The 111,917-nt window shown below is 65.0% G+C and carries 108 protein-coding genes, 1 tRNA gene and 1 rRNA gene (1 of these 110 running past the window's edge); 67 read left to right on the top strand and 43 right to left on the bottom strand.

All coding sequences use genetic code 11. From position 1 onward, the window contains the following. Positions 1 to 118 precede the first annotated feature (118 nt). Both rrf and AC1DZT_RS18080 read left to right on the top strand, forming a co-directional pair. Positions 119 to 233: ribosomal RNA gene (gene rrf / locus AC1DZT_RS18075) — 5S ribosomal RNA — on the top strand. 42 nt (positions 234 to 275) lie between these two features. Further along, positions 276 to 352, top strand: a tRNA-Met gene (locus AC1DZT_RS18080). A gap of 195 nt (positions 353 to 547) precedes the next feature. Here the strand turns inward: AC1DZT_RS18080 and AC1DZT_RS18085 are convergent. The 4 genes from AC1DZT_RS18085 to iolD all read right to left on the bottom strand — a co-directional run bounded on the left by AC1DZT_RS18085 (position 548) and on the right by iolD (position 4,770). Beyond that, the gene (locus AC1DZT_RS18085; RefSeq protein WP_478008043.1) at positions 548 to 898 is read right to left on the bottom strand and encodes a COG4315 family predicted lipoprotein; all 351 of its coding nucleotides are present in this window, start codon (positions 896 to 898) and stop codon (positions 548 to 550) included. Positions 899 to 1,188: 290 nt separating this feature from the next. Continuing rightward, on the bottom strand, positions 1,189 to 1,986 hold the full coding sequence (locus tag AC1DZT_RS18090; RefSeq protein ID WP_478008044.1) for an SDR family oxidoreductase: 798 nt from the start codon (positions 1,984 to 1,986) through the stop codon (positions 1,189 to 1,191). 17 nt (positions 1,987 to 2,003) lie between these two features. Beyond that, positions 2,004 to 2,897: a myo-inosose-2 dehydratase gene (gene iolE / locus AC1DZT_RS18095; protein ID WP_478008045.1), complete on the bottom strand. Its 894-nt coding sequence runs from the start codon at positions 2,895 to 2,897 to the stop codon at positions 2,004 to 2,006. A gap of 1 nt (position 2,898) precedes the next feature. Further along, a complete protein-coding gene (iolD, locus tag AC1DZT_RS18100; protein ID WP_478008046.1) occupies positions 2,899 to 4,770 on the bottom strand; it encodes a 3D-(3,5/4)-trihydroxycyclohexane-1,2-dione acylhydrolase (decyclizing) in 1,872 nt (623 codons plus the stop codon). Between the two features lie 147 nt (positions 4,771 to 4,917). On the opposite strand from iolD, the gene AC1DZT_RS18105 reads away from it, so the two are divergent. The 11 genes from AC1DZT_RS18105 (at position 4,918) to AC1DZT_RS18155 (ending at position 16,545) form a co-directional block, all read left to right on the top strand. Continuing rightward, positions 4,918 to 6,357 carry an NAD-dependent succinate-semialdehyde dehydrogenase gene (locus tag AC1DZT_RS18105; protein WP_478008047.1) on the top strand — a complete coding sequence of 480 codons (1,440 nt, stop codon included), beginning with the start codon at positions 4,918 to 4,920 and terminating at the stop codon, positions 6,355 to 6,357. Then, complete coding sequence (locus AC1DZT_RS18110) at positions 6,354 to 7,160, top strand: HpcH/HpaI aldolase family protein (protein WP_478008048.1); 807 nt, start codon at positions 6,354 to 6,356, stop codon at positions 7,158 to 7,160. The genes AC1DZT_RS18105 and AC1DZT_RS18110 overlap by 4 nt, the downstream gene beginning before the upstream one ends. Then, on the top strand, positions 7,160 to 8,119 hold the full coding sequence (locus tag AC1DZT_RS18115) for a hydroxyacid dehydrogenase (protein WP_478008049.1): 960 nt from the start codon (positions 7,160 to 7,162) through the stop codon (positions 8,117 to 8,119). Before AC1DZT_RS18110 ends, AC1DZT_RS18115 begins: the two co-directional genes overlap by 1 nt. Then, entirely contained in the window at positions 8,116 to 9,231 is a 1,116-nt protein-coding gene (locus AC1DZT_RS18120) for a Gfo/Idh/MocA family protein (RefSeq protein ID WP_478008050.1), read from the top strand. The genes AC1DZT_RS18115 and AC1DZT_RS18120 overlap by 4 nt, the downstream gene beginning before the upstream one ends. Beyond that, positions 9,228 to 10,211: a Gfo/Idh/MocA family protein gene (locus AC1DZT_RS18125; RefSeq protein ID WP_478008051.1), complete on the top strand. Its 984-nt coding sequence runs from the start codon at positions 9,228 to 9,230 to the stop codon at positions 10,209 to 10,211. The genes AC1DZT_RS18120 and AC1DZT_RS18125 overlap by 4 nt, the downstream gene beginning before the upstream one ends. After that, positions 10,208 to 11,047, top strand: coding sequence for a TIM barrel protein (locus tag AC1DZT_RS18130; RefSeq protein ID WP_478008052.1), 840 nt, complete (start codon positions 10,208 to 10,210; stop codon positions 11,045 to 11,047). The genes AC1DZT_RS18125 and AC1DZT_RS18130 overlap by 4 nt, the downstream gene beginning before the upstream one ends. A gap of 125 nt (positions 11,048 to 11,172) precedes the next feature. Then, positions 11,173 to 12,195 (top strand): D-xylose ABC transporter substrate-binding protein, encoded by a 1,023-nt coding sequence (xylF, locus tag AC1DZT_RS18135; RefSeq protein WP_478008053.1) that lies wholly within the window; start codon positions 11,173 to 11,175, stop codon positions 12,193 to 12,195. A 108-nt stretch (positions 12,196 to 12,303) separates the two neighbouring features. Next, the gene (locus tag AC1DZT_RS18140) at positions 12,304 to 13,599 is read left to right on the top strand and encodes a sugar ABC transporter permease (RefSeq protein ID WP_478008054.1); all 1,296 of its coding nucleotides are present in this window, start codon (positions 12,304 to 12,306) and stop codon (positions 13,597 to 13,599) included. Beyond that, the gene (locus tag AC1DZT_RS18145) at positions 13,596 to 14,357 is read left to right on the top strand and encodes an ATP-binding cassette domain-containing protein (RefSeq protein ID WP_478008055.1); all 762 of its coding nucleotides are present in this window, start codon (positions 13,596 to 13,598) and stop codon (positions 14,355 to 14,357) included. The genes AC1DZT_RS18140 and AC1DZT_RS18145 overlap by 4 nt, the downstream gene beginning before the upstream one ends. A 10-nt stretch (positions 14,358 to 14,367) precedes the next feature. Then, the gene (locus AC1DZT_RS18150) at positions 14,368 to 15,441 is read left to right on the top strand and encodes a Gfo/Idh/MocA family protein (protein WP_478008056.1); all 1,074 of its coding nucleotides are present in this window, start codon (positions 14,368 to 14,370) and stop codon (positions 15,439 to 15,441) included. Positions 15,442 to 15,582: 141 nt separating this feature from the next. Continuing rightward, a complete protein-coding gene (locus tag AC1DZT_RS18155) occupies positions 15,583 to 16,545 on the top strand; it encodes an aldo/keto reductase (protein WP_478008057.1) in 963 nt (320 codons plus the stop codon). Here AC1DZT_RS18155 and AC1DZT_RS18160 read toward each other — a convergent pair. From AC1DZT_RS18160 to AC1DZT_RS18205, 10 genes are all read right to left on the bottom strand, one after another. Beyond that, complete coding sequence (locus tag AC1DZT_RS18160) at positions 16,530 to 17,414, bottom strand: MurR/RpiR family transcriptional regulator (RefSeq protein WP_478008058.1); 885 nt, start codon at positions 17,412 to 17,414, stop codon at positions 16,530 to 16,532. The two genes, AC1DZT_RS18155 and AC1DZT_RS18160, sit on opposite strands and share 16 nt — an antisense overlap. Positions 17,415 to 17,590: 176 nt before the next feature. Further along, entirely contained in the window at positions 17,591 to 18,517 is a 927-nt protein-coding gene (locus AC1DZT_RS18165) for a 2-hydroxyacid dehydrogenase (RefSeq protein ID WP_478008059.1), read from the bottom strand. A gap of 79 nt (positions 18,518 to 18,596) precedes the next feature. After that, positions 18,597 to 19,907, bottom strand: a complete 1,311-nt coding sequence (locus AC1DZT_RS18170) for an NAD(P)/FAD-dependent oxidoreductase (RefSeq protein ID WP_478008060.1) — start codon at positions 19,905 to 19,907, stop codon at positions 18,597 to 18,599. A gap of 5 nt (positions 19,908 to 19,912) precedes the next feature. Then, positions 19,913 to 20,269 carry a cupin domain-containing protein gene (locus tag AC1DZT_RS18175; RefSeq protein ID WP_478008061.1) on the bottom strand — a complete coding sequence of 119 codons (357 nt, stop codon included), beginning with the start codon at positions 20,267 to 20,269 and terminating at the stop codon, positions 19,913 to 19,915. Between the two features lie 16 nt (positions 20,270 to 20,285). Further along, positions 20,286 to 20,975, bottom strand: coding sequence for an ABC transporter permease (locus tag AC1DZT_RS18180; protein WP_478008062.1), 690 nt, complete (start codon positions 20,973 to 20,975; stop codon positions 20,286 to 20,288). After that, positions 20,972 to 21,688, bottom strand: a complete 717-nt coding sequence (locus tag AC1DZT_RS18185; RefSeq protein ID WP_478008063.1) for an ABC transporter permease subunit — start codon at positions 21,686 to 21,688, stop codon at positions 20,972 to 20,974. The genes AC1DZT_RS18180 and AC1DZT_RS18185 overlap by 4 nt, the downstream gene beginning before the upstream one ends. Positions 21,689 to 21,742: 54 nt before the next feature. Beyond that, positions 21,743 to 22,552: a transporter substrate-binding domain-containing protein gene (locus AC1DZT_RS18190; protein WP_478008064.1), complete on the bottom strand. Its 810-nt coding sequence runs from the start codon at positions 22,550 to 22,552 to the stop codon at positions 21,743 to 21,745. A gap of 38 nt (positions 22,553 to 22,590) precedes the next feature. Further along, the gene (locus AC1DZT_RS18195; RefSeq protein ID WP_478008065.1) at positions 22,591 to 23,355 is read right to left on the bottom strand and encodes an amino acid ABC transporter ATP-binding protein; all 765 of its coding nucleotides are present in this window, start codon (positions 23,353 to 23,355) and stop codon (positions 22,591 to 22,593) included. Positions 23,356 to 23,373: 18 nt separating this feature from the next. Beyond that, positions 23,374 to 24,762, bottom strand: a complete 1,389-nt coding sequence (locus tag AC1DZT_RS18200; RefSeq protein ID WP_478008066.1) for an aminotransferase — start codon at positions 24,760 to 24,762, stop codon at positions 23,374 to 23,376. A gap of 10 nt (positions 24,763 to 24,772) precedes the next feature. Continuing rightward, positions 24,773 to 26,257: an NAD-dependent succinate-semialdehyde dehydrogenase gene (locus AC1DZT_RS18205; protein WP_478008067.1), complete on the bottom strand. Its 1,485-nt coding sequence runs from the start codon at positions 26,255 to 26,257 to the stop codon at positions 24,773 to 24,775. 132 nt (positions 26,258 to 26,389) lie between these two features. Here AC1DZT_RS18205 and AC1DZT_RS18210 point away from each other — a divergent pair, with 132 nt between their 5' ends. Further along, positions 26,390 to 26,872, top strand: coding sequence for an Lrp/AsnC family transcriptional regulator (locus tag AC1DZT_RS18210; protein WP_478008068.1), 483 nt, complete (start codon positions 26,390 to 26,392; stop codon positions 26,870 to 26,872). 36 nt (positions 26,873 to 26,908) lie between these two features. Here AC1DZT_RS18210 and AC1DZT_RS18215 read toward each other — a convergent pair whose 3' ends face one another. The 8 genes from AC1DZT_RS18215 to AC1DZT_RS18250 all read right to left on the bottom strand — a co-directional run bounded on the left by AC1DZT_RS18215 (position 26,909) and on the right by AC1DZT_RS18250 (position 34,443). Next, positions 26,909 to 27,631, bottom strand: a complete 723-nt coding sequence (locus AC1DZT_RS18215; RefSeq protein WP_478008069.1) for an SDR family oxidoreductase — start codon at positions 27,629 to 27,631, stop codon at positions 26,909 to 26,911. Between the two features lie 10 nt (positions 27,632 to 27,641). Further along, positions 27,642 to 28,703: an ABC transporter ATP-binding protein gene (locus AC1DZT_RS18220; protein ID WP_478008070.1), complete on the bottom strand. Its 1,062-nt coding sequence runs from the start codon at positions 28,701 to 28,703 to the stop codon at positions 27,642 to 27,644. A gap of 10 nt (positions 28,704 to 28,713) precedes the next feature. Continuing rightward, positions 28,714 to 29,757, bottom strand: coding sequence for an NAD(P)-dependent alcohol dehydrogenase (locus tag AC1DZT_RS18225; RefSeq protein ID WP_478008071.1), 1,044 nt, complete (start codon positions 29,755 to 29,757; stop codon positions 28,714 to 28,716). 21 nt (positions 29,758 to 29,778) lie between these two features. Next, positions 29,779 to 29,976, bottom strand: a complete 198-nt coding sequence (locus tag AC1DZT_RS18230; RefSeq protein ID WP_478008072.1) for a DUF2160 family membrane protein — start codon at positions 29,974 to 29,976, stop codon at positions 29,779 to 29,781. Between the two features lie 4 nt (positions 29,977 to 29,980). After that, the gene (locus tag AC1DZT_RS18235; protein ID WP_478008073.1) at positions 29,981 to 30,817 is read right to left on the bottom strand and encodes a carbohydrate ABC transporter permease; all 837 of its coding nucleotides are present in this window, start codon (positions 30,815 to 30,817) and stop codon (positions 29,981 to 29,983) included. Beyond that, positions 30,814 to 31,698, bottom strand: coding sequence for a carbohydrate ABC transporter permease (locus AC1DZT_RS18240; protein WP_478008074.1), 885 nt, complete (start codon positions 31,696 to 31,698; stop codon positions 30,814 to 30,816). Before AC1DZT_RS18240 ends, AC1DZT_RS18235 begins: the two co-directional genes overlap by 4 nt. Positions 31,699 to 31,846: 148 nt before the next feature. Further along, positions 31,847 to 33,280 (bottom strand): ABC transporter substrate-binding protein, encoded by a 1,434-nt coding sequence (locus AC1DZT_RS18245; protein WP_478008075.1) that lies wholly within the window; start codon positions 33,278 to 33,280, stop codon positions 31,847 to 31,849. 221 nt (positions 33,281 to 33,501) lie between these two features. Further along, positions 33,502 to 34,443 carry an AraC family transcriptional regulator gene (locus AC1DZT_RS18250; protein WP_478008076.1) on the bottom strand — a complete coding sequence of 314 codons (942 nt, stop codon included), beginning with the start codon at positions 34,441 to 34,443 and terminating at the stop codon, positions 33,502 to 33,504. A gap of 342 nt (positions 34,444 to 34,785) precedes the next feature. On the opposite strand from AC1DZT_RS18250, the gene AC1DZT_RS18255 reads away from it, so the two are divergent. From AC1DZT_RS18255 to AC1DZT_RS18280, 6 genes are all read left to right on the top strand, one after another. Further along, a complete protein-coding gene (locus AC1DZT_RS18255) occupies positions 34,786 to 35,670 on the top strand; it encodes a sugar phosphate isomerase/epimerase family protein (protein ID WP_478008077.1) in 885 nt (294 codons plus the stop codon). 65 nt (positions 35,671 to 35,735) lie between these two features. Continuing rightward, positions 35,736 to 36,983 (top strand): ROK family transcriptional regulator, encoded by a 1,248-nt coding sequence (locus tag AC1DZT_RS18260; RefSeq protein ID WP_478008078.1) that lies wholly within the window; start codon positions 35,736 to 35,738, stop codon positions 36,981 to 36,983. 155 nt (positions 36,984 to 37,138) lie between these two features. Next, positions 37,139 to 38,131, top strand: coding sequence for a tagatose kinase (locus AC1DZT_RS18265; RefSeq protein WP_478008079.1), 993 nt, complete (start codon positions 37,139 to 37,141; stop codon positions 38,129 to 38,131). Next, positions 38,131 to 39,417, top strand: coding sequence for a D-tagatose-bisphosphate aldolase, class II, non-catalytic subunit (locus tag AC1DZT_RS18270; protein ID WP_478008080.1), 1,287 nt, complete (start codon positions 38,131 to 38,133; stop codon positions 39,415 to 39,417). The genes AC1DZT_RS18265 and AC1DZT_RS18270 overlap by 1 nt, the downstream gene beginning before the upstream one ends. Before the next feature lie 10 nt (positions 39,418 to 39,427). Next, complete coding sequence (locus AC1DZT_RS18275) at positions 39,428 to 40,156, top strand: SDR family oxidoreductase (RefSeq protein ID WP_478008081.1); 729 nt, start codon at positions 39,428 to 39,430, stop codon at positions 40,154 to 40,156. 15 nt (positions 40,157 to 40,171) lie between these two features. Then, positions 40,172 to 40,945, top strand: coding sequence for an SDR family NAD(P)-dependent oxidoreductase (locus AC1DZT_RS18280; protein WP_478008082.1), 774 nt, complete (start codon positions 40,172 to 40,174; stop codon positions 40,943 to 40,945). A 6-nt stretch (positions 40,946 to 40,951) separates the two neighbouring features. Here AC1DZT_RS18280 and AC1DZT_RS18285 read toward each other — a convergent pair whose 3' ends face one another. Next, a complete protein-coding gene (locus AC1DZT_RS18285; RefSeq protein ID WP_478008083.1) occupies positions 40,952 to 42,196 on the bottom strand; it encodes an ROK family transcriptional regulator in 1,245 nt (414 codons plus the stop codon). A gap of 193 nt (positions 42,197 to 42,389) precedes the next feature. On the opposite strand from AC1DZT_RS18285, the gene AC1DZT_RS18290 reads away from it, so the two are divergent. The 5 genes from AC1DZT_RS18290 to AC1DZT_RS18310 all read left to right on the top strand — a co-directional run bounded on the left by AC1DZT_RS18290 (position 42,390) and on the right by AC1DZT_RS18310 (position 48,475). Beyond that, the gene (locus AC1DZT_RS18290; RefSeq protein WP_478008084.1) at positions 42,390 to 44,939 is read left to right on the top strand and encodes an ATP-binding cassette domain-containing protein; all 2,550 of its coding nucleotides are present in this window, start codon (positions 42,390 to 42,392) and stop codon (positions 44,937 to 44,939) included. Then, positions 44,936 to 45,922 (top strand): ABC transporter permease, encoded by a 987-nt coding sequence (locus AC1DZT_RS18295; protein ID WP_478008085.1) that lies wholly within the window; start codon positions 44,936 to 44,938, stop codon positions 45,920 to 45,922. Before AC1DZT_RS18290 ends, AC1DZT_RS18295 begins: the two co-directional genes overlap by 4 nt. Positions 45,923 to 45,965: 43 nt before the next feature. Then, positions 45,966 to 46,967 carry a rhamnose ABC transporter substrate-binding protein gene (locus AC1DZT_RS18300; RefSeq protein WP_478008086.1) on the top strand — a complete coding sequence of 334 codons (1,002 nt, stop codon included), beginning with the start codon at positions 45,966 to 45,968 and terminating at the stop codon, positions 46,965 to 46,967. A 69-nt stretch (positions 46,968 to 47,036) separates the two neighbouring features. Continuing rightward, positions 47,037 to 47,813: a glutamine amidotransferase gene (locus tag AC1DZT_RS18305; RefSeq protein WP_478008087.1), complete on the top strand. Its 777-nt coding sequence runs from the start codon at positions 47,037 to 47,039 to the stop codon at positions 47,811 to 47,813. Continuing rightward, positions 47,810 to 48,475 carry a nucleoside/nucleotide kinase family protein gene (locus tag AC1DZT_RS18310; RefSeq protein ID WP_478008088.1) on the top strand — a complete coding sequence of 222 codons (666 nt, stop codon included), beginning with the start codon at positions 47,810 to 47,812 and terminating at the stop codon, positions 48,473 to 48,475. Before AC1DZT_RS18305 ends, AC1DZT_RS18310 begins: the two co-directional genes overlap by 4 nt. Positions 48,476 to 48,603: 128 nt before the next feature. Here the strand turns inward: AC1DZT_RS18310 and AC1DZT_RS18315 are convergent, their stop codons facing one another. The 6 genes from AC1DZT_RS18315 to AC1DZT_RS18340 all read right to left on the bottom strand — a co-directional run bounded on the left by AC1DZT_RS18315 (position 48,604) and on the right by AC1DZT_RS18340 (position 54,937). Then, positions 48,604 to 49,485 carry a PfkB family carbohydrate kinase gene (locus AC1DZT_RS18315; protein ID WP_478008089.1) on the bottom strand — a complete coding sequence of 294 codons (882 nt, stop codon included), beginning with the start codon at positions 49,483 to 49,485 and terminating at the stop codon, positions 48,604 to 48,606. Positions 49,486 to 49,492: 7 nt separating this feature from the next. Then, on the bottom strand, positions 49,493 to 50,347 hold the full coding sequence (locus AC1DZT_RS18320) for a MurR/RpiR family transcriptional regulator (RefSeq protein WP_478008090.1): 855 nt from the start codon (positions 50,345 to 50,347) through the stop codon (positions 49,493 to 49,495). Positions 50,348 to 50,356: 9 nt separating this feature from the next. Beyond that, positions 50,357 to 51,307 (bottom strand): ABC transporter permease, encoded by a 951-nt coding sequence (locus tag AC1DZT_RS18325; protein ID WP_478008091.1) that lies wholly within the window; start codon positions 51,305 to 51,307, stop codon positions 50,357 to 50,359. Between the two features lie 7 nt (positions 51,308 to 51,314). Beyond that, positions 51,315 to 52,790 carry a sugar ABC transporter ATP-binding protein gene (locus tag AC1DZT_RS18330; RefSeq protein WP_478008092.1) on the bottom strand — a complete coding sequence of 492 codons (1,476 nt, stop codon included), beginning with the start codon at positions 52,788 to 52,790 and terminating at the stop codon, positions 51,315 to 51,317. A gap of 61 nt (positions 52,791 to 52,851) precedes the next feature. Continuing rightward, positions 52,852 to 53,895, bottom strand: a complete 1,044-nt coding sequence (locus AC1DZT_RS18335) for a sugar ABC transporter substrate-binding protein (protein ID WP_478008093.1) — start codon at positions 53,893 to 53,895, stop codon at positions 52,852 to 52,854. Positions 53,896 to 53,941: 46 nt separating this feature from the next. Further along, positions 53,942 to 54,937, bottom strand: a complete 996-nt coding sequence (locus tag AC1DZT_RS18340; RefSeq protein ID WP_478008094.1) for a sugar phosphate isomerase/epimerase family protein — start codon at positions 54,935 to 54,937, stop codon at positions 53,942 to 53,944. Between the two features lie 354 nt (positions 54,938 to 55,291). Between AC1DZT_RS18340 and AC1DZT_RS18345 the strand changes: the two genes are divergently transcribed. The 14 genes from AC1DZT_RS18345 to AC1DZT_RS18410 all read left to right on the top strand — a co-directional run bounded on the left by AC1DZT_RS18345 (position 55,292) and on the right by AC1DZT_RS18410 (position 71,832). Next, on the top strand, positions 55,292 to 57,073 hold the full coding sequence (locus AC1DZT_RS18345) for a sensor histidine kinase (protein WP_478008095.1): 1,782 nt from the start codon (positions 55,292 to 55,294) through the stop codon (positions 57,071 to 57,073). After that, entirely contained in the window at positions 57,070 to 57,516 is a 447-nt protein-coding gene (locus tag AC1DZT_RS18350) for a response regulator (protein WP_478008096.1), read from the top strand. The genes AC1DZT_RS18345 and AC1DZT_RS18350 overlap by 4 nt, the downstream gene beginning before the upstream one ends. 4 nt (positions 57,517 to 57,520) lie before the next feature. Next, entirely contained in the window at positions 57,521 to 58,600 is a 1,080-nt protein-coding gene (locus AC1DZT_RS18355; protein ID WP_478008097.1) for a sensor histidine kinase, read from the top strand. 96 nt (positions 58,601 to 58,696) lie between these two features. Then, positions 58,697 to 59,746: a saccharopine dehydrogenase gene (locus AC1DZT_RS18360; protein ID WP_478008098.1), complete on the top strand. Its 1,050-nt coding sequence runs from the start codon at positions 58,697 to 58,699 to the stop codon at positions 59,744 to 59,746. Between the two features lie 10 nt (positions 59,747 to 59,756). Further along, positions 59,757 to 60,899, top strand: a complete 1,143-nt coding sequence (locus AC1DZT_RS18365) for a saccharopine dehydrogenase family protein (protein WP_478008099.1) — start codon at positions 59,757 to 59,759, stop codon at positions 60,897 to 60,899. Between the two features lie 99 nt (positions 60,900 to 60,998). Continuing rightward, entirely contained in the window at positions 60,999 to 62,720 is a 1,722-nt protein-coding gene (locus AC1DZT_RS18370) for a heparinase II/III family protein (protein WP_478008100.1), read from the top strand. 22 nt (positions 62,721 to 62,742) lie between these two features. Then, positions 62,743 to 64,329, top strand: coding sequence for a bifunctional phosphoribosylaminoimidazolecarboxamide formyltransferase/IMP cyclohydrolase (purH, locus tag AC1DZT_RS18375; RefSeq protein WP_478008101.1), 1,587 nt, complete (start codon positions 62,743 to 62,745; stop codon positions 64,327 to 64,329). Between the two features lies 1 nt (position 64,330). After that, positions 64,331 to 64,843, top strand: a complete 513-nt coding sequence (gene lspA / locus AC1DZT_RS18380) for a signal peptidase II (protein ID WP_478008102.1) — start codon at positions 64,331 to 64,333, stop codon at positions 64,841 to 64,843. A gap of 71 nt (positions 64,844 to 64,914) precedes the next feature. After that, positions 64,915 to 65,451 carry a DUF3035 domain-containing protein gene (locus AC1DZT_RS18385; protein ID WP_478008103.1) on the top strand — a complete coding sequence of 179 codons (537 nt, stop codon included), beginning with the start codon at positions 64,915 to 64,917 and terminating at the stop codon, positions 65,449 to 65,451. Between the two features lie 114 nt (positions 65,452 to 65,565). Then, a complete protein-coding gene (locus AC1DZT_RS18390; protein WP_478008104.1) occupies positions 65,566 to 66,930 on the top strand; it encodes a M16 family metallopeptidase in 1,365 nt (454 codons plus the stop codon). Beyond that, entirely contained in the window at positions 66,927 to 68,261 is a 1,335-nt protein-coding gene (locus AC1DZT_RS18395; RefSeq protein ID WP_478008105.1) for a M16 family metallopeptidase, read from the top strand. Before AC1DZT_RS18390 ends, AC1DZT_RS18395 begins: the two co-directional genes overlap by 4 nt. Positions 68,262 to 68,306: 45 nt before the next feature. Next, a complete protein-coding gene (mutL, locus tag AC1DZT_RS18400) occupies positions 68,307 to 70,145 on the top strand; it encodes a DNA mismatch repair endonuclease MutL (protein ID WP_478008106.1) in 1,839 nt (612 codons plus the stop codon). Further along, positions 70,142 to 71,281 carry a DNA recombination protein RmuC gene (locus tag AC1DZT_RS18405; RefSeq protein WP_478008107.1) on the top strand — a complete coding sequence of 380 codons (1,140 nt, stop codon included), beginning with the start codon at positions 70,142 to 70,144 and terminating at the stop codon, positions 71,279 to 71,281. The genes mutL and AC1DZT_RS18405 overlap by 4 nt, the downstream gene beginning before the upstream one ends. After that, positions 71,278 to 71,832 carry a HutD/Ves family protein gene (locus AC1DZT_RS18410; protein WP_478008108.1) on the top strand — a complete coding sequence of 185 codons (555 nt, stop codon included), beginning with the start codon at positions 71,278 to 71,280 and terminating at the stop codon, positions 71,830 to 71,832. Before AC1DZT_RS18405 ends, AC1DZT_RS18410 begins: the two co-directional genes overlap by 4 nt. On the opposite strand, the gene AC1DZT_RS18415 is transcribed toward AC1DZT_RS18410, so the two are convergent. The 4 genes from AC1DZT_RS18415 to AC1DZT_RS18430 form a co-directional block, all read right to left on the bottom strand. Then, entirely contained in the window at positions 71,823 to 72,791 is a 969-nt protein-coding gene (locus tag AC1DZT_RS18415; protein ID WP_478008109.1) for an aldo/keto reductase, read from the bottom strand. The genes AC1DZT_RS18410 and AC1DZT_RS18415 overlap by 10 nt on opposite strands. A gap of 63 nt (positions 72,792 to 72,854) precedes the next feature. After that, positions 72,855 to 73,559: a purine-nucleoside phosphorylase gene (deoD, locus tag AC1DZT_RS18420; protein ID WP_478008110.1), complete on the bottom strand. Its 705-nt coding sequence runs from the start codon at positions 73,557 to 73,559 to the stop codon at positions 72,855 to 72,857. 55 nt (positions 73,560 to 73,614) lie between these two features. Further along, positions 73,615 to 73,977 (bottom strand): DUF1127 domain-containing protein, encoded by a 363-nt coding sequence (locus AC1DZT_RS18425; RefSeq protein ID WP_478008111.1) that lies wholly within the window; start codon positions 73,975 to 73,977, stop codon positions 73,615 to 73,617. 69 nt (positions 73,978 to 74,046) lie between these two features. Next, entirely contained in the window at positions 74,047 to 75,993 is a 1,947-nt protein-coding gene (locus tag AC1DZT_RS18430; protein WP_478008112.1) for a methylmalonyl-CoA mutase family protein, read from the bottom strand. Positions 75,994 to 76,131: 138 nt separating this feature from the next. Here AC1DZT_RS18430 and AC1DZT_RS18435 point away from each other — a divergent pair, with 138 nt between their 5' ends. The 5 genes from AC1DZT_RS18435 (at position 76,132) to AC1DZT_RS18455 (ending at position 81,502) form a co-directional block, all read left to right on the top strand. Beyond that, positions 76,132 to 77,511, top strand: coding sequence for a 1-acyl-sn-glycerol-3-phosphate acyltransferase (locus AC1DZT_RS18435; RefSeq protein WP_478008113.1), 1,380 nt, complete (start codon positions 76,132 to 76,134; stop codon positions 77,509 to 77,511). A gap of 66 nt (positions 77,512 to 77,577) precedes the next feature. Continuing rightward, a complete protein-coding gene (locus AC1DZT_RS18440; RefSeq protein WP_478008114.1) occupies positions 77,578 to 77,913 on the top strand; it encodes a hypothetical protein in 336 nt (111 codons plus the stop codon). A gap of 133 nt (positions 77,914 to 78,046) precedes the next feature. Next, on the top strand, positions 78,047 to 79,336 hold the full coding sequence (gene ccrA, locus AC1DZT_RS18445) for a crotonyl-CoA carboxylase/reductase (protein WP_478008115.1): 1,290 nt from the start codon (positions 78,047 to 78,049) through the stop codon (positions 79,334 to 79,336). Between the two features lie 360 nt (positions 79,337 to 79,696). Next, on the top strand, positions 79,697 to 81,241 hold the full coding sequence (locus AC1DZT_RS18450; RefSeq protein WP_478008116.1) for an ATP-dependent DNA helicase: 1,545 nt from the start codon (positions 79,697 to 79,699) through the stop codon (positions 81,239 to 81,241). Between the two features lie 24 nt (positions 81,242 to 81,265). Then, positions 81,266 to 81,502 carry an Lrp/AsnC family transcriptional regulator gene (locus AC1DZT_RS18455; protein WP_478008117.1) on the top strand — a complete coding sequence of 79 codons (237 nt, stop codon included), beginning with the start codon at positions 81,266 to 81,268 and terminating at the stop codon, positions 81,500 to 81,502. Between the two features lie 3 nt (positions 81,503 to 81,505). Here the strand turns inward: AC1DZT_RS18455 and AC1DZT_RS18460 are convergent, their stop codons facing one another. From AC1DZT_RS18460 to AC1DZT_RS18470, 3 genes are read right to left on the bottom strand one after another with little or no spacing between them, the layout of a single operon-like run. Then, a complete protein-coding gene (locus AC1DZT_RS18460; protein WP_478008118.1) occupies positions 81,506 to 81,979 on the bottom strand; it encodes a hypothetical protein in 474 nt (157 codons plus the stop codon). Positions 81,980 to 82,035: 56 nt separating this feature from the next. After that, positions 82,036 to 83,097 (bottom strand): quinone-dependent dihydroorotate dehydrogenase, encoded by a 1,062-nt coding sequence (locus tag AC1DZT_RS18465; protein WP_478008119.1) that lies wholly within the window; start codon positions 83,095 to 83,097, stop codon positions 82,036 to 82,038. Beyond that, entirely contained in the window at positions 83,094 to 83,432 is a 339-nt protein-coding gene (locus AC1DZT_RS18470) for a DUF952 domain-containing protein (protein WP_478008120.1), read from the bottom strand. Before AC1DZT_RS18470 ends, AC1DZT_RS18465 begins: the two co-directional genes overlap by 4 nt. Positions 83,433 to 83,700: 268 nt before the next feature. On the opposite strand from AC1DZT_RS18470, the gene AC1DZT_RS18475 reads away from it, so the two are divergent. Then, the gene (locus AC1DZT_RS18475) at positions 83,701 to 85,203 is read left to right on the top strand and encodes a bifunctional metallophosphatase/5'-nucleotidase (RefSeq protein WP_478008121.1); all 1,503 of its coding nucleotides are present in this window, start codon (positions 83,701 to 83,703) and stop codon (positions 85,201 to 85,203) included. A gap of 18 nt (positions 85,204 to 85,221) precedes the next feature. On the opposite strand, the gene AC1DZT_RS18480 is transcribed toward AC1DZT_RS18475, so the two are convergent. The 3 genes from AC1DZT_RS18480 to AC1DZT_RS18490 form a co-directional block, all read right to left on the bottom strand. Next, entirely contained in the window at positions 85,222 to 86,478 is a 1,257-nt protein-coding gene (locus AC1DZT_RS18480; protein ID WP_478008122.1) for a calcium-binding protein, read from the bottom strand. 125 nt (positions 86,479 to 86,603) lie between these two features. Further along, on the bottom strand, positions 86,604 to 87,383 hold the full coding sequence (locus tag AC1DZT_RS18485) for a sulfotransferase family 2 domain-containing protein (protein ID WP_478008123.1): 780 nt from the start codon (positions 87,381 to 87,383) through the stop codon (positions 86,604 to 86,606). Between the two features lie 59 nt (positions 87,384 to 87,442). Further along, complete coding sequence (locus AC1DZT_RS18490; protein WP_478008124.1) at positions 87,443 to 88,417, bottom strand: glycosyltransferase family 2 protein; 975 nt, start codon at positions 88,415 to 88,417, stop codon at positions 87,443 to 87,445. Between the two features lie 282 nt (positions 88,418 to 88,699). Between AC1DZT_RS18490 and AC1DZT_RS18495 the strand changes: the two genes are divergently transcribed. From AC1DZT_RS18495 to AC1DZT_RS18600, 22 genes are all read left to right on the top strand, one after another. Next, positions 88,700 to 89,875, top strand: coding sequence for an acetylornithine transaminase (locus tag AC1DZT_RS18495; protein ID WP_478008125.1), 1,176 nt, complete (start codon positions 88,700 to 88,702; stop codon positions 89,873 to 89,875). A 103-nt stretch (positions 89,876 to 89,978) separates the two neighbouring features. Continuing rightward, positions 89,979 to 90,191, top strand: coding sequence for a twin transmembrane helix small protein (locus AC1DZT_RS18500; protein WP_478008215.1), 213 nt, complete (start codon positions 89,979 to 89,981; stop codon positions 90,189 to 90,191). Then, positions 90,191 to 90,751, top strand: coding sequence for a cob(I)yrinic acid a,c-diamide adenosyltransferase (locus AC1DZT_RS18505; RefSeq protein WP_478008126.1), 561 nt, complete (start codon positions 90,191 to 90,193; stop codon positions 90,749 to 90,751). Before AC1DZT_RS18500 ends, AC1DZT_RS18505 begins: the two co-directional genes overlap by 1 nt. 296 nt (positions 90,752 to 91,047) lie before the next feature. Further along, entirely contained in the window at positions 91,048 to 91,809 is a 762-nt protein-coding gene (locus AC1DZT_RS18510; RefSeq protein ID WP_478005045.1) for an electron transfer flavoprotein subunit beta/FixA family protein, read from the top strand. Further along, on the top strand, positions 91,809 to 92,735 hold the full coding sequence (locus tag AC1DZT_RS18515; protein ID WP_478008127.1) for an electron transfer flavoprotein subunit alpha/FixB family protein: 927 nt from the start codon (positions 91,809 to 91,811) through the stop codon (positions 92,733 to 92,735). Before AC1DZT_RS18510 ends, AC1DZT_RS18515 begins: the two co-directional genes overlap by 1 nt. 117 nt (positions 92,736 to 92,852) lie before the next feature. Continuing rightward, positions 92,853 to 93,953: a cell division protein ZapE gene (zapE, locus tag AC1DZT_RS18520; protein ID WP_478008128.1), complete on the top strand. Its 1,101-nt coding sequence runs from the start codon at positions 92,853 to 92,855 to the stop codon at positions 93,951 to 93,953. A gap of 144 nt (positions 93,954 to 94,097) precedes the next feature. Next, positions 94,098 to 94,571 carry a 50S ribosomal protein L15 gene (gene rplO / locus AC1DZT_RS18525; RefSeq protein ID WP_478008129.1) on the top strand — a complete coding sequence of 158 codons (474 nt, stop codon included), beginning with the start codon at positions 94,098 to 94,100 and terminating at the stop codon, positions 94,569 to 94,571. A gap of 113 nt (positions 94,572 to 94,684) precedes the next feature. After that, the gene (gene secY, locus AC1DZT_RS18530) at positions 94,685 to 96,046 is read left to right on the top strand and encodes a preprotein translocase subunit SecY (RefSeq protein ID WP_478008130.1); all 1,362 of its coding nucleotides are present in this window, start codon (positions 94,685 to 94,687) and stop codon (positions 96,044 to 96,046) included. A gap of 86 nt (positions 96,047 to 96,132) precedes the next feature. Next, positions 96,133 to 96,714 carry an adenylate kinase gene (locus AC1DZT_RS18535; protein ID WP_478008131.1) on the top strand — a complete coding sequence of 194 codons (582 nt, stop codon included), beginning with the start codon at positions 96,133 to 96,135 and terminating at the stop codon, positions 96,712 to 96,714. Positions 96,715 to 96,878: 164 nt separating this feature from the next. Next, positions 96,879 to 97,247: a 30S ribosomal protein S13 gene (gene rpsM, locus AC1DZT_RS18540; protein WP_478008132.1), complete on the top strand. Its 369-nt coding sequence runs from the start codon at positions 96,879 to 96,881 to the stop codon at positions 97,245 to 97,247. A 15-nt stretch (positions 97,248 to 97,262) separates the two neighbouring features. Beyond that, positions 97,263 to 97,664 (top strand): 30S ribosomal protein S11, encoded by a 402-nt coding sequence (gene rpsK, locus AC1DZT_RS18545; RefSeq protein ID WP_477999267.1) that lies wholly within the window; start codon positions 97,263 to 97,265, stop codon positions 97,662 to 97,664. A gap of 120 nt (positions 97,665 to 97,784) precedes the next feature. After that, on the top strand, positions 97,785 to 98,801 hold the full coding sequence (locus AC1DZT_RS18550; protein WP_477999268.1) for a DNA-directed RNA polymerase subunit alpha: 1,017 nt from the start codon (positions 97,785 to 97,787) through the stop codon (positions 98,799 to 98,801). A gap of 134 nt (positions 98,802 to 98,935) precedes the next feature. Beyond that, positions 98,936 to 99,355, top strand: a complete 420-nt coding sequence (gene rplQ, locus AC1DZT_RS18555; protein WP_478008133.1) for a 50S ribosomal protein L17 — start codon at positions 98,936 to 98,938, stop codon at positions 99,353 to 99,355. 134 nt (positions 99,356 to 99,489) lie between these two features. After that, entirely contained in the window at positions 99,490 to 100,884 is a 1,395-nt protein-coding gene (locus AC1DZT_RS18560) for a trypsin-like peptidase domain-containing protein (protein WP_478008134.1), read from the top strand. Positions 100,885 to 100,915: 31 nt separating this feature from the next. Then, the gene (locus AC1DZT_RS18565) at positions 100,916 to 102,223 is read left to right on the top strand and encodes a replication-associated recombination protein A (protein ID WP_478008135.1); all 1,308 of its coding nucleotides are present in this window, start codon (positions 100,916 to 100,918) and stop codon (positions 102,221 to 102,223) included. Positions 102,224 to 102,372: 149 nt separating this feature from the next. Continuing rightward, positions 102,373 to 102,726: a fluoride efflux transporter FluC gene (locus AC1DZT_RS18570; protein WP_478008136.1), complete on the top strand. Its 354-nt coding sequence runs from the start codon at positions 102,373 to 102,375 to the stop codon at positions 102,724 to 102,726. After that, positions 102,723 to 103,760, top strand: a complete 1,038-nt coding sequence (locus tag AC1DZT_RS18575; RefSeq protein ID WP_478008137.1) for an RluA family pseudouridine synthase — start codon at positions 102,723 to 102,725, stop codon at positions 103,758 to 103,760. Before AC1DZT_RS18570 ends, AC1DZT_RS18575 begins: the two co-directional genes overlap by 4 nt. Next, positions 103,760 to 104,467, top strand: a complete 708-nt coding sequence (locus tag AC1DZT_RS18580; RefSeq protein ID WP_478008138.1) for an ATP12 family chaperone protein — start codon at positions 103,760 to 103,762, stop codon at positions 104,465 to 104,467. Before AC1DZT_RS18575 ends, AC1DZT_RS18580 begins: the two co-directional genes overlap by 1 nt. A 221-nt stretch (positions 104,468 to 104,688) precedes the next feature. Further along, a complete protein-coding gene (locus AC1DZT_RS18585) occupies positions 104,689 to 105,705 on the top strand; it encodes an amino acid ABC transporter substrate-binding protein (protein WP_478008139.1) in 1,017 nt (338 codons plus the stop codon). A gap of 112 nt (positions 105,706 to 105,817) precedes the next feature. After that, positions 105,818 to 107,071: an amino acid ABC transporter permease gene (locus AC1DZT_RS18590; protein WP_478008140.1), complete on the top strand. Its 1,254-nt coding sequence runs from the start codon at positions 105,818 to 105,820 to the stop codon at positions 107,069 to 107,071. A 1-nt stretch (position 107,072) separates the two neighbouring features. Then, a complete protein-coding gene (locus tag AC1DZT_RS18595) occupies positions 107,073 to 108,506 on the top strand; it encodes an amino acid ABC transporter permease (protein ID WP_478008141.1) in 1,434 nt (477 codons plus the stop codon). 9 nt (positions 108,507 to 108,515) lie between these two features. After that, complete coding sequence (locus tag AC1DZT_RS18600) at positions 108,516 to 109,280, top strand: amino acid ABC transporter ATP-binding protein (protein WP_478008142.1); 765 nt, start codon at positions 108,516 to 108,518, stop codon at positions 109,278 to 109,280. Between the two features lie 63 nt (positions 109,281 to 109,343). Here the strand turns inward: AC1DZT_RS18600 and AC1DZT_RS18605 are convergent, their stop codons facing one another. The 4 genes from AC1DZT_RS18605 to argB all read right to left on the bottom strand — a co-directional run. After that, complete coding sequence (locus tag AC1DZT_RS18605; RefSeq protein ID WP_478008143.1) at positions 109,344 to 110,033, bottom strand: hypothetical protein; 690 nt, start codon at positions 110,031 to 110,033, stop codon at positions 109,344 to 109,346. Positions 110,034 to 110,230: 197 nt separating this feature from the next. Continuing rightward, positions 110,231 to 110,740, bottom strand: coding sequence for a SixA phosphatase family protein (locus AC1DZT_RS18610; RefSeq protein ID WP_478008144.1), 510 nt, complete (start codon positions 110,738 to 110,740; stop codon positions 110,231 to 110,233). After that, positions 110,737 to 111,381 (bottom strand): ferredoxin, encoded by a 645-nt coding sequence (locus tag AC1DZT_RS18615; RefSeq protein WP_478008145.1) that lies wholly within the window; start codon positions 111,379 to 111,381, stop codon positions 110,737 to 110,739. Before AC1DZT_RS18615 ends, AC1DZT_RS18610 begins: the two co-directional genes overlap by 4 nt. Beyond that, positions 111,378 to 111,917, bottom strand: the 3' portion of a protein-coding gene (gene argB, locus AC1DZT_RS18620) for an acetylglutamate kinase (protein ID WP_478008146.1). It continues 360 nt past the right edge of the window; the window shows 540 of its 900 coding nt (coding positions 361-900); the start codon falls outside the window, past its right edge; it ends in the stop codon at positions 111,378 to 111,380. Before argB ends, AC1DZT_RS18615 begins: the two co-directional genes overlap by 4 nt.

Genomic DNA, 111,917 nt, shown 5'->3' on the forward strand with positions numbered 1-111,917 from the left:
TGATCCAGTAACAGCAAGATCCAAAAGATCTGCGACATCAAATCAATCAACACCAAAAACACACAAGACTATGGAAACAGACAGGTAAAACCCTGGCCGATGTTCGCTTCTTCCTCGGTTTGGTGGTCATAGCACGAGCAAAACACCCGATCCCATCCCGAACTCGGCCGTTAAGTGCCGTCGCGCCAATGGTACTCCGTCTTAAGACGTGGGAGAGTAGGTCACCGCCAAACCTAGAAAGAAGCGATACTCTCATACGATCCAATCCCAACCAGCGCGGGGTGGAGCAGCCCGGTAGCTCGTCAGGCTCATAACCTGAAGGCCGCAGGTTCAAATCCTGCCCCCGCAACCACCTCGACCGAACGATCGAGAACAGCCGCGCCATCAGCGCGGCTTTTGTCGTTCTGGGCCAAGCGTGCACCAGAGAGGCATGTTCAGCCGCTTCCGCAGGCACCGCGCAATCGGTCATTCGGGCGAAGCGGTGCCCTCTTCGCCCTTGCGCGGAGACGGCACCTTTCGCCCGAAGCCTTTGCCGTTCAGCGCCGTGTCATTCCTTGATCACGTGCCAGACGCCGCCCACGCCGTCGCCGTTCATGTCGCCGGCCTTGGTGTCGCCGGCGAAATAGTACATCGGCTTGCCGTCATAAGCCCATTGCTTGGTGCCATCCTTGCGGTCGACCAGGGTCCAGCCCTCGGTCATCGGGTCGGAGGCCTTGCCGAGATAGGGCGGCCATTTGGTTGCGCAGGCGTCATAGCAGGCGGACACGCCCCCCTTGTCCTTGTCGAAGATGTAGAGCGTGTTGCCCTTGGCATCCATGATCATCCCCGCCATCGCCGTCAGGGTGGAGCCCAGAAGGGTGAGGGCGAAGAGGGATGTGAACAGTTTCGCTTGTGTCATCGGAAATCTCCCAGGCGGCGGAATGCGCCGCTGACGTCTGGCGGGATCAACCGGTTCTCTGCCGGTCTCGCCAAAGACAGGGGCATCTGCGCCTGTCGAGACCAAGATTATCAGGGATCGAACCGGGCCGAATGGGACTTTGGTCTGATCGATCGATCACAAAAGCGGGAGAGGTTGCGTCATGGACAGCCTCACCGCAGCCGTGCCCCGGTGTCAGAGCGGGCGCGACGGTCAGGCCGCGCCCGGTCCGGATGCGGCTCCATGGGAGTGGGCCGGCCGCATCTGCCCGCCTAGCGCAGCGGTGCGTCAGGGACGGGCATGCCTGCCGCCACGGCGCCCCAGACCGACTGGTCGAAGTTCACGATGGCGCCGGTCATCAGGCCGGCATCGGCAGAGACGAGGAAATTGACCGCGCGGGCGGCCTCTTCGGGGTCCACCAGGCGGCCGAAGGGCAGTTTGGCGGCGGCTTTCGCCTCCCAGTCCGCATCCGAAGCCTCTTGCAGGGCGCGTTCGTTGTCCGAGGCCATCCAGCCGACGTTCAGCTGGTTGACCCGGATCCGGTTGGCCATGACCGAAAAGGCGGTGTTGGCGGTCAGCGTGGTCAAGGCCCCTTTGGAGGCGCAATAGGCGTTGATGAAGGGCTGCCCCGCCAGGGCCGAGATCGAGCCGATGTTGCAGATCGCCCCTTCGATTCCGTCGCGGATCATCAGCTTGATCGCCTCCTGCATCAGGAAATAGGGGCCGCGGACATTGGTGTGAAAGAGAAGGTCGAAGGTCTCGGGCGAAGTGTCGGTGATGGTGCCGCGCGCGGTGGAGGCGCCGGCATTGACCAGCACGTCGATCCTGCCAAAGAGGCGGTCGGTTTCGGCCATGACATGGCGGCAGTCCTCCACCCGGGCGAAGTCGGCGCGCAGAAAGTGGACGGGCAGGCCATGCGCCTCGGAAAGGTTGCGGGCCACGGCCTGACCGCGGGTCATGTTGCGCCCGGTGATCACGATGCCCGCGGCCCCGGCGGCGGCCAGACGCCCGGCAATCGCCGCGCCCAGCCCCTGCGTCGCCCCGGTGACGACGCAGATCTTCCCATCCATGCGGTTGCCCGAAAAGGTCACTGCACGACCTCGTATCCCGCCGCCGCCATGACGCGCAGCAGCTCCTTGTGGCCCTTTTTCGCCATCTCCAGCGGGGGATTGGCCTTGGGGTCCTGTTCGGCCTCGACCACGAACCAGCCTTCGTAGCCGTATCCGGCCAGTTTCTTCACGATAGCCTCGAAATCGAGCGAGCCATCGCCCGGCACGGTGAAGGCGCCCTTGACCACGGCATCGAGGAAGCTTTCCCGGCTGCGGTCCAGACCGTCCACCACGGCGCGGCGGATGTCCTTGGTGTGAACATGAGTGATGCGCGCATGGTGCTTGTCGATCACCCGCAGCACATCGCCGCCGGCAAAGGCCATGTGGCCGGCATCAAACAGCAACGGCACCGAGGAATGCGCCATAAGCTGATCCAGCTCGGCCTCGGTCTCGACGGCGGCGGCCATGTGGTGGTGATAGCTGAGCGGCATGCCATGGGCGGCGCACCAATCGGCAAAGTCGCTGATCTTGCGGCCATAGGCGGCCATTTCGGCCTCGGTCAGTTTCGGCTTGCTGGCCAGGGGCGCCGATTTGACGCCCTGGATCGAGCGGGCGGTTTCGCCATAGACGATGCAGGGCGCGTGGGCCGCCTTGAAGAAGGCGTGCTGGGCGGCGATGCGGTCTTTCTCGACCTCGATATCGCCGTCGATGAGCAGGCCCGAGAACCAGCCACCACAGACCGAGATGCCGTATTTCTTCAGGATCGGCCCCAGTTCGCCCATGTCCATCGGAAAGCGGCGGCCGGTCTCCATCCCGGTGAAACCGGCGACCGAGGCCTGGCGCAGGCACTCTTCCAGGCTGACATCGTCGGACAATTCGGCGAGGTCGTCGTTCCACCAGGCGATGGGGGCAATGCCCAGTTTGGCTTTCATGTCAGACTCCGATACGTTGCTTGGCGCGAATGGCGATCTGGCTTTCGCGGGCCTTGTTCACGCTGTCGCGGGTGGAAACTTCCGGCACGCCCACGTCCCAGTCGGCATCGCCGGGCACCCAGGCATAGGCGTCGGTGGTGATGGTCAGAACCGTGGTGCGGTCGGTGGTCTTGGCCCATGCGAGGGCGGCTTCAAGGTCGGCCAGGCTGGTGCAGGCGCGGGCCTCGGCCCCCATGGACCTGGCATGGGCGGCGAAATCGACATGCAGCGGATTGGCCTTGTCGGTGATCCGGCAGTCTTTCAGCAGGTTGTTGAAGCCCGGCACGCCCTTGAACTGTTGCAGGCGGCTGATCACGGCATAGCCGCCGTTGTCGCAGACGATCACGATCATCTTGTGGCCCGACAGGACCGTCGAATAGATGTCCGAGTTCATCATCATATAGGTGCCGTCGCCCAGCATGACGATGGGGGTGCCGCCCAGACCTCCGGGCCCTTCCTGCGCCATGGCACAGCCCCAGCCGGCGGCGATTTCATAGCCCATGCAGGAAAAGCCGAATTCCAGATCGAAGGTGTTGGGCGTCTTGACGCGCCAGCCCTTGGCGACCTCGCCCGGGATGCCGCCGGCGGCCGAGATCAGCGTGTCGTTCGGCGCGGCGGAGGCATTGACCACATTCACCACCTGCGCATAGGTCGGCACCGGGGCGTTGGTCGGGGTCTGGTGATCATCCAGAAGCGCGTTCCATTCGGCAAAGAGCGCCTTGGCCCGGGGCAGGTGGCCCGCCTCGGCCGCCCAGTCGCCCAAGGAGGCGTCCAGATCCGCCACGGTTTCCAGCGCATCGCCGACCACCGCCACGGCGCGGTGCTTGATGGCGTCAAAGCGCGCGGCGTTGATCGAGATGAAGCGGGCGTCCTGCGCAAAGGCCGTCCAGGAGCCGGTGGTGAAGTCTTGCAGCCTGGTGCCGATGGCCAGGATGACATCGGCCTCGGCCGCAAGCGCATTGGCCGAGGTGGAGCCGATGATGCCGATGGGTCCGCAATGCACCGCATGGTCATGGGTCAGCCCGCCCTTGCCGGCGATGGTCTCGACCACCGGAATGCCGCGCTTGGCGGCGAAGGCGGCCACCTCCGCCTCTGCGAGGGAGTAACGCACGCCGCCGCCGGCGATGATCAGCGGTTTCCTGGCGGTTTTCAGCAAGGCCGCCGCCTCGGCCACCGCGGCGCGGTCGGCGCGCGGGCGGGGGATGCGCCAGACGCGGGGCGCGAAGAACACTTCGGGGTAGTCGAAGGCGATCTCCTGGGTGTCCTGTGGCAGGGCCAGGAAGGCCGGGCCGCAATCGGCCGGGTCCAGCATGGCCGCCACGGCCTGCGGCAGGCTTTGCAGGATCTGCGCCGGATGGGTGATGCGATCCCAATAGCGGGTGACGGCCTTGAAGGCGTCGTTCACGGTCAGGGTCGGGTTGTTGTAATGCTCGACCTGTTGCAGAACCGGGTCGGGCAGGCGGTTGGTGAAAGTGTCGCCCGCAATCAGCAGCACCGGTAGGCGGTTGGCATGGGCCGTGCCCGCCGCCGTCACCATGTTCAGCGCCCCAGGCCCGATCGAGGAGGTGGCGATCATCACCTGCCGCCGCCGCTTGGCCTTGGCAAAACCGATGGCGGCCAGGGCCATCGACTGTTCGTTCTGGCCGCGCCAGGTCGGCAATTCGTCTTGCACGGCCTCCAGCGCCTCGGACAGGCAGGTCACGTTGCCATGGCCGAAAATCCCGAAGACTCCGGCAAAAAGCGGCACTTTCGCGCCGTCGATCTCGGTATATTGCCGCGTCAACCAGCGCACCACGGCCTGCGCCAATGTCAGGCGAATCGTTTTCGGTTCCATGACCGTCCCTCTCCCAAAGCTTGGGGGGAGTCTATCGGATAGCATTAACGGTTGACAACCCATCATGTTTGCAATGAGTGTTGCAAAATCAAGGCCGGGAGGAATCGGCGCCGCCCTGGTGACCGCCGTGCAAGGGAAGACCGCAAGATGTATGAGAAATTCGGAGTGTTCATCAACAACGCCTGGGGGCCGGCAGAGGGCGGGGCGACGGCGCCGGTGTTCAGCCCGGTCAGCGAGCGGCCGCTGGGCCAATGCCCGGTCGCCTCGGTTGCCGATACCACCGCGGCCATCGACGCGGCGGCGGCGGGGCTGAAGGCCTGGGCCGCGACCCCGGCCTTTGCCCGCGCCGATGCGCTGCACCGGATCGCCGACGAGATGATCCGCCGCACCGACGAGGCCGCGCGGATGATCACCCTCGAGACCGGCAAGCCGATGGCCCAATCGGGCCGCGAATGGGGCCTGTCCATCGACCAGTTCCGCTGGTTCGCCGAGGAGGCCCGCCGCATCTATGGCCGGATCGTCGAATCCCGCGTGCCGGGCGGCAGGTTCGAGGTGCATCATGAACCGGTGGGCATCGTGGCGGCCTTCACCGCCTGGAACTTTCCGGCGGCGCTGATCGCGCGCAAGGTCGCACCGGCCCTGGCGGCGGGCTGTTCGGTGGTGGTGCGGCCCTCGTCGCAGACGCCGGGCGTGGCGATGGTCATGGTGGACTGCTGCCGGGCAGCGGGTCTGCCGGGCGGGGTGGTCAACCTGGTCATGGGCCCGACCGACGCCACCTACGCGCCCCTTATGGCCGACAAGCGGGTGCGCAAGGTCTCTTTGACCGGCTCGACTCGGGTGGGCCAGCAGATGATCCGCGACGCGGCGGCGACCCTGAAGAAGGTCTCGATGGAGCTGGGCGGCAATGCGCCGGTCATCATCTATGACGACGCCGATCTTGAGGCGGCGCTGAATGTCTCGGTGCCGACCAAGTTCGCCAATGCCGGTCAGGTCTGCGTGACGGGCGACCGCTTTTATGTGCATGAAAGCCTGCATGACGCCTTTGTCGCGGGCTTTGTGGCGCGGGCGCAGGCGATCACCCTGGGCGATGGGCTGGACCCTGCGGTGGGCATGGGGCCGCTGATCAATGCCGGGCGCCTGGCCGAGATGGAGAAGATCGTGGCCGGCGCCCGCGCCGCGGGGGCCAACGTCGCCAGTGGCGGCACCCGGGCGCCGGGCTTCAACGCCGGGCATTTCTTCGCGCCGACCGTGCTCAGCGACTGCACCGATGACATGGCGGTCATGGCCGAGGAAAACTTCGGCCCGATCGCCGCCATCACCCGCTTTGCCAGCGAGGACGAGGTTCTGGCCCGTGCCAATGCCAGCGACATGGGCCTGTCGGCCTATGCCTTTACGCAGAACCCCGGCCGCGCACGCCGCACCGTGGCCGCCCTGAAGGCGGGGATGGTCGGGATCAACTCTTACGCCATGGCGGCGTCAGAGGCGCCCTTTGGCGGCACCAACTTCTCGGGCATGGGGCGCGAGGGCGGGATCGAGGGGATCCGCGATTATCTTGATGTCAAATCCAGCCAGGTGATGTGGGCATGATTGCGAACAAGTTGAAGGCCCTCTGGGCCGCGGGCCAGCCGGCGATCAACGGCTGGTGCAGCATCGGCAACCCTTTCACCGCCGAGATCATGGCGGCGCAAGGCTTTGACAGCGTGACCATCGACATGCAGCACGGCGCCCTGGATTACGCCAGCGTCCTGCCGATGTTCCAGGCGATGCGCGCCTCTGGCGCCTGTCTGATGGCGCGGGTGCCGTGGAACGAACCCGGCGTGATCATGAAGGCGCTGGATGCCGGCGCCTATGGCATCATCTGCCCGATGGTGAACACCGCCGCGGATGCCGCTGCTTTCGTCAAATGCCTGCGCTATCCGCCGCATGGCGAGCGCAGCTTTGGCCCGACCCGCGTCAGCTTTGCCGCCGGTGCCAATTATGCCGGCGAGGCCAATGACAACATGCTGGGCTTTGCGATGATCGAAACCGCCGAGGCCTTTGCCAATGTCGATGCCATCGCGGCCACGCCGGGGCTGGATGCGCTTTACATCGGCCCCGCCGACCTGACCCTGTCGCTGACCCAAGGCCGCCTCGCCCCCGGTTTCGACCGCGAAGAGCCCGAGATGGTCGCGGCGATCCAGACCATCCTCGCCGCCGCCAAGAAGGCCGGCATCCGCGCCGGCATCCATTGCGGCACCGCCGATTACGCCGCCAAGGCCATCGGCTGGGGCTTTGACCTGACCACGGTGGGCGGCGACAGCCGCTTCCTGGCTGCCGCCGCGGGCGCGGCCGTGACCCGCTTCCGCGACCTGACCAAGGGCGAGGCCAAGACCGAAAAGGGAGCCTATTGATGCCCCATATCCTTGTGGCGGGCAAACTGCACCCCTCGGGTCTGGCCTTGCTGGAGGCGGCGCAGGGCGTGACCTTCACCCATGTCGAAGAGGTCTCGGAGGCCTCTTATCAGGATCATCTGGCCGGGGCGGATGCCATGGTGATCCGCACCCAGCCGATGGGCGCAGCCTCGGTCGCCAAGGCGGGGCGGTTGCAGATCGTCTCGCGGCATGGCGTGGGCTATGATGCGGTGGATGTGGCGGCGCTGAACGCGCGGGGCATTCCGCTTTGCATCGTGGGCGATGTGAACTCGGTCTCGGTGGCCGAACATGCGATGATGCTAATTCTGGCCGCGGTCAAGCGGCTGATCCGGTCGGACCGCGCGGTGCGCCAAGGCCCCTGGGGCTGGCGCAACCGGCTGGAGCAGGGCGAGGTCGCGGGCAAGGTGCTGCTGATCCTCGGCTATGGCCGCATCGGGCGGCATCTGGCGCGGATGGCGGCGGCCTTCGGGATGGAGATCGTGGCCTATGACCCCTGGGCCCTGACCCATGGCTGGCCAGAGGGTCCGGCCCGGCCGGTGGCAAGCCTGCAAGAGGGGCTGGCGCTGGCCGATGTGATTTCGGTCAACCTGCCCAAGGCGGACCGGCCCATCCTGGGCGCCGACGAACTGGCGCAGGTCAAGCCCGGCGTCGTGATCGTCAACACCGCCCGCGGCGGCATCGTGGACGAGGTGGCCCTCGCGGCCGCCCTGACCTCGGGCCAGGTGGGGGCGGCGGGTCTGGATGTCTTCGACGCCGAACCACCCACCCCCGATCACCCGCTTCTGGCCTTCGATCAGGTCATCTTGACACCGCATGTCGCAGGCCTGACCACCGAGGCAGCCGAGCGGATGGCCATCTCTTCGGTGCAGAACATTCTGGATTTCTTCTCAGGCAGGCTCGACCCTTCCCTGATTGTCAACAAGGACGCACTCCAATGACCAAACCCCGTCTTCGCATCGGCCTGATCGGCACCGGCTTCATGGGCAAGGCCCATGTCTTCGGCTTTACCTCGGCCCCGCGCGTCTTCGATCTGCCCTATGATCTGGAGCTTCACACCGTCGCCGACATCACCCCCGCCGCCGCCGAGGAGGCCGCCCGGCGGCTGGGCTTTGCCCATTCCACCGCCAACTGGCGCGACATCGTGACCAACTCCGAGATCGACCTCGTCTCGATCACCGCGCCCAATGCCCTGCACAAGGAAATGGCCCTGGCGGCGATTGCGGCGGGCAAGCATGTCTATTGCGAGAAGCCGCTGGCACCGCTCGCCGCCGACGCGCTGGAGATGACACTGGCCGCCGAGGCCAAGGGCGTGAAAACCCAGGTCGGCTTCAACTACCTCTGCAACCCAATGCTGGGTCTGGCCCGCCAGATGATCGAGGCCGGCGAGCTGGGCGAGATCCGCGGCTATCGCGGCATCCATTGCGAGGACTACATGGCCGATGCTTCCGGCCCCTTCACCTTCCGCCACGATCCGGCGGGCGGCGGGGCGCTGGCCGATATCGGCAGCCATGCTTTGGCCACGGCGGAATTCCTTTGCGGGCCGATCACCCGCGTCATGGGCGATTGCGTGACGATGATCACCGAGCGGCCCGACGGCAAGGGCGGCACCCGCAAGGTCGAGGTCGATGACCTGGGCCGCGCCTTCCTGCGCTTTGCCAATGGCGCCACCGGCTCGATCGAGGGCAACTGGATCGCCACGGGCCGCAAGATGCAGCATGATTTCGAAGTCTATGGCACCAAGGGCGCGCTGGCCTTCAGCCAGGAGCATTTCAACGTGCTGAACTTCTTCTCGACCGCCGATGCCAAGGGCCGCCAGGGCTTTCGCCGGATCGAGGCCGCGCCCGACCATGCGCCCTATGGCCTGTTCTGCGTGGCGGCGGGCCACCAGATCGGCTTCAACGACCTCAAGGCCATCGAAGTGGCGGGCTATGTCAACGCCATCGCCGGCGCGCCCGAGCCTTTCAACTTCCGCAAGGGCCTGCACATCCAGACCCTGATCGAGACGATCCAGGCCTCGAGCCGCGCGCAAGCCTGGGCCGATGTGAAATGAGCCTTGGCATCGGTGTGATCGGCGCCGGGGTGATGGGCGCCGAACATGCCCGCATCCTGCGCGAAGAGACCCGCGGCGCCCATCTGGCCGCCGTGGCCGATGCCGACCCGGCGCGGGCGGCGGCGGCTGCGGCGGGCGCCCGGGTTCATGACGCGGCGGCGGCGCTGATCGCTGACCCTGGGGTCGATGCGGTGCTGATCGCCGCCCCCGATGCGCTGCATGGCGCCTTGGTCCAGGCCTGCCTTGCCGCGGGCAAGCCGGTGCTGTGCGAAAAGCCGCTGGCCGCGACGGCGGCGGAGTCGCTCGCCCTCGTTGAGGCCGAGGTCGCCCTGGGCCGCCGCCTGATCCAGGTCGGCTACATGCGGCGCTTTGATCCGGGCTATCTGGCGATGAAGGCCGCCTTGCAGGCCGGAGAGATTGGCGCGGCGCAGCTTTTGCACAACACCCACCGCAATGCCGCCGCGCCAGACTGGTTCGTCGGCACCATGCCGATCACCAATTCCTTCGTGCATGAGGTCGATATCTCGCGCTGGCTGCTGGACTGCGACATGACCGAGGCCAGCCTGCATGCCGGCCCCGGTGGCGACCCCCTGCTGATCACCATGCGGGCGGCCAGCGGGGCTTTGGTGTCGACCGAGGTCTTCATGAACTGCGCCTACGGCTATCATGTCGAGGCCGAGATGGTGGGGCAGAGGGGCACGCTGACCCTGGCCCAGCCGGACCCGCTGCTGCGCAACCGGCAGGGGGCGCGGATGCAGACCTATCCCGACAATTGGGTGCCGCGCTTTGCCCGCGCCTATGTGGCGCAGACCAATGCCTGGGTGGCCGCGATCAAATCCGGCACGCCCTGCGGCGCCAGCGCCTGGGACGGCTACGTTGCCACCGCCCTGGCCGAGCAACTGGCCCGCGCTTTGGGCCAAAATCTTCCCGTCGCCTTCACCTTCCCCGCCAGACCCGCACTTTATGAGGTGGCATCATGACCCTGACCCTCGCCATGAACCGGACCTGCGCGCCGGGACGCAGCCTGGCCGAGTTCATCGCCCTGGCCCAGGCCGTCGGCCTGCGCGCCGTGGAAATCCGCAATGACATCGAAGGCCGCGAATTCGCCGATGGCACCCCCGCCGCCGAGGTCAAGGCGCGGCTGGATGAAGCCGGGCTGAAGGTGGCCTCGGTCAATGCCTTGCAACGTTTCAACGACTGGAACGAGGACCGCGCGGCCGAGGCGCGCCATCTGGTCGCCTATGCCGCGGCCCTGGGCGCGCCGGGGATGGTCCTGTGCCCGGTGCATACGCCGGAAAGCTGGACCGAGGCGGAAGCCGAGGCCAATCTGCGCGACGGTCTGCGCAACCTCGCCCCGATCCTGCGCGACCACGGCGTGACCGGCTATGTCGAGCCTTTGGGGATGCGCCATTCCACCATGAAACGTCAGGCCATGGCGGTGGCGGCGGTCAGCGACATCGACGGCTGGGATTGCTACCGGCTTTGCTATGACACGTTCCAGTTCTTCCGCTGCGGCGATGACCGGCTGTTCCCCGATCGGATCGGCCTGGCCCATATGTCGGGCATCCGCCGCACCGACCTCGCGCCCGACGACCTGACCGAACCTGACCGCGGCCTGATCTTCCCCGATGACCGGGTCGGCAATATCCGCCAGCTTCAGGCTTTGCAGGCCGCGGGCTACAGCGGTTTCGTCTCGATCGAGCCCTTCAGCCCCGATGTGCAGAACGACCCCGACCTGGCCCAGCACCTGCGCGGCAGCCTTGATTATGTGGCAGCCCTTCTGGGGTTGGACCACGGCGGTTCGGGCCGTTCTTGAGCAGGTCGTTGCCATTGCAATTGCGTTGCAAAATAAATTGACAATTTTGATTCCTTAGCATCAAATCTTGTCAGGCGATCATCGCCAGCCGGTCAACGTCCCGGCGATTCCGAGGGAGGAAATCCATGTTGAAGTCCATTCTGCTGGCAACCGTTGCGGTTGCCGGACTGTCCCATTCTGTCCTGGCGGCCGACATGACCGTCTGCGTCAGCTGGTCGAATTTCCGCGAGGAGCGCTGGAAAACCGACGAGGCCGCCATCAAGGGCGCGCTGGAGGCGGCGGGCGCCAAGTATCTTTCGGCCGATGCCCAGACCTCTGCCACCAAGCAGCTGGCCGATATCGAGGGGCTGATCACCCAGGGCTGCTCGGCGCTGATCGTGCTGGCGCAGGACTCGGCCTCGATCGGCCCGGCGCTGGATGCCGCGGCGGATGCCGGCATTCCGGTCGTGGGCTACGACCGCATGATCGACGACCCGCGCGCCTTCTACCTGACCTTCGACAATGTCGAGGTCGGCCGGATGCAGGCCCGCGCCGTTCTGGCCGCCATGCCGAAGGGCCGCTATGTGATGATCAAGGGCTCGCCGGTCGATCCCAATGCCGACTTCCTGCGCGGCGGCCAGCAAGAGGTGTTGCAGGACGCCATCACCAAGGGCGACATCTCGATCGTGGGCGAGACCTATACCGACGACTGGCAGCCCGCCAATGCGCAAAAGGAAATGGAGCAGATCCTGACGCAGACCTCGAACGGCGTCGATGCCGTCGTGGCCTCGAACGACGGGATGGCGGGCGGCGTCGTGGCGGCCCTGACCGCGCAGGGCCTGGCCGGGATGCCGGTCTCGGGGCAGGACGGCGACCATGCCGCGCTTAACCGCGTGGCCTTGGGCACCCAGACCGTCTCGGTCTGGAAGGACAGCCGCGCCTTGGGCAAGGCCGCGGGCGAGATCGCCGTGGCCCTGGCCAAGGGCACCGCGATGGACAAGATCGAGGGCGCGGCGCCGTTCAAATCGCCGGGCGGCAAGACGCTGACCTCGCTTTTCCTCAAGCCCATTCCGATCACCCAGGACAATCTGAACGTGGTTCTGGACGCGGGCTGGATCAGCAAGGACGAGCTGTGCCAGGGCGGACCCAAGGTCGAGATCTGCAAGTAATCCAAGCCGAAACTGCAAGGGCCCCTCCCGACCCGCGTGCCGGGAGGGGCCATGACAAGGTGCCTTCCGCCAGGAAGGCCATGGCCAAAGCCGGGGGAGGGCAAGGCAATGAGTACCGCAGACCAGGGGGCGCTGCATCCGGGCAAGCGCCGAAGCCTTGCCGATACGCTGGAGCTGGACAAGCGCTTGTTCGGCATGGTCATCGCCTTTGCGATCCTGTGCCTGGTCTTTCACTTTGCCACCGATGGCAAGTTTCTGACCGCGCGCAACATTTTCAACGTCTCGGTGCAGACGGTCTCGGTGGGGATCATGGCGACGGGGATGGTCTTCGTGATCGTGGCCCGCCATATCGACCTTTCGGTCGGCTCGATGCTGGCGATCTGTTCGGCGCTTATGGCCATTCTGCAAACCCGCTTCCTGCCGCCGGTTCTGGGCCTTGGCCATCCGGCCATCCTGCCCCTGACCATCGCCGCCGGCCTTTTGGTCGGCACGGCGATCGGCGCCTTTTCCGGCTGGATGGTGGGCTATCAGCGCATCCCCTCTTTCATCGTCACGCTGGGCGGCCTGCTGATCTATCGCAACCTGGCTTGGTATGCGACCAACGGCCAATCGGTCGCGCTGACCGATCCCCATGTGCTGATGTTCGGCGGCTCGGAGGGGGTTCTGGGGCCGATGGCCAGCTGGATCGTGGGCGCCCTGGCCGCGGTGCTGGCCGTTGTGGCGGTGCTGAACGCGCGGCGGGCCAAGCAGGTGCACGGCTTTCTCGTCAAACCCGTCTGGGCCGAGGGCGTTCTGGTTGCCCTGATCGTCGGGGCGATCCTGGGCTTTGTCGGCCTGCTCAACTCCTACGAAATCCCCACCGCCAAGCTGAAGCGCCTGTACGAGGCGAAGGGAGAGGTCATGCCCGAGGGCGCGGTGGCCTATCACGGCCTGCCGATCTCGGTGATGATCCTAATTCTTGTGGCGGTGGCCATGACGCTGGTGTCGAAGAAAACCCGCTTTGGCCGCTATATCTTTGCCACCGGCGGCAACCCGGATGCGGCCGAGCTTTCCGGGATCAACACCCGCTTCCTGACCGTGAAGGTCTTTGCGCTGATGGGATTTCTGTGCGCCTTGGCCGGTCTGGTGGCGCAGGCCCGGCTGCAAAGCCATGGCAATGACATCGGCACGCTGGACGAGCTGAAGGTGATCGCCGCCACCGTGATCGGCGGCACGGCGTTGTCGGGCGGCATCGGCACGATCTATGGCGCGCTTCTGGGGGCCTTGGTCATGCAAAGCCTGCAATCGGGCATGGCCATGGTCGGCGTCGACACGCCCTTTCAGAACATCGTCGTCGGAGGCGTCCTGATCATCGCCGTCTGGATCGACATTCTCTACCGCCGTCAGACCGGAGGCCTGAAATGACCCATCCTCGCCCCCCCTTGCTGGAGATGCGCGACATCTCGGTGTCCTTTGGCGGCATCAAGGCGGTGGATCATGTGTCCATCGACCTTCACCCCGGCGAAGTCGTGGGCCTTCTGGGTCATAACGGCGCGGGAAAATCCACCCTGATCAAAGTCTTGTCCGGCGCCTACCAGGCCGATTCCGGCGAGATCCTGCTGAACGGCCAGAAGATCGAGATCACCAACCCGCGCGACGCCAGGGCGCAGAACATCGAGACGATCTACCAGACCCTGGCCCTGTCGGACAATCTCGACGCCGCCTCGAACCTGTTTCTGGGACGCGAGTTGATGACGCGCTACGGCTTTGTCGACGATGCCCGGATGGAGGCCGAGACCCGCAAGATCATGGGCCGCCTCAACCCCAATTTCCGCAAGTTCAGCGTGCCCGTCTCGGCCCTGTCGGGCGGGCAGCGCCAATCGGTCGCCATCGCCCGGGCGGTCTATTTCGATGCCAAGATCCTGATCATGGACGAGCCGACCGCCGCCCTTGGCCCGCATGAAACCCAGATGGTGTCGGAACTGATCCAGGAGCTGAAGGCCCAGGGTCTGGGCATCTTCCTGATCGAGCATGACATCCACAACGTGATGAAGCTCTGCGACCGCGCCTCGGTGATGAAGAACGGCCAACTTGTCGGCACGGTCAGGGTGGATGAGGTCACGGATGACGACATCCTAGGCATGATCATCATGGGCAAGAAGCCCTCCAAACGCGCAGCCTGAAGGACAAGACATGATACGTTACGCCGTCGTCGGAGCGGGATGGATCTCGCAGGAGGCTTTCATGCCTGCCGTCGCCGCCACCGGAAATTCCGTGATGCAGGCCATCGTCTCGGGCAGCCCGGGGCCGGCGCAGGAGCTGGCCGCCTTCCACGGCGTGCCCGAGGTGGTCGGCTATGCCGGTTACGACGCGCTGATCCACAGCGACCGGATCGACGCCGTCTATATCGCCCTGCCGAACTCGATGCACGCCGACTATGCGATCCGCGCCTTGCGGGCGGGCAAACATGTGCTGGTGGAAAAGCCCCTGGCCACCACTCTGGCCGAGGGCGAGGCGATGATCGCGGCCGCAGAGGCCTCTGGCGCGCTCTTGATGACCGCCTACCGCCTGCACAACGAACCCGGCACCATCGCGGCGCTGGAGGCGATCCGGGCCGGCAGGATCGGCACGCCGGTGCATTTCTCCTCAACCTTCGCCTTCCAGTCAGCCCTCGGCAACCACCGCCTTCAGGCCAGCCATTGGGGCGGGCCCTTGCAGGATATCGGCGTCTATTGCCTGAACGCCGCGCGCCATGTCTTTGGCGCCGAGCCGGTCGAGGTTCAGGCCATGGCCGCGCGCCCGCTGGATGACCCGCGCTTTGCCGAGATCGACGCCCATCTGGCAGTAACCTTACGCTTTCCCGAAGGCCGTCTGGCGCAGTTCTTTTGCAGCTTTGGCGCCGAAATGACGGAATATTACCGCGTTCTGGGCACCGAGGGCGAATTGACCGTCGATCCCGGCTATCGCTTTGAATCCGCCATCTCGCTGCGGTTGCGGCGCGGGGCAAAGGTCGAGGTGACCGATTTCCCCGCCGTCGACCATTTCTCTGGCCAGATCGCCTATTTCTCGGATTGTATCGCTGCCGGCACCCCGCCCGAGGCCGATGGCGCCGAGGGTCTGGCCGATATGCGCGCCCTTCTGGCCATCGAGGAGTCGGTGCGGACCGGCGCCAGCGTGGCCCTGCACAGCCCCGCCCGCAGCCGCCATCCCGATGCCACGACCCTGCGCAGCTTTGCCCCAACGACGCGGCGGCTGCTGATCGGCTAGGGCAATGGCCCTCCCGACGCTCCGCCGGGGCGGGTGATCAACAACCTGTTGACGCTGCCCCGGGTGCCGTCAATCTATGCGCAGGCCACGGCCGTCGCCGTGCGGACCCGACCTGACGCCGCCCTGACCAAGGAGAAGCCGATGCAAAGACGCCCGATTGGAACCACCGGTCTGGAGGTGACCAGCATCGGCTTCGGGGCTGCCCCGCTGGCCGGGATGCCCGATACCTATGGCTACAGCGTCGATGAGGCGACGGCCCGGGCCACGCTTCGGGCGATCTTCGAAGGTCCGGTCAACCTTCTGGACACCTCTCGCAACTATGGGCTTGGCCGCAGCGAAACGCGGGTCGGCGACGCGATCCGCGAAAGGGGCGGTCTGCCCGCGGGCTTCGTCCTGTCCACCAAGCTTGACCGCGACATGGACAGCCGGCGCTTTGACGGCGCCCGCGCCCGGCGGTCCTTTGAAGAAAGCCTCACGGCGCTGGGCCTCGACCATATCGACATCCTCCACCTGCACGACCCCGAACATGCGCTGGATCTGGCCGAGGTGACGGGCAAGGGCGGCGCGCTGGAGGTGTTGTTCCGCCTCAAGGAAGAGGGGCTGGTGACGGCGGTGGGCCTGGCCATGGGGCGGGTGGACATCATGCTGCCTCTGGTCCGCGACTGGCCCTTCGACATCATCCTCAGCCACAACCGCTTTACCCTGCTCAACCGCTCGGCCGATGCGCTGTTCGATGCGGCGGTGGCGCGGGGCATGACGGTGTTCAACGCCGCCCCCTATGCCGGCGGCATCCTCGCCAAGGGCAGCGCGCAAAGCCGGAAGATCACCTATCAGGAGGTCACCGCGCAGACGCTTGCCCCCGTGCAGCGGGTCGAGACGGTCTGCCAGGACCACGGGCTGGCCCCGGGCGCCGTGGCGCTGCAATTCTCGATGCGGGACCCGCGCATCGCCTCGACCATCATCGGCGTGTCGAAACCGGAACGGGTGGCCCAGACGCTGGCCTGGGCCGCGGCCCCCGTCTCGCCAGAGGCCTGGACGGCGCTGCAGGCCTTGCCCTATTCCGACATCGACCCCGAGGCCGACCGCGTTTACGTCCCGGGGTGAGGGCCGGTGACCACCGGGATGCGCGGCGAGGTGCGGTCGCGTTGCAGCCGCGCCGCCAGCGCCACGGTCAGCGCCTGTGCCAGGCACATCGGGGCGGCCAGCGAGCGCGAGAAGGTATATTCGTGCTCCGGGATCGCAAAGAGGACCTGCGCCGATTTCGCGAGAGGCGACAGGGTGCTGTCGCTGATCGCGAGGATCGGCACGCCCCTCGCCGCAGATTCCTCGACGATATTGACCACCTCGGTCGCATAGAACCGGAAGGACACCGCAAACAAAAGGTCCTGCGGCCGCGCCACCTTGGCCATATGGGTGGCCAGGCCCCCGCTGGCATCGAGGATTACCGTCCGCTTGCCCAGCATGGTCAACATGTAGCGCAACAGATCCACCACCGGGGCCGAGCGCAGCTGGCCCAGCAGATAGACGGTATCCGCCGCCTCCAGCATATCCGCCGCCGCCGAGATCTGTTCGGCATTGGTTTCCTGCAGCAGCTCTTGCAGCGAGGCGAGGTCGCGCAGCACCAGGTCCTTCAGAAAGCCCAGATCGCTGTGATCGCCCTTGGTGCCCAGCTCGGCCTCCAGCGCCTTGATGCGGGCGTCAAAGCCGGGGGCCGCGGTGGAAAGCCGGCGCTGGAAGATCGCCTGCATCTCCTTGAAACCCTTGTAGCCCAAGGACTGCGCATAGCGCACGAAGGACGAGGCATGGATGCCGCACTTCTCGGCAATGGCCGTCACCGACAGGACCGCCACATCATTGGGGTTCTGGGTCAGATAGACCGCGATCTTCTGGTACGACTTGCTCATGCTGTCGTAGCGGTCGTGGATCAGGCGAATGACCTCTTCATAGCTGTCCGGCGGGGCATAGGAGCCCATTCTTCCTCATCCTCATGTTCGGCAAGCGCCGCCCGTCCGGATTTCCGGTCGCGCCCTCTCGCCTGGAAAGCAGTTGGCGCCAGTCTCGCAATACTTATTGCGAAGAGCAAGTCCCACAGGGCTTTTCGCGCCTTTCCGTTGCAAGGACGCTCTCCAAAGGGCGGGGGGCGGCGCCGTCAGTAGCCGCGCGTGCTTTCGACGCGTCCGGGCAGGGGCTGTCCGGCCTGATGCGCCCGCAGGACAGAGATGGCATGCCGGGCGAGGCTTTGCGGCCGGGTCTGGCAGGCGACATGCGGGGTGATGATCACCCTGGGATGCCGCCAGAGGGGATCGCCCGGGCGCAGCGGCTCAGGCTCGGTGACATCGAGGATGGCGCTGGCGAGATGGCCGCTGTCGAGCGCTGCAAGCAGGGCATCAGGGTCGAGCTGCGCGCCACGCCCCGCATGGACCAGCGACGCCCCTTGCGGCAGTCTGGCGAAAAGATCGGCGTTCAGGATGCCGCGCGTCTCTTCCGTCAGGGGCAGGAGGCAGACGATTATGTCGGATTGGGCCAGGATCGTCGCCAGCCCCGTGGGGCCGGACAGGCAGCGCAGGCCCTTCACGCTGCGGGGAGAGCGGCTCCACCCCGAAAGGGGAAAGCCGAAGCCCGCCAGCGCCGCGGTCACTGCCAGCCCCAGATGCCCCAGGCCCAGAACGCCGACACGCCGTTCCGCGGCGAGGCGGACCGGCACCTCGCGCCAGACCTCGGCGCGCTGTTGTCCGGCATATTCGGGCAGGTTGCGGTGGCAGGCCAACACCGCCATGCAGGCATAATCGCGCATCATCGAGGCGAAATCCTCATCCACCAACCGCACCAGTTGGACATGGGGCGGAAAGGCGGCGAGGTCGAACTGGTCGACACCAGCGCCCAGCGACAGGACCAGCTCCAGGTTGGGATAGCGGGTGAAGAGGTCGGGCGGCGCCTGCCAGGTCACCAGATAGCGCACCTCGGGGCCGGCAACGCTGTCGGCGCCGATCCGGACCGGGATGCCGGGAAAGGCCGCGCCGAAGATCTCGGCAAAGATCGCGCCGCGCGTGGGATCGGAGTTGAAGAGAAGTGTCATCGTATGCCTGCTGTTCAGAATGGGCGTCGGGGCGCAAAGCCTGTCGGGCGGCGGTTGCGTCGCCCGACAGGCTTTGCGCTCAGCTCGCGGCTTCCACCTTGCGCTGGGTCTTGCGGTCTTGCCAGGCATACCAGGCAAAGACCGCCGGGATGAACCAGGGCTTGCCACGGTAAAGCGGGATCGCGGGTGGTGCGTCAAGATCGAAGGCGCTTCGGGCGCCCTCGGCTTCGTTCAGCGCCATCCGCGCCGCCTTCTTGCCCAGCCAGCGCGCCCAGACCACGCCCGAGCCGCAATAGCCGGTGGCATAGACGCGCCCGGCGCGGCGGAACAGTTTCGGGATCATGTGGCGGTTCATCGCGACATTGCCGAACCAGCTGTGGGTGATCGCCACCTCGGCCAGTTCGGGGAAGATCCGGGCCAGCTCGCGGCGCAGGTGCAGCGTCGGCGCCATCGGGTCGCCCGCCGTGGTGCCGTCGCGCCCGCCGAAGAGGATGCGCTGGCCGTCGGGCGAGGGGCGGTAGTAATAGCTGAGCTTGCGCATGTCGCCATGCATCATCCGTTTCGGCATCAGCCGGGCCATCACCTCGGGCGCCAGGGGCTCGGTGGCGATGATCCGGCTGCGCACCGGCACCAGTCGGCGGCGCAGCCAGGGGTCGGCCGCGTCGGTATAGCCATTGGTGCATTCGATGACCTGTCCGGCCCGCAACGTGCCCCGATCAAGCCGCAGGCGAAAGCCGACCCCCTCGGCCTCGATCGCCTGAACCGCGGTTTCCGGGTAAAGCCCGGCACCAAGGGCGCTGGCATGGGCCACCATGCCGGCAAAGAGCCGCGCCGGGTCCAGACCGCCGATGTCGGGGCGCACCATGCCGCTGCGGTAAAGGGTGGTTCCGATCACGCCCGCCACCTCGCCCTTCGGCACGGCATAGGCCTCGACCCCAAGGACGCGGTTCAGCAGCTCGGCCTTGCGGTCCAGCGCCTCCTGTTCGGCCGCGGTCATCGCCCCGTCGAACAGGCCGCTGAGGTGGAAGCCGCAGTCGATCCGGGCCTCGTCCAGATAGCGCCAGAGGTCCTCGCGCGCTTCCTTGCCCTCGTGCAGGATGGCAAGGGCCCGCGCCTCGCCATAGGTTCGGGTCAGGGCGGCATGGCTGGGGCGGATCGACCCGCTGGTCATACCGCCATTGCGCGTCGAGGCGCCCTCGCCGAGGCGCGCCTTGTCGAAGACCGCGACCGAGCGTCCGGCTGCGGCCAGTTCGATGGCGGCGGCGATGCCGGTATAGCCACCGCCGACGATCGCCACATCCACGCTGTGCGGCAGGGGCTGCGGGGCGATCGCGGGCAGGGGGGTGGCATCCCACCAATAGGGCGTGTTGCGCGGGCTCTCTTCGGTCATCGCCCTCAGTCCTTCGAGACCCAGAGCTTGCGCGTGGTCTCGATCACCCGCCAGGTGCCGACAAAGCCGGGGTTCATCACGAAGGTATCGCCCGGCCCGATGCGGCGCGGCGGCTTGCCATCCTCGACCAGTTCGGAGACGCCCGAGAGGATGGTGCAGAACTCCCAGGTCCCGCCCTTGATCGAGCGGTAGGCGCCCGGCGTCGCCTCCCAGATGCCGGCGGTCATGGTGCCATCGGCGTTCTGCGCCAGATCCCAGGTGCGGAATTTGGGTGCGCCTTCGACCAGGCGGTCGGGCAGGGGGACGCCGTGGCGCGGCGCGGGCAGGTCGGCTTCGAGGGGGAAGAAGGTCAGAAGGCTCATGTCAGGGGTCCTGAGGTTAACGCGTGCCGCGGGTCATCTGGCGTTCCAGAAGGTAGAACAGCCCAAGGCACAGCAGGTTGATCGCCAGGTAAAGCAGCGAGGCGATGGCGAAGATTTCAAAGATCGCGAAGGTCTGGCTCATCAGGCGCTTGGCCTGGCCGGTGATCTCCAGCACGGTGATGGTGGAGGCGAGGCTGGTCTCTTTCACCACGGTGATGGCTTCGGAGGCATAGACCGGCAGGGCGCTGCGAAAGGCCAGGGGCAGGCGGATGCGGCGCAGCAGCGTGGAGGGGCTCATCCCCATCGCAAGGGCGGCCTCGATCTGGCCCGGGGGGATCGCCTGAAAGGCGGTGCGGAAGATCTCGGATGTATAGGCGACCGTGTTCAGCACCACCGCCAGTTCGGCGCAGAACAGCGCGTCACGGAAGAACCACCAGAGGGCGGGTGTCTGGCGGATGAAGGCAATCTCGCCAAAGCCGTAGTAGATGATGAAAAGCTGCACCAGCATCGGCGTGCCGCGGAAGAGCCCGGCATAGCCATCGGCCAGACGCGCGATCAACCGGTGCCGATGCAGCCGCAACAGCGCCATGCCAAGGCCGAGCGGCAATCCGATCACGATGCCGACGGCGGTGATCTTCAGCGTGACCAGGGCGCCGGTGGCCAGAAGCGGCAGGGCCATGCCGATGAGGGCGGTGTCGATGATCATGACCGGCCTCCGAAACCGAGGTTCAGGGCGCGTTCGGCGCGCAGGAACAGGAACTGGCTGACCAAGGTGATCAGCAGGTAAAGCAGGGCCGCGAGGATGTAGAAGACCAAGGCGCTGCGGGTGATGCCGGCGGCGATGGCCGCGACGCGCAGCATCTCCTGCAGGCCCACGACCGAGACGAGCGAGGTGTCCTTCACCGTCATCTGCCAGACATTGTTCAATCCGCCGATCGCCGTGCGCAGGGCGAGGGGCGCGATGATCCGGCGAAAGGCCACCCAGCCCGACATGCCGACCGCCTGGGCCGCCTCGATCTGGCCGAAGGGAATGGCATGCAGCGCCGCCCGGAACACCTCGATCGAATAGGAGCAGGAGATCACCCCGATGGCGATGACGCCCATGAGGAAGGGCACGATGTTGCTGTCGCCGCCCAGCCGCAGGGCTGCCAGCACCGCCTCGACCGTCTGGATCGAGCCGAAGAAGATCAGATAGATCACCAGAAGCCCCGGAACCCCGCGGACCAGGGCGGAATAGGTCGCAACCAAGGGCGACAGCACCGGCACGGCGCGCCAGCGCAGGATGGCGAGGGGAAAGCCCATCACGATCCCCAGCGCGGTGCCCAGAAGGGCGGCCGCGATGGTGATGGCCGCTCCCTTCAGCAGTGCCAGGGCCCATCCCTGTTCGATCAACAGGGTCAAGAGGTCAGGTCGCATCATGGGCTCTCCGTGGCGGCGCGGCGGGGGGGCCGCCGCGCTGTCGGTCTGGCAGGATCACTTGGCGCAGGGCAGCGAATAGTCTTCCCCGAACCACTTCTGGCTGGAAGCTGCAATGGTGCCATCCTTGATCAGGTCGCACATCGCGCTGTCGAGCTTGGCCTGCAGCGCGGTATTGCCCTTTTTCAGGCCAACACCCATGCCGTAGCCCAGGGTCTCGTGGTCGGCTGTCGGCAGGATGCGGACGTCGATCTTGGTGAAACCGGCGCTTTCCGGGGTCTTGAAGAAGTCGACCCAGGTGGGCGAGTCGCTCAGGGCCGCATCCACCCGGCCAGCGGCCAGGTCGGCCAGCTGCTGGGTCGTGGCGTCATAGGTGTTCAGCGTGGCCTCCGGCGCCATCTTGGCGACAAAGCGCGAATAGGTCGTGCCGTTGACGACGCCCACGGTCTTGCCCTTCAGCCCGGCAAGGATCGTCGGCAGGTCCTTGGCCGCGGCGAGGGGCGAATCCTTGGCCACCACGAAATACTGCGGGGTCGAGGCATAGGGGATCGAATAGTCGATCTTCTCGCGCCGCGCATCGGTGATGCCAAGGCCGGAGATGATCACGTCGAACCGGTCGCTGTCCATCGAGGGCACCAGCGTGCTGAAGGATTGGACGACGAACTTGCAGGTCATCTCCAGCTTGGTGCACAGCGCATTGGCCACATCGGCGTCAAAGCCGGTGACATTGCCACTGGCATCGGCCATCGAGAAATTGGGCGCATCGCCCTCGGTGCCGACGCGCAGCACGCCATTGTCGGCCAAGGCCATGCTGCCGACCGAAAGGGCTGCTGCCGCAAGAAGGGTCGCGAAGAAGGTCTTTCTCATGTTTTTTCCCTGTTTTTCTGTGTTGAAGGACGGCTGGCTTACGCGCTGCCGGATAGGAACCGCCTGACGGCCTCGTCGGCGGGATTGCGGAAAAGCTCTTCGGGGGCGGCGTCCTGCAGGATCTTGCCCCGGTGCAGGAACACCATCCGGTCCGAGACTTCGCGCGCATAGCGCATCTCGTGGGTGACCTGCAGGATCGTGTTGCCCTCTTCGGCCAGAAGCCGCAGCACCTTCAGGACCTCACCCACAAGCTCGGGGTCAAGCGCCGAGGTTGCCTCATCGAACAGCATGACGCGCGGCCGCATGGCCAGAACGCGGGCGATGGCGACGCGCTGCTGCTGGCCGCCCGACAGCTGCGAAGGGTAACGGGCGGCGAAGGAGGCCATGCCGACCTTCTCCAGCGCGGCCAGGCCCGCCTCGCGCGCCGCGGCCTTGTCCTGCCCGAGGACATGGATCAAGGCCTCCGTCACATTGCCAAGCGCCGTGCGGTGCGGCCAGAGGTTGAAGTTCTGGAACACCATGCCGACGATCTGACGGATCTCACGGATCTGCCGCCGGTTCACGACCGACAGCGCGCCAGTGCTGTCTTTTGCAATGGAAACGCCCTTGTCGAAGACCTCGACCGTGCCGAAATCGGGCATTTCCAGAAAGTTGATGCAGCGCAGGATCGTGCTTTTGCCCGATCCCGATGCCCCGATGAGCGAGACGACCTGCCCCGGCGCCATGGCAAGGTCGATGCCGTCAAAGACCGTGATCGGGCCAAAGGACTTGCGCAGGTTCAGCACCCTCAGGGCATGTTGCATCGGTCTGGCGTCCTTGGGCTAGCGGGCGGGCAGGGTGTCGGTGACAGAGGCGACGGCGGCGATGGTGATCTCCATCATCTCGTCGATCTCGGCTTTGGTGATGACGAGGGGCGGGGCAAAGCCGAGGATGTCGCCATGCGGCATCGCCCGGGCGATCAGACCCCGCGCGCGGCAGGCGGCCGAAACCTTGGCACCGATGGTCAGGGCCGGATCGAAGCCACGCCGGGTCTCGCGGTCCGCCACAAACTCGATAGCGGCCATCAAACCCACCCCGCGCACCTCGCCCACGAAGGGGTTCTGGGCGAAAGCCTCCTTCAGACGCTGGTTGAGGTAGGCGCCGTTTTCCGCCGCACGGCCGGGCAAGTTCTCCGCCTCGACGATATCCAGAACGGCATTGGCCGCCGCAGCCCCGATCGGATGGCCCGAATAGGTATAGCCATGCGAGAAGCTGCCCACCTTCGCGGTGCCCTCGGCCATCACCGCAAAGACCTTTTCGCTGACCAGACAGGCCGAAAGCGGCACATAGGCCGAGGTCAGGCCCTTGGCCACGGTGATCAGATCCGGCTCGATCCCGTACAGCTCCGATCCGAACAGCGCCCCGGTCCGCCCGAAGCCGGTGATCACCTCATCCGCGATCAGAAGGATGTCGTAGCGGCGCAGAACCGCCTGAATGGCCGCCCAATAGCCTGCGGGCGGCGGCACGAGGCCCCCGGTGCCCAGAACCGGCTCGGCGATGAAGGCGCCGACGGTGTCGGGGCCCTCGCGCAGGATCATCTCCTCCAGCTCGCGGGCGCGGCGGGTCGAGAAGTCGGCCTCGCTTTCGCCCGCCTCCGCGCCGCGCCAGTAATGCGGCACGCCGGTGCGCAGGATGCCGCTGACCGGCAGGTCCATATGGTCGTGATAGAAGCTGAGCCCCGTCATCGACCCCGCCACGACCGAACAGCCGTGATAGCCGCGGTCGCGCGAGATGATCTTCTTCTTCTGAGGCTTACCGCGCAGGTTGTTGTAATACCAGACGATCTTGGCCTGGGTCTCGTTCGCGTCAGACCCCGACATGCCGTAGAACACCTTCGACATCTTGCCTGGCGCCATCCGGACCAGACGGTCGGACAGCCGGGCCAGCGCCTCGGTCGTGTGGCCGGCATAGCTGTGGTAATAGGCCAGCTGATAGGCCTGGCGCGCGATGGCCTCGGCCACTTCGGTGCGGCCATAGCCGACGTTCACGCAGTAAAGCCCGGCGAAACCGTCGATATATTCCCGCCCGCGGGCATCGGTGATCCGCACGCCCTTGCCGGTCTGCACCACGGTCGGCTCTGGCCCGGTGCCATCGGCATGGCCCTTGAGGTAGGTGAAGGGGTGCAGCACCGCGGCGCGGTCCTGGCGGATGATCTCTTCGATGTCTTGCATGGTGATTTCCTTAAGCGGCCAGGCCGCCGAAACAGACGTATTTGAGTTCCATGAATTCGGCCAAACCCTGCCGGGCGCCTTCGCGGCCCAGACCCGAACCCTTCCAGCCGCCAAAGGGGATCGGCGCGCCGGTGAAAGAGGCGGTGTTGACCGCGACCATCCCGTATTCCAGCGCCGCAGTCAGCCGCATCGCGCGGCCGAGGTCGCGGGTGAAGACATAGGCCGCGAGTCCCATCTCCGAGGCATTGGCGCGGGCGATCACCTCGGCCTCGGTGGAAAAGCGCATAAGCGCCGCGACCGGGCCGAAGGTCTCCTCCCGGGTGATGCGCATCGTGTCCTGCACCTCGGACAGAACGGTGGGGGGCACGAAATTCCCGCTGGACAAGGGGCGGCTGCCGGTCAGCAGGACCGCGCCCTGCGCCAGCGCATCGGCGATCTGCGCATCGCAGGTGTCGACGACCGAACGCCGCGTCATCGGGCCGATCTCGGTGCCCTCGGCCAGCCCCGGCCCGACGCGCAACTGGGCAACACGGGCGGCAAAGCGGCTGGCAAAGGCCTCATGGATGTCGTCGTGCAGGTAGATCCGGTTCGCGGCGAGGCAATCCTGCCCCGAGGTGGCGAATTTCGCGGCCAGACAATCCTCGATGGACTGGTCCAGATCGGCATCGGGAAAGACGATGACCGGCGCATGACCGCCAAGTTCCAGCGAGACCTTCTTGATGCTGCGTGCCGCCTCCGCCGACAGGATCGCGCCCACCCGGGTCGAGCCGGTAAAGCTGATCGCCCGCACGCGGACATCGGCGGTCAGAACCCCGCAAAGCGCCGCACCATCCCCGGTCAGCACCTGCAGCACCGATCCGGGCAGGCCGGCCTCCTCGGCGAGGGTAGCCAGCGCGAGGGCAGAAAGCGGCGTCTCTTCGGCCGGTTTGACGATGACGCTGCAACCCGCCGCCAGCGCCGCCGCCGCCTTGCGGGCGATCATCGCCGAGGGAAAGTTCCACGGCGTGATCGCGGCCACGACGCCGACCGGCTGCATCGACACCACCAGCTGGCGGCCCGGTTTGTGGGCGGGGATCGTCTCGCCATAGGCGCGCTCGCCCTCGGCGGCGAACCAGTCGATGAAATCGACACCGTAAAGGATCTCGTCGCGGGCTTCGTGCAAGGGCTTGCCCTGTTCGGCCGACAGGATCACCGCAAGATCGCCCGCATGGTCGCGGATCAGATCGGCCCAGCGGCGCAAGATCCGGCCCCGGTCGCGCGCCAGCATGTCGCGCCAGCCCGGAAAGGCCGCCGCAGCCGCATCGATGGCGCGCCGGGCATCGGCGGGCGTGCAGCGTGCCACGCGGGCGATCTCGACCCCGGTCGCGGGGTCGGTCACCGGGTCTTCCGTTGCCGCGCTGATCCATTCACCGCCAATAAAAGCACCACGGCGCAGCAGCTGCGGTTCAAGAAGGCGCATCAGGGCCAATTGGGCATGAGGGGGCGTCGCAAGCATTGGCTCTCCATTTCGTCTGGCCTAAGGCAGAATAGCTGCGTTCTTTGGCTGATTTTCTGCGTAGGCTTTCGAGACCGCGCAGCTTTCCGGCGAAAAGCGCGGGCAAACGATGCAATTCTGCGGATGGAACGGATGAAGCTGGATCGACTGGATGCCAAACTGCTGAACGCCCTGCAAAGCTCGAACCGGCAAAGCTCAGAGGAGCTGGGAGCGCTGGTCGGCCTGTCGCCGACGGCGGTGCAGCGGCGGTTGAAACGCCTGCGCGACGGTGGCGTGATCGAGGCGGATGTCGCCATCGTCAGCCCGCGTCACGTCGGCCTGCCGCTGGCGATGTTCGTTCTGGTGACGCTGGAGCGGGAGAGGGCCGATATCATCGACCGGTTCAAGCAATCCATCCGCAACACGGCGGAGGTGATGAATGGCTATTACGTCACCGGCGACGCCGATTTCGTGATCATCGTCACCGCGCACAGCATGGCCGATTACGAGCAGTTCACCCGCAAGTTCTTTTACGAGAACCCGGATATCAAAAGCTTCAAGACCATGGTCATCATGGACCGTATCAAGACCGGCTTCACCTTGCCGATCGACCCGGCAGATTTCGACCGGGTCTGAACTCTGCCCCGTCGCCATGGCAACGGGGCGGGGGCGTCAGGCGATCATGTAGCCGCCGTCGACCGGCATCGAGATGCCGTTGACCATCGCCGCCTCGTCCGAGAGCAGGAAGAGGATCACCTCGGTCACATCGGCGCTTTCGGCAAAGCGGCCAACCGGAATGCGGTTCATCATCCCGGCGGCCTTGACCGGATCGCTCCAGGCTTTCACGGCCATCGGCGTCAGGGTCACGGTCGGATGCACGCCATTGACCCTGATGCCCTGCGGCGCCAGTTCCTTGGCCATCACCCGCGTCAGCCCATCGAGCCCGGCCTTCGAGGCGCAGTAAGAGGCGTGGTCCGGGATGCCGACAAAGGCGGCGACCGAAGAGACGTTGACGATCGCCCCCTTCTGCCCGCGCCCGATCAGGTCGCGGGCATATTCCTGCGCCACGATCATCGGGGCGCGGGTGTTGACGGCGATCAGGCGGTCGAAGGCCTCCACCGTGGTGTCGAGGAAGGACTGCAATTCGGTCGTGCCGGCGCAGTTGATCAGCAGGTCGGCAGGCAGGGCCTCGCGTGCCGCGGCGCGGGTCGCCTCGGCATCGGCCAGATCGACCTGGATCGCCTTACATCCCATGGCCTGCAACTCTGCCACGTCGCCGGCGCTGCGGGTCAGGGCGATGACCTGGGCGCCTTTGGCCAGAAGGATCTCTGCCGTGGCCCGGCCGATGCCCTTGCCGGCCCCGGTCAGGATGACTTTTTTACCTGTGAAATCCATGGCTTCCTCCTCAGATCCTTGCGCCGGTCTTCTGGTCGAAGACATGGACGCGCCGCGTGTCGATGCGGAAGGGCAGGGTCTGGCCCGGCTCGGCATCGATCCGGTCGCGCACCACCGCGTCGATCGGGATACCGCCGAGGCGGCCGAAGATCAGCGTCTCCGACCCGGTCGGCTCCAGCACCGAGACATCGACCGGCAGCCCGCCCGCGCCGATGGCGATATGTTCGGGGCGCACGCCATAGGTGACTGCGCGGCCGTCCTGATGGCCCGTCCCCTCCAAGGGCAGGTCGATCCCGGCCTCGGTGCGGACGAACTGCCGGCCGTCCTGGGTGACGATCTTGCCATTGAGGAAATTCATCGCCGGGCTGCCGATGAAGCCCGCCACGAACAGGTTGTTCGGCCGGTCGTAAAGGTCGAGCGGCTTGCCGATCTGTTCGACCCTGCCATCGCGCATGACGACGATCTTGTCGGCCATGGTCATCGCCTCGATCTGGTCGTGGGTCACATAGATGATCGTGGTCTTCAGGCGGCGGTGCAGTTCCTTGATCTCGACCCGCATCTGGACGCGCAGCTTGGCGTCGAGGTTCGACAGCGGCTCGTCAAAGAGAAACACCTGCGGGTCGCGCACGATGGCGCGGCCCATGGCGACGCGCTGGCGCTGGCCGCCCGACAGTTGCTTGGGGTAGCGGTCCAGCAGCTTGGTCAGGTCAAGGATTTCCGCCGCCCGCCCCACCTTGGTCGCGATTTCCGCCTTGGGTGCGCCCTTGATCATCAGGGAAAAGCCGAGGTTTTCCGCCACCGTCTTGTGCGGGTAAAGCGCGTAGGACTGGAAGACCATCGCGATGTCGCGGTCCTTGGGCGGCACGTCGTTGACCACCCGCGAGCCGATCCGCATCTCGCCGCCCGAGATCGATTCAAGCCCGGCGATCATCCGCAGCAGCGTCGATTTCCCGCAGCCCGAGGGGCCGACCAGCACGACGAACTCGCCATCGGCAATCTCGACGTTGACCCCGTGGATGACCTTCGCCTCGCCATAGCTTTTCTTGACATCGGTGATTGTGACTTGCGCCATGGTCGGTTCCTTATTGCGGGAGTTCGATCTGCATCTTCACTTCGCCCTTGGGCGCGGAAGCGGCGATCTCGAAGGCATTGACGCTGTCGTCAAAGGCGAAAGTGCGGGTGATCAAGGGCTTGACGTCGATGGCGCCCGAGGAGAGCAGGCCCACGCAGCGCGGGAAGACATGGGCATAACGGAAGATATGCTCGACCCGCGCCTCGCGGACCATCGCCTTGCCAAGGTCATAGGTGAAGGGATCGACCGGGATGCCGACATAGACGACGCGGCCACCGGGGGCGAGGGCGTCAAAGACGCCGGTCGCGGCGCGCGGGTTGCCGGAGCATTCGAAGACCACCTCGACGCCCCAGCCCTCTGTCTCGCGCATCATCTGGGCGTGGGGATCGGATTTGACGTTCAGCGCGGTGATGGCGGTGGAAAGGCTGGCCGCGATGGCAAGCTTGGTCTCGTCGATGTCGGTGACATAGACCCGGGCGCAGCCGGCGGCCAAAGCGGCGAGCGCAGTGACCAGACCGATCGGCCCGGCGCCCGAAACCAGCGCCACATCCCCCGGTTTGATCTGCGCCTTGGTCGCGGCATGGACGCCAACGGCCAGGGGTTCGACCATCGCGGCCTCGGCGAAGGAGACGTTGTCGGGCAGTTTGAAAGTGAAAGCCTCGGGGTGGACGACCGTCGGGCGCAGGATGCCGTGGACCGGCGGGGTGGCCCAGAAGCGCACCGCGGGGTCGATGTTGTAGAGGCCCAGACGCGTGGCGCGGCTGTTGGGGTCGGGGATGCCCGGCTCCATGCAGACGCGGTCGCCGACCTTCAGCGTCTTCACCTCTGCCCCCGCCTCGATCACGGTGCCCGAGGCTTCGTGGCCAAGGATCATCGGGGCGCGGACGATGAATTCGCCGATGCCGCCGTGGGTGTAGTAATGCACGTCAGACCCGCAGATGCCGACCGTGTGCATCTTGATGCGCACGTCATGGGGGCCCATCGCCTCCTCCCGTTCGATCGGGAAATCGCGCAGGGACAGGCTCAGACGCTCTTCAAGAACCAGAGCTTTCATGGTGTTCCTCCAAAGGAAATTTCAGCCGCGCCACAGGATCAACACGCCCAGGGCAAGGGCGAGGATGTGGGCGAAGATCAGGGGGATGGCGACTTCGATGAAGCGCAGCCAGAACAGCTCCAGCGCCACGAAGAGGTAGATGCCGATGAACAGCCGGTCGAACCAGTTGGTGACGATGGGCAGGAAGCCCTGGCGTTTCGGTTTGGGGTTCTCGGACATGGGCTTACTCCTTGACCGCGCCGAAGGTCAGGCCGGCGACGATATGGCGCTGCACCACGGCGAAGATCACAAGCGCCGGGATCAGCGTGATGATCGAGATCGAGGCCATCTTGCCCCATTCGGTGCCAGTGGTGGTGACATATTCCGACAGGCCCGTGGTGATGGTGCGCGCCTTGAAACTGGTGAGCGTGGCGGCGAGCAGGAACTCGTTCCAGGCAAAGACCCAGGTCAGGATAAGCGTCACCGCAAGGCCGGGTTTGGCGAGCGGCCACATGACCTGCCGGATCACCTGCCAGGTCGAGGCGCCATCGACGGTCGCCGCCTCGTCCAGTTCCTTCGGGATGCCGTCGATGGTGGGGCGCAGGGTCCAGATCGCGAAGGGCAGGTTGAAGGTGCAGTAAAGCAGGATCATCCCGATATGGGTGTCGTAAAGCTTCCACTCGCCCCAGGTGAAGATCTGGGTGAAGAGAAGGAAGAAGGGCAGAAGGAACACCGCCGCCGGGGCCATCCGGTTGGTGATGGTCCAGAAGAAGATATTCTCTTTGCCCGCAAGGTCATAGCGCGACAGGGCATAGCAGGCGAAGAAGGCCAGCGTGGTCACGAGGAAGGCGTTCCCGGTCGAGATGATGACCGAGTTCAGCATGTAGCGGCGCAGCGTCTCGTCGTGGAAGACCTCGACGTAATTGGTCCAGTAGACGGTGTCGAGCAAGAGGCTGGGCGTGGTGAAGAGATCCACCGCCGGTTTGACCGAGATGACGAAGAGCCAGTAGATCGGGAACAGGGTCAAGAGGCTGAGGGCAAGCCACATCACAAGCTGCAGCCAGGGGCGTTTCGCGGTCATTGCTCGACAACCTTCTTCTGACGGGGGGCGACAAGGGCGACGTAAAGCACCCAGCACATGACCAGCGTGAGATAGAGCACGATGACCGAGATGGCCGAGCCATAGCCGTAGTCGGTTTTGGGAAAGACGATCTTCCAGATATGCAGGCCGAGGTAGCGGGTCGCGGCCCCCGGTCCGCCGCCGGTCAGCATCCAGACCTCGTCCACCGTGCGCAGCGCGTCCATCATGCGGATGAAGACGGTGGCGAGGATGGCGGGGCGGATCATCGGCAGGGTGATGTGCCAAAAGATCTGCCTGCGGTTGGCGCCGTCGATCTGCGCCTGCTCGAACGGGTCTTTCGGCAGGGCGAGGAGGGCCGCGAGCAGGGTCAGCGTGACGAGCGGTGTCCAGTGCCACAGATCCATGATCACGGTCAGCACGAAGGCCACATTGGCATCGCGGCCGATGTTCATGTCATAGCCGAACCAGTTGTGCAGGAAATGCGGGATGATCCCGATCGAAGGCGTCGTCATCAGCCGCCAGACCGAGCCCACCACGATCGGCGCCACGATCAGCGGCAGCGTGTGGACGGTGCGGAACAGCGCCTTGCCGGGGAAATCCTTCATCAGGAGTTGGGCGAGGAAATAGCCCAGCACGACCTCGCTTCCGACCGCGAAGAAGGCGAACTTCAGGGTCAGGCCGACCGAGAGCAGGAATTCCTTGTCAAACACCAGACGGCGGAAGTTCGCAGCACCGTTGTAGACCATGTCATGGCTGGCGCCGAAGGGGTTCCATTGGTGAAAGGAGACGAAAAGTACATAGATGAAGGGCAGGATGCCGAAAGTGCCCAGGATCAGCAAAGTTGGAGCCAGCATCAGCCAGCCAGTCGTGTTGGAACGCATCGTCCCACCTCCCCGAAGGTCTGTTTCTTCCGTTCCGGCCAGCGATTTGTCGGTGCGTTTTCGCAAGGCGGGGTGCCCGTCCTTGCCCCGTGCCGGGGGTGCAAGGGCCGCCGCTGCTCAGGCGGCGGCCCTCGACTGTCTGGTCAGATTACTTGCGATACCCGAGGTTGGTCAGCTCTTCCTCGGCCTTGGCGGCCATCTGGTCGAGCCCGGTGTCCGGGTCGATCTGCCCCAGAAGGATCTGGTAGAAGATCGGCGCGGTCGCCTCGCGGACCTGGGCATGGAAGGGGTAGGGAGGCGCACCCGCAAACAATTTGCCCTGATCTTTCAGCATCGTGTAGTAACCGCCCAGAGTCTTGTCCATGGCGACGACTTTCGGGTCGTCATAGGTCGCGGTGTTGGTGATCCGCGGTGCGGCGACCGCCCAATCCGCCTGAACCTCGTTCTGGCCGATGTATTCCAGGAACAGCAGCGCCGCGTCCTGGTTCTTCGAGCTGACGGGCAGGCCAAAGGCGCCGCCGTCATAATACCCGATGTAGCCCTTGCCCGCTTCGGCATCGGCCATCACGCCATCCGAGAGCGGCGGCAGGGCAAAGCCCACCTTGTCGACGACCTTGGACTTGGTGGCATCGGATTCGATCCAGGCGGCGTTCTCGCCATAGACGAGGCCCTGCGCCGCACGACCGGCCGCAAAGGTGGTCGCAACTTCGGTCCAGGTCGAGGCCGAGCTTTCAGGCGCCGCGATGTCGCGCAGGTGCAGCCACCACTTCAGCGCCGCCTTGGCCTTGTCAGAGTTCATCTGACCGCCATGTTCCACCGTCGCCGCATAGTTGTTGTTGGCGTCGATGCCCCAGTTATAGACGCCGAAGGTCGGCGCCACGGATTCGAAATATTCGTACCACGAGGCCGGGTGGCCGGTATGGGCCTGGGCGGTCGACCCGAAGAGCTCCAGATTGTGATCCTTGCCCCATTGGGTGAAGAAATCGGCAATCTCGGTATATTGCTCATGCGTGGTGGCCGGGGCGAGGTCGTGGCCGGTCTTTTCCTTGAAGGCCTTCATGATCTCCGGATCGGTGAAGAGATCCTTGCGATAGAGGTAAAGCTTGATGAAGGCTTCCATCGGAACGCCCATCAGGTCGCCGTCGCCGTTCTTGAAGTAGTTGGCGAAGCTGGTGAAATTGGCGTCGTCATAGGTCGGCGCCTTCAGTTCCGGCTTGTCCTTCAGGGACTTGGTGATGTCGGTCAGGAAGTTGCGGTGCAGGTAGGCGTAGATGATGTCCTGCTCGATATAGACCATGTCATAGATGCCGGTGCCGGCCTCCATGTCCTTGATCGCCTTGTCATACATCTGGTCCCAGGAGGTCGTCTCGATCTCGACCTTGATGCCGGTGGCCTTTTCGAACTGGGGCGCCAGAACTTCCTTGATGTACATCGACGGGGGCGAGCTTTCGGTGACGCCATGCAGGGTCACACCCTTGTATTTCGCCCCGGCATCCGACCAGAAGTCGGCATAGGCGGGCAGGGCACAGGTGGCCAGGGCCACGGCCATGGCAGTCAGACGAAATTTCATACTCAAGAACATCCACTCCTCCTTGCATGTTGATTGATTATCGTTTGCCCGGCGGCCATGCGGGACCACAGGGCTGGCAACCCAGACCCGCCGCCCGATGGTTTCCTCCCACGGTCGCAGTCTGGTTTCACCATGCGGATGAAGGGCTTTCCGGTCTCAGGCCCAGGATCCGACGGCGTTCAAGGAGGTTATGCGAGCTGTCCTGACCCCGCCACGCGCGGTTTGCAGGCGACCTATACTTTTCCGCCTGCCACCACGGCGTCGCGCATTTCACGGAACGGGTCGATGCGGGCGTCGGTGCCGATCTTCTGCGCGCTGCGCCGGTATTCCGAGGGCGTGCGGCCGCAGACCTTGAAGAACTGCCGGTTGAAATTGGCGATGTTGTTGAAGCCAACCTCAAAGCAGATGTCGGTGATCGACTGGTGGCTTTGGGTCAGAAGCGTGCAGGCCGCATAGACCCGGGTCAGAATCAGGTAGCGGGCGAAGGTGTGCCCGGTCTGACGCTTGAACAGCCGCGAGAAGGCCTGGGGCGCCAGGCCGCATTGATCGGCCACCGTGGCGAGGTCGATCGCGTCGGCATAGTTTTCCATCATGAAGCGCATGGCGGAATCGAGCTCTGCCGGCAGGTCGGCCACCGCATCGGGGTTGCGGCGCGACAGGCGGCGACGCTCGGCAGGGTTCTGGGCCAGCGCCTCCATCAGGCGGAGGAACAAGAGCACGCGGTCCGCCCCGCGCGCCCGGCCGATCTCGGCCAGAAGGCGCTGCCCGGCAAGCGAGGTGGCGCCTTCGAACAGCACGCCATAGGCCGCGTCGTCGAACAATCCGCGCAGGCTGGCCAGCTCGGGGCAGAATCCCGCGACCTTTTCGGCCCATTCCGCGGAGAACTGGATCAGCATGTCGCGATTCTTGATCACCTCGCCGGGGGTGATGTTGCTGACCCAGTTGTGCGGCACATTGGGGCCGGTCAGGACCAGGCAGCCGGGCTCGAAATCCCCCAGATAATCGCCCACCATCATGATGCCCTGGGTCGAGCGGGTCAGGTGCAGCTCATATTCCGGATGGTAGTGCCACTTGGCCAGCGAGATCGGGTAATCATGCGTAAACCAACGGAAACTTTCGGTCGGTGGGCACAGGATGACTTCGTAATCCGGAACGATCCGCAGGTTAGCTTTCATGATTCCCCCCTGAAGCCAGGCTGTCCGATCCGGCCTCTTCGCACCGGGATCTTTGCGCCCCAAACGTCCCCTACGACCTGCCCGATTCTTGTCTGCGATGGGTCAGCAATTATGTTTCTTTCCATAACAAATTATGGGGTATCACGAAAAAGTCAATGTGGATTCAAAATCGCGCCGATGGACCTCAGGCCCATTTGTCGCTTTTGGCCCAAAATTGGATGATTATGGCGGATTCCGGCCCATGAAAGCTGTTGCGAAGGGTGGAGAGCCAGCTTGACAGGATTGGGCTTCTGATATTTGTATGTTGAAACAACATATTTGATCCAACTGGGGAAGAAGATCATGAATCGCCTTGGAATCCACTCCTTTGTCTGGACCGCCGGCACCACGCAGGAGGGATTGGAGCGGGCGATGGAGCAATCGGCCGAGTGCGGCTATCGGCTGATCGAACTGGCCTATCTGCGGCCGGAAAAGTTCGATCTTGACGCCTTGGCCCGGCGCGCCAAGGCGCTGGATCTCGATATCGCGGTGACGATGGGCCTGCCGCTGTCCGCCGATGTTTCTGCCGAAGACCCGGAATCCGTGCGGGCGGGAGAGGCGATGCTGGCCTCGGCCGTGGCGGCGGTCCGCGATATCGGCGGCTCGAAACTGGGCGGGATTCTGTATTCTGCCCATACCAAATACAACCGCGCGCCGACCGACCGGGGCCGCAAGAACAGCGTGGCCGCGATCGCCAAGACGGCGGATCTTGCCAAGGCTGCCGGGGTCGATCTGGTGTTGGAGGTGGTAAATCGCTTTGAAACCAACCTCTTGAACACCACGGCGCAGGGGCTGGATTTCATTGCGCAGACCGGATCGGACCATGTCCGGCTGCATCTTGATACCTTCCATATGAACATCGAAGAGGCCAATCCCGCCGCGGCCCTGCGTCTGGCGGGCGACAAGCTCGGCTATTTCCATATCGGCGAAAGCAATCGGGGCTATCTTGGCGACGGAACCATCAAGTTCGATCTGATCTTCGATGCGCTGCTCGACATCGATTATGCCCGCGACATCACCTTTGAATCCTTCTCGACCGCGGTGGTGGACGAGAGCCTTTCGCTGGCCTGCGCCATCTGGCGCGACACTTGGACCGAGCAGCTGCCCCTCGCCCGTCATGCCAAGGCCTTCATCGACCTGAAACGCGACGAAGCGCAGCGTCGCCGCACCACCAATGCCCGTCCCTAGGCAAAAGGGCGTTGCCTGCGGCGGCGGAGGCTGATTTACAAAGCCTGTTGCCAAGAGGGGAAGACGTGTCAGACCTTGCCCAGATCGTCCAGAATGCCCAGACCGGCAGGCCTACGCCGGGTCGGGTCCGGCAGCGCAACGAATTGGCCGTGCTGCGGGCCCTGTTGGTGCAGCCCCGCCTGAGCCGCGCCGATCTGGCGCGCGAGTTGCGGATGAACCGGTCGTCCTCGGGCAATATCATCCTCGATCTGCTGGAAGAGGGCCTGGTGCGCGAGGTCGAGGATGACGGTCCGCGCAGCGCGGGTCGCGCCGGGCGGCCGGGAATCCTGTTGGAACTGGTGCCGGAAGCGGTCTGCTTTCTGGGGCTGGAGATCGGGGTGGAACATATCTCGGTCGTCGAACTGGACCTTGCCGCGCGGGTCACCCGGTCGTTGCAGGTGCCCTTCGACAGCAAGGCGGCGGGGGTGGAAACCGCGCTGTCGCAGGCGCTGCATCTGGCTTTCGAGGCGATGTCGCTGGAAAATCTGAGGCGCTGCGCGGGGTTGGGCATTGCGACCCCCTCGCAGATGGATCGCAGGGGGATGATCCGCCTTGCCCCGCTTCTGGGCTGGCGCGATGTTGATCTGGCCAGCCTCGCGCGGCAGGCCTTGCCTTTTGCCCTGCCTGTTATGGCCGAGAATGACGCCAATGCCTTTGCCATCGGCGCCACCTATGGGCGCAGCGTGGCGAGCAGTGGTGTCACCCTGCTGGTGAATATGGAAAGCGGGGTCGGCGGCGGCATCCTGATCAACGGCCGGCTGTTTCGCGGCGGCGCGGGCCTTGCCGGCGAGATCGGCCATCTGCGCATGGGGCTCGACACTTCCAGCACGCTGGAGGAGCAGATCGGACTGTCGCGGCTGTTGGAACGCTACCGCGCCCTGACCCGACGCGCTGAGGCCGATCTGTCCGATCTGTTGCAGGATGTGCGCGACCGCGAGCCGGGCGCCGTGGTGATCGCCGAGGATTGGGCCCGTGCCCTAGCCTTTGCCCTGTCGCAGGTCTGCCGGGTGATCGATGCCGATACGGTGGTGCTGGGCGGCTCGGTCGCGGCGCTTTATCCCCTGGTCTCCGCCCGCGTGCTGACCCATCTGCGCAGTTTTCACGACGACAGCCCGTGCCTGCCGGCGATCTCCGTCGCCGAAGGGCCGGAGTCCGGTGCCGCCTATGGCGCGGCCTGCATGTTGCACCAGCGCTTCCTGTCCTTGGAAAGTGACCGGCTGGCCGAGGCGGAAGCCCCGGTTGAGGCGGAAAAGCCAACAGATATGTTGCGGTAGAAAACAAATATCGGTAGCAATTCGGAAATCATCTCGATAATCACGAGATGGATGATTCCGAACCAGTGCAAACGCGGCAATTCTCTTGGCTGGCGCAGCAATTTGTTCTGCATCGCAGCGTTAATGGCCGCTGGCCGGTGAGAGGATGGGCAATCATGTCCGCAAGCGACTCCCTTGGCGCCCTGGCTCCGGACGCATTGGGGCCGACCGTGACCATCGGCGAGATCCTGGTGGAGATCATGGCCACCGCGCCGGGCCTTGGCTTTCTGGCGCCCATCCCGCTGATCGGCCCGTTTCCCAGTGGTGCGCCGGCGATCTTCATCGACCAATGCGCCCGCATCGGCGGCTCGGCCGGGATCATCGCCGCGGTGGGCGATGACGACTTCGGGCGGCTGAACCTGAACCGCTTGCGCGAGGACGGCGCCGATGTCTCGGCGGTGGCGGTGCTGGCCGATCATCCGACCGGCAGCGCCTTTGTCCGCTACCGGCCCGATGGCGCGCGGGATTTCGTCTTCAACATCGCCCGATCCGCCGCAGGGCTGGTCAGCCTGACGCCGCAGGCGCGGGATCTACTGGCGCGGGCCGGGCATCTGCATGTGATGGGCTCGGCCTTTGCCATTCCGCATCTCTGGTCGATGCTGGAGGAGGCGATCCCGATGGTGCGGGCGCGGGGTGGCAGCGTCTCGCTCGACCCGAACCTGCGCAAGGAATTGCTGTCGGGTGCGGAGATGCGTGACAGGCTGGCGCGGGTGGTCGGGAAATCCAACCTCATGTTGCCATCGGGTGACGAGCTGTTCCTGGCCGCCGGGGTCGCGGGGGAGGCGGAGGCCATCGCTGCCCTCTTCGCGCGCGGTTTGGGCGAGATCGTGCTGAAGCGTGGCGCTGCGGGCGCAAGCTATTTTGGCGCGGATGGCGCGCGGATCGACCTGCCGGCCTTCAAGGTGACCGAGGTAGACCCGACCGGGGCCGGCGATTGCTTTGGCGGCGCCTATGTCGCTTGTCGCCGCCTCGGGATGATGCCGGAGGCGGCGCTGACCTATGCCAATGCCGCGGGTGCCCGCAACGTCACGCGGCTTGGCCCGATGGAGGGCGCCGGCACCAGGGCGGAGCTTGACGCCTTCATCGCCGCCACGCCGAGGGCCGCGTGATGCAGGTACTGACCACCCTCGCCGCCGCGCATCGCAAGGGGCAGACCTTTGGCGTCACCTCGGTCTGTTCGGCGCATCCCGTGGTCTTGCGCGCCGCACTTCGCCGTGCCGCGGCCCATCGCACCCCGGTGCTGATCGAGGCGACCTGCAACCAAGTCAACCATCTGGGCGGCTATACCGGCATGACCCCCGCCGATTTCGCCACCCTCGTCCGCCGCATCGCAGGGGAGGAGGCGCTGCCGAAGGGCCTCCTGATCCTCGGCGGTGATCACCTGGGCCCCAATCCCTGGCGGAAGGAGCCTGCCGAAGCCGCGATGGCGCAGGCGGTTGCGATGATCCGTGCCTATGCGGCGGCGGGTTTTGGCAAGCTGCATCTGGATGCCTCGATGGGTTGTCTGGGCGAGCCCGAGGCGCTGGACGATGCCACCACCGCCGCCCGCGCCGCCCGGCTGGCCGCTGCCGCCGAAGCCGCCGCCGCCGAGGCCGGCCATCCCCCGCCGCTTTACATCATCGGCACCGAGGTCCCGCCACCCGGGGGCGCCGACCATGTCCTGTCGCAGATCGCCCCGACCGCGCCCGAGGCGGCGCGGCAGACCTATGCCGTCCACCGCGAGACCTTTGCCCGCGCCGGGCTTTTCGAAGCCTTCGCCCGGGCCATCGGCCTTGTCGTGCAGCCGGGGGTCGAATTCGGCAATGCCAATGTCATCCTTTATGACCGCAGCCGGGCCAAGGCGCTGAGTGGCATCCTCAACGACCTGCCCCTGATCTTCGAGGCCCATTCGACCGACTATCAGGGCGCGGCCCCGCTTCGCGCTTTGGTCGAGGATGGCTTTGCGATCCTGAAGGTCGGGCCGGAGCTGACCTTCGTGCTGCGCGAGGCGCTTTATGGGCTGGACCTGATCGCCAGCGACCTTCTGCCCGGTTACGGCGACCGCCCGCTGAAGGCGGCGATGGAGGCCCTGATGCGCGCCGATCCCGGCGACTGGCAGCGCCATTATCCGGGGACGGCGGCCGAACAGCGCGTGCTGCGGCACTACTCCTATTCCGACCGTATCCGCTATTATTGGAACCGGCCCGCGGCGCAGCGCATGGTGCAGCGGCTGACCGAGGCGCTGGCCGGGCAACACCTGCCGGTCACCCTGTTGCGCCAGCATCTGCCGCAGTTCACCCGCTTTGCCGATGCGGCATTCGACCCGCAAGAGCTTCTCATCGCGGCGGTGGATGCCGCTTTGGCCCCCTATCATCAGGCCTGCCATGCGGCGCAGGCCCGACCAACCTCAGCCTGAAGGAGACGACATGACGAAAGATTTGGACGGCAAGATCATCGCCATCACCGGCGCGGCATCCGGCATCGGCCTCGCCTGCGTGAAGCGCTATCTGGCGGGCGGCGCCAAGGTCGTGCTGATCGACCGGGACGAGGCTGCTCTGGCGAAGATCTGCGCCGAGATGGGGCCGATGGCGGTGCCGGTCGTGGTGGATCTGCTTTCGCCCGCCAGCATCAACGGGATGATGCCGGCGATCCTTGCCAAGACCGGGCATCTGGACGTGTTCCACGCCAATGCCGGGGCCTATGTCGCGGGGGAGATCTGGCTGGACGATCCGGACACCTGGGACCGGATGCTTTACCTCAACATCAACGCGGTCTTCCGCACGGTGCAGGCGGTCATCCCGCACATGATCGAGCGGGGCACGGGCGATATCATCTGCACCTCCTCGATCGCCGGGCATACGCCGGTGGTGTGGGAGCCGATCTATACCGCCTCCAAACATGCGGTGACGGCCTTTGTCGCGACGGTGCGGCGGCAGCTGATCAAGCACAAGATCCGCGTGGCCGAAGTCTCGCCCGGCCCGGTGGAAACCGCGCTTCTGAAGGACTGGCTGCCCGAGCGTCTGGCCAAGGCCAAGGCCGATGGCGCGCTGATGGAAGCGTCGGAGATTGCCGAGGCGGTGGCCTTCATCCTGACCCGCCCGCGCACCGTGACCGTGCGGGATGTCATCATCCTGCCCGCCTCTTTTGACATCTGATCCAAAGGAAATCCCATGTATCTGCAAAGGTTTCGCGTCGATGGGCAGGTTGCCGTCATCACCGGGGGCGGGCGTGGCATCGGCTATGCCTGCGCCGAGGCTTTGGGCGAGGCGGGGGCCCATCTGGTCCTGATCGAGCCGGATCTGGCGATTGCCGAGGCGGCGGTTGTGGCGCTGCAGGCCAAGGGCTTTCGCGCCGAGGCGATGCAGGCCGATGTCCGCGACGCCGCCCGCATCACCGCCTGCGCCGACGACCTGGCGGCGCGCGGCACCCCGGCGACGATCCTGGTGAACAACGCGGGCGTCGGCAAAAGCGGCATTGATTCCAAAGACCTCGGCGATGCCGACTGGCTCTGGATGATGGATGTCAACCTGAACGGCGTCTTCTGGTGCGCGCGGGCCTTCGGCAAGCACATGGTGGCGGCGGGCAAGGGCTCCATCGTCAACATGGGGTCGATGTCGGGCACCATCGCCAACCGGCCGCAACCACAGACGGCCTACAACGTCTCGAAAGCCGCGGTGCATCACCTGACGCGGTCGCTTGCCGGGGAATGGTCGGGGCGCGGGGTGCGGGTGAATGCGGTGGCGCCGACCTATATCGAGACGCCGCTCGTCACCGCCATTCCGGAAAACGCGCCGCGAATTCCGATCTGGCTGAACGACACGCCGATGGGGCGGATGGGGCAGGCGGATGAGGTGGCTTCAGTCGTCCTCTTCCTCGCCTCGGAAGCCGCGAGCCTGATGACCGGGGCAATTGTCGCGGTCGATGGTGGCTTCACCGTCTGGTAAGCGGCCTCAGCCCGGCTGGGTCGACAGGCTGCCGACGAGGTTGGTGCGCTCCTTGCCGATCATCAGAACACCGCTGTCGGGCGCGAAAAGCGCCGACAGCGGCAGCATCGCCGCGCCGATCGGCGAGGCATCCGGCCCGAACTGGCCGCAGACGATGGCCGGCGCCACGATGCCGACCGCGCTGATCTGGTTGAACTGCGCCTGGACGCGGGCGTGAAGCTCGTGGTGGATGGCGCGCGGCAGGATGCTGTCCAGGATGATCGCCTCAAGGTCGATCACGGCGGTGATGGCGATGATCGCCTCGGCCAGGGCATTGGCGCAATCCTCGACCCATTCATAGACCGGGCCCTGGGCATCGGGCGGCATCGGGTCAAGTTCGCGCACGCGGGTGATCTCGATCCCGCGCGATTTCAGATGGTTGACCAGAACATAGATCGAAGCGCGGTGCAGCAGGCTTTGATAGCGCCCGGCAGGGGCCGCCACCGAATCGAGCCGTGAGGGCGAGACGGGCAGGGGGCCGAGGGCCGCGCTGTTGCCATGCGGGCCGGCGTTGATCTTGCCGCCCTGCACCAGCCCGCCGCCGATGAAAGTGTCGATCGAGACATGCATGAAATCGCTGAAGCGCTGGCCCGTGCCCTGCAGCAATTCCGCCAGCGCCGCCGAGGTCGCATCATTTTCGACGAAGACCGGCGTCTTGGCGTCGAGGGCGAAGAAGGTCGTGAGGTCAATCGCCTCCCACCGCGCGCCAAGGTCTTCGGGAAAGCCGAGCTCATCGCTCCACAGGCCAAGAAAATAGGGCGATGCGATGCCGAGGCCGACAATCGTCGCATCGCCGAGACTGCCCACGATGCGGGTGAAGTTGTCGAGCACGGTATTGCCGGCCTTCCGCACCAGATCGGGGTCGGGATAGCGGTATTCGTGCGATTCGCGGGCGCGGATCTCTCCGGCGAAATCGACGAGGACGGCCTCCAGCGCGCGACGGCCGATCTTGATGCCGACGCTGTAGATCCGCTCGGGCGTCAGGCGGTAGAGCGTTGACGGGGTTCCGCGCTGTCCGAACCTTTTTCCAACTTGCTTTACGAAACCAGAGGCTTCCAGCCCATCGACGATCACCGCCACGGCCGCTGGCGTCAGATGGGCGGCTCGGGCCAGGTCGGACTTCGACGCCTCTTTCATGCGGCGCAGCGCATCAAGGACGAAGCGCTCGTTATAGCGGCGCAGAATGCTGGAATTGCTGCCTTTTCCTTTCAAGCCGCCATCTCCCCATCCTTGCCGGGCATTTTTTCGACCTTTTGGCGCTGCCCTTGGCAAGTCGGCGCCTTGGCGCCCTTCGGCCAGACACTGCCTGTCCGACAGGGCGATGTCAAATTTTCAGTTGCAATCCAATATGTGTTCTTATAGCAAATTGAAAAAAGAAATACCTCTGGGAGGAGATATCTCGCTGATGGATCTGGGTGTTGGCGCGGCTGGTCTGGCTGCCGCGGATCAGGTTGCGCCGATCGCATTGGCGCATGTCACCAAGGTGTTTGGCGGCACGGTCGCGCTGCGCGATGCGACGTTCGACCTGCGGCGGGGCGAGGTTCTGGCCCTGCTGGGGGAGAACGGCGCGGGCAAGAGCACGTGTGTGAAGCTTCTGGCCGGGGTCCATGCGCCCAGCGAGGGCGGCGTGCTGATCGACGGCAGACCGGTCACCTTCCGCTCGCCCCATGATGCGCAGGCGGCGGGGGTGGCGGTCATGCACCAGCATCCGGGCCTGTTTCCCGATCTTTCGGTGGCCGAGAATATCTACATCGGCCATATGCCGCGCGACCGCTTTGGCGGGATCGACAATGCCGCGATGATCGCCGGCGCGCGCCGGGTTCTGGAAACCGTGGGTCTGGAGGTGCGGGCGGATGTGCCGCTCGGCCGGTTGCGGATTTCCGAACAGCAGCTGGTGGAGATTGCCCGCGCCCTCTCGCTCGATGCCCGCGTGCTCATCATGGACGAACCCACCGCCGCCCTGTCGCAGCGCGAGGTGGAGCGGCTGTTCGCCGTGGTTCAGGATCTGCGCCAGCATGGTGTGGCGATGATGTTCGTCGGGCACCGGATGGACGAGATTTTCCGCATTGCCGACCGCATCGCGGTTCTGCGCGACGGTCGCCTGATCGGCGTGCATCCCAAGGCCGAACTGGGGCGGGCGGCGGCGATCTCGATGATGGTGGGGCGCGAGGTCACCGACCTTTACCCCGAACGCAGCGCTGCACCCGGCAAGAAGATGCTGGAAACCCGCGGCCTGTCGCGCAAGGGCGCTTTCGCCGGGATCGACCTGCAATTGCGCGCGGGCGAGGTGGTGGGGTTGGGCGGCCTCGTTGGCTCCGGTCGGACCGAGATCGCCCGCGCCCTCTTTGGCATCGATCAGCCCGATGCGGGCGAGATCCTGATCGAGGGGCAGGTGACGCGCATCGGTTCGGCCAAGGCCGCGATGGAGGCGGGGATCGCCTATGTCTCGGAAGACCGGATGGGGCAAAGCCTGGTGATGGATTTCTCCATCCTCGACAATGCGGTGCTGCCCAGCCTCGATGCGGCGGCGCCGGGCGGGATCTACCGGACCGAGAAGGCCATCAGCCTGGTGTCGGGCTGGCTGGAGCGGATGAAGCTGCGCTTTGCCGGCTATGACCAGCCGGTCAACCAGTTGTCGGGCGGCAATCAGCAAAAGGTCGTGCTGGCGAAATGGCTGCGCTCCGGCCCGCGCATCCTGATCCTGGACGAGCCGACGCAAGGCATCGACGTGGGCACCAAGGCCGAGGTCCATGCGATGATCGCCGATCTGGCGCGAGGCGGCATGGCGATCCTGCTCATCTCCTCGGAGATGCCGGAACTGATCGGGAATTGCGACCGCATCGTGGTTCTGCGCGAAGGCCGCAAGACGGCCGAGTTTGCGCGGAGCGAGGCGACGCAGGAAAAGGTGCTGGAGGCCGCCACCAAAAGCAGCGAGCAGGAAAGCCACGCGATCGAACTCGCCCAGGCCGCGCCGGAGAAGGGGCCCTTCGCCTTTCTGAAGCGGAGGGAGATTGGTCTGGTGGCGGCGATGCTGGCCATTGCCGTTCCGGTGACGATCCTCAACCCGCGGATGATCAGCGGCGCCAATATCACCGCCGTGTCGATGGATGCGGCGCTGGTCATCGTGGCGGCGCTGGCGCAGATGCTGGTGCTGATCACCCGCAACATCGACCTGTCGATTGCCGCCGTGATCGGGCTTGCGGCCTATATGGCGGCGAGCATGGTGCAGGCCTATCCGGGGCTGGACCTTGTGGTCGGGCTTGCGACGGCCTGCGGTGTCGGGCTGGTGGCCGGGTTGATCAATGGCTTGGTGGTGACCAAGGGCAAGATCCCGGCGATTGTCGTCACCCTCGCCTCGATGTCGATCTTTCGCGGTTTCAACTCGATCTGGGCGGCGGGCAATCAGGTCAGCGCCGATGAGGTGACGACGCGGTGGCTGGCGATGACCAGCCTGCGGATTGCCGGCATCCCCTTCATCGTGGTGATCGCGGCGGCGATCCTGGCGGCGGGCTATGTGTTCCTGTACCGCACCGCCACCGGGCGCGAGTTGTTCGCCACCGGGTCGAACCCCGATGGCGCGCGGCTGATCGGCATTCCGGCGGACCGCCGGATCGTGACCGCCTTTGCGATTGCGGGCCTTCTCGGCGGTCTGTGCGGCGCGCTTTGGGCGTCACGCTATGCCACGGTCGATGCCCGCGTGGCGCTGGGGTTCGAACTGACGGTGATCGCCTCCGCCGTGGTGGGCGGGGTGGCGATCCGCGGCGGGGCGGGGACCTTGCTGGGCATCGTCCTGGGCGTCTTCACCCTGTTGATCATCAAGAACGGGCTGACGCTGGTCCGGGTCGATCCCTTGTGGCTGCAGGGTGTTTACGGCCTCGTGATCCTCGTCACCGTCGGGATTGACGCCTTCATCGTCCGGCGGGCGCAGAAGGCGCGGGAAAGGAAAATCGGATGACATTCCTGCGCAAACTCGACTTCTGGGACATGCTCCTGGCCAGCGCCTGCCTTGTGGTGCTGCTTTATGCCGCGATTTTCGTGCCCAACTTCGTCTCCGGCTTCAACCTGTCGCAGCTGGCGGCGAGCGCCTCGGAAAAGGCCCTGCTGATCCTGCCGATGGCCCTGCTGATCATCACGCGCGAGATCGACCTTTCGGTCGCCTCGATGCTCGCGCTGACCTCGGTGGTCTTCGGTCTGTTGGTTCAGGCGGGGGTGCCGACCTTGGCTGCGATCCCGCTGACGCTGGTGGCGGGCGGTCTGCTGGGGGCGTTGAACGGCTATCTGGTCACCGCCTTCGGCCTGCAGTCGCTGGTCGTCACGCTGGGCACCATGGCGCTTTACCGTGGGGTCGGCTACATCCTTCTGGGCAGCGGCTCGGTCAATATCCTGCCCGATGCCGTGGTCAATTTCGGCATCGACAATGTGCCGGGCACGCAGATCCCCCTGACGATCCTGCCCTTCCTGGTCCTGGCCCCGATCTTCGCCTTTGCCCTGCAGAAGATGCCGATCGGCAAGCGCATCTATGCGATCGGCGGCAGTCCCGAGGTGGCGCGCTATTCAGGCATCAACACCCGGGCGATGATCCTGCGGCTCTTCATCATCTCGGGCGTCGTGGCGGGGATTGCGGGGATCGTCTACACCGCGCGGCTGTCCAATGCGCGGGCCAACAATGCGCTGGGGATGGAGCTGGATGTCATCACCATCGTGCTGCTCGGCGGGATTTCGGTCTTTGGCGGCAAGGGCAAGCTGACCGGCGTTCTCTTGGCGCTGGTGCTGATCGCGGTGATCCGCAACGTGCTGGCGCTGAACCAGATCGGCGGCGATGCGCAGGGCATGATCATCGGCCTGCTGCTGATCGGCTCGCTTCTCTTCGGGAATTACTGGCGCTCTGCCCAAGAGCGTCTGAACAGATCGCGCTCCTTGCGCGGAACCAAGGGGTAAATTCGGGGCCCTGCTTGGAAGCCCGAAATCAGTGGAGGAAACCATGAAATCGCTCAAGATTGCCCTGCTCACGTCTGCCGTGATGTTTGTTGCAGCCCCTTTCGCCTTTGCCCAGGAATGCGCAACCGCGCCGGTCAAGGTCGGCTTCCTGCCGAAGCTTGACACCGACCCCTATTTCCAGGTCGCCAAACAGGGCGCCGAAGAAGCCGCCAAGGAGATCGGCGGCGAGGTGATCCAGGTGGCGCCCTCGCAGGCCACCGCCGAAGCCCAGATCGAGTTCATCAACAGCCTCGTGTCGCAAAAGGTTGGCGTGATCGCGATTTCTGCCAATGATTCCAATGCCGTCGCCCCCGCGCTGAAGCGCGCCATCCAGCAGGGCGTCCGCGTCATCTCTTACGACTCGGACGTGGCGCATGATGCGCGGGCGGTCTTCGTCAACCAAGTCAAGGGCGACAGCCTGGCCGAGATGATGCTGGAAAGCGCCTTCGATCTGACCGGCGGCGAGGGCGAGTTTGCCATCCTCTCCTCGACCCCGACCGCGACCAACCAGAACGCCTGGATCGACTTCATGAAGGCCAAGATGGCTTCTGAGCCGAAATTCGCCAAGCTGAAGCTGGTGCAGGTCGCCTATGGCGAGGAAAGCGAGCAGGTCAACCAGCAGCAGGCGCTGGCGCTGGTCCAGGCCTTCCCCGACCTCAAGGCGATCATCGTGCCGGCCGGCATCGGCCTGCCCGCCGCCGCCCGCGCGCTCGAGGAAGCCGGCATGATGGGCAAGGTCAAGCTGACCGGCCTCGCCCCCGCCACGCTGATCGCGAAGTACATCTCGGACGGCTCGGCGCAGGATATCTGGTGGAATGTGACCGACCTTGGCTATCTGACCTATCAGACCGCCCAGGCGCTGGCGCAGTGCAAGATCACCGGCAAGGAGGGCGAGAAGTTCGCGGCCGGGCGTCTGGGCGATTACACCATCGGCAAGGATGGCGAGCTGGTCCTGGGGCCGGCCAAGATCGTCACCCCGGCGAACCTGAAAGAGTTCAAGTTCTGATGATGCGACCCGGAGGGGCTGGCCATGCCGGCCCCTCGATTTCAACCGAAGGAAAAGGGCTGGGCTTAGATGAAAGTGCTGCTGGCGGGCGAGACGTTTCTGGCCACCTCCACCGTTGCGGCGGGGGGTGATACGATCACCAGTGCCACCTGGTCGAATGGGGCGCTGGCCTTCAATGCGGCCCTGGCGGCGGCGGGAATTGCGGTGACGCAGATCGGCGGCGAGCATTGCGGCGCGGATTTTCCCCGCCGGATGGAGGAATTGGCCGCCTATGATGCGGTGATCCTGTCTGATGTCGGGGCCTTGACCCTTCTGGTCACCCCGGATGCCCGCAGCGGCAAGGTCGGCCCCAACCGTCTGGAATTGCTGAAAGACTTTGTCGCGGGCGGCGGTGGCCTGATGCTGGCGGGCGGCTATATGGGCTTTCAGGGCATGTTCGGCACCGCGCGCTTTGCCGATACCGCGGTGGAGGATGTTCTGCCGGTGCTGTGCCAGCCCTACAGCGACGGGCTGGAGGTGCCAGAGGGGCTTGCGGCCCAGGTGCTTGACTCGACCCACCCGATCCTGGCCGGCATCACGGAGCCGCTGCCGCCGATCCTCGGCCTCAACAAGCTGGCGTTTCGCGGCGACGAGGCTTCGACCCTGCTGGCGGTCTGCAACTATCGCGACAAGACCTGGCCCCTGCTTGCCACCCGCCGCCATGGCGCGGGCCGCAGCCTGATCTGGTCCACCGACATCGGCCCGCATTGGCTGTCGCAGGCCTTTCTGGCCTGGCCGCAGTACGGCACCCTGATGACCAATATCGTCACCTGGCTTTGCCGCAAGGATGGCGACGCACAGGCATGACAGCCAGGGTGAGCGCCACGGCCGGGGTCAGCCCGTGGTCGGACAATCCGGCAGCCGCGGCGCTGGTCGAGCGGCTCTTCGCCCTGAAGGGCCGCCGGATCGTCGCCATCGCCGGTGCGCCGGGCAGCGGCAAATCCGCGCTCAGCGACCATCTGGCGCGCGTGCTGAACCAGCGCCGCCCCGGTTTCGCAGCGATCGTGCCGATGGACGGGTTCCACTATGACGATGCGGTGCTGAAAGAGCGCGGCACCCTGCAACGCAAGGGCGCGCCCTTCACCTTTGACGTGGGCGGCATGGCCTCGCTTCTGGCGCGACTGAAGCAGAACACCGAGGCCGAGATCGCCGTGCCGGTCTTTGACCGCAGACTCGAAATCTCGCGCGCGGGAGGGCGGCTGATCGCGCAGGCGACGCCGCTGCTGCTGCTCGAGGGGAATTACCTGCTGCTGGATCAGCAGCCCTGGGCGCAGTTGCGGCCGCTTTACGACCTGACCATCTTTCTCAGCGTGGCCATGCCAGAGCTGGAACGGCGGCTGGTGCGGCGCTGGACCGAGCATGGGCTGGACCCCGCGGCGGCGCGAAAGCGGGCGCGCGACAACGATCTGGAAAACGCCAAATTGATCGTGGAGCACAGCCTGGCCGCGGATGTCACCCTGACCGAATAGCCGGGTCTTGCGGAAAAGACTTGTGTGCCGGCAAAGCGCAATCCCCGGCGCGTCTTGGCCGTCGTGGAGGCGGATCTCGTTTACACCGCAACCCTGCAACGGAATCTCAGGAAAACAAGCCCGCAGCCCTAAAGCCCGGCCACATGCCGGGCCGCGGCGGTGGAGGCGGCGCGGCAGGCCTGTTCCAGCCCGGCGCCACGGGCCAGCGCGGCGGCCAGGGTGCCGATGAAGGAATCGCCCGCGCCGTGGCTGCTGACCACCTCGACCTTTTCGGCGGGCAGTTGCAGGCTTTCGTCATGCGCGCCGAAGGCGGCCAGGCCCTTGCTGCCGGCGGTCACGATCACGGTTTCGAACTGATCGGCAAGCACCCTGGCGGCATCGGCGGCGCTGTGCAGACAGCAGACCTGTGCGGCGCCCATCATCTCGGCCTCGACCGCGTTGACCACCAGCACATCGACCAGACGGCGGAAAGCGGCGCCGAGGTCGCGGTAGGGGGCGGCGTTCAGCACGGTCGGGATCCCGCGCTGCCGGGCCTCGCTTGCGGCGGCGAGGTTGACGGCCTCGGGCACCTCGTTCTGCAGGACCAGCACCTTGACCCCCTGCCACAGCGCCGCATCCGCCAGGGTCGCGGGCACGATGTGCAGATTGGCGCCCGAGACGATGGTGGCGGCGTAATCGCCCGCGCCGTCCTGGATGGCCACGCTCATCCCCGAGCCGACACCGGGCACGGTCGCGATATGGCGGTCATCCACCGCGGCCTTGGTCAGGTTCGCCCGCAGGAAGGCGCCGAAATCATCGGCCCCCACGGCGCCGACCATCCGGCTTTGCACCCCCGCCTTGGCCGCCGCAGCCGCCTGATTGCCGCCCTTGCCGCCGAACTTCGGATACCAGCGGCTGCCGATCGCCGTTTCATCCTTGCGCGGCAGATGGTCGGCCTCGACCACGATGTCATAGTGCAGGCTTCCGACGGTCAGAACGATGGGCAGGTCGGTAGGCTGGGCGGTGGGCATGACATTCTCACAATCTGCGTTTGGACTGCACGGCGCGCATGGTGCGGTCAAGGTTGGTGTCGGCGGCCTTGCGGTTGCGCTGGGCCACGACGACGAAAAGGGCGTCGAGCAGGTTCAGCTGGGCGATCCGGGCCGTGGCATTCTCGCCCAGAAGGGGCGAGTTCTGCGCGGTGGAGCAGAGGACCACGTCGACCATCTTGGCCAGCGGGCTTTCGGGATAATTGGTGACGGCAATGGTGCGGGCGCCATTCCTGCGGGCCATCTCGGCCGCATCCAGCACCGCCGCGGTGGAGCCGGAATGCGAGAAGGCCACCGCCACGTCATCCGGCCCAAGCAGGGCCGCCGACATCATCATCATATGCGCATCGTCAAAGACCGAGGTGCGGATGCCGATGCGGAGGAACTTGTGGCTGACATCGCGGGCGATCTGCGCCGATCCGCCGAGGCCGTAGAAATCGCGCTGTCGGGCGCGGGCCAGATAGTCGGCGGCGCGCTCGAAAGCCTCCAGATCCAGGATGGCGAAGGTCTCCTCCAGCGCCTGCATCGCGGTGCGAAACACTTTCTGGACGATCTCGCCCGCCGTGTCGGCCGCCGCGATCTCGGCATGGAGGTTGGCGGAATCCAGACGGTAGTAATCGACCAGACCCTGGCGGAAATCGCGGAACCCGTCGAAGCCGAGCTTCTTGGCCACCTTGACCACCATCGCCTCGGAGACCGCGGATTTCAGGGCGATCTCGCGCAGGGGTGTGGTCTCGTCGATGTCCTTGCGGGCCAGGATGTCGGCGGCCACCTTGCCCTCCAAAGGCGTCAGGCTTGGCAGTTTCGTCCGGATTTGCGCCCCGATAGCCCGTGGATCACTCATGCATTGCCCCTATTTCCCACCACCCGCGCCCGATGCGAACTTGTCGATCAGCATGGCGACAATGATGATGATACCGGTGGCAAGCAATTGGTAGAAGGCCTGGACGTTCAGAAGTGTCAGGCCGTTGCGCAGCGTCCCCAGTATGATGCAGCCAATCAGCGTGCCGGGGATCGATCCGCGCCCGCCCATCAGGCTGGCGCCGCCGATCGCCGAGGCGGCAATCGCGTCAAGCTCCCAGAGCGTGCCCATGGTGGGTTCGGCGGCGCCGAGCCTTCCGATCAGGATCATGGCGGCGACCGCAGCCATGAAGCCCGAGATCATGTAGGCGCTGATCTTGGTCAGGACCACCGGCACGCCGGCGATGCGGGCGGCCTCGGGATTGCCGCCGACGGCCATGAAATACTCGCCCAGCGGGGTCTTGTTCAGGATCACCCAGGCCAGGACCGCCAGCGTGCCCACGATGAGGACGGGGGTCGGAACGCCGCCCAGCGTGCCATTGGTCAGGGCGCGGAAACTGTCCGGCAGGCCGAAGATCGGCTGGCCGCCGGTGTAGATCAGCGCCAGCGCGCGGTAAAGCGACAGGCCGCCCAGGGTGACGATGAAGGGCTGCAGCCCGCCCCAGGCGATCAGCGCGCCATTGACGAAGCCGCACGCCGCCCCGACCGCCAAAGCGCCCAGAAGCGCCAGCGGCACCGGCACCCCGGCCACCATCATCGCGGCCCCGAGGATGGCGGTCAGCGCCGCCACCGGCCCGACCGACAGGTCGATCCCGCCCGAGATGATGACCAGGGTCATCCCCAGCGCGATACAGGCGTTGATCGAGGATTGCTGCAGGATGTTCAGCAGGTTGGGCGCGGTCAGGAAAGTGGCGGACATCGAGGCGAACACCACCGAAATCAGGATCAGCCCGATCAGAGTGCCCGCATCACGGAAGCGGATGCTTTTGAAAAGTCCAGACATGGGAACCTCAGGTGGATGGGATGGCATGGCGGGCGATGTTCGCCTCGGTGATATGGCCCTGGCCCAGGGTGGCGCTGATGCGCCCCTCGCGCATGACCAGGACGCGGTCGGCCAGGCGGATGACCTCGGGCAGTTCGGAAGAGACGAAGAGGACGGCCTTGCCCTCCTTGGCCAGACGCTCGATCAGGTCGTAGATCTCGGCCTTGGCGCCCACGTCGATGCCGCGGGTCGGTTCGTCGAAGAGGAAGACCTCGGTTCCCGCCGCAAGCCAGCGCCCGATGATGGCCTTCTGCTGGTTGCCGCCGGAAAAGGCGCCGATCGGCTTGTTCACGTCGAAGGGGCGCAGGTTGACCTCGCGCATCAAGGCTTCGGACCGGGCCTTCAGGGCGGCCTTGCGGATCAGGCCAAAGCGCGAGAAGGCGCGCATGGCGGGCAGGCCGATGTTGCTAGTGACCGGGCGGTGCCGCACGATGCCGTCGCGCTTGCGCTCTTCGGGCACGAGGCCGAGACCGGCCTTGATGCGGGCGCGCGGGCCGGCGGCGATGATCTTGCCGTGGATCTCGACCTGGCCCGCATCGGCGGCATCCACCCCGGCGATCAGCCGCATCAGCTCGGTCCGGCCAGAGCCGACGAGGCCCGCGATGCCCAGAACCTCACCGGCGAGCAGTTGGAAACTCGCGTCCTTCACCGCCTCACCGCGGCCAAGGCCCGTGACCTTCAGGATGGCCCGGTCGGTGGCAAAGGAATGATGCGTGGCATGGGCCAGTTCGCGGCCCACCATCAGCTCGATCACCTGCGCGACCGGGGTGGCGGGGATCGGCACCCGGGTGATCAGGCGGCCGTCGCGCAGGATCGTGGCCGATTGGCAGACCCGGAACACCTCGTCCATCTTGTGGCTGACATAGATGATCGACACGCCCTGCGCCGAAAGCTTGGCGATCACCGCCACAAGCTTTTCGAACTCGGACGGGGTGAGGGAGGAGGTCGGCTCGTCCATCGCAATGATTTTCGCATTGGCGCGCAAGGCCTTGGCGATCTCGACGATCTGGCGCTGGGCAACGCGCAGGGTGCGGATCGGGGCCTTCACATCGATGCCGGGGTCGAGCGTCGCCAGAAGGCGCGCGGCCTCTGCCTCTTGCGCGGCGCAGGCGACGAAGGGGCCCTTGCGCAGGGCATGGCCAAGGAAGATGTTCTGCGCCACCGTCAGTTCAGGCACCTGTTGCAGTTCCTGATGGATCATCGCAATTCCCGCCGCGGTGGCATCGCGGGGCGAGGCGATGTGAACCGGGACGCCATCCACCTCGATCCGGCCCGCATCGGCCCGCAGGACGCCGGAGAGGATGTTCAGCATCGTCGATTTGCCGGCACCATTCTCGCCCAGCAGCCCGTGGACCTCGCCGGGCTGAACGGTCAGTGCAACGCCGTGCAGAACCTTGGTCGCGCCGAAGGACTTTTGCACGTCAGTCAGGGAAAGGCGGGTCATGATCTCATTCCATTGAAAAGGCCTGCCCGGGGGAGCGGTCCGGGCAGGCCAGAGGGTCAGATCACTTCAGCAGGGCGGCGCGCAGGGCGGCCATGTCGGTCGTGGCATAGGTCGCGAGGTTGTCCTTGGTGATCAGGGCTTGCGGCGTTGCCACCACGCGCGGCAGATCCTGCCCGGCCATCAGACGCAGCGAGACTTCCATCGCGATCTCGCCGGTCAGCACCGGAAAGCTGTCGACGGTGCCGGTCAGATCGCCGGCCTTGATCGCGGCATAGGCGTCCGAGATGCCGTCGGTGCCGAAGACCGCGACCTGGTCTTTCTTGCCGGCCGCCTTCACCGCCTCGACCACGCCAAGCGCCATGCCGTCGTTGTTGGCATAAAAGCCGATCAGGTCGGGGTATTGCTGCAGGATGGTGGTGGCGGCGTTGAAGGCCTCCTCACGGCTCCAGTTGGCGGGGACCGAGGCCACGACATCGAACTTGCCGGCGGCCTTGATGGTCTCGGTAAAGCCCGCGGTGCGCTGGCCAGCGGCGTAAACGCCGGGCTGGCCCTCGATCACGGCGACCTTGCCGCCATCCTTGCGGTTCTCGATGAACCATTTGGCGACGTTGACGCCGTTGCCCTTCTGCACGTTGCCGACATAATGCTCGGCCGTCGGGATCACCGCGTCATTGACGTTCAGCACCGGGATGCCGGCGGCCTTGGCCTTTTCCACCGCCGGGATCAGGTTGGCGTCGGTCTGGGGCGAGAAGAGCAGCGCCTTGAAGCCCTGGTTGATCAGGTCCTCGGCGATCGAAAGCTGCCCGAGCTGGTCGCCTTCGTTTGCGGCGGCCTGATAGACCAGCGTGATGCCCAGCTTGTCGGCGACATTCTGGTAACCCTGGCCCAGCGAGCGCCAGTATTCGTTGGTCAGCGTCTTGGAGACGCCGCCGACCTTGGTCCCGGCGGGGATGGCGGGCAGCGGGCCGAACTTGGCGTCCAGCTCGGACCAGTCCATCCGGTTCGGCTCGCTGTCCGAATTCAGCGGGGCGAGGTCGGCATGGGCCACGCCCATCGACAGGGCCACGGCACCGGCGACGAGGGCGCCTTTCAGAAAGTGTTGCATTTGGATCCTCCCTTTTTCAACACGACTTGATGGTATTCAGTAAAGTTCAGACGGCCAGCGCCCCTTTGGCCGCGGCAAGCCGCGCGATGTCCTGGGCGATCACCGGGTCCTGCGCCGATTGCGCATGGGCGAGGCGGTTGTCGCCCTCCATGGCGTGAACGCCGGCCAGAAGGCGGCGGACGGTGCGGATGTTGGCGGCGCATTCGGCCACCGGGTCCAGCCCGGAGGCGTCGGGGAAAGTGTCGAAGTAGATCGCACCGTCGAAACCCGCGCGGTGCACTTCGCGCAGCAATTCCAGCGTGGCGAATTCGTGGACCGAGGCAACCATCAACCCGTCATCGCGCTTGGCGTAGCCGTCGTTCAGATGCAGGCCGAGCAGTTTGCTCTTCCGCGCGATCAGGGCGGCGGCAAAGGCCGGCTGCTCGTCGGCGTAAAGCGAATGGGCGAAGTCGATGGTGACGCCGAGGTTGGCCGCCCCCACTTCGGCAATGGCCAGAAGCGTGGTCGAGGCATCGTTCAAAAGGCTGTAAGACCTTGGTTCATTGGGCTTATATTCGATGGAGATCATGCAGTCGCGGTCATGCGCGCAGACCTCGGCGATGCCGGCAATCTCGGCCTCCCACAGCGCGGTGTAGTCGCATTGGAAGGCATAGTCATAACCATCCTGGCCCAGCCAGAGCGTCATCATCGGCGCCCCCATCTCACGCGCCGCATCGATGCCACGCTTGGTCAGGTCGATCGCCTCGCGCCGGACCGCCGGGTCGGGGTTGGTGAAGGCGCCGCGCTTGTAGGCCGGATTGGTGTAGTAGCGCATCGCAAGCCCGCTGACCGAAAGGCCGGTGTCGCGCACCGCCTTGGCCACTTCGGCGGCGTTGGCGCCGACATGATCGGGGTAGTTGAGGTCAAGCTCCGAAAGCCCCTCGACCGTCGCGGCGCGCGCCACCATCTGCTGCAGCGAAGGTTTGCCCTGCTGGTTCGGCCAGTAGCTGGCGGCATTGGAGGCAAACGAATTGATCCGCGTGGCGAAGCGTTGTCCGAGCATGTGATTCTGTCCTCTAGCTTTACAAATAATCTATAAATCGTGAAGTAAGAAAGTAAAGCGGTTTTGGTGAAGATTTGACTTGAACATCCGCCGACGCGCTCGCATCCCGGCAGATGGCGGATCGAAGGACGCCTGCCGCTTGGCGATGTCACCTGGTGGCGGCGGCGAGGCCCGGGCATGAAGTCGTTTCAAATCAATTTGTTACGAGAAAATCCCGGTTCCGCGCCGGTCTCGCAGCGCGGTTAAACGCCTGTTCACCTTTGCTTGCCAGAGTGAGCGCGCAGAACCCGCACAGGGACCGGCCCCCTCCGGCCCTCTCCAGTATGGCTGTGCGGCGAGGAGAAATACCCGAAGATGCCGGTCCGCGGTCTTTTCCCAGCAAAACTTCAGGCCAGAATCGTCCTGGCCACGGTGGCTTTCGGTCTGATCCTCGGTTTGGCTCTTGCCAGCGCTGACGTCCTTCTGTCCCGGAACTTGCCGCATCAGGGCGATCTTGCCGCCCAGCCCACCATCGCGGCAGACAAGTTGCGCGCCGCCCATGATTTGATGGCGTCCGACGCGGTCCAGCTTTCGCGCAACGAAGCGGTGCAGAACCTTTTGAGCCCTCTGGCTGCAGAGGTGATAGTCCCGAAAGACCAGCCGGAGGGGCGCGACCGGCTCATCCTGACCCCGAACGACGTGGAAAGCGGCTTCATCATCATCCGCGCAGACTATCCCGGCGTGATCGGCCCGGTGGCGGAAGGCACACCCCTCAACGTTTCAACCAAAGAGGATGTTCTGGTCTCGCGCGGCAAGCTGCCGCAGGGCGCAGGCTCTCTCTGGTGGATGGTTCTGGTCGACATGGTTATCATCCTGATTGCCACGGCTGTCGCGGCCTTTACGGTCCACCGCCTGTTGCGGCCCTTGGGCGATCTTGTTCTGGCCGTGCAGGCGGGCCGGATCGACGATCTGCCCAGCCGCTATGGCCCAAGCACGCCGGAGGAGGTGCGAAGGCTCGCAATCTCCTTCAGCACTCTGGCCGACCAGATCTCGGAACAGATGAGCCGCGCCTCGGCGATCCTGGAAAACGTGCCGGACGGGATCGTGAAAGTGACCCCCGATGGGACGATCTGCCTGGCAAACAGCGCCATGGGCAGGATGTTCGGCTACCGGCCGGATGAATTGGTCGGGCAACCCCTGAACCGGCTGATGCCGGGGCTGTTTCCGGCGGAACAGGGGCACCACCTCAACACCGCCGCGCTGATCAACCGCGCGCCGCCGTCGCGCAACCGCAATGTCACCGGCCTGCGGCGGGATGGCGGCACCTTTCCGGTCGGGATCACCCTTGGCCACTTCATCGTCAGCGGCGAATTGCGCTTTGTCGGCGTGGTCAGCGACATCACCGAGCGCAGGCAGGCCGAACAGCGGACCGAAGCGGTGCTTCAGGCGCTGCGACGCTCGAACGAGGAGCTGGACGGCTTTGCCTATGTCGCCTCGCATGACCTGAAGGCACCGCTGCGTGTGATCGACAATGCCTCGAAATGGCTGGAGGAGGATCTGGCGCCCTTCCTCACCGATGACACCCGCGAAAGCCTGTCGCTGTTGCGCAATCGGGTCCGGCGGATGAACCGGTTGCTGGAGGATCTGCTGGCCCATTCGCGCATCGGCCGCTGCGAGGTGGCCACCACGGCGGTTTCGGGGGCGGATCTGATGCAGGATGTGCGCGACCTCGCTGGCCTGCCTGCGCCCTTCAAACTGGTGGTCGATCCGGCCATCGACGCCATCCATCTGCCGCGCATGCCGATCCGCAATGTCCTGCTGAACCTGATCACCAATGCCGCCAAACACCATGACCGGGCTTGCGGCACCATCTGGGTGCGGCTGGCCGATCTGGGCGAGAGCTATGAATTCGCGGTGGAGGATGACGGGCCGGGGATCGCGCCGGAATTTCACCAGAAGGTCTTCGGCATGTTCCAGACGCTCAGGCCCCGCGATGAGGTCGAGGGCAGCGGCATGGGCCTCGCCATGGTGCGCAAGAACATCGAGGTCATGGGCGGCACGATCACGCTCCACTCCGATGGCCGGCGCGGCAGCCTGTTCCGCTTCACCTGGCCCAAACAGCCTGAGGCCGCCCGGATGCGGGACTTTGCCGCATGAACCTTCGCGTCGAAAAGCCGGGGTCCAAACCGCTCAATCTGGTGCTTGTCGAGGATGACGACGGCGACGCCAAGGCGATCCGCCGCGCCTTCGACAGTGCCAAGGTCGCAAATCCGATCCTGCGCGCCAAGGACGGGCTGGCGGCGCTTGACCTCTTGCGCAGCGACAGGGTCGCAGCGCCCTATGTCCTTCTGGTCGACATCAACATGCCCCGGATGAACGGTCACGAATTTGTCGCGGCGCTGCGGGCGGATGCGGGCCTGCACCGCGCCATCGTCTTCATGCTGACCACCTCGCGCAGCCCGGATGACATCAACCTGGCGTATGACAACAATGTTGCCGGCTATCTTGTGAAGGACGAGGCCGGCAGCGACTTTCTGGCGATCATCCGGATGCTCGACGGCTTCTGGAACATCGTCGCAATGCCGGATCTTGGAAGGTGATCTGATGCAAGCCAAAGTCCTGACCGTGCTGCTTGTCGATGACGACGCGGGGGACCGCAAGCATCTGCGGCGCCTGATCCGCGGTGCCCCGACGCCCTTCGTCCTGGCCGAAGCCACCAGCCCTTCCGAGGCGGAAAGCTTCTCCGGCACCCCTGATTGCATCATCCTCGACCATCTGATGCCGGGGGGCACCGGGCTCGACTCGCTTGCCGCCTTGCGCAAGCGCTGGCCGCGGGCGGCGGTGGTCATGGCCACCGGGCAGGGAGACGAGGCCATCGCCAAGGATGCCATCCGCGGCGGTGCCATCGACTATATCGCAAAATCGCAGATCACGGTCGAGGCGATGGAACGCATCATCACGCATGGCATCGAACTCGCGACGACGCGGTCGCGGCTGGAGGAGCAAAGGCAGGAGCTGGAGCATTTCGCCCATACCCTCGCGCATGACCTGCGGGCGCCAATCCGCGCGATGGAGTTTCTGGCCGACTGCATCGTCGAAGATATTGCCGCCAACGAGATGGGCGAGGTGCGCCGCGGCGGTGACGACCTCAAGAAGGTCAGCGGCCGCGCCTCCAGCTTGATCGCCAGCCTGACGGAATATATCTGTCTGGACCGTCCCGCCGATTTCACCCGCTTTCCCGCGGCAGAGGCGGTGCAGGGGGCGCTGGCCAACCTCGCCTTGGAGTTGCGCGACAGGAACGCCGTGGTGCAGGTCGGGGACTTGCCAGCGATCCAGGGCAGTCTGGCGCAGATAACCCAGCTTTTTCAGAACCTTGTCGCCAATGCCATCAAGTTCTGCACCCATGGCGCCCCGCGGGTCGAGATTTCGGCAGGGCAGGACGCGGAAGGGTCCTGGGTCTTTTCGGTGCGCGACAACGGGATCGGCATCAGCCCCGAACATCGCGAAAAGATCTTCGGCGCCTTCCGGCGCCTCCATCGGGCCGAGGATTTCGCGGGTACCGGGCTTGGCCTTTCGACCTGTGCCAAGATCGCGGCGCGTCATGGCGGCCGCATCTGGTGTGACGGCGCGCCGGGCGGGGGCACCGTCTTTCATGTCACGTTGCCCGGCATCGCACCGCCGTAGCCAAGGCGTCACGCGCCTGCTCTCACCTCCCGCATGGTTTCGGGGACTGGTCCTGCGGCCTCAGTCTGATATGGAGGGGCAAAAGAGGAGAGCGCCATGGTGCATCTTTGGGTCCGCGCCGAACAGCGGCCGCATGAGGAACGTGTCGGCCTGACGCCCGAGGGGGCCGAGGCCCTGATCAAGGCCGGCATCCGCGTCACCGTCGAGGAAAGCCATGTCCGGGCCATCCCGATCGACGGCTATCTGCGGGCGGGTTGCGAGATCGTGGCCGAGAACCTTTGGCCCTTTGCCCCCGAAGACGCGATCATCTTCGGGCTGAAGGAACTGCCCGAGGATGGCACGCCCCTGACCCATCGCCACATCATGTTCGGCCATGCCTACAAGGGCCAACCGGCGGGGCAGGTGCTGCTTTCGCGCTTCAAGGCGGGCGGCGGCACGCTTTATGATCTGGAATATCTGGTGGGTGAAAACGGCCGCCGGGTTGCGGCCTTCGGCTATTGGGCGGGCTATGCGGGCGCCGCGGTCGCGCTGAAATGCTGGGCCGCACAGGCGCGGGGCGAGATCTGCGGGCCGGTCGCGGTCTATGCGGGCAAGACCGAACTTCTGGCCGATCTGAAGGCGGAGCTTTCGGGCCTCTCGCGCCCCGATGCGCTGATTATCGGCGCCCTGGGCCGGGTCGGCACCGGGGCCGCCGATCTTCTGGCCGCGATGGGGGCAGGGGTCACCAAATGGGACATGGCCGAGACCGCCTCGGGCGGGCCTTTCCCTGAGGTTTTGCAGCACGAGATCTTTCTCAACTGCATCCTCGCGCAGATGGGCTGCCCGGTCTTCGTGCCGGCCTCGGCCAAGACCGACGCCCGCCGTCTGACGGTGATCGGCGATATCGCCTGCGACCCGACCTCGGATTTCTCGCCGATCAAGGTCTATGACCGCGCCACCGACTGGGACGCCCCGGCGCTGCGGGTGGCCGAGCATCCGCCGCTGGACGTGACGGCGATCGACAATCTGCCCTCGCTGCTGCCGGTGGAATCCTCGCAGGATTACGCCGCCCAGCTTTTGCCCTCGCTTCTGACGCTGGCCCGCCTCGATGAAGGCGTCTGGGGCCGCGCCAAGGCGGAGTTTGACCGCCATCTCGCCTTTATCTGAGGAGAACGACATGACAATTCACTGGTGTGGCACGGGCCTGTCCTCGGCGCCGGGATTGCGGCGGCTGATCGAAGCGGGCCACAAGGTCGTGGTCTGGAACCGCACGGTCGAAAAGGCCATCGAGGCGGTGGGCGACCTTACGCAGGACATCCGCCCCTACGCGCTCGACGCGCTGACGGCGGCGCTGCAGCCGGGCGACATTGCGATTTCGATGCTGACAGTCGATCACCATGTGCCGATCGCGATGGCTTGCCTGGCCAAGGGGGCGCATTTCGTCTCCTCCTCCTATATCTCGCCCGAGATGCGGGCGCTGGACGAGGCGTTCCGCGCCAAGGGTCTGGTTTCCATCAACGAATGCGGGCTGGACCCGGGCATCGACCATCTGATGGCGCATGATCTGGTGGCGCGCTACCGCGCCTCTAAAGGTTATGACGCGCAGAATGTGCTGAGCTTCGTCTCCTACTGCGGCGGCGTGCCGAAGATCCCGAACCCCTTCCGCTACAAGTTCAGCTGGGCGCCTCTGGGCGTGTTGAAGGCGCTGCGCTCGCCCTCGCGGTCCTTGCGCAATTTCAGCGAGTTGCGGGTGGCGCGGCCCTGGGATGCGATCACCTCTTACGACGCGCCCCTGCCGATTCCGGAAAGCTTCGAGGTCTATCCCAACCGTGACAGCTATCCTTTCATGGAGGATTACCGCTTCGACAAGGACTGGCAGGTCAAGGACTTTGTCCGCGGCACCATCCGTCTGAACGGCTGGGCCGAGGCCTGGACCCCGGTCTTCCGCGAGATCGAGACGCTGGAAGGCTCGGCCGGCGAAGCGCGGCTGGCCGAAATGGCGGCGGAGTTCGTCAAGGAGAACTCCTATGCGCCGGGCGAGCCGGACCGGGTGATCCTGTTCGTCTCCCTCAAGGCTGAACGCGAGGGGCGGATCGTCTTCCACGAGACCTGGGCGATGGATGCCTGGGGCGATGCGCGCGGCACGGCGATGGCGCGGCTGGTGTCCTCGCCGGTCTCCTTCGCGGTGGAATCGCTCCTGGCACATGAGATCCCGGTCGGCGTCCATGCCGCCCCGCATGATGCCAAGCTGATCGCCAAGTGGTTGGGGCAAGTGCGCGGTCTGGCACAATATATGGAACGGATCGACCACATCGCCTGAATCCGCCATAGCCCTCCGCCTTGGATGACAGGGCGGGGGGCTTTCGCTATGCTCGGATCGAAATGACCCAGAAACGGGCAAGAGGCAGGGCAGATCAGCATGGCCGAGGGCCGCGAACAGACGCGCACATCAGGCGGGTGGCGTGACCGCTGGCTGCTTTGGCGGGCGCGCAAGGCGCATGTGGCCAGGGATTTCCTCAGCCAGCCCGAACCGCGCACCATCGGGCTTTATGCCCGGGGCAAGCAGCTGGTCGTGGGCAATTTCATCTCGGGCGCGACGGTGGTCGAAAGCCCCGGCGTGGCGATCTGGGATGTGCCCTTTGCCGACCCCGCGCTGCGCCATGAGGTGCATGGCTTTGCCTGGCTGGAGGATCTGGCCGCGCTGGGCGACGCAAGGGCTCAGGACAGGGCGCAGGACTGGACCTTCGACTGGATCGCCCGTTTCGGCGCGGGGCGGGGCGCGGGCTGGCAGCCGGATCTGATCGGCCGCCGCCTGATCCGCTGGATCAACCATGCGCCGATGCTGTTGCAGGACACCGCCGCCGACAAGACCCCCACCCTTTTGGCGAGCCTGTCGACCCAGCTGCATTTTCTGGCCCAGCGATGGAAGACCGCCACGCCCGGCCTGCCGCGGATCGAGGCGCTGACCGGTCAGATCATCGCCGCCCTGGTGCTGGAGGGCATGGAGCCGCATGTCGAGCCGGCCCAGCGGGGGCTTGCGGCCGAGGTGGAAACCGAGATCGACATGGGCGGCGGCATCGCCAGTCGCAACCCCGAGGAATTGCTGGAGATTTTCACCCTTTTGACCTGGGCCCAACAGGCGCTGGGCGAAGCGGGGCGGATGGCCACGGCGGAACACCAGCAGGCGATCGAACGGGTGGCCCCGGTGCTGCGCGCGCTCCGCCATGCCGATGGCGGCCTTGCCCGCTTTCACGGCGGCGGGCGGGGCGCCGAGGGGCGGCTCGATGCGGCGCTGGCCCATGCCGGGGTGCGGCCGATGCCCTCTGCCGGGATGGCGATGGGCTTTGCAAGGCTGACCGGCGGGCGGACCACGATCATCCTCGACGCCGAACCGCCGCCGCTTGGGCCACTGGCCCATGCTTCGACCAATGGGTTCGAGCTGACCTCGGGCCGGCGCCCGGTGGTGGTGTCCTGCGGGTCGGGTCTGGCCTTCGGGCAGGAGTGGCGGCAGGCGGGGCGGGCCACGGCCTCGCATTCGACGCTGGCGATCGAGGGCTATTCCTCCTCGCGCCTCGGGCGCAGCGGGGCGGGGGAGTTTGCCGAACGCGCCGATGTCACCACCCTGCGCGTCCTGCCGGGCGAGAATGGTGCGGGCGTCCATATCGCGCAGGACGGCTGGTCGAAGACCCATGGGTTGAGCCATATCCGCGACCTGATGCTGACCAATGACGGCCGTCACCTGAAAGGCATCGACCGTCTGGCCGCGATCAACGCCACCGAAAAGCGCCGCTTTGAACGGGTGATGACGACCAGCCGCGAGCAGGGCGTCAAGTTTGCCGTCCGTTTTCACATCCATCCCGATGTCGAAACCCGGCTGGACATGGGCGGCACGGCCGTCTCGCTCGCGCTCAAAAGCGGCGAGATCTGGGTGTTTCGCCATGACGGCCATGCGAAACTTGCCCTCGAACCCTCCATCTACCTAGAAAAGACCCGATTGCGCCCGCGCGAAAGCCTGCAAATCGTGCTTTCCGGCCTTGCGCAGGATTTCGACACCGAGTTGGGGTGGACCTTGGCCAAGGCACAGGATACTCCGCTGGCCATCCGCGATCTGGAGCGGGAAGATCCCGCCAGCCAGATCTGACATCCAGCGAGGGGGCTCCGCCATGACAAATCTCGTCCCGATCGGCCGTGCGTTGATTTCGGTTTCGGACAAATCCGGCTTGATCGAATTGTGCCGGGTATTGGCAGGCTACGGGGTCGAGCTGATCTCGACCGGCGGCACCTCGAACATGCTGCGGGCGGCGGCGCTGAAGGTGCGCGATGTGGCGGATGTGACGGGCTTCCCCGAGATGATGGATGGCCGCGTCAAGACGCTGCACCCCAATATCCACGGCGCCTTGCTGGCGCTGCGCGACGATGACGAACACCTTCTGGCGATGGCCGCGCATGGGATCGAGCCGATCGACCTGCTGATCTGCAACCTCTACCCCTTTGAGGAAACCGTGGCCAAGGGCGCCGACCATGCCACCTGCATCGAGAATATCGACATCGGCGGTCCGGCGATGATCCGCGCGGCCTCGAAGAACCACCGCTTCGTGACGGTGATCACCGATACCGCCGATTATGCAGCACTGGTCGATCAGCTGAAGGCCAATGACGGCGCGACGAGCCTGGCCTTCCGGCAGAAGATGGCACTGGCCGCCTATTCCAAGACGGCGGCCTATGATGCGGCGGTCTCCTCCTGGATGGCGGGCGAGCTGAAAGAGCCCTTCCCGCGCAACCGCAGCTTTGCCGGCAAGTTCGCCCAGGGCATGCGCTATGGCGAAAACCCGCACCAGCGTGCCGCCTTCTACACCGATGGCACCAACCGCCCGGGCGTGGCCACGGCGAAACAATGGCAGGGCAAGGAGTTGTCCTACAACAACATCAACGACACCGACGCCGCCTTCGAACTGGTGGCGGAGTTTGCGGGACAAGACCCTTCCGTCGCGATCATCAAGCACGCCAATCCCTGCGGTGTCGGCAAGGGAGCCACGCTGAAAGAGGCCTATCTGCGCGCCTACCAGTGCGACCAGACCTCGGCCTTTGGCGGGATCGTGGCGCTGAACCAGCCTTTGGACGCCGAAACCGCAGAGGAAATCGTCAAGATCTTCACCGAGGTCGTCATCGCCCCCGGCGCCTCGGACGAGGCCAAGGCGATCTTCGCCACCAAGAAGAACCTGCGCCTCTTGACCACTGCCGGCCTGCCCGATGCCAAGGCGCCGGGAATGGCCTTCAAACAGGTGGCGGGCGGCATCCTGGTGCAGGACCGCGACTTTGCCGGCATCACCGCCGCCGATCTGAAGGTCGTGACCAAGCGCAAGCCGACCGAGGCCGAGATGGCGGACCTGATGTTCGCCTGGACCGTGGCCAAACATGTGAAATCGAACGCGATCGTCTATGTGAAGGATGCCGCCACCGTCGGCATCGGTGCCGGTCAGATGAGCCGGGTCGATTCGACCCGGATCGCCGCGCGCAAGGCCGGCGACATGGCCGAGGTCCTGGGCCTGGCGCAAAGCCCGACCGTGGGTTCGGTCGTCGCCTCGGATGCCTTCTTCCCCTTCCCGGACGGTTTGCTGACCGCGGCAGAGGCCGGGGCCACGGCGGTGATCCAGCCCGGCGGCTCGATGAATGATGACAAGGTGATCGCCGCCGCGGACGAGGCGGGCCTGGCCATGGTCTTCACCGGTCAGCGGCATTTCCGGCACTGAGATGAAGCTTCCCACCATCCCCCTTGTCGCACTTTGCGTTCTGGCCCTCGACCAGATCACCAAGATCGCCGTGGTCTTCGGGTTGGATCTGGTCAACCGGGTCGAGTATGACGTGCTGCCGCCCTTCCTCGTCTTCCGGATGGCCTGGAACTACGGGATGAACTTCGGCCTTCTGTCGCAGGGCTCGGACCTCGGGCGGTTTTTGCTGATCGGGGTGGCCGTGGTGATCTCGGCCTGGGTCTGGATCTGGGTCCGGCGCGAGAAGTCGGGCTGGAAGGCCGAGGTGGCGGCGGGCCTGCTGATCGGCGGTGCGGCGGGCAATGTGATCGACCGGATCGCCTATGGTGCGGTGGCCGATTTCCTGAACATGTCCTGCTGCGGCATCGATAATCCCTTTGCCTTCAACGTCGCCGATGTGGCGATCTTCTTCGGGGCGCTGGGTCTGGTGCTGTTTACCGGTTTTGCGGGCGGCAAGACGCCCAACAAGATCAAGCCACGCCGAAAGACCCCGTGACGAGGCCGCGTCTTTGCGTTAAGCCCTGTCAGGACGGCAAGATGGATACAACGGTGCAAGGGTCGGGCGGAATGCGGAAGGCACGGATCGGTCTCGCAATGGCGGGCTTGGCACTGGTGGTGCTTGCCGCCTGCGGTGGGGGCAATCGCACGCCACATCTGTACAACCTGCGTTCCACCACCGATGGCCCGGACGAGTTTTCCCTGCTGCCGCCGAAGGCTTTGGCCATGCCGGCGGACCTGACGGCCTTGCCGCAGCCCACGCCGGGCGGCAGCAACCTGACCGATCAGCACCCGATGGATGATGCCGTGGCGGCCCTGGGCGGCAAGGTTCGTGCGGCCGGCGGCATCCCCGCCGCCGATGCCGGACTGGTGAACTATGCCGACCGTCATGGCGGCACGGCCAATATCCGCGAATCGATGGCCGCCGACGATCTGGCGCGTCGCAAGCGTCACCCCGGCAAGCTGCTGGAACGCGCCTTCGGCCTGACGACCTATTTCGCGGCCTACAAGGACATGTGGCTTGATTCCTATGCCGAGCAGGCGCGTTGGCGCGCGGCCGGTGTGCCCACACCCTCCTCGCCGCCGCCGGTCAAGTCCAAGCGCTAGACTGCGCAGGCTAAGCCTCTGAAAACGGCGCGCTTCACCCCTGGTCACAACCGCGTGGCCTGGGCTTGCGCCTGACCCCCTCTGGGTTAGCTTGGTGTCCAGCAGGAGGTCGCGATGGGTCCAATTTCAATGCGTAGAGGGTTCGGCCTCAAAGCCTTTTGTGGGGCGGCGCTGGCGCTGCTTTTCATGGGCGGGGCGGCGCTGGCCGACAAGGTCACGACCTACAAGCTCGACAATGGCATGGATATCGTGGTGATCGAGGATCACCGCGTGCCGGTCGTCGTCCATATGGTCTGGTACAAGATCGGCGCCGCGGACGAGAGCCCGGGCCATTCCGGCATCGCCCATTTTCTGGAGCATCTGATGTTCCAGGGCACCAAGGAAATCCCGCCCGAGCAGTTCTCGAAGATCGTGGCGGCGCAGGGCGGGTCGGACAACGCCTTCACCACGCTAGATTATACCGCCTATTTCCAACGGGTTGCGGCGGATAGGCTGGGTCTGGTGATGAAGATGGAAGCCGACCGGATGCACAACCTGAACCTGACGGAGAAGGATGTGGATACCGAACGCCAGGTGATCCTCGACGAACGTACCGAACGCACCGACAGCGACCCCGGCGCGCTTCTGAACGAACAGATGAGCGCCGCGCAATACATGAACCACCCTTACGGCATCCCGGTGATCGGCTGGCGCCACGAGATGGAGCAGCTGAGCCGTCAGGACGCGCTGGACTTCTACCACGCCAACTATGCCCCGAATAACGCGATTCTCGTCGTGGCCGGCGATGTGAAGCCCGAGGATGTGCTGGCCCTGGCCAAGAAGAACTACGGCCCGATCCCGCCTTCGGACAAGATCCACCCCCGCATCCGCCCGACCGAGCCGCCGCAACTGGCCGAGCGTCGCCTTGTCCTGGCCGACGACCGCGTCGCCCAGCCCTATGTCGTGCGCAGCTACCTCGCACCGGAACGCAACCCCGGCGACCAGAAAGAGGCCGCGGCCCTGACCATGCTGGCCCAGCTTCTTGGCGGCAGCCGGACCAACTCGGTCCTCGCGAAGGCTCTGGAGTTCGACCAGAAGCTCGCCACCTATACTTCTGCCAATTATGATGGCGTTTCGCTGGACGAGACGACCTTCGGCCTCGTCGTGGTGCCCGCCGATGGCGTCAGCCTTGGCGATGCTGAAAAGGCGATGGACGGGGTTCTGGCCAAATTCATGAAGGACGGTGTGGACCCCGACGAATTTGCCCGCATCAAGACGCAGGTGGCGGCGCAGCAGGTCTATGACCGCGACAACACCCAGGGCCTCGCCCATGAATATGGTATGGCGCTGGCCTCGGGGCTGACGATCCAGGATGTGCAGGACTGGCCCGCTGCCCTGCAGGCCGTCACCCCCGAAGACGTGATGGCCGCCGCGAAGAAGGTGCTGGACAAGCGCGACGCCGTGACCGGCTGGCTGACGACAGAGGAGACCGCGCAATGACCGCTGCTTTCAGGATCAGAACCGGCGCGCTGGCGCTTCTCACCGGGTTTCTGCTGCTGGCGCTTCCCGCTGGCGCCGAGATCAAGATTCAGGAAGTGACCTCGCCCGGCGGGATCAAGGCCTGGCTGGTGGAAAACCACGACATCCCCTTCACCGCGCTCAGCATCCGCTTCAAGGGCGGCACCTCGCTCGATGCGCCGGGCAAGCGGGGGGCCACCAACCTGATGACCGCCCTGATCGAGGAGGGTGCGGGTGACCTCGACAGCCAGGGTTTTGCCGCCGCCCGCGACGCGCTGGCCGCCGATTTCACCTTCGACTCCGATCAGGACGGTGTGGGCGTCTCGGCCCGCATGCTGACCGAGAATCGCGACAAGGCGATGGACCTTCTGCACCTTGCCCTGACCAAACCGCGCTTTGACGCCGACGCGGTGGAGCGGGTGCGCGGTCAGGTCCTGCAGGGGCTGGCGGCCGATGCCAAGGACCCCGATGCGATCTCCGGCAATATCCTGCGGGCAGAGGCCTTTGGGGACCATCCCTATGGCACCGTCGGCGACGGCACGATGGACAGCGTCAAGGCCCTGACGCGCGACGATATTCTGGCCGCCTATCACGGCGCCATCGCCCGCGACCGGATCTATGTGGCCGCCGCCGGCGATATCTCTGCCGCCGATCTTGGGTCTTTGCTCGACAAGCTTCTGTCCGACCTTCCCGCCACCGGCGCGCCGCAGCCCGGCGATGTGGTGGCTGTGACCAAGGGCGGTGTGACCCAGCAGGACTTCCCCGGCCCGCAGACCGCGATCAGCTTCTATCAGGCTGGCATCAAGTTCGAGGACAAGGATTACTTCGCCGCCACCGCCCTGAACGAGATCCTCGGCGGCAACGGCTTCTCCTCGCGCCTGATGAACGAGGTGCGCGAGAAGCGCGGCCTGACCTATGGCATCGACACGTCGCTGGCGAGCTTTGACCATGGCGAGATCCTGCAAGGCTCGGTCGCGACCTCCAACGCCAAGGCGGCCGAGGCAATCCAGGTGATCCGCGATGTCTGGGCCGATGTGGCGGCGCATGGCGTGACCCAGAAAGAGCTGGACGATACCAAGACCTACATGACCGGCGCCTATCCGCTGCGCTTTGACGGCAACCGCCGGATCGCCTCGATCCTGGTGGGGATGCAGATCCTCGGCCTGCCGGCGAATTACCCCGAAACCCGCAATGCCAAGGTTCAGGCGGTGACTTTGGCCGATGTGAACCGGGTGGCGAAGTCCTTGCTGACGCCCGACAAGCTCAGCTTCGTCGTGGTGGGCGCGGCACCGGGGGTCAAATCCTCCAACTGACAGAATCTGTGGAAGGGCGGCGGGTGACCTGCTAGACTTGGTGGCATGAACAGCCCCGCCCCCCATATAACGTTGGATGGAACCGAATTCCATCCCGTCATCCGTCTGCTGGACGAGGCCGCGATCAACCGGATCGCCGCGGGCGAGGTCGTCGAACGCCCGGCCTCTGCCGTCAAGGAACTGGTCGAAAACGCGCTGGACGCCGGGGCGCGGCGGATCGCGGTGGACTATAGTGCCGGCGGCAAGCTGCTGATCCGCGTCACCGATGACGGCTGCGGCATGGCGCCCGATGACCTGCCGATGGCCGTGGCGCGTCATGCGACCTCGAAGATCGACGGCTCGGACCTTCTGAACATCCACTCCTTCGGCTTTCGCGGCGAGGCTTTGGCGAGCCTTGGTTCGGTTGGCCGCCTGACCCTGACCTCGCGGGTTCAGGGCGGCGAGGGGGCCAGCCTGGCCGTCACCGGCGGCCGCATCGGCGCGGTGCGCCCCTCGGGGGCCGCCAAAGGCACGGTGGTCGAGCTGCGTGATCTGTTCTATGCCACGCCCGCCCGTCTGAAATTCCTGCGCAGCGACCGCGCAGAGGCTTCGGCGATTGCCGACGTGCTGCGCCGTCTCGCCATGGCCGAACCCCATGTCGGCTTCACCCTGACCGAGGTGATCGAAGGCGAGCCGCCCCGCACCATCCTGCGGCTTGACCCGGAAAACGGCGATTTCTTCGATGCGCTGCAACGTCGCCTGACCCGGCTGCTCGGCGCCGATTTCACCGCCAATGCCCTCCGGATCGAGGTGGAGCGCGAGGGCCTGACCCTTTCCGGCTATGCCGCTCTGCCGACCTATTCGCGCGGCTCCTCGGTGCAGCAGTTCGTTTTCGTCAATGGCCGACCAGTGCTGGACCGGATGCTGCTTGGCGCCCTGCGGGTGGCCTATATGGATGTGCTGTCGCGCGACCGCCATCCGGCTGCAGTGCTGAACCTGATATGCGATCCCGAACGCGTCGACGTTAACGTTCACCCCGCCAAATCCGAGGTCCGCTTCCGTGAGCCCGAGGCCGCCCGCAGCCTGATCATCACCGGGTTGCGCACAGCGATCAGCGGCGCGGGCCACCGCGCCTCCTCCACCGTGGCCGATGCGACGCTGGCCGCTCTGCGCCCGGAACCGCGCATCTACCAGATGGACCGCCCCTCCGGCCAAAGCCTGTCCCGCGCCTTCGCCTTTCAGGCGCCGGAGCCGATGGGCGGTTTCGCCGAGGCCCCGGTGGCGCGTGTCGAGATGGTGAGCGAACCCGTTGTGGCGGCCGAAAGCTTCCCCCTCGGCGCCGCACGGGCGCAGGTGCACGAGAATTACATCATTGCCCAGACTGCCACCGGCATGGTCATCGTGGACCAGCACGCAGCCCATGAACGGCTGGTCTATGAGCGTCTGAAACGCCAGATGGATGAGACGGGCATCAAGGCGCAATCCCTGCTGATCCCTGAAATCGTTGAGCTTTCCGCCAGCGACGCCGCCCGCCTGCTGGAGGCTTCTGCCGATCTGGCCGTGCTGGGGCTGACAGTCGAACCCTTCGGCGGCACGGCGGTTGCGGTGCGCGAGACGCCTGCGATCCTCGGCAATGTCTCGGCCAAGGCGCTGTTGCGCGATGTGCTGGACGAACTGGCCGATCAGGGCGACGCGCCCACCCTGCGCGCCCGGCTGGATGCGATCCTCAGTCGAATGGCCTGCCACGGCTCGATTCGCTCGGGTCGCCAGATGCGGGCGGAAGAGATGAATGCGCTGCTGCGCGAGATGGAGGCGACACCGCTTTCCGGCCAGTGCAACCACGGTCGCCCGACCTATGTGGAGCTGAAACTGTCCGATATCGAACGATTGTTCGGCAGGCGATGATCACCCTCTTCGGCCAAAGCTATCCCTGGAACGCGCCAGAGATATTGCTGCCCTTTGGCGGGCTGCTGTTAATCCTTTTCATCCTCCTTCTGGTCTTGCGAGCCTCAGGCCGCGTCTCGCCCTTGCTGATGCAGGAAATGTCCTGGCTCTCGCAGCGCGTCCAGGGCCTGTCCGAGGGGCAGGAACGTCTGGCGGGCGGGTTGCACCATGTCTCCGAAGCGCAAAGCCTGTCGCAAAGCGCGATGATCCAGATGATGGAAAACCGCCTCTCCGAAGTGCAAAGGGCGATGGGAGAGTCCTTGCAGGGCAATTCGATCCGGACAGCGCGCAGCTTGGGCGATCTGCACCAGAGGCTGGAAACCATCGACAAGGCGCAGGCGAATATCGAGAAGCTTTCGGGTAATGTCCTGAGCTTGCAGGATATTCTGGCCAATAAACAGGCCCGTGGGGCCTATGGCGAGATTCAGCTGCATGACATCGTGGCCAAGGCGCTGCCCGCCGATGCCTATACGATGCAGGCCACGTTGTCGAACGGCAGGCGGGCCGATTGCCTGATCCATCTGCCCAACCCGCCCGGACCGCTGGCGATCGACGCCAAATTCCCGCTTGAGGCCTATGAGGCGCTGCGCCGTGCCGAAAATCCGCGGCAGGTGCAGGAGGCGACGATGCTCCTCAAGGCGGCGGTGCGAAACCATATCCGCGCCATCTCGGACAAATACATTATCGAGGGGGAAACCGCTGATGGCGCGATCATGTTTCTGCCCTCTGAGGCGGTCTATGCCGAGCTCCACGCGAATTTACCCGAGATCGTTCGGGAAGGCTTTGCGGCCCGCGTCTGGATCGTCTCGCCCACCACCTGCATGGCGACGCTGAACACGATGCGGGCTATCCTGAAGGATGCCCGGATGAAGGAACAGGCCGGCGCGATCCGGCGCGAGTTGGGTGAGCTTTACAAGGATATCGAACGGCTTTCGGACCGCGTCGGCAACCTTGACCGGCACTTCGGCCAGGCCTCCAAGGATATCGAGGAGATCCGGATCAGCGCTGACAAAGCCGGCAAGCGGGCGCGGCGGTTGGATAATTTTGACTTTGAGGAGATTGCCGTGCCTGTCATCCCGCCGAGGGCCGCCGAATGATCCGCCATCTGAATGAAAGCAATTTCAAAGAGATGCCCTGGGCCAATGGCAAGGGAACGACCGTCGAAATGCTGCGGATCGACCGGGAGGGCAAGGTGATGCTGCGCCTGTCGCGGGCCGCCGTGATCGAGGAGGGCGACTTTTCGCTTTTCCCCGATATCGAACGCAATCTGACGGTTCTGTCCGGGCCGGGCTTTGATCTTTCGGGAGACGGACTGCTTCTGCATGCAACGCCGCTCACTCCGGTGGCCTTTGCCGGGGATGTCGCGATCCGGGCAGAAAAGGTTAACGAACGATCCGAAGATTTCAACGTCATGACGGCGCGCGCCCTGCCTTTGCCGGTGGTGCAGGTGGTGCAGGGGGGCGACATCGCCGGACCTTGCATCGTTCTGGCGCTGCAAGAAGGATGGATTGCCGGGCGCGCGGTCGCGGTACATGATCTGATCATCACGGATGAGGATCTGCACCTGGACGCGCCCGGCATCGTGGTGGCATTGCCAGGGTGGCCAGACCGGATCTGGTCCGATCTGGCTGAAATCGCTCAGCAATAACGCTCGATGGCTTGGGTCTGATGGTCGCCATACCGGTCGCCATAGGCGAAGCCGGGTGGCAGGATGCGGTCGATTTCCGCAAGATCCTCTGCCGACAAGGTGAGGACGGCGCCTTGGGCGAACTGGCGCAGGTGACCTGCCGACCGGGTGCCTGGGATCGGGATCAGGTGATCGCCACGCGACAGGACCCAGGCGAGCGCCGTGGCAGGGGTGGACCAGCCCCGTGCGGAACAAAACTCCCGGAACGCGTTGATTTTCAGGGTGTTGGCAGTAAAGTTCGGCTCCATGAAGCGCGGGTTCGAAATGCGGAAACCATCGGTCGGCGCTGCGAGGGGCTGATCGCCCATCATGCCGCGGGCGAGGGGCGAGAAGGGGATGAAGGCCACACCGAGCGTCTTGCAGGCCTGTATCAGACCCAGTTCCGGCTGACGCGTCCAAAGCGAATATTCGTTCTGTATCGCGGTGCAGGGGTGAATGGCATGGGCGCGGCGCAGGGTGTCGGGCGCCACTTCGGACATGCCATATCCGCCGATCTTGCCCTCTTCCATCAGGCGGGACAGTGTTCCGACCACCTCTTCCAGCGGGCGGGCGTGTTCGCGCCGGTGGATGTAGAACAGCTCCACATGGTCGCGACCCAGCCGGCGCAGCGACATCTCCAGCTCGGCGCGCAGATGGTCTTCGGCGTTGTTCACCCGACGCGGCGTCGTGTTCATGATGCTGGCCTTGGTCGCGATCGTGACCTGGGGCTTGCGCGATGCCAGCCAGGTGCCGATCACCGTCTCGGAGATTCCCATCCCGTAAATGTTTGCCGTGTCTATGAAATTCATGCCTTCTTCAAGCATGGCATCCAGACAGGCGAGGCTTTCCGCCTCGTCGGTTGCACCGAAAATGCCGCCAAAGGACATGGCGCCGAGGCCGATGGCAGACACCTGAGCGCTGCCGAGTTTGCGGGTCTTCATAGGCTTCTCCAGAAAGGGGAGGGCACTAAACGCCCGCGAATCGGTTGGGTCAAGGGGCTTTCGTCAGGCGAAAGCGGCCTCGAGTGCCACTTCCACCATGGCGCCGAAAGAACGTTCACGCTGGTCGGCGGGCAGGGCCTCGTGGGTCAGGATGTGGTCCGAGATGGTGAGGATCGCCAGAGCGCGGCGCTGGTAGCGGGCGGCGAGGTGGTAAAGCTCGGCGGCCTCCATCTCGACGCAAAGGGTGCCGTGGCGTTGCAGCTGTTCGGAGAGGTCGGGCCTTTCGTCATAGAACGTGTCGGAGGAATAGATCCCGCCGACATGGACCGGCACGCCGATCTTCTGCGCGGCCCTGTGGGCGGCGGAGAGAAGGCCGAAATCGGCGCAGGGGGCGAAGTTCACCTCCTTGAAAATGCTGCGCGAGGGGGAACCGATGGTCGAGGCGGTCTGCGCCAGCACCACGTCGCGCACCTTGACGTGATGCTGCATCGCCCCAGCGCTGCCAATGCGAATGAGCGTTCGGCAACCGTAATCCCTGATCAGCTCATTGGCATAGATCGACAGCGAGGGCATCCCCATGCCCGAGCCGTGGATGGTGACCCGGTGCCCCTTCCAGAGCCCGGTATAGCCCAGCATGCCCCGCACCTCGTTCACCAGGACGGGGTTTTCCAGATAGGTCTCGGCCGCCCAGCGGGCGCGGTAGGGATCGCCCGGCAGAAGGACGGTTTCGGCGATCTCGCCGGGCTTGGCACCGATGTGGAAGGTCATGTCGCGCTCCTGTTTGGCGCAACCTAGCCAGCGGGATCGGCGATGGCCAGAGGCCTCAGGCTGCGGGATGCGCTGCCTGTGCCGCAAAGCTTTCGGCGTTCAGGCAGAAGCCGGCCTCTGCCGGGGTCGCCAGCGCGCCGCGCGCCAGAACATGCGAACACTGGGCGCGGTCCCGGCAGGTGCCGCAGGTGGAGAGCAGGCCGAGATAGGCCTCGTGGTTCATGTGAAGTTCGGCATTCGAGAGGCCGAAGACCGCGGCCATATGGGCGACGCGGTCGGAAATATCGCGCGGCATGCGGGCGAAAGCCTCGACCTGGCCGCGCGACATGCCGAGATCGGCAAGATCCCTGTCGCTCAACGCGTTGATTTCCTTGATATCGTGCCAGCGCTGCATCAGCGTCTTGATCCGTTCGAACATTGTGGCCTCCGTTGACTTGGGCGGCACAATGCGCCGGATTTCACGGCAAGGCTTTGATATGGCGCAAACTCAGGCGGCTTCGGCGAGGCCCACGATATCCTTCATGATCCGGTTGAGGTCGAAATCCTTGGGCGTGTAGATCGCGGCCACCCCAAGTTTGCGCAGGGCCTCGGCATCGGCATCGGGGATGATGCCGCCGATGATGAGGGGGATCGAGAGACCCGCGTCGCGCAGGCCCTTCAGCACATCCTCGACCAGGGGCATATGGCTGCCGGACAGGATCGACAGGCCGATGACATGGGGGTTTTCCTCCAGCGCCTGGGCCACGATATCGGCGGGGGTGTGGCGGATGCCGTCGTAGTGGATCGCCATGCCGCAGTCGCGGGCGCGGGCGGTGATCTGTTCGGCGCCGTTGGAATGGCCGTCGAGGCCGGGCTTGCCGATCAGCAGCTTCAGCCGCCGCCCAAGCCGGGTGGAGGCGGCATCGACCGCCTCGCGGATCGGCTCCAGCCCTTCGGTGCGGTTGGAGGGCGATTTCGACACGCCGGTGGGTGCCCGGTATTCGCCAAAGGCCGCGCGGATGGCCGCCCCCCATTCGCCGGTGGTCACACCCGCCTTGGCGGCGGCGATCGAGGCGGGCATGATGTTTTCACCGCTGAGCGCGGCCTCGCGCAGGTGCAAGAGGGCGAGGTTGACCGCCACCCCATCGCGTTCGGCGCGCCAGGCATGCAGGCGGGCGATCTGGTCGGCCTCGGCCTCGGGGTCACATTCCAAGATGGCCGAGATGCCGGAGGTCAGCGGCGAAGGCTCGGCCTCTCGCCAGCGGTTGACGCCGACCACGACCTGTTCGCCACGTTCGATCCGGCCCAGACGTTCGGAATTGGCCTCGACCAGACGGGATTTCATATGGGGGATGGCGGCAACCGCGCCGCCCATCGCCTCGATCGTCGCCAGTTCTTCCAGCGCCGCGGCCTTCAGCGCCTCGACCTTGGCCGCAATCGCCGGGTTGCCGTCGAAAATGTCGGCATATTCCAGGAGGTCGGTCTCGTAAGCCAGGATCTGCTGCATCCGGAGCGACCATTGCTGATCCCAGGGCCGCGGCAGGCCCAGGGCCTCGTTCCAGGCGGGCAGCTGCACGGCGCGGGCGCGGGCGTTTTTCGACAGGGTCACGGCCAGCATCTCGATCAGGATGCGGGCGACGTTGTTTTCCGGCTGCTGTTCGGTCAGGCCCAGCGAATTGACCTGCACGCCATAGCGAAAGCGGCGGTGGCGTTCTTCGGTGATGCCATAACGGGTCTGGCAGAGGTCATCCCACATCTCGACAAAGGCGCGCATCTTGCAGATTTCGGTGACGAACCGGATGCCGGCGTTCACGAAGAACGAGATGCGGCCGACCATGGCGGGGAAGTCTTTCGCCGCAACCTTGGCGCGCAGATCGTCCAGCACGGCAATGGCGGTGGCCAAAGCATAGGCCAGTTCCTGTTCCGGCGTCGCCCCCGCCTCTTGCAAGTGGTAGGAGCAGACGTTCATCGGGTTCCACTTCGGCAGGGCCTTGGCGGTATAGGCGGCGACATCGGTGATCATCCGCAGCGAGGGCGCCGGCGGGCAGATATAGGTCCCGCGCGAGAGATATTCCTTGATGATATCGTTCTGCACCGTGCCCTGCAGGGTGGAAATATCGGCGCCCTGCTCCTCGGCCACGGCGACGTAAAGCGCCAGCAGCCAGGGGGCGGTGGCGTTGATCGTCATCGAGGTGTTCATCTGGCCCAGCGGGATATCGGCAAACAGCGCCCGCATGTCGCCCAGATGCGCCACCGGCACGCCGACCTTGCCGACCTCGCCCCGCGCCAAGATGTGGTCGCTGTCATAGCCGGTCTGGGTCGGCAGATCGAAGGCGACCGAAAGCCCGGTCTGCCCTTTGGCAAGGTTGCCGCGATAAAGCGCGTTGGAGGCCGCAGCGGTCGAATGGCCCGCGTAGGTGCGAAACAGCCAGGGTTGGTCTTTCTGCGTCTGCATCTTTGGCCCTCATGAATCGGCATCGCAACTTTCTTGCGCAAGGTGCGGCATATCAGCAAGTTTTCGCAAGTGTCAATTCGCCGCATCGCGGCGAAGGTGGAATTTGCGCGGGCTGTGACACCGTGGCATGGTCGCGGCATGACGCAGAATATTCCCGTGCCGCTCTGGCTCCTGATCCTGATCCTTGCTTTTGCCGCGACCTCTTTCGCCTCGAATTTCCTTTTCCCTTCCGTGCGTTGGTTCTTTCGCCGCCGGATGGAACGCTGGCTCGCCCGGTTGAACGAGAAGCTCGACCGGCCGATCGACATGTTCAAACTGGCCGAACGGCAAGACCGGATCGCCCGGCTGGTCTATGACCCGCAGGTGCTGGCGGCGGTCACCGAACATGCGGCCGAGGCGGGAATCCCGCCCTCGGTCGCCTTTCAGGAGGCCCGCGCCTATGCGAGCGAGATCGTTCCGGGCTTTTCCACCACGCTTTACTTCGGCGTGGCGATCCGGCTGGCCAAGGCGCTGACGCGCAAGCTCTACCGGGTGCGCTTTGGCAAGATCGAGGGGATGCTGCGGCAGGTCGACCCCAGGGCCACGGTGGTTTTCGTGATGAATCACCGCTCGAACATGGATTATGTGCTGGTGACCTGGCTGGTTTCGGGTCAGGCCTCGATCTCTTATGCGGTGGGGGAATGGGCGCGGATCTGGCCGTTTTCCTACTTCATCCGGGCGATGGGGGCCTATTTCATCCGCCGCGGCTCGCGCAACACGCTCTACCGCCGGGTGCTGGCGCGCTATGTGCAGATGACGACGGACGAGGGGATCAGCCAGGCGATCTTTCCTGAAGGCGGGCTCAGCCTAGATGGCAGGGTGGGTCCGGCCAAGCTGGGTCTGTTGTCGTATATTCTGGCGGGCTTTGATCCCAAGGGGCGGGATGTGGTCTTTGTGCCGGTTGGCCTCGCCTATGACCGGGTGCTGGAAGACAGCATCCTGATCGAGGCCGCCGCCTCCGGCACCCGAAAATTCCGCCTCAACCCGTTCAAGGCATTGGGTTTCGGCAGCCTCGCCCTGCTGCGGCTTGCCTTCGGCCGGTTCCGCGGCTTTGGCACGGCGGCGGCGGCCTTCGGGGAGCCGATCTCGCTCAAAGCCTACCTCACCGAGGGGCAGGACCATTCGATCGAGGCTTTGGGTTCGCGGCTGATGGCGGCGATTGCGCAGACTGTGCCGGTGGTTCCGGTGCCGCTTGTCGCCGCCGCCTTGCAGGGTGGTGCGGGCGGGCGCGCCGGGGTCGAGGCGCGGACCGCGGCGCTGATCGCCCGGCTGACGCAGGACGGCGCCGAACTTCGACTGGCCCCGCAAGGCGTGACGGCCACCGTCGAGGAAGGTCTGCAGGCCCTCATTGCGCGGGGTCTGCTCACGAAAGACCTGTCCCCGCTTGAAGGGCAGGGCCCCTTGCTCGCCTTCTATGCCGCCAGCATCCAGCAAAGGCTGGATCTTTCCGCTCACGCCGCCGTGAGAAGAGTTGATTAGCTGAAGGCCGCCTTCTAGCGTCGCGCCACCGGCATTGTGCCGGGAAGAGAAGGAGGAACTCTTGGTATGAAACTTGTTACTGCTTTGCTTTGCGGGCTGAGCGCCCTGACCCTGACGGCTTGCGTTGAGGAAAGCTCCACGTCATCCGCAGATCGCCATGTGATCATTGTCAACAACACCAATCTGCCGATCACCCGTTTCTACGGCTCCAACGCTGGCGCGGACACCTGGGAGGAAGATATCCTCGGGACGGATGTCCTGCCCCCCGGCAGCTCGGTCCGAATCAATTTCGATGACGGTTCGGGCTACTGCACCTTCGATTTCAAGGCGGTCTTCTCGAACGGTCAGTCGGTCGTCCAGACCGATGTGGACGTCTGCACGACCGAGAGGGTGACCTTCTAAGGGTCGCCGCAACGCGGCAGACATAAAATTACAAAAGTGTGCGCATATGTATTGCAATCTTGCGCGCAACTTTATATCCCAGAGACGTCCCGCCCCGTGATTCTGCGGTGCGGCATGTCTCTGGGAGGCCCCGATGGCACTCGATACGCAAAACCCGCTGGCCTATGACGCGCCGGTGAAAGACCTTTATGCTCTGGGCGAGTTGCCGCCCCTGGGCCATGTGCCGGCGCAGATGTACGCCTGGGCGATCCGTCGCGAGCGGCATGGCGAACCGGACAAGGCCATGCTGGTCGAGGTCGTCGATACCCCCACCATCGATGCGCATGAGGTGCTGGTGATGGTGATGGCGGCGGGCGTGAACTACAACGGCGTCTGGGCGGCGCTCGGCACCCCGATCAGCCCCTTTGACGGCCATAACGCGCCCTTCCACATCGCAGGGTCGGATGCCGCCGGCATCGTCTGGAAGGTGGGCGAGAAGGTCAAACGCTGGAAGGTCGGCGACGAGGTGGTGATCCACTGCAACCAGGACGACGGCGACGACGAGGAATGCAACGGCGGCGACCCGATGTTCTCGCCCAGCCAGCGGATCTGGGGCTATGAAACCCCCGACGGTTCCTTCGCGCAGTTCACCCGGGTGCAGGCGCAACAGCTGATGCGCCGCCCGGCCCACCAGACCTGGGAGGAAAGCGCCTGCTACACCCTGACCCTCGCCACCGCCTACCGGATGCTCTTCGGCCACAAGCCGCATGAGCTGCGGCCCGGGCAGAATGTGCTGGTCTGGGGCGCCTCCGGGGGGCTTGGCTCTTACGCGGTGCAGCTGATCAACACGGCGGGCGGCAATGCGATCGGCGTGATCTCGGAAGAGGACAAGCGCGACTTTGTGATGGGGTTGGGCGCCAAGGGCGTCATCAACCGCAAGGACTTCAAATGCTGGGGCCAGATGCCCAAGGTGAACACGCCGGAATACAAGGAGTGGTTCAACGAGGTCCGCAAATTCGGCAAGGCGATCTGGGACATCACCGGCAAGGGCAACAACGTCGACCTGGTCTTCGAACACCCGGGCGAGGCGACCTTCCCCGTCTCGGTCTTCGTGGTCAAGCGCGGCGGCATGGTGGTGATCTGCGCAGGCACGACCGGCTATAACCTGACGCTGGACGCCCGCTATCTCTGGATGCACCAGAAGCGCGTGCAGGGCAGCCACTTCGCCAATCTCAAGCAGGCCAGCGCCGCAAACCAGCTGATGATCGAGCGCAGGCTTGACCCTTGCCTGTCGGAAGTGTTCAGCTGGGCGGAAATCCCCGCCGCCCATATGAAGATGCTTAAAAACGTCCACAAACCGGGTAACATGGCCGTGTTGGTGCAGGCCCCCCGTACCGGCCTGCGGACGTTCGAGGATACGCTGGAGGCCAGCCGGGCCCCGTAGACGTATACAAACCAAGAACAATCTGTTGCGCGATCAATGGGTTATTGCGGTCGGCGCGGGAGGATAGCATGAAGATGGCATTTGTTTTGAATGCCATCTTTCCTCGGAGCGTCGATGAGTTACGATTGGATTTTTGATGTGTTGTCGGATCTGAGGTCTTTCGCCCAGGCGAATGGCATGCACGGACTTGCCGCCAAGGCCGATGAGGCGATGAAAGTTGCGGAAGAGGAGGTGGCAGCGCAGAAAGGTGCGCCACCGAAGGTGCCCCCGCGCCGCAGCGGATCTACCCATTAGCAGGTAATCCGGGTCTTCCACACCAGAGCTATGGCACAGGACGGCGCACTGGCCTAAGGTTGGTGCATGTCGCAGGTTCCCGCTCTCACCTTCTCTGACGATCAGGCCGAGGCCTATGATCGCGTCGCAGCCGACCTTCTGGCCATGGGGGTGGACCTTGCCGAAGGGGTTCTGACCCCGCAGGCCGAGGGCAAGGGCTCGGTTCTGGCCATTCTGGGCAAGGCGGGGTCGGGCAAGACCATGCTGCTGGCCAGCCTCTACCGCGCCTTGCGCGAGGCGGGGATGGACATCGTCTCGGGCGACTACGAGGGGCGGCGGCGCAAGGATCGCCGGACGCTGGCGGTTCTGGCGCCGACCAACAAGGCGGCCTCGGTCCTGCGTCTGCGCGGCGTGCCGGCCACCACGATCCACCGCATCCTTTATACCCCGGTCTATGACCCGCAATATGAACTCATCGCCGAATGGCTGGCCGGTCAGGCGCCGCGGCCGAAGGTCGAAGGCCTGACCGAACTTGCGCTCGACCGCGCCCATGCCTTCTATCAACAGGTGCCCTCCATCCCCGGCGCCCTGGCGGCAGCGGGTCTGCGCGGCAGCGACTTCATCAAGGGCTGGAAGCGGCGGGAAGAGCCCTTGGACGTGGGCTTTGTCGATGAAAGCTCGATGCTGGATGCCCGCCAGCTTGACGATCTGCGCGAGATCTTTCCGACGCTGGTCCTGTTCGGCGACCCGGCGCAGCTGGCCCCGGTCGGCCAATCGGGCGAGATGGTCTTCGACAAGCTGGGCGAGACGCGCAAGATGGTGCTCAGCCGGATTCACCGTCAGGCGCAGGACAACCCGATCCTCGACCTTGCCCATGCGCTTGGCGATGACAGTCTGCGCTTCGAGGATTTCGAGCAGATGGTCCAGCAGGCCGCCCGAAGGGACGAGCGGGTGCAATGGTCCGAACGCGTCTCCAGCGACCTGATGGCGCGTTCTCCGGTGCTGGTCTGGCGCAATGTGACGCGGATCAAGTTGATCCAGGCCTTCCGCAACGCCCATGGCGCGCCGGAAGACGCGCTCTTGCCGGGTGAGCCGCTGATCTGCGACGGGATCGAACTGCCGCTGAAACACCGCAAGAAGCGGATCGACCTCGAGGCGCGCGGCCTGATCAAGGGCGCGCAGGTCATCTACCTTGGGCCGGGCAAGAAGGATGGTTTCGCCAAGCTGCATGTCGTCGGCGCTGAAGACCCGCAGGTCTCGGCCGCCTGCATCATCAAGATCGAAAAGCCGGATGAGGAAGAGCCCTTCATCCCCTCGGCCGCCACAATGGGCGCCGCCTTCCTGCATGGGGCGGCGGTGACGATCCACAAGGCGCAGGGCAGCCAGTGGGAGGATGTGCAGGTCTTCGCCCCCGACCTCTGGGCCGCCTCTCAGGCCGGGCGCAGCGAGGCGGGCATGCCCTTGTGGAAGCGCCTCGCCTATGTCGCGATCACCCGCGCCGAAAAGCGCCTGCATTGGGTGGTGAGGAACCGCCTCGCCCTGCCCAAGGCGCCGCTCGGGGTTGCGGACATCGTGGTGCGGCCGGCGCCCCTGACGCTGCAGGGGCTGGAAGAGGAACAGAGGGTCGGCTAGGCTGGCCGCAGTCAGGAGAACACCATGATCTGCGTCTTCGTCCAGTTCCGTTGCACCCCCGGCAAGACCTATGCCGTCGCCGATGCCATCTATGACCGCGAGGTCGTCAGCGAGCTTTATTCGACCAGCGGCGAATATGACCTGATCGCCAAGGTCTATATCCCCGACGAGGCCGATGTCGGCCATTATCTCTCCGAACGGCTGTTCGACATCCCCGATATCGTGCGCACCCTGACGACGATGACCTTCAAGGCCTTCTGAAGCCTAGTTGCAGCTGCCCATTGCCTGGGCAAAGCTGCGGGTCGACTTCTGCAGATGGCCGGAGTCGATCATGATCGGGCGGAAGGGCGGGGTTTCCTGAACAGCGGGCTGGACTTGCGTCACGAGGTAGCAGCCCTCGAACACCGTGGTCTTGCCATTGGTGGCGGTGGCGCGCAGGGCAACCGGCACCTGCGAATGGATCGAGCCTGCCGCCCCGTCCGAGGCAACCTTGCCAAGGCGAAGCTCGACATGATCGGTATCCGCGTAACCCGCCGCGAAGCCCTGGTAGTCGGGGGCGGATTCGGGGCGGAAATAGCTCCACCCGCGCAGATATTCATGCCGGTTGATCGCGTTATAAAGCGAGCTGACCACATCGGCCGGTGAAGAGCGGTTGTCGGAATAGACCGGCGGGTTGGTCTGCGCCGCAGCCTGACCCGCCAGCACGGCCAGAAGGCAGGTGGTGATGATCTTGCGCATGGCTTTATCCTCTTGATTTACCGCAGGTAAACGTCGGAGCTGGGCGTCGGTTCCCCCTAAAGCCAGTCGCCGGTCCGGCTGCCCACCGCCGCTGCAACCGAGGCATGGCCGTCGCGTTCCAGAAGCCGGTCCAACCCGCGCGCCAGATCTGCGGCCAGCGACAGGCCCTGATAGACCATCGCGGTATAGATCTGCACCGCCGAGGCCCCGGCGCAGATCTTGGCATAGGCCTGTTCCGGCGTCGCAATGCCGCCAACGCCGATCAGCGGGATCTTCCCCCCGGTCAGCTGCGACAGTTGCGCGAGGATGCGGGTGGATTTTTCAAACAAAGGCGCGCCGGACAGACCGCCCGCCTCGCCCTTGTGGGGCGATGTCAGCCCCTCGCGCGACAGTGTCGTATTGGTGGCGATGATGCCTGAGAGGCCCGAGGCCAGCGCCACTTCGGCCAGCGCCGCCAGATCGTCGGGCGTCAGATCGGGCGCGATCTTCAGAAAGATCGGGATCGGGCGGGGCAGGCTGGCGCGCACCTCCATCACCCCGGCGAGCAGCGCCGCCAAGGCCGCCGGCCCCTGCAGATCGCGCAGCTTTTCGGTGTTGGGGGAGGAGACATTGACCGTCGCAAAATCGGCATGCGGGCCGCAAAGCGCCAGAACCTTGGCGAAATCGGCGGCCCGGTCGGTCGAGGTCTTGTTGGCGCCGAGGTTCAGACCCACCGGCACCGGACCGCGCTTGCGGGCGGCGAGGCGGGCGGCGATGACCTCGGCCCCCTCGTTGTTGAAGCCAAAGCGGTTGATCGCGGCGCGGTCCTCGGTCAGGCGAAACAGGCGCGGCTTGGGGTTGCCGGGCTGGGGCAGGGGGGTTGCGGCGCCGACCTCGATAAAGCCGAACCCGGCGCGGCTCAGCGCCGCCAGCGCCACGGCGTTCTTGTCATAGCCTGCGGCCAGACCCACCGGGTTCAACAGCGCCATCCCGGCCAGATCGGTCGCCAGACGCGCACCGCTTACCGGGCCGGGCAGGGGCGCCAGACCCATCCGCAGCGCGGACAAAGAAAGCCCATGCGCGGCCTCCGGATCGACCTTGTGCAGCAGGGCCAGGCCCAAAGCCTCGACCGGCTTCAAAACACGCCCTCGGGGAAGATATGCCCGGTCGCGCCCAAGGGCAGGCTCTTGTCCCAGATCACATCCGCCAGGATCAGCGCCCGGTAAAGATGCGGGAAGAGCGCCCCGCCGCGCGACGGCTCCCATTTCAGTTCGGGTCCGAGGTTGTCGCTGTCCAGCGCCAGAAGCACCAGATCGCTTTCGCCGGCAAAATGCTTGGCGACCGTCTCGGCCACCTGGGCGGCGGTGGAGAAGTGGATATAGCCGTCCTTCAGATCGACCGGCGCGCCATGGGTCGCGCCAGAATCCCGGAAGGCCACCCATTCGCTGCGGCGGAAAACTTTATAGATCAACATTCTAACCCTCCTGGCGCAATCTTGCGGGCGCGGATGATGCCCGCGCGCCTGGCCTTGTCCCGCTGATCGATGATGGCGCCGATCATCGCGTTCTCCTGAAACTGATCCAAGCGTGATGCCTCAAGCCGGGGTTTTGGTCAACCAAAGGCGAAAGCCGCAGCCCCGTCATCGGCTTGTCGCCGAAATGGCGCAGCTTCAGCGGGCCGCCTTTGACAGACTCAACCCGTCAGGCGCAAAGTACCCGCACAACCTTATGGGGAGATGTCGTATGGGCTTTTCAAAATTCCTTGTCCCGGGCGCGATTTCCGCGCTGCTTGCCACCTCGGCACTGGCAGAGCCGGTCAAGATCACCCTGCTGGGCGTCGGCGACATCTACAACTTTGCCGGCGATGGCAAGCAGGGCGGCTTTGCCCGGCTGAACGCGGTGGCCAAGGCGGAACGCGCGGCCAATCCGAACACTTTGTATCTGTTTGACGGCGACATGCTGTCGCCCTCGCTGCTCTCGGGCTTTGACAAGGGGCAGAACACGATCGAGCTGACCAATATGGTGCCCTTCGACCTCGCCGTGCCGGGTAACCACGAATACGACTTCGGCCCCGCCAATTTCGCCGAGAAGATGAAGGCGTCGAAATATCCCTGGGCTGCGATCAACATTGCCAACAAGGACGGCTCGGCGATCGAGGGTCTGGGCGGCGTCATGGTCAAGGAGGTGGCCGGGCTGAAGATCGCGCTGATCCCGGTGGCGCAGGATTCGTCGCCCGAGGTCGCCAATACCGGCGATCTGGTCTTCTCCGACACCGTCGAAACCGGCATCGCCGCGGCGAAGAAGGCCCGGGCCGATGGCGCCGATCTGGTGGTGGGCGTGGTGCAGACCGATATCTATAACGACCTGAAACTCATTCATTCCAAGGCCTTCGACGTGATCCTGTCCGGCGATGACCACAATTACGCGACCTATTACGACGGGATCACCGCCTATGTCGAAACCTCGCTGGATGCGCGCCAGCTGTCGCCCGTCGATCTGATGGTCGACGTGAAGGAAAAGGACGGCAAGCGCACCGTCAAATGGACCCCGACCTTCCGCTTCATCGACACCGCCACCGTGACCCCTGATCCGGAAACCCAGGCCAAGGTGGATGAGTACCAGAAGGGCCTCGACGATCAGCTGAACGTGGCGATCGGCAAGACCGAAACCGCGCTCGACAGCCGGCGCAACGTGGTGCGGGCCGAGGAATCGACGATGGGCGATCTGATCGCCGATGCGATGAAGGCCGCGACGGGGGCCGATGTGGCGATCATGAACGGCGGCGGCATCCGCGCCGACCGCACCTATGATGCCGGCGCCACCCTGACCCGGCGCGACATCCTGACCGAACTGCCCTTCGGCAATGTCACCGTCCTGACCGAGATTCCCGGCAGCCAGTTGCTCGCCGCGCTGGAAAATGGTGTGAGCCAGGTGGAAAAGGGCGCCGGCCGCTTCCCGCAGATCTCGGGCATGACCGTGGTCTATGACCCTTCGGCCGAACCCGGCAAGCGCATCACCGAGGTCAAGATCGCCGGGGCGGCGCTGGAGCCGGACAAGCTCTACAAGGTCGCGGTCAACGATTATATCCTAGGCGGTGGCGATGGTTACACTGCTCTGGGCGGTGGCAAGATGATCAATGACACCGGCGCCGGGGCATTGGTTGCCAGCGACGTGATGGCCTATGTCGAAAAGGCCGGCACGGTGAAGCCCACGGTCGAGGGCCGGATCAAGCCGATCGGCCAGTAACAGCCGGGCCGGGCACGCCTATCCGCGAATGAGCGCGATATCAGAGGCTTGCAGGTTGGTCGCCCCCAGAACATGGGCAATCGCATGGCCGTTGACGAAGATCGAGGTGCCCGAGCCGTCCTTCATCGGCTCGGTCGTCACCGTGGTCTCTGCCGCCTTGATATGGGTCATCCCCTCGTTCGCGTGGTGGGTTGTGTAGTCGATGTAAAGCTTGTCCTGCGCCGGGTCGTAATCGGTGATCTCGGCGGGATGGCCATGTTCGACATCCCAGCTGACGTGGAAGGCATCGGCGCCCTTGCCGCCGCTGCCGACATCGTCGCTGCCGAGGAACAGCGTGTCCTTGCCCAGCCCGCCATAAAGATGGTCGGCCTGATGATCCTCGACCACGAAAGAGAAGTTGCCGGGTTCGTGCTGCACGGTATAGCCATGCAGGCTGTCATCGCCGCGGTTGCCGCTGATCGTGTCATGGCCCGCGTCAAAGCTGACAAGATGGTCATTGCCGGCATGACCGGTCAGCTTGTCGTCGCCGCCATTGCCCTCCATCAGGTCGCTGTGGTCTGACCCGTGCAGGGTGTCGTTGGCCTCGCTGCCGAAAACCTTGCCGGTGGTCGCGGCAGTCGGCGCCTTGGCCGCAGCCTCCGCTGCGGTGCCGGAGGAGGCGGGTGCCGTCGCCGCGGTGTCACGGTGGTCAGCGGTGTGGTGTTCGGTCGTCTGATCGGCGGTCTTGGGGTCGGAGGTCTCGTGCTTGCCGGGGTGATCGTCCCCCTTGTGGTCGGTCTTGTGGTGGTCATCGTGCCGATCGTGTCCGCCTGCGTGGCTTTCCGTCCCTGAATGATGCGGTCTAGCGGGTTCGGTGTGATGCGATGCCTTGTGCCCGCCCTCATGGTGGCCGCCGTGATGCGCGCCGCCGTGGGTGGAACCGTGATGATCCGGCGCCGGGTTTGTCTCGGTCAAGGATGAGTCGCCCTGCGGCGGGCTGGCATGATGCGCGGGCCCGGCAAACCAGTCGTCGCGCGTGCCGTGGCCAGAGGGGGCGCTGTGCCCCGCCGCTTCGTTCTGGCCGGTTGCCTCATGCGTTGCGTCCTGCTGGGGTTCCGCGTGACTGTCCGGCTCATCCAGCAAGGAGCCGTGCGGCGCCACTGCGTCATGTTCGTCGGCCGAGTCGGCGTGGTGGTCCCCCTCCTCCGCAGCATCGTCTTTCGGCTGATCGTCGATATGTTCCATCAGGGCCGTGGCCGCAAAGCCAAGACCTGCCATCAAAAGCAGACCCAACATGTCGCTCTCCCACCAGTTCACCCGGCTGAAAGGGTAAGCGGCGGGCCTTTACAGACCGCTAATTAGAAGCGGTCTCGCCGGAGACACTTCACGGCAAGTTTTGGAAATTACGCCAAAAAAGCGATCTAAACAAAGATCGCCGAGGCGCGGGGGATCTCTTTCGCCGTCCTGGGTGTGATCTGTGACCAGGCCGCGCGCAACTGGGCGAAATTCTCGTGGTCCTTGCGGTAGACCTGCAGGATGCGGTCGCGCAGGCCCTCATCAACCACTTGATTTTTCAACTCTTTCGAGTTGCTGGCGTAACGCTCCAACTGGCCGAGGATCTGGCCGATTTCGGGGACAACCTCGCCCAGAAGCAGGGCCAGGTTGGCATCCAGACCGTTGAGCATCAGCACCTTCATGTCGAACCCGCGGATCGTGTCCATCCGGTAATGCTGCGGCGTCCAATGCGGGTTGCGGCCGATCTCGTTGCCCTGCGAGAGGTTCTCCTCGATCCAGTCGATCAGGATGTGGCAGTTGCGGCGGTGATCCTCGGGGGTCCGCGGCTCCACATGCAGCCCGTGATGGTCGCGCAGGGTGCTGCGCAGGGGCACGAATTTGCGATAGCCCTCACCAACCACCTTGTCGGAGTAAAGCGAGAGGAAGCGGTCCACCGGGTCGCGCAGGATGACAAAGCTGTAATCCTCGGCCCTAACGGCTTCGAGGCTGAGGTCGAAGTCGGCGGCGCGGGCAAAATCGCGGGTCTTCTCATGGATGCGCGGCGGGTTGGCGTAATTCTCGCCATGGTCCAGCCGCCAGAGCAGGTTCTTGATGAAGGTGCAGCCGCATTTCGGGATCACCAGATAGCGGATCGGAAAGGCGCGGGCAGACAGCAGGCTTTCCATCCGCAGTGCTTGTTTCCCCATGCGTCAGATCCTCTTTGGTTTCCGTATCTTAGTCTGCTAGATCGCTCGCGGCAAGGCGGTCAGCCCCCGCGCTGTTCCCGCCAATAGCGGTCAATTTCGGCCTGATAAAGGCGCAATCCCGCCTGCAATGCCGCATCCAGCTGCGGGTTTTTCCGGTACTCTGCCATCAGGGACGCAACCTCGGCGTCATAGCGCAGGATCGTGTCATCCTCGAAATCGCCGGAGGACATGCGGCGGAAATACTCCTCGGTGTGGCGGTCATTCGCCTTGCCCGTGGGCGCGGCGCCGCGCCCCCTGTCGCGCCGCAGCGCAAAGGAATCCACGGTGCGGGTGATGTAATGATTGACCTGCGCCAGACGGAAGCTGCCGAGCCGGGGTTTGACATTGCGCAGCGTGCCGAATTCCACGCTCGCGGCCGGCATCTCTTCCGTCCAAAGCCCCCCGGCGAATGCCACCCTTAGGGGCGGGCCTTCCTCGTGGCCATAGGGATGGTGGTTGCTGAAGGCCTTCCATGCCCCGGGCCTGCGAAACAGGCTCTTGACCAGGCCCACCCCGCTCAGGGTGCGCAGCCGTCGGGTGAACCGCCGGGACGAAGGCTCGTCGGCCCAGACTTCATGCCCGCCCGCGCCGAAAATCGCCCAGTTGATCAGGATCAGATCGGGCTCCCCCCCTTGCGCCGCGATCAGATCCGCCACGCGGCCGCGCCCGACATGGATGTTCAAAAGCTCATCCGCGTCGAGGATCATCAGCCAGGCAGCAGCATTCACGCCGAAACGGCGGCGGATCTGCGCATAGGCATGGTGCTGCGCGGTCACCTTGGGCGGCGGTTTGCAGGGCAGGTGACGAATCACCCCCATCGCATCCAGCGCCGACAGGATTTCCGCTGTACCGTCGGTGCAGTCGTTCGAGGCGATGATGATCTCGTCAAAGCCCAGCACCTTGTGATGCGCGACGAACTCCAGAACAAAGGGGGCTTCGTTGCGAAAGCTGGACAAAAGCACCGTCTTGCCCGCCATCAAGGTCTCTTCCGGCACGAGACCCTCCCTCTGCGCTCCGGGACCAGAGTAGCAGGACTTCCCCCCCGCGCAAGCGCGCGGCCCCGGGCCAATTGCCGCTTTACAGGCAGGCCCCGGTCTTTTATCACCGCGCCCATGATCATGCGCTGCATCCCTTTTCAGCTGCCCCGACGCCGACGCCTGACCGCGTAAGCGCCCGATCAGTCGTGGCCCGTCCATGTTCCGGTGCCACATTCCCCGACCAGACCCCGCCGCCTGCCTTTGGCACCCAACTTGGGCTATTCTCACAGGAGCTGACCCATGATCACCCCCGTTCTGCCGACCTATAACCGCGCGCCCATGGCCTTCGTCAAAGGCGAAGGCTCCTGGCTGACCGCCGAGGATGGCACGCGATACCTCGACCTCGGTGCGGGCATTGCCGTGAATGCGCTGGGCCATGCCAATCCGGCGCTGGTCGCGGCCCTGACCGAACAGGCGGGCAAGCTCTGGCATGTCTCCAACCTCTACCGGATTCCCGAACAGGAAAAACTGGCCGAGGCACTGGTGGCCAAGACCTTCGCCGATACGGTGTTCTTCACCAATTCCGGCACCGAGGCGGCCGAACTGGCCATCAAGATGGCGCGCAAATACCATTACGAGAAGGGCCAGCCCGAGCGGGTCGAGATTCTGGCCTTCGAGGGCGCCTTCCATGGCCGCTCCACCGGGGCCATCGCGGCTGCGGGGTCGGAGAAGATGGTCAAGGGCTTCGGCCCGCTGATGCCGGGCTTCCGCCAGCTGAAATGGGGCGATCACGATGCGATCCGGGCGGCGATCACCGACCAGACCTGCGCCGTGATGATCGAGCCGGTGCAGGGCGAGGGCGGCATCCGCACCGTTCCTGACCAATGCCTCAAAGGCCTGCGCGATCTTTGCGATGCGACCGGCACGCTGCTGATCTTCGACGAGGTGCAATGTGGCATGGGCCGTTCGGGCAAGCTTTTTGCCCATGAATGGTCGGGGATTGCGCCCGATATCATGATGGTGGCCAAGGGCATCGGCGGCGGCTTCCCGCTTGGCGCGGTGCTGGCGACCGAGGATGCCGCGCGCGGCATGGTCGCGGGCAGCCACGGCTCGACCTATGGCGGCAACCCCCTGGCCTGTGCCGTGGGCGCCAAGGTGATGGAGATCGTCTCGGACGAGGCCTTCCTGGCCGAGGTCAGCCGCAAGGCGGCCCTTTTCCGGCAGGGTCTGGAAAGCCTCGTCGCCTCGCATCCCAAGGTGTTCGAGGCGGTGCGCGGCGAGGGGCTGATCCTGGGCCTGAAATGCGTGGCGACCAACACCGATATCGTCAAGGCGGGCTATGCCCAGGGCGTTCTGACCGTCCCCGCGGCGGATAATGTGATCCGGCTTCTGCCCGCGCTCAACATCGCCGATGCTGATATCGCCACGGCGCTGACCCTCCTGGACAAGGCGGCGCTGGCGGTCGAGGCCGCCTGATCCCGCGGCCCCTTTGCCCGCGAAGCCCTGCGACCTTGCGCGGGGCTTCGCTTTTTCCGCGTTCCGCCCTATGTTCGGGGCAACCGAAGGAAATCTGCCCATGCTGCTGCACGATCCGCTCTTCCTCTTTGCCACGGCGCTTTGCCTTGTCGTGCTGGTCATCCTGCTGATCGGCATCGGCACCTTCGCCAAGGGGGGCGAGTTCAACCGAAAATACGCCAACAAACTCATGCAGTTGCGGATCGCGGCCCAGGGTCTGGCCGTGGTGGCCATCGTGATCTTCGCCTGGGCCAAGTCGCATGTCGGTGCGCCCTGATGGTCGTCCTGTCGAAGATCTACACCCGTACCGGCGACGCCGGCCAGACCGCGCTGGGCAATGGCGCGCGGGTTGCGAAATATGACCTGCGCGTGACGGCCTATGGCACGGTGGATGAAACCAATGCCACCGTGGGCATTGCCCGACTGCATGGCATGGAGGAGCCGCTGGCCCGCATCTCGAACGACCTTTTCGATCTGGGCGCCGATCTTTGCACCCCGGATCTTGAGGGCGATGCGACCGCGCCCTACCCACGCCTGCGCATGATTGCCGCCCAGACCGACAGGCTGGAGGCCGAGATCGACGCGATGAACGCCGGGCTCGAGCCCTTGCGCAGCTTCATCCTGCCCGGCGGTTCGCCCCTTGCCGCTCAATTGCACCTGTGTCGCACCACCTGCCGGCGCGCCGAAAGGCTGACCGTCGAACTCGCCGCCCACGAGCCGGTCAATCCCGAGGCCGTCAAATACCTCAACCGGCTGTCCGACTGGTTCTTTGTCGCCGCAAGGGTCGCCAATGGCGGTGCAGATGTGCTTTGGGTTCCGGGGCTTACGCGGGGTTGACCCGGCCGGACCGATCAATGGGACATCGCAAATGCTCTTTCACCTCCATTCCGGTGGTCTGATGGTCTGTGGCGCGCCCGGAGCCGGCCAAGCTTCGGTCGCGCACCCCAGATTAGCCCGCTGATTCGTAAGACCCGGTTAAGGCTGACCGCAGGCCGCGCGGCCCTGCGGACAATTTCGTGGCGTCCCGGCGACAAACCCTGTCGATTTTGGCCTGTTGCAGCGCAGCAAGACGGTTTAAACACCCGATCGAGAGTTTGCCGCGGCCTTTTGGCCCCCCAATGGAGATTTGCGCGATGAAGGTACTGGTGCCTGTCAAACGTGTGATCGACTACAACGTGAAGGTTCGCGTGCGTGCGGACGGGTCCGGTGTCGATCTGGCGAATGTGAAGATGTCGATGAACCCCTTCGACGAGATCGCGGTGGAAGAGGCGATCCGTCTGAAGGAGAAGGGGATTGCGACCGAGGTCATCGTCGTCTCGATCGGCGTGAAACAGGCGCAGGAGACCTTGCGGACCGCTCTCGCCATGGGCGCCGACCGCGCGATCCTGATCGAGGCCACGGCTGACGTGCAGACCGATATCGAACCCCTCGCCGTGGCGAAGCTCTTGGCGGCGGTCGTGGCGGCAGAGGCGCCGGGTCTGGTGCTTTGCGGCAAGCAAGCCATTGATAATGATATGAATGCGACCGGCCAGATGCTCTCGGCGCTTCTGGGCTGGGCGCAGGGCACCTTCATCTCGGAACTCAGCATCGCCGATGGCAAGGCCACCGTGACCCGCGAAGTGGACGGCGGGTTGCAGACCATCGCCGTCACCCTGCCGGCCGTGCTGACCGTCGATTTGCGCCTCAACGAGCCGCGCTATGCCAGCCTGCCCAACATCATGAAGGCCAAGGCCAAGCCGCTGGCGATCAAGACCCCGGCGGATTTCGGCGTCGACATCGCGCCGCGTCTGACCGTGCTGAAGACCGTCGAACCGGCGGGCCGCAAGGCCGGCGTCAAGGTCGGCTCGGTGGACGAGCTGATCGCCAAACTCAAAGACGAAGCGGGGGTGCTCTGATGGCCGTTCTTCTGATTGCCGATGTGAATGACGGCCATTTGGCGACCGATGCCGTGGCCAAGACTCTGGCGGCCGTGAGCACCCTGGGCGAGGTCCATGTGCTGGTCGCAGGCACGGGCGGCGATGCCGCGGCGGCCGAGGCGGCCACGCTGCAAGGCGTCGCCAAGGTCCTCTTCGCCGATGACCACGCCTATTGCCATGCCATGGCCGAGGCGACCGCGGCGCTGGTGGTAGGGCTTGCGGGGTCCTACAGCCATATCTGTGGGGCCTCGACGGCCGCCAACAAGAACATCCTGCCGCGCGTGGCAGCACTTCTCGACGTGATGGTGCTCTCGGATGTGACCGCCGTGATCGACGCCGAGACCTTCGAGCGCCCGATCTATGCCGGCAACGCGATGCAGACGGTGAAATCCTCGGATGCGACCAAGGTCTTCACGGTGCGCACCGCAGGCTTCACCGCCGTCGGCGCCGGCAATGCCGCCCCGGTCGAGAAGATCGGCGGCCCCGGTGCCTCGGCACTTTCGGCCTGGGTCGAGGACCGTGTGGCGACCTCCGACCGGCCCGAGCTGACCTCGGCCGGGATCGTCGTCTCGGGTGGCCGTGGCGTCGGTTCGAAGGAAAGCTTCGATCTGATCGAGAAGCTGGCCGACAAGCTGAACGGCGCCGTCGGCGCCAGCCGGGCCGCCGTGGACTCGGGCTATGCCCCGAACGACTGGCAGGTCGGCCAGACCGGCAAAGTCGTGGCGCCGAACCTCTATGTCGCGGTCGGCATCTCGGGCGCCATCCAGCACCTCGCCGGCATGAAGGACAGCAAGGTCATCGTCGCCATCAACAAGGACGACGAAGCCCCGATCTTCCAGGTTGCCGACTACGGCCTCGTCGCCGACCTCTTCACCGCCGTCCCCGAGCTGATCGAAAAGCTCTGACCTCTCCGGTAGGATGGGCAATCTGCCCATCTTCCATAAGGCGGGCCGCAAGGTCCGCCTTTTTGCTGCGCCTGCTTAGGCACTGGAAGCCTGGCCCCCGCTTTGTTAAGCAGCGCCATGCGTGAGACCCTGCCCGAAATCCTGACCCGCCGCGTCGCCGAAGGCGCCTTGAAGCCCGATGCGCAGCAGATGGCGATCGCGGAACAGCTGGAACCCCTGCGCCTGTGGCTGGAAACCCATGCCACCCGCCGCACCGGTCTGATCGCGAGCCTTTTCGCCAAGGCGCCGGTGCCGCCCAAGGGTCTGTACCTCTGGGGCGGGGTCGGGCGTGGCAAGTCGATGCTGATGGACCTCTTCACCGAGGCCACCGCGATCACCGCCAAGCGCCGGGTGCATTTCCACGCCTTCATGCAGGAGGCGCATCACGCGATCCACCTTGCCCGGCAAAAAGGGCTCGAAGACCCGCTCGCCCCCTTCGCCGCCAGCATCGTCGAGGATCTGCGCCTTCTCGCCTTTGACGAGATGCAGATCACCGACATCACCGATGCCATGCTGGTCGGGCGGCTTTTCGAAAAGCTGCTGGCGGGGGGCGTGGTCATCGTCACCACCTCCAACCGCCCGCCGGAGGATCTGTACAAGAACGGCCTCAACCGCGAGGTTTTCCTGCCTTTCATCGACCTGATGCGCGCGCGGCTGGAGGTGGTGGAGCTGGAAAGCCCCGAAGATTACCGTCAGCACCGTCTGGCCGGCGCGCAGGTCTATTTCTATCCGGCCGGCAAATCCGGCCCGGCGATCGATGCGATCTGGCGGGACATGACGGCGGGGGCGCAGATCGGCGCCCTGCATCTGATGGTCAACGGCAGGCAGGTCGAACTGCCGCGCTTTGCCAATGGCGTCGCCCGCGCCAGTTTCTGGGAGCTTTGCGCCCGCCCGCTCGGGGCTGCCGATTACCTTGCCATCGCGGGCGCGATCCGGGTGCTGATCCTCGAGGATATCCCGCAGCTTTCCGCCTCGAACTACAACGAGGCCAAGCGCTTCGTGACCCTCATCGACGCGATCTACGAGGCGCATGTCCGGCTGATCTGTTCGGCCGCCGATATCCCCGAGCGGCTTTACATCGAAGGGGCCGGGTCCTTCGAATTTGCCCGCACCGCCAGCCGCATCCGCGAGATGCAGGATGCGACCTGGGGGAGTGACAGGGCCGAAGCCCGGGGCTGAAGCCCTGCAAAGCTTGGGCTTGCGGCAAGTCCTCTGCGGCCTTATACGCCCCCGGTGGCCCTCGGGGTCACGAGAATCAACAAGAAACGCCGCGTTGCTCCTGTCCGTCGCAGGTGGGGGCCTTCCGGCATAGGAGATTGCGACATGAAACTTCATGAACTCGCCGACAACGCCGGCGCTGCCAAAAAGCAAAAGCGTGTGGCCCGTGGTCCCGGTTCGGGCAAGGGCAAGACCGCTGGCCGTGGTATCAAGGGTCAGACCTCGCGTTCGGGCGTCGCTCTGGGCGGCTACGAAGGCGGTCAGATGCCGCTGTACCGGCGCCTGCCGAAGCGTGGCTTCAACAAGCCGAACCAGAAAGAATTCGCCGTCGTCAACCTGGGCCTGATCGAGAAGTTCATCGGCCTGGGCAAGCTGGACGCCTCGCAGCCGATCACCGAAGACGTTCTGGTCGCCGCTGGCCTGACCAAGTCCAAGCATGACGGCATCCGCGTTCTGGCCAAGGGCGCCATCACCTCGAAGGTCACGCTGGTCGTGACCGGCGCTTCGGCCTCTGCTGTCGAAGCTGTGACCGCTGCGGGTGGCACCTTGACCGTTGCTGCGGCGCAAACCGCCGAATAAGGGATTGTGAGCGGTTCAAGGACCGCTTACATCTTCCGTGTTTTCCCGCGCCGCCGACCGGAGAACCCCGGATCGGCGGCGTTTTCACAGAACTGAACGGAGAAAGTCCGACCATGGCATCCGCAGCAGAGCAAATGGCGGCGAACCTGAGCTGGGGCGCATTGGGCAAGGCAACCGACCTGCGCCAACGCATCCTGTTCACGATCCTCGTGCTCATTGTCTACCGCCTTGGCACCTATATCCCGGTGCCCGGCATCGACGGGACGGCGCTGAAGAATTTCATGGACGGGCAGGGGCAGGGCCTTGGCGGCATGCTGTCGCTGTTCACCGGCGGCGCCCTGAAGCGCATGGGGATCTTTGCCCTTGGCGTCATGCCCTATATCTCGTCCTCGATCATCATCCAGCTTCTGGCCTCGATGATCCCTTCGCTGGAACAGCTGAAGAAAGAGGGCGACCAGGGCCGCAAGAAGATCAACCAGTATACCCGTTACGCCACCGTGGGCCTGGCGGCCTTCCAGGGCTGGGCCATCGCGGCCTCGATCGCGGCGGGTGGTCTGGCGCATAACCCCGACCTGTTCTTCAAGGTGGCCTGCGTGATCACCCTGGTCGGCGGCACCATGTTCCTGATGTGGCTGGGCGAGCAGATCACCGCCCGCGGCATCGGCAACGGCGTCTCGCTCATCATTTTCACCGGCATCGTGGCCGAGATCCCCGGTGCGCTGGCCCAGTTCCTGAGCCAGGGCCGTTCGGGCATCTTCCCCTGGTGGGTGATCGTCGGCGCGCTGATCCTCGTGGTGGCGGTCATCGCCTTCGTGGTCTTCATGGAGCGCGCGCTGCGCAAGATCCACATCCAGTATCCCCGCCGCCAGGTCGGCATGAAGATCTATGACGGCGGCTCCTCGCACCTGCCGATCAAGGTGAACCCGGCGGGCGTGATCCCGGCGATCTTCGCCTCCTCGCTTCTTCTGCTGCCGACGACGCTGGCGACCTTCTCGGGGGCGCAGACCAGCCCGATCATGTCGACCATTCTGGCCTTCATGGGGCCGGGCCAGCCGCTCTACCTGCTGTTCCAGGGCGCGATGATCGTCTTCTTCGCCTATTTCTACACGGCCAGCGTGTCCTTCAAGACCGATGAAGTGGCCGACAACCTGAAGAACCAGAACGGCTTCATCCCCGGTATCCGTCCCGGCAAGAAGACGCAGGACTATCTCGACTATGTGGTGAACCGCATCCTCGTGGTCGGTTCGGCCTATCTCGCGGCGGTTTGTTTCCTTCCGGAAATTTTGCGCACGCAATTTTCGATCCCCTTCTATTTTGGCGGCACTTCGGTGCTGATTGTGGTGTCGGTCACTATGGACACGATCAACCAGATCCAGTCTCATATGCTGGCACATCAATACGAAGGCTTGATTGAGCGGTCGCAGCTGCGCGGCAGGAAGCGCAGCACGACCCCCAAGGCGCCGGCCCGGCGCTGAGGCAATTCGCCACCGCGACGCCGGAATGGAAATATGCCATTCCGGCGTTGCGTTATGACGCAGACCCAAAGGGAGGGACCCGATCCATGAGCAACATCATTCTTCTTGGCCCGCCCGGTGCCGGCAAAGGCACGCAGGCAAAGCGTCTGGTGGACGAGCGGCAGATGGTGCAGCTGTCCACCGGCGACATGCTGCGCGAAGCCCGCACCTCGGGCACCGAGATGGGCAAGAAGGTGGCTGCGGTCATGGATGCGGGGCACCTGGTGACGGACGAGATCGTCATCGGCCTGATCGACGAGAAACTGGCCCAGGGTGCGGCCGGCGGCTTCATCTTCGACGGTTTCCCGCGCACCCTGAAACAGGCCGATGCCCTGGGCGAGCTTCTGGTCAAGCGCGGCCTCAAGCTCGATGCGGTCATCGAACTTGCGGTCGATGACCGTGCCCTGGTGCAGCGGATCATCCGCCGTGCCGAGGAATCCCAGGCCGCCGGTCAGCCGGTCCGCGCCGACGACAACCCGCAGGTCTTCTCGGACCGGTTGCGCGAATATTACAAGAAAACCTCGCCGCTCCTCGGCTATTACTATGCCAAGGGGCAGCTCGTCTCGGTCGACGGGATGGCCGCGATGCCCGAGGTCGCCGCCGCCATTTCGAAAGTTCTTGACAAGTGACGAAATGGGCCTTGCGGCCCTTGACGCCTGTCTGAAAAGCCCATATTGCACGGCGTCCCGCTGCGGAATCACTTCGCGGCGGGCTATCGTTTCTGAGGCCCTGCGCCTCGGGTTGTGAAAAAAGGTTCTGGCAAGACGGAACCGCAACGAAAAGGAAATCACGCGTGGCACGTATTGCTGGCGTTAACATCCCCACCCAGAAGCGGGTTCCGATCTCGCTCCAGTACATCGCCGGCATTGGCGCCCATAATGCCGAGCTGATCTGCGAAGCCCTGAAGATCGACCGCGCCCGCCGCGTCAACCAACTGACCGACGCCGAAGTGCTCGCGATCCGCGAATACATCGACGCCAACTTCACGGTGGAAGGCGACCTGCGCCGCGAAGTCTCGATGAACATCAAGCGCCTCATGGACCTGGGCTGCTATCGTGGCCTGCGTCACCGCAAGGGCCTGCCGGTTCGTGGCCAGCGCACGCACACCAATGCGCGCACCCGCAAGGGCCCGGCCAAGCCGATCGCCGGCAAGAAGAAATAAGAGGGGCGCACAGATATGGCACGCGATACCACCAAGGCTTCGGCCCGTACCAAGAAGAAAGAGCGCAAGAACATCGCCGCTGGCGTTGCTCACGTGAACTCGTCCTTCAACAACACCAAGATCCTGATCTCCGACGTGCAGGGCAACGCGATCTCCTGGTCGTCCGCCGGCACGATGGGCTTCAAGGGTTCGCGCAAGTCGACCCCCTATGCCGCCCAGATGGCTGCAGAGGATGCCGGCAAGAAGGCGCAAGAGCATGGCGTGAAAACGCTGGAAGTCGAAGTTCAGGGCCCGGGTTCGGGTCGTGAATCGGCGCTGCGCGCTCTGGCCGCCGTCGGCTTCAACATCACGTCGATCCGCGACGTGACACCGCTGGCCCACAACGGCTGCCGTCCGCCGAAGCGCCGCCGCGTCTAAGCTATTCACCATAAAGTCGGGCCGTGCCTTCGCGCGCGGCCCGATTTCGTCGTTTCAAAGATCCTCGGGCGTCGTCTGCCGATCGGACCATGGGCAGAGGGCAAGTATGGAGGCGAAAGCATGATCCACAAGAACTGGCTGGAACTGATCAAACCGCAACAGCTGGCTGTCAAAGCCGGCCCGGATGCGCAGCGGACCGCGACCCTCGTCGCCGAACCGCTGGAGCGGGGCTTCGGCCTGACGCTCGGCAACGCGCTGCGTCGCGTGCTGCTCGGCTCGCTGCAAGGCGCGGCCATCACCTCGGTGCAGATCGACAATGTCCTGCACGAATTCTCCAGCGTTGCTGGCGTGCGCGAAGATGTCACCGACATCGTGCTGAACCTCAAGGGCGTGCGCCTGAAGATGGATGTCGAGGGCCCGAAGCGCCTGTCGATTTCCGCCAAGGGCCCGGGCGTCGTCACCGCCGGTGACATCTCGGAAACCTCGGGGATCGAGATCCTGAACCGCGAACATGTGATCTGCCACCTTGACGATGGCGCCGACGTGTTCATGGAACTGACCGTCAACACCGGCAAGGGCTATGTCGCTGCCGACAAGAACCGTCCGGAAGATGCGCCGATTGGCCTCATTCCGATCGACGCGATCTTCTCGCCGGTCAAGAAGGTCTCCTACGAAGTGCAGCCGACCCGTGAGGGCCAGGTGCTGGACTATGACAAGCTGACGCTGAAGGTCGAAACCGACGGCTCGCTGACCCCGGATGACGCCGTGGCCTACGCTGCGCGCATCCTTCAGGACCAACTGGCCGTCTTCGTCAACTTCGAAGAGCCGGAATCGGCCGGCAAGGGCGTCGAGGATGCGGGTCTGGAATTCAACCCGCTCCTCCTGAAGAAAGTCGATGAGCTGGAACTGTCGGTCCGTTCGGCCAACTGCCTGAAGAACGACAACATCGTCTATATCGGCGATCTGATCCAGAAGACCGAAGCCGAGATGCTGCGCACCCCGAACTTCGGCCGCAAGTCCTTGAACGAAATCAAGGAAGTACTGTCGGGCATGGGCCTGCACCTGGGCATGGAAGTCGAAGACTGGCCGCCGGAAAACATCGAAGACCTGGCCAAGCGCTTCGAAGACCAATTCTGATCATGGGGCGGGGGAAACCCCGCCTTGCGAAAATGCCCGCCCGTGCGGGGAATGACTGGGCGAAAGCCCCAAGGAGAGCGGGACCAAACTGAGGTCCCGCCAGACAAAGCAAAACAAGGTTTTAGGAGAATACCATGAACCACGGCTCCGGCTACCGCCGCCTTAACCGCACCCACGAACACCGCAAGGCGATGTTCGCGAACATGTGCGGCTCGCTCATCGAGCATGAGCAGATCAAGACCACCCTGCCCAAGGCCAAGGAACTGCGCCCGATCATCGAAAAGCTGATCACGCTGGCCAAGCGCGGCGATCTGCACGCCCGTCGTCAGGCGGCTGCGCAGCTCAAGCAAGACCAGTATGTCGAGCGTCTCTTCGCGATCCTCGGGCCGCGCTACAAGGAACGTCAGGGCGGTTACGTCCGGGTTCTGAAGGCCGGTTTCCGTTATGGCGACATGGCCCCGATGGCGATCATCGAATTCGTTGACCGCGATCCCTCGGCCAAGGGCGCTGCCGACAAGGCCCGCGTTGCCGCCGAAGACAACTACGAATCCTGATTTGCCCTGACCGGCATATCTTCCTGGCCCGCACCGCAAGGTTGCGGGCCTTTTCGTTTCAAGTGCTTGTGATAAGGCCCCGCTTCCGCGAGCCGCGCTGCCATGCCACATCTGGCCAAAAGCCGGAGGTCCAGATGCCGCGTCCCCTTGCCCCGATCCTTGCCCCGATCCTTGCTCTAGCCCTGTTCTGCGGCCTTCCCACCGTGGCTGAGGTGCCGCAGAGCCAGCCGCAGATCACCCTCTCCTTCGCGCCGGTGGTCAAGGCCACGGCGCCATCGGTGGTCAATATCTTTACCACCAAGATCACTCAGGCCCGGCGCAGCCCCTTCGCCAGCGACCCTTTCTTTGACCAGTTCTTCAAGGATTTCGGCGATTCCACCCCGCAGGAGCAGAACGCCCTCGGTTCCGGCGTGATCGTGGGCGCCGATGGCATCGTGGTGTCGAACAACCATGTGATCGATGGCGCGGACGAGATCCGCGTCGTGCTGAACGACCGGCGCGAATATGCCGCCAAGGTGCTGCTGGCCGATGCAGATGCCGATCTGGCCGTCTTGCAGCTGCAAGGCGCGCATGATCTGCCTGCGTTGCGGTTCGATGACAGCGACGCGGTGGAGGTGGGCGATCTGGTGCTCGCCATCGGCAATCCCTTCGGCGTCGGGCAGACGGTGTCCTCGGGCATCGTCTCGGGTCTCGCGCGGTCGGCGCTGAAGGTGGGCAATGGCAAGGGCTATTTCGTGCAGACCGATGCGCCGATCAATCCCGGCAACTCCGGCGGGGCGCTGGTCGACATGAAGGGCGGGCTGATCGGCATCAACACGGCGATCGTCACCCAAAGTGGCGGTTCGAACGGCATCGGCTTTGCCATTCCCGCCAACCTCGCCGCCGCCGTCGTCCGCCAGGCCGAGGCCGGGGCCACCCGCTTCACCCGGCCCTGGGCGGGCCTTGCCGCGCAAGAGGTGGATGCCGCCGCCGCCGAGGCGCTGAAACTGCCGCTGCCCGAGGGCATCCTGATCGCCGACCTGGCCCCGAACAGCCCCTTTGCCAAAGCCGGGCTGGCGTCGGGCGACGTGCTGCTGACCCTGGCCGGTGCGCCGGTCAACACGCCGCAAGAGCTGGTCTACCGCCTCGCCATCCTCGGGGCAGGGGCCAGGGTGCCCTTCACCTTCGACCATCAGGGCGATACGCAAACCGCCAGCGTCACCCTGATCGCCCCGCCCGAGGACCCGCCGCGCGAGGCGCTGACGATCAAGGAGGATATCATCCTGCGCGGCGCCGCCCTGTCGCGGATCAACCCCGCCGTGGGTTCCGAAATGGGCCTGCCCCCTGATGCCGAGGGCGTCGTGGTGACCGGAGCCGAGGATTACGCCGCCCAGATCGGCCTGCAGACCGGCGACATCATCCTGCGCATCAACGGCACCGCCGTCACCACCCCCGCCGCCGTGCAAGAGGCCGCCCGCGCCCAGGTCCGGCTCTGGCAGATCGACATCCTGCGCGCCGGCCAGAAGATGCGCCTGCGTTTCCGGCTCTAGAACTCGGCGGCGCGGGGGCGTAGCTTGGTGCATGGCTGATCTTTTCGACTCCCCCTCCACCGCCCCCGAGGCGCCGCGCCCCCTGGCCGACCGCCTGCGCCCGCGCAATCTGTCCGAGGTCATCGGCCAGTCGCATGTCCTGTCACCGGATGGCCCGCTCGGTTCGATGCTGGCGGCCAAGAGCCTGTCTTCGCTGATCCTCTGGGGCCCGCCCGGCGTCGGCAAGACCACGATCGCCCGCCTGCTGGCGCAGGAGACCGACCTGCATTTCGTCCAGATCTCGGCCATTTTCACCGGCGTCCCCGACCTGCGCAAAGTCTTCGAGACCGCCAAGATCCGCCGCCAGAACGGGCAGGGGACGCTGCTGTTCGTCGACGAAATCCACCGCTTCAACAAGGCGCAGCAGGACGGCTTCCTGCCCTATATGGAGGATGGCACCATCCTCCTCGTGGGCGCGACCACTGAAAACCCCAGTTTCGAGCTGAACGCCGCCGTCCTGTCGCGCGCCCAGGTCATCGTGCTGGAACGTCTGACTCAAAGCGACCTCGAACGCCTCGCCCAAAGGGCCGAGAAAGAGCTGAACCGCGCCCTGCCGCTGGACGGTGCCGCGCGCGAGCAATTGATCGAGATGGCCGATGGCGATGGCCGCACGCTTCTGAACCTGATTGAGCAGATCATGGCCTGGCGCGTCGATCGGCCCCTGACGACAGATCAACTCTCCACCCGCCTGATGCGCCGCGCCTCGAAATACGACAAGTCGGGCGAGGAGCATTACAACCTGATCTCCGCCCTGCACAAATCGGTGCGCGGATCGGACCCCGATGCCGCGCTTTACTGGTTCGCCCGGATGCTGGAGGGCGGCGAAGACCCGCGCTTTCTCGCGCGTCGCATCACCCGGATGGCGGTGGAGGATATCGGCCTCGCCGATCCGCAGGCGCAAGAGATCTGCCTCGCCTCCTGGGCCACCTACGAACGTCTCGGCTCGCCCGAGGGAGAGCTGGCCCTGGCCCAGGCGCTGGTCTATCTGGCGCTCGCCCCCAAATCCAATGGCGTCTACACGGCTTACAAGGCCGCAAGGGTCGCCGCGCGCGAGACGGGGTCGCTGCCGCCGCCGATCCACATCCGCAATGCGCCGACCAAGCTGATGAAGGAACTGGGGTATGGCGCGGCCTATGCCTATGACCACGATCAGGAAGATGCCTTCTCGGGCCAGAACTATTTCCCGGATGGCATGAAGCGCCCGGTCTATTACACCCCGCCCGAACGCGGCTTCGAGCGCGAGTTGAACAAGCGGATCGACTATTTCGCCAAGTTGCGCGCAAAGCGTCAGGCCGACTGAATATCTCCGAAAATCACGATTTCGAGTCTTCTGCGAAGACTCGTCGTCAGTCAGAATTTTCGCAGAAAATTCGCACCCATGTTTCTTCGCAGAAGAAACGAATCGCAGCAAAGGTTGACAATTCCGCGCCCCGCGCCCAAGGAAACCGGATGATCTGGACCCTGACTCAAGTCGCCATTGGCGGCGCGCTCGGCTCTGTGCTGCGCTATCTCACCGTTTACGCGGCCGGGGCGCCCTTGGGCACCTTTGTCGTCAATATCCTCGGCAGTTTCGTGATGGGCGTGCTTTATGTCTTTCTCTTTCAGCGCACCCATCTGTCGCCGCTTCTGATGACCGGGGTCCTAGGCGGCTTCACCACCTTTTCGGCCTTCGCGCTGGATTCTCTGAAACTCTACCAATCGGGTCAGCCCGGCGCGGCCCTGGCCTATGTCGCGGCCTCGGTCCTCCTCTCTCTCCTTGCCGTAGCCTTGGGCGCGGCCCTCACCGAAAGGGTCCTCGCATGAGCGCCGTTCAACTGATCACCGTGACCGAGGACGAGGGCGAACAGCGCCTCGACCGCTGGCTGAAACGCAAATTCCCGCAAGTGACCCAGGGCGCCATCGAGAAGATGTGCCGCACCGGCCAGCTGCGCGTCGATTCCGGCCGGGTCAAGGCCTCGGACCGCATCCTGCCGGGCCAGACCGTCCGCGTGCCACCCTTGCCCGATGCGGCGGCCCCCGCCTATGAGCCCGATGGCAAGATCTCGGCCGCCGATACCAAGATGATCCAGAACGCGGTCCTGTGGAAGGATGATCACATGATCATCCTCAACAAGCCAGCCGGCCTCGCCAGCCAAGGCGGTTCGGGCATGGGCGAGCGTCATGTCGATGGCCTGGCCGAGGCCCTGAAGTTTGGCTACAAGGACAAGCCCAAGCTGGTCCACCGGCTTGATAAAGACACCTCCGGCCTTTTGATGCTGGCCCGCACCGATCGTGTCGCCCGCCGCTTGTCGGAAGCGCTCCGCCACCGCAACACCCGCAAGATCTATTGGGCGCTCGTCGCCGGTGTGCCTAACCCGAAACAGGGTTCGATCAAATACGGGCTGATGAAAGCCCCGGGCGGGCGCGGCGAGGGCGAGAAGATGCTCTGCGTCCACCCCGCCAAGATGGCCGATTTCCCCGATGCCAAGCGCGCCCAGACCGACTTCTTCACCCTCTGGTTCCTCAGCACCCGCATGTCCTGGATGGCGCTGGAGCCGGTCACCGGCCGCACCCACCAGCTGCGCGCCCATATGGCCGAGATCGGCCACCCGATTGCCGGCGATGGCAAATACGGCGGCTCGGCGGCGGAAAACATGGGCGATGGCTGGGGTGCCGGGATCGGCGGCGATGTGAGCCGCAAGCTGCACCTCCATGCCCGCCAGCTGACCGTCGAACACCCGGTGACGGGCGAGATCATGACCTTCGTCGCCCCCTTGCCCGACCATATGGCCAAGACCTGGAAGATGCTCGACTGGAACGAAAACGACGTTCCCGCCGATCCCTTCGGAGGCAAGTGATGTCACAGTGGAAGCCGAAACGCTTCTGGAAGGCCGCCCAGGTCGCGCCGGTCGAGGGCGGCTTTGCCGTGCTTCTGGACGCGCGCCCGGTCAAGACCCCGGCCAAGGCCAGCCTGATCCTGCCGACCGAGGGTCTGGCAGCCCTGATCGCCGCCGAATGGGACGCGCAGCAGGGCCTCGTCGATCCCGAAACCATGCCGGCGACCCGGATGGCCAATTCCGCCATCGACAAGGTGATCCCGCAGTATGAGGAGGTGGCGGGCCTTCTCGCCGCCTATGGCGAGACCGATCACCTCTGCTACCGCGCCGAACGCCCCGCGGCCCTGATCGCCCGGCAGGAAGCGGCCTGGGACCCCTTGCTGGATTGGGCCGCCTCTGCGCTTCAGGCGCCGCTGATCGCCACCAGGGGCGTCGTGCATGTCCAGCAACCCCCCGAAAGCCTCGCGCGGCTGCATCAGGCGGTGCTGGAGCTTGGTCATTTCCGGATGGCGGCGCTGCATGACCTGATCTCGATCTCCGGCTCGCTGGTTCTGGCCTTCGCCGTGGCGCGGGGCCGTCTTTCGGCCGACGAGGCCTGGCAGCTGTCACGAATCGATGAGAGCTTTCAGATCGAACAATGGGGCGAGGATGAGGAGGCGGCAGAGATTGCCCGCCTCAAGCATCAGGCCTTCGTCGAGGCGGCCCGTTTCTACGCGCTCTGCGCGTAAGACAATTTCAACCTGTCTGCCCGAATGCTGCACAAGTTGCGGGCACATGGCGTTTTTTGAACCAAAATCACCCTTTCCAACCGCTTTGGGCTTAAACACTTGACCTATTAAAGGGCAATGTCCGATGATGAACGACACTGGTGGTTCGCTCCATCGGGTTCTGCCCACAAGGCAGGCAACGATAATCATCCCCCTAACGGGGATTTCAGGGAGAACGATGTATGAAGAAAACCGTATTTTTCAGCACTCTGGCAGCTGGTGCCATGCTGGCGGGCTTCGCCGCGGCAGGCACGCTGGATGATGTGAAGGCGCGTGGCGTGCTGAACTGCGGCTCGAACACCGGTCTGACCGGATTCGGCGCACCGGACGCCAATGGCGCTTATCAGGGCTTTGACGTGGACCTGTGCAAGTCGATCGCCGCTGCGGTTCTGGGCGATCAGTCCAAAGTGAAATACGTCCCCACCACCGGTGAGACCCGCTTCACGGCGCTGGCCTCGGGCGAAGTCGACGTTCTGGTCCGCAACTCGACCTGGACCTTCTCGCGCGACACCGACCTCAAGTTCGATTTCCCGGCCGTGAACTACTATGACGGCCAGGGCTTCATGGTGAAGAAAGAGCTGGGCGTCTCCTCGGCCAAGGAACTCGACGGGGCGACGATCTGCATTCAGACCGGCACCACGACCGAGCTGAACCTGTCGGACTTCTTCAAGGCCAACAACATCAAGTACACGCCCGTCACCATCGCGGATGACAGCGAAGGTCAGCGCCAGTTCCTCGCCGGGGCTTGCGACGCCTATACCACCGACGCGTCTGGCCTGGCCGCCACCCGTGCGACCCTGCCGAACCCGGATGACTATGTGATCCTGCCGGAAATCATCTCGAAAGAGCCGCTCGGCCCGGTCGTTCGCCACGGCGACAACAACTGGGGCGACATCGTCCGCTGGACCTTCTTCGCGCTGCTGGTCGCCGAAGAAAAAGGCATCACCAAAGCCAATATCGAAGAAGTCGCCACCTCGACCCAGGACCCGGAGATCAAGCGTCTCCTCGGCATGGAAGGCGACATGGGCAAGATGCTCGGCCTCGACAACGAATGGGCCAAGCGCGCCATTGCCGCCAACGGCAACTATGGCGAAATCTTCGAGGCCAACATCGGCATGTCGACCCCGATCAAGCTGGCTCGTGGCCTGAACGCGCTGTGGACCCAAGGCGGCCTGCAATACGCGCCGCCCTTCCGCTAGGACTCTGATGGGCGCGCCGCAAGGCGCGCCCGTTTCTAATTGACGCCTGCCGCACCCGGCCTTGTCGGGCGCATAACCGGAAAACCGGACCCAAGGCGCACAGGGGGAAAATATGACACTGGCGAACGACATGCCGAAACCCGGGTTTCGGCTGGGGATGCTTATCTACGACACAAGGTATCGCGCCATCACCATCCAGGTGATCGTGCTGATCCTGGCACTGCTTTTCACCGCCTGGCTGGTCGAGAACGTGCGCTCCAACCTCGCCCTGAAGGGCAAGGACATCGATTTCAGCTTTCTGTTCCGGCGTGCCGGCTATGACATCGACCAGCAGCTGATCCCTTACAACAGCGACATGACGCATGGCCGCGCCGCGATCATCGGCCTCTTGAACACGCTGCTGGTGGCGGGTCTGGGCTGCGTGCTGTCGACCCTGCTGGGCGTCATCCTCGGCGTGCTGCGCCTGTCGAAGAACTGGATCGTCTCGCGCCTCGTGGCACTTTATGTCGAGCTGTTCCGCAACGTGCCGCTGCTCTTGTGGATCATCCTCGTCTATGTGGTGCTCTCCGAGACGCGGCCGCAGCCGAAGGATTTCAAGGTCGTCGATGGCGTGTCCAAGGCGAGCATGAACCTGTGGGATTCGGTGGCCATCACCAACCGCAGCATGAACATTCCGGCGCCCCTGCTGGATCACCCGCTGCCGTCGCTGGGCTGGTTGCCGATCAGCACCTCGGGTCTGGCGGTCATCCTGGTGATCATCGGCTCGATCCTCGTCAACCGTGCCATCCTGCGCCGCGCCAAGGTCGTGCAAGAGGCGACCGGCATCCGCCCGACCACCTGGTGGCAAAGCCTCGCCGTGCTGTTCGTGCCGGTGCTCGCCCTTCTGGTCGGCATGGGCTTCCACCTGGAATATCCGGTGATGGCGGGCTTCAACTTCAAGGGCGGCCTCAGCATCGCGCATTCCTTCACCGCGCTGACCATCGCCCTGTCGCTTTACTATGCCGCCATCACGGCCGAGATCGTCCGCTCCGGCATCCAGGCCGTCAGCCGCGGCCAGTCGGAGGCGTCTTACGCCCTTGGCCTGCGTCCGGGCCGCACGATGAACCTGGTGATCCTGCCGCAGGCCCTGCGCATCATCATCCCGCCGATGATCTCGCAATGGCTGTCCTTGACCAAGGACACCTCGCTTGGCATCGCGGTCAGCTATCTTGACCTGCGCGGCACGCTGGGCGGCATCACGCTGAACCAGACGGGGCGCGAGCTGGAGTGCATGCTCCTGATGATGCTCATCTATCTGATCATCAGCCTGATCATCTCGTCGCTGGCGAACTTCTACAACGCCTCCGTCAAACTGAAGGAGCGCTGAGATGCAATATGTCCGTACTCAGATGCTGCCGCCGCAAGCGCCTCCGGGCAAGGAAAGCGGTGCCGTGAAATGGGTCCGCGAGAACCTGTTCTCCAGCTGGCTCAACGCGATCCTGACCATCCTGGCAATAGCCACGGTCTATTACCTTGCGATGCTGTCGCTGCCCTGGCTGCTCCACGGTGTCTGGAACGCCAAGTCGCTGGGCGAATGCCGCAGCATCATCTGGGATGCCTATGGCAAGGAGGCGATCGGCGCCTGCTGGGCGGTGATCCATGAGCGCTGGTACCAATGGGTCTATGGCTTCTACCCGCCCGAGATCTACTGGCGGCCGATCTTCACCTTCGGCCTGATGTTCATCGCGATGACGCCGATCCTTTACGGCGACAACCCGCGCAGCGCGACCAAGCTGGTCGGCGTGACCGTGATCCTGACGGTGATCGGTCTGGCGCTGGCGCAGGGGCCGATCTGGCTGTTCGTCGTGCTGACCGTGCTTCTGGCGCTGTGTTTCGAGCTGGCCTCGATCGCGCCGAGCCGGCTTTTGCCGATCACGCTGCTTTACCCCTTTGCCACGGTCTTCCTGTTGTGGGGCGGTTCGGTCTGGGGACCGGCGATGGCCATGCTGGGCTTCGTGATCCTGGCCCTGGTCTACCGCCTGTTCAGTCCGCGCTTCGGCGTGGTGGTGGGCACCTCGATCGGCGCGGTGGTGGCGGTGATCTGGTGGGTGGCGCTGCAGTCCTATGTCTCGGGCTGGCTGCAATCGCTCTTCCCGCTGGCGATCGAGAAGGTCGTCTCCGACCAGTTCGGCGGCTTCCTTCTGGCCTTTGTGATCGGGGTCTCCTCGATCTCGATCTCGCTGCCCATCGGTATCCTGCTGGCCCTGGGGCGGCAGTCGAACATGTTCCTGATCAAGACCCTGTCGGTCGGCTTCATCGAATTCGTCCGCGGCGTGCCCTTGATCACCATGCTCTTCACCGCCTCGCTGTTGCTGCAATACTTCCTGCCGCCGCAGACCCAGTTCGACCTGATCCTGCGCGTGATCATCCTCGTCACCCTGTTCTCGGCCGCCTATAACGCCGAGGTGGTGCGCGGCGGTCTCGCCTCGCTGCCCAAGGGCCAGTACGAGGCGGCCGACGCGCTCGGCCTCGACTACTGGCAGGCACAGCGGCTGATCATCATGCCGCAGGCGCTCAAGGTCTCGATCCCGGGCATCGTGTCCACCTTCATCGGCCTCTTCAAGGACACCACCCTCGTGTCCTTCGTCGGCCTGCAGGACCCGCTGCGCGGCATCACCGCGATCGTGCGTGCCGACATTGCCTGGAAGGGCGTCTACTGGGAGCCCTACATCTTCGTCGGCGCGATCTTCTTCGTCACCTGCTATGGCATGTCCCGTTATTCCATGTATCTCGAGCGCAAGCTCAAGACCGACCACCGATAGGAGCCCGCGATGGCCAATCCTGCTATGAAAATCTCCGACGAAGTGGCCGTGCAGATCACGGGCATGAACAAGTGGTACGGCACCTTCCATGTGCTGCGCGACATCAACATGACCGTGCAGCGCGGCGAGCGGATCGTGATCTGCGGCCCGTCCGGTTCGGGCAAATCCACCCTGATCCGCTGCATCAACCGGCTGGAGGAACACCAGCAGGGCGATATCATCGTTGATGGCACCGAGCTGACCTCGGACCTCAAGAACATCGACAAGATCCGCTCGGAAGTCGGCATGGTGTTCCAGCACTTCAACCTCTTCCCGCACCTGACGATCCTCGAGAACCTGACCCTCGCCCCGATCTGGGTCCGCAAGATCCCGAAGAAAGAGGCGGAAGAGACCGCGATGTACTTCCTCGGCAAGGTTAAGATCCCCGAGCAGGCGCATAAATACCCCGGCATGCTGTCGGGCGGCCAACAGCAGCGCGTGGCGATCGCCCGCAGCCTCTGCATGAAGCCGCGGATCATGCTGTTCGACGAGCCGACCTCGGCCCTAGACCCGGAAATGATCAAGGAAGTGCTCGATACCATGATCGAGTTGGCACAAGAGGGCATGACGATGCTCTGCGTGACCCACGAGATGGGCTTTGCCCAGGCCGTGGCGAACCGGGTGATCTTCATGGACCAGGGCCAGATCGTCGAACAGAACGAGCCGAAGGAGTTCTTCAACAACCCAAAATCAGACCGGACCAAGCTGTTCCTCAGCCAGATCCTCGGCCACTGACATCACAGGTTGGGCGCGCCGCGGGTGCGCCCAACCGTCTTTCGTGGGCAGACCAGCGCAATCTCAAAACGCATGCCTGAGGCCGAAGGTGACCGAGAACTTGTCGTTCTTGTAGCCGTCGCCCGCATCCTTCCAGCTTTTCCCGATATTGAAATAGGCAGCCGTGCCGCCATCCAGCGCATAGGTCAGACCGGTGGCGATCTTCGGGGTCTTCCAGTCGCCGCGGAAGGCGTCGCGGTAGCGCAGGTTGACCACGTTCCACGTCAGCCGGGGCGAGATCCGGTAATCCGCCGCCAGCCCCAGCGCGTAATAGGCAGCCGGGGCTTTGCCATCGTCGGGGTCGACTTTGGGCTCATCCCCGAAGGCGTAGCCCAGGGTCACCGAGGGCATCAGCGACCAGTCTTTGCTTAGCTTGACCTTGTAGGAGGTGCTCACCTCCACCAGGTTGCCGGTCGAAGAGGGGCTTTTTGCATTGGCCTCGCGCGTGATCAGGTACCCCGAAGCGCTGAGAGTCACCCCATTCGGCAGGGTCCGCGACAGGGTGAGCCTCGACACCGTGGTCGCCTGATCGGCGCGACCAAAGGCGCCGGGGATGCTGGAGGCATAGAACTCCGGCGTGACGTCGAAGCTGAGGGTCACGCCCGGCAAGTTGGTCACCGCCTGCACAGTGTCACGCGGCCCATCGGCCTGTGCGGACCCGGCCGAAAACGCCAGAACGGCGCCCAAAGCACCGCCCACTACAGATGTACGCATCACCACGAAGCTCCGTTCTTGCCGATCCTTCGAACCCGGAATCGTGCAGAAGCTGGTGGCAAAGGTCAAAACAGCGGTCGTGAGATCGCGTAAGTCATCGAGACTTCACAGCGGAAGGGCAAGGCCAGCCCGCTACGTCCTGCCTTCCAGGACCGGGTCAGCTGGCACGGTCGGCAGGACGCGCAGAATGGGCCCGATCAGGAATTGGCGAGGATCTCGCTTGGCACGACGAAATCGACCGTGGCGCCCTGGCCAAAGCCGACCTCGGCCCAGGTCTCGGCGTTGAAGTCGCAGACGAGGGTGGCGCCGGTCGGATAGCGGTTGAAATCCTCGTGCAGCGGCGGGCGGGCGGCGAGGCGGGCGGCGAATTCGGCAATGCCCGGATTGTGGCCGATCATCATCACGCAGTCCGAGGTCGCATGGCGCAGCACCGCCAGCATCACGTCCGGTCCGGCATGATAGAGCGCCGGCTTCAGGTGCAGGATCGGCGTGCCGGGCAGGGCAGGGGCGATCCCTGACCAGGTCTTCCGGGTGCGCGCCGCATCCGAGCAGAGCACTTCGCCCGGCACATAGCCGCGCGAGGCGAGCCAGGTGCCAAGCTCGGCCGCCGCCGCCTTGCCGCGTTCGTTGAGGGGCCGGTCGTGGTCCGGGGTGGCCGGATCATCCCAGCTGGATTTCGCATGCCGCGTGAGAATTAGGCGCTTCATCTGTGGAACTGCCTCATATGATAGGCGGATTGAGCCCCCATCCTTGCATAGCCGGCGCCCGCAGGGCAAGCGCGGCGCACGAGGCAGCCGCCATTCAGACATTCCGCCCCCTCGGGCCGATCCAGATGGGCGTGGCAGCGCGGCACGTCATAGCCCGCGCCTGTGAGGGCCGAGGCCGGGCAGGCCTGCAGGCAGGGGGCCGGGCAGCTGTCGCAGGGGCGCGACGCGGGCTCTGGCAGGTCAATCGTCTCGCGCAGCGCCAGGGCGCCCCGGAAGCTGACCATCAGGCCCTGGGTGGCATGGACCAGCAGCCGCACCGGACTGTCCCAGACCCTGCCAGAGCGCAGCGCCCATTGGTAGAAAGGCTGATAGGGCGGCCCGCCGAAGGGAAACAGGGCCTTGGCGCCCAGATCGCAGGCCAGGCGGCCAATCACCCGCCGCGACCAGCGGTCCACCGGGTCCGACCCGCCCCATTCCGGCTGCGCCTGCAGATGCGGCCAGAAGCCCGGCTCTCCCGGCCCCAGAAGCAGCAGACTGCGCGTGCCCTTGGGGAAGCCCTCCTCCCCCTCGGCCACGGCAAAACCGCCCAGAATCTCCAGACAATGCGGCTCAAGCAGGGCCTGAACCGCGGCGAGGCTCACCGGCGCACACGCGGCTTCACCCGCGGTTCGGTGGAGCGGATCTGGCTGCCGGCGCCGTGGTCGGTGAAAAGCTCGACGATCGAGGCATTGGGCAGACGCCCGTCGAGGATCGTCACCGCGCGCACGCCCTGTTCCAGGGCCATCAGGGCGGTTTCGGTCTTGGGGATCATGCCGCCGGCAATGGTGCCATCGGCGATCATCGCGCGGATCTCGTCCGGGGTGATCTGGGTCATCACCACGCCCTCGGCATTCTTGACCCCGGCCACATCGGTCAAGAGCAGCAGGCGGTCCGCCTGCAAGGCCCCGGCAATCGCCCCGGCCGCGGTGTCGCCATTGACGTTGAAGGTCTCGTTATCCGCCATGCCCGTGGCGACCGGCGCCACCACCGGGATGATCCCGGCGTTATAAAGATCGCGCAGCACCTGCACATTCATCTCGACCGGGCGGCCGACATAGCCGAGTTCCGGGTCATCGGCGACACAGACCATCAGGTCGTCGTCCTTGCCGGAAATCCCCACGGCCCGCCCGCCGGCATC

The organism is Rhodobacter sp. P1_C2, from assembly GCF_056406375.1.

Coding starts and splice junctions, on each gene's coding strand:
- AC1DZT_RS18330 (WP_478008092.1), bottom strand. CDS start 52,790: ATGACCCGCCTTTCCCTGACTGACGTGCAAAAGTCCTTCGGCGCGACC.
- AC1DZT_RS18580 (WP_478008138.1), top strand. CDS start 103,760: ATGTCACAGTGGAAGCCGAAACGCTTCTGGAAGGCCGCCCAGGTCGCG.
- AC1DZT_RS18590 (WP_478008140.1), top strand. CDS start 105,818: ATGACACTGGCGAACGACATGCCGAAACCCGGGTTTCGGCTGGGGATG.
- AC1DZT_RS18120 (WP_478008050.1), top strand. CDS start 8,116: ATGACCAAACCCCGTCTTCGCATCGGCCTGATCGGCACCGGCTTCATG.
- AC1DZT_RS18195 (WP_478008065.1), bottom strand. CDS start 23,355: ATGCAACATGCCCTGAGGGTGCTGAACCTGCGCAAGTCCTTTGGCCCG.
- AC1DZT_RS18275 (WP_478008081.1), top strand. CDS start 39,428: ATGACGAAAGATTTGGACGGCAAGATCATCGCCATCACCGGCGCGGCA.
- AC1DZT_RS18605 (WP_478008143.1), bottom strand. CDS start 110,033: ATGCGTACATCTGTAGTGGGCGGTGCTTTGGGCGCCGTTCTGGCGTTT.
- AC1DZT_RS18535 (WP_478008131.1), top strand. CDS start 96,133: ATGAGCAACATCATTCTTCTTGGCCCGCCCGGTGCCGGCAAAGGCACG.
- AC1DZT_RS18570 (WP_478008136.1), top strand. CDS start 102,373: ATGATCTGGACCCTGACTCAAGTCGCCATTGGCGGCGCGCTCGGCTCT.
- AC1DZT_RS18365 (WP_478008099.1), top strand. CDS start 59,757: ATGACAATTCACTGGTGTGGCACGGGCCTGTCCTCGGCGCCGGGATTG.
- AC1DZT_RS18130 (WP_478008052.1), top strand. CDS start 10,208: ATGACCCTGACCCTCGCCATGAACCGGACCTGCGCGCCGGGACGCAGC.
- AC1DZT_RS18110 (WP_478008048.1), top strand. CDS start 6,354: ATGATTGCGAACAAGTTGAAGGCCCTCTGGGCCGCGGGCCAGCCGGCG.
- deoD (WP_478008110.1), bottom strand. CDS start 73,559: ATGACCTTCCACATCGGTGCCAAGCCCGGCGAGATCGCCGAAACCGTC.
- AC1DZT_RS18245 (WP_478008075.1), bottom strand. CDS start 33,280: ATGTTCTTGAGTATGAAATTTCGTCTGACTGCCATGGCCGTGGCCCTG.
- AC1DZT_RS18485 (WP_478008123.1), bottom strand. CDS start 87,383: ATGGGGAAACAAGCACTGCGGATGGAAAGCCTGCTGTCTGCCCGCGCC.
- AC1DZT_RS18300 (WP_478008086.1), top strand. CDS start 45,966: ATGAAATCGCTCAAGATTGCCCTGCTCACGTCTGCCGTGATGTTTGTT.
- AC1DZT_RS18320 (WP_478008090.1), bottom strand. CDS start 50,347: ATGAGTGATCCACGGGCTATCGGGGCGCAAATCCGGACGAAACTGCCA.
- AC1DZT_RS18385 (WP_478008103.1), top strand. CDS start 64,915: ATGCGGAAGGCACGGATCGGTCTCGCAATGGCGGGCTTGGCACTGGTG.
- AC1DZT_RS18240 (WP_478008074.1), bottom strand. CDS start 31,698: ATGCGTTCCAACACGACTGGCTGGCTGATGCTGGCTCCAACTTTGCTG.
- purH (WP_478008101.1), top strand. CDS start 62,743: ATGACAAATCTCGTCCCGATCGGCCGTGCGTTGATTTCGGTTTCGGAC.
- AC1DZT_RS18115 (WP_478008049.1), top strand. CDS start 7,160: ATGCCCCATATCCTTGTGGCGGGCAAACTGCACCCCTCGGGTCTGGCC.
- AC1DZT_RS18175 (WP_478008061.1), bottom strand. CDS start 20,269: ATGAGCCTTCTGACCTTCTTCCCCCTCGAAGCCGACCTGCCCGCGCCG.
- AC1DZT_RS18185 (WP_478008063.1), bottom strand. CDS start 21,688: ATGATGCGACCTGACCTCTTGACCCTGTTGATCGAACAGGGATGGGCC.
- AC1DZT_RS18155 (WP_478008057.1), top strand. CDS start 15,583: ATGCAAAGACGCCCGATTGGAACCACCGGTCTGGAGGTGACCAGCATC.
- AC1DZT_RS18250 (WP_478008076.1), bottom strand. CDS start 34,443: ATGAAAGCTAACCTGCGGATCGTTCCGGATTACGAAGTCATCCTGTGC.
- AC1DZT_RS18145 (WP_478008055.1), top strand. CDS start 13,596: ATGACCCATCCTCGCCCCCCCTTGCTGGAGATGCGCGACATCTCGGTG.
- AC1DZT_RS18205 (WP_478008067.1), bottom strand. CDS start 26,257: ATGCTTGCGACGCCCCCTCATGCCCAATTGGCCCTGATGCGCCTTCTT.
- AC1DZT_RS18220 (WP_478008070.1), bottom strand. CDS start 28,703: ATGGCGCAAGTCACAATCACCGATGTCAAGAAAAGCTATGGCGAGGCG.
- AC1DZT_RS18345 (WP_478008095.1), top strand. CDS start 55,292: ATGCCGGTCCGCGGTCTTTTCCCAGCAAAACTTCAGGCCAGAATCGTC.
- iolE (WP_478008045.1), bottom strand. CDS start 2,897: ATGAAAGCCAAACTGGGCATTGCCCCCATCGCCTGGTGGAACGACGAC.
- rplQ (WP_478008133.1), top strand. CDS start 98,936: ATGAACCACGGCTCCGGCTACCGCCGCCTTAACCGCACCCACGAACAC.
- ccrA (WP_478008115.1), top strand. CDS start 78,047: ATGGCACTCGATACGCAAAACCCGCTGGCCTATGACGCGCCGGTGAAA.
- AC1DZT_RS18235 (WP_478008073.1), bottom strand. CDS start 30,817: ATGACCGCGAAACGCCCCTGGCTGCAGCTTGTGATGTGGCTTGCCCTC.
- AC1DZT_RS18190 (WP_478008064.1), bottom strand. CDS start 22,552: ATGAGAAAGACCTTCTTCGCGACCCTTCTTGCGGCAGCAGCCCTTTCG.
- AC1DZT_RS18550 (WP_477999268.1), top strand. CDS start 97,785: ATGATCCACAAGAACTGGCTGGAACTGATCAAACCGCAACAGCTGGCT.
- lspA (WP_478008102.1), top strand. CDS start 64,331: ATGAAGCTTCCCACCATCCCCCTTGTCGCACTTTGCGTTCTGGCCCTC.
- mutL (WP_478008106.1), top strand. CDS start 68,307: ATGAACAGCCCCGCCCCCCATATAACGTTGGATGGAACCGAATTCCAT.
- AC1DZT_RS18180 (WP_478008062.1), bottom strand. CDS start 20,975: ATGATCATCGACACCGCCCTCATCGGCATGGCCCTGCCGCTTCTGGCC.
- AC1DZT_RS18295 (WP_478008085.1), top strand. CDS start 44,936: ATGACATTCCTGCGCAAACTCGACTTCTGGGACATGCTCCTGGCCAGC.
- secY (WP_478008130.1), top strand. CDS start 94,685: ATGGCATCCGCAGCAGAGCAAATGGCGGCGAACCTGAGCTGGGGCGCA.
- AC1DZT_RS18515 (WP_478008127.1), top strand. CDS start 91,809: ATGGCCGTTCTTCTGATTGCCGATGTGAATGACGGCCATTTGGCGACC.
- AC1DZT_RS18405 (WP_478008107.1), top strand. CDS start 70,142: ATGATCACCCTCTTCGGCCAAAGCTATCCCTGGAACGCGCCAGAGATA.
- AC1DZT_RS18495 (WP_478008125.1), top strand. CDS start 88,700: ATGATCACCCCCGTTCTGCCGACCTATAACCGCGCGCCCATGGCCTTC.
- AC1DZT_RS18200 (WP_478008066.1), bottom strand. CDS start 24,762: ATGCAAGACATCGAAGAGATCATCCGCCAGGACCGCGCCGCGGTGCTG.
- AC1DZT_RS18425 (WP_478008111.1), bottom strand. CDS start 73,977: ATGTTCGAACGGATCAAGACGCTGATGCAGCGCTGGCACGATATCAAG.
- AC1DZT_RS18450 (WP_478008116.1), top strand. CDS start 79,697: ATGTCGCAGGTTCCCGCTCTCACCTTCTCTGACGATCAGGCCGAGGCC.
- AC1DZT_RS18290 (WP_478008084.1), top strand. CDS start 42,390: ATGGATCTGGGTGTTGGCGCGGCTGGTCTGGCTGCCGCGGATCAGGTT.
- AC1DZT_RS18335 (WP_478008093.1), bottom strand. CDS start 53,895: ATGCAACACTTTCTGAAAGGCGCCCTCGTCGCCGGTGCCGTGGCCCTG.
- AC1DZT_RS18315 (WP_478008089.1), bottom strand. CDS start 49,485: ATGCCCACCGCCCAGCCTACCGACCTGCCCATCGTTCTGACCGTCGGA.
- AC1DZT_RS18560 (WP_478008134.1), top strand. CDS start 99,490: ATGCCGCGTCCCCTTGCCCCGATCCTTGCCCCGATCCTTGCTCTAGCC.
- AC1DZT_RS18125 (WP_478008051.1), top strand. CDS start 9,228: ATGAGCCTTGGCATCGGTGTGATCGGCGCCGGGGTGATGGGCGCCGAA.
- AC1DZT_RS18480 (WP_478008122.1), bottom strand. CDS start 86,478: ATGTTGGGTCTGCTTTTGATGGCAGGTCTTGGCTTTGCGGCCACGGCC.
- AC1DZT_RS18510 (WP_478005045.1), top strand. CDS start 91,048: ATGAAGGTACTGGTGCCTGTCAAACGTGTGATCGACTACAACGTGAAG.
- AC1DZT_RS18455 (WP_478008117.1), top strand. CDS start 81,266: ATGATCTGCGTCTTCGTCCAGTTCCGTTGCACCCCCGGCAAGACCTAT.
- AC1DZT_RS18325 (WP_478008091.1), bottom strand. CDS start 51,307: ATGTCTGGACTTTTCAAAAGCATCCGCTTCCGTGATGCGGGCACTCTG.
- AC1DZT_RS18595 (WP_478008141.1), top strand. CDS start 107,073: ATGCAATATGTCCGTACTCAGATGCTGCCGCCGCAAGCGCCTCCGGGC.
- AC1DZT_RS18410 (WP_478008108.1), top strand. CDS start 71,278: ATGATCCGCCATCTGAATGAAAGCAATTTCAAAGAGATGCCCTGGGCC.
- AC1DZT_RS18430 (WP_478008112.1), bottom strand. CDS start 75,993: ATGCAGACGCAGAAAGACCAACCCTGGCTGTTTCGCACCTACGCGGGC.
- AC1DZT_RS18585 (WP_478008139.1), top strand. CDS start 104,689: ATGAAGAAAACCGTATTTTTCAGCACTCTGGCAGCTGGTGCCATGCTG.
- zapE (WP_478008128.1), top strand. CDS start 92,853: ATGCGTGAGACCCTGCCCGAAATCCTGACCCGCCGCGTCGCCGAAGGC.
- xylF (WP_478008053.1), top strand. CDS start 11,173: ATGTTGAAGTCCATTCTGCTGGCAACCGTTGCGGTTGCCGGACTGTCC.
- AC1DZT_RS18270 (WP_478008080.1), top strand. CDS start 38,131: ATGCAGGTACTGACCACCCTCGCCGCCGCGCATCGCAAGGGGCAGACC.
- AC1DZT_RS18575 (WP_478008137.1), top strand. CDS start 102,723: ATGAGCGCCGTTCAACTGATCACCGTGACCGAGGACGAGGGCGAACAG.
- AC1DZT_RS18150 (WP_478008056.1), top strand. CDS start 14,368: ATGATACGTTACGCCGTCGTCGGAGCGGGATGGATCTCGCAGGAGGCT.
- AC1DZT_RS18225 (WP_478008071.1), bottom strand. CDS start 29,757: ATGAAAGCTCTGGTTCTTGAAGAGCGTCTGAGCCTGTCCCTGCGCGAT.
- AC1DZT_RS18265 (WP_478008079.1), top strand. CDS start 37,139: ATGTCCGCAAGCGACTCCCTTGGCGCCCTGGCTCCGGACGCATTGGGG.
- AC1DZT_RS18140 (WP_478008054.1), top strand. CDS start 12,304: ATGAGTACCGCAGACCAGGGGGCGCTGCATCCGGGCAAGCGCCGAAGC.
- AC1DZT_RS18610 (WP_478008144.1), bottom strand. CDS start 110,740: ATGAAGCGCCTAATTCTCACGCGGCATGCGAAATCCAGCTGGGATGAT.
- AC1DZT_RS18390 (WP_478008104.1), top strand. CDS start 65,566: ATGGGTCCAATTTCAATGCGTAGAGGGTTCGGCCTCAAAGCCTTTTGT.
- AC1DZT_RS18255 (WP_478008077.1), top strand. CDS start 34,786: ATGAATCGCCTTGGAATCCACTCCTTTGTCTGGACCGCCGGCACCACG.
- AC1DZT_RS18440 (WP_478008114.1), top strand. CDS start 77,578: ATGAAACTTGTTACTGCTTTGCTTTGCGGGCTGAGCGCCCTGACCCTG.
- AC1DZT_RS18085 (WP_478008043.1), bottom strand. CDS start 898: ATGACACAAGCGAAACTGTTCACATCCCTCTTCGCCCTCACCCTTCTG.
- AC1DZT_RS18160 (WP_478008058.1), bottom strand. CDS start 17,414: ATGGGCTCCTATGCCCCGCCGGACAGCTATGAAGAGGTCATTCGCCTG.
- AC1DZT_RS18415 (WP_478008109.1), bottom strand. CDS start 72,791: ATGAAGACCCGCAAACTCGGCAGCGCTCAGGTGTCTGCCATCGGCCTC.
- AC1DZT_RS18105 (WP_478008047.1), top strand. CDS start 4,918: ATGTATGAGAAATTCGGAGTGTTCATCAACAACGCCTGGGGGCCGGCA.
- AC1DZT_RS18310 (WP_478008088.1), top strand. CDS start 47,810: ATGACAGCCAGGGTGAGCGCCACGGCCGGGGTCAGCCCGTGGTCGGAC.
- AC1DZT_RS18395 (WP_478008105.1), top strand. CDS start 66,927: ATGACCGCTGCTTTCAGGATCAGAACCGGCGCGCTGGCGCTTCTCACC.
- AC1DZT_RS18090 (WP_478008044.1), bottom strand. CDS start 1,986: ATGGATGGGAAGATCTGCGTCGTCACCGGGGCGACGCAGGGGCTGGGC.
- AC1DZT_RS18355 (WP_478008097.1), top strand. CDS start 57,521: ATGCAAGCCAAAGTCCTGACCGTGCTGCTTGTCGATGACGACGCGGGG.
- AC1DZT_RS18215 (WP_478008069.1), bottom strand. CDS start 27,631: ATGGATTTCACAGGTAAAAAAGTCATCCTGACCGGGGCCGGCAAGGGC.
- AC1DZT_RS18435 (WP_478008113.1), top strand. CDS start 76,132: ATGACGCAGAATATTCCCGTGCCGCTCTGGCTCCTGATCCTGATCCTT.
- AC1DZT_RS18210 (WP_478008068.1), top strand. CDS start 26,390: ATGAAGCTGGATCGACTGGATGCCAAACTGCTGAACGCCCTGCAAAGC.
- AC1DZT_RS18600 (WP_478008142.1), top strand. CDS start 108,516: ATGGCCAATCCTGCTATGAAAATCTCCGACGAAGTGGCCGTGCAGATC.
- iolD (WP_478008046.1), bottom strand. CDS start 4,770: ATGGAACCGAAAACGATTCGCCTGACATTGGCGCAGGCCGTGGTGCGC.
- AC1DZT_RS18475 (WP_478008121.1), top strand. CDS start 83,701: ATGGGCTTTTCAAAATTCCTTGTCCCGGGCGCGATTTCCGCGCTGCTT.
- AC1DZT_RS18305 (WP_478008087.1), top strand. CDS start 47,037: ATGAAAGTGCTGCTGGCGGGCGAGACGTTTCTGGCCACCTCCACCGTT.
- AC1DZT_RS18460 (WP_478008118.1), bottom strand. CDS start 81,979: ATGCGCAAGATCATCACCACCTGCCTTCTGGCCGTGCTGGCGGGTCAG.
- AC1DZT_RS18505 (WP_478008126.1), top strand. CDS start 90,191: ATGGTCGTCCTGTCGAAGATCTACACCCGTACCGGCGACGCCGGCCAG.
- AC1DZT_RS18350 (WP_478008096.1), top strand. CDS start 57,070: ATGAACCTTCGCGTCGAAAAGCCGGGGTCCAAACCGCTCAATCTGGTG.
- AC1DZT_RS18340 (WP_478008094.1), bottom strand. CDS start 54,937: ATGCTCGGACAACGCTTCGCCACGCGGATCAATTCGTTTGCCTCCAAT.
- AC1DZT_RS18280 (WP_478008082.1), top strand. CDS start 40,172: ATGTATCTGCAAAGGTTTCGCGTCGATGGGCAGGTTGCCGTCATCACC.
- AC1DZT_RS18370 (WP_478008100.1), top strand. CDS start 60,999: ATGGCCGAGGGCCGCGAACAGACGCGCACATCAGGCGGGTGGCGTGAC.
- AC1DZT_RS18470 (WP_478008120.1), bottom strand. CDS start 83,432: ATGTTGATCTATAAAGTTTTCCGCCGCAGCGAATGGGTGGCCTTCCGG.
- rpsK (WP_477999267.1), top strand. CDS start 97,263: ATGGCACGCGATACCACCAAGGCTTCGGCCCGTACCAAGAAGAAAGAG.
- AC1DZT_RS18165 (WP_478008059.1), bottom strand. CDS start 18,517: ATGACACTTCTCTTCAACTCCGATCCCACGCGCGGCGCGATCTTTGCC.
- AC1DZT_RS18360 (WP_478008098.1), top strand. CDS start 58,697: ATGGTGCATCTTTGGGTCCGCGCCGAACAGCGGCCGCATGAGGAACGT.
- rplO (WP_478008129.1), top strand. CDS start 94,098: ATGAAACTTCATGAACTCGCCGACAACGCCGGCGCTGCCAAAAAGCAA.
- AC1DZT_RS18565 (WP_478008135.1), top strand. CDS start 100,916: ATGGCTGATCTTTTCGACTCCCCCTCCACCGCCCCCGAGGCGCCGCGC.
- AC1DZT_RS18170 (WP_478008060.1), bottom strand. CDS start 19,907: ATGACCGAAGAGAGCCCGCGCAACACGCCCTATTGGTGGGATGCCACC.
- AC1DZT_RS18230 (WP_478008072.1), bottom strand. CDS start 29,976: ATGTCCGAGAACCCCAAACCGAAACGCCAGGGCTTCCTGCCCATCGTC.